The sequence below is a fragment of the Ruegeria sp. CDSA246 genome, assembly GCF_059611225.1.
In genome coordinates, this window is sequence record NZ_JBXWPD010000013.1 from 1 (window position 1) to 115,343 (window position 115,343).

At 56.4% G+C, this 115,343-nt stretch carries 95 protein-coding genes and 1 pseudogene (1 of these 96 running past the window's edge); 52 read left to right on the plus strand and 44 right to left on the minus strand.

Annotated features, from left to right (window positions below; all coding sequences use genetic code 11):
- Positions 1-431: 431 nt before the first annotated feature.
- The gene (locus AC2FI9_RS16650; RefSeq protein WP_496769159.1) at positions 432-1,307 is read right to left on the minus strand and encodes a LysR family transcriptional regulator; all 876 of its coding nucleotides are present in this window, start codon (positions 1,305-1,307) and stop codon (positions 432-434) included.
- A gap of 135 nt (positions 1,308-1,442) precedes the next feature.
- On the opposite strand from AC2FI9_RS16650, the gene AC2FI9_RS16655 reads away from it, so the two are divergent.
- On the plus strand, positions 1,443-2,408 hold the full coding sequence (locus AC2FI9_RS16655) for an NAD(P)-dependent oxidoreductase (RefSeq protein WP_496741911.1): 966 nt from the start codon (positions 1,443-1,445) through the stop codon (positions 2,406-2,408).
- Between the two features lie 290 nt (positions 2,409-2,698).
- Here the strand turns inward: AC2FI9_RS16655 and AC2FI9_RS16660 are convergent, their stop codons facing one another.
- Positions 2,699-3,574 (minus strand): LysR family transcriptional regulator, encoded by an 876-nt coding sequence (locus AC2FI9_RS16660; RefSeq protein ID WP_496769161.1) that lies wholly within the window; start codon positions 3,572-3,574, stop codon positions 2,699-2,701.
- A 119-nt stretch (positions 3,575-3,693) separates the two neighbouring features.
- Here AC2FI9_RS16660 and AC2FI9_RS16665 point away from each other — a divergent pair, with 119 nt between their 5' ends.
- From AC2FI9_RS16665 to AC2FI9_RS16675, 3 genes are read left to right on the plus strand one after another with little or no spacing between them, the layout of a single operon-like run.
- Entirely contained in the window at positions 3,694-4,560 is an 867-nt protein-coding gene (locus AC2FI9_RS16665) for a HalD/BesD family halogenase (RefSeq protein WP_496769162.1), read from the plus strand.
- Between the two features lie 11 nt (positions 4,561-4,571).
- Entirely contained in the window at positions 4,572-5,120 is a 549-nt protein-coding gene (locus AC2FI9_RS16670; protein WP_282169715.1) for an isochorismatase family protein, read from the plus strand.
- A 30-nt stretch (positions 5,121-5,150) separates the two neighbouring features.
- Positions 5,151-6,062: an NAD(P)-dependent oxidoreductase gene (locus tag AC2FI9_RS16675; protein WP_496769165.1), complete on the plus strand. Its 912-nt coding sequence runs from the start codon at positions 5,151-5,153 to the stop codon at positions 6,060-6,062.
- 117 nt (positions 6,063-6,179) lie between these two features.
- On the opposite strand, the gene AC2FI9_RS16680 is transcribed toward AC2FI9_RS16675, so the two are convergent.
- On the minus strand, positions 6,180-6,659 hold the full coding sequence (locus AC2FI9_RS16680; protein WP_496769167.1) for an Lrp/AsnC family transcriptional regulator: 480 nt from the start codon (positions 6,657-6,659) through the stop codon (positions 6,180-6,182).
- An 88-nt stretch (positions 6,660-6,747) separates the two neighbouring features.
- Here AC2FI9_RS16680 and AC2FI9_RS16685 point away from each other — a divergent pair, with 88 nt between their 5' ends.
- The 4 genes from AC2FI9_RS16685 to AC2FI9_RS16700 all read left to right on the plus strand — a co-directional run bounded on the left by AC2FI9_RS16685 (position 6,748) and on the right by AC2FI9_RS16700 (position 10,763).
- Complete coding sequence (locus tag AC2FI9_RS16685; protein ID WP_496769169.1) at positions 6,748-7,758, plus strand: pyridoxal-phosphate dependent enzyme; 1,011 nt, start codon at positions 6,748-6,750, stop codon at positions 7,756-7,758.
- Positions 7,751-8,875 carry a M20 aminoacylase family protein gene (locus tag AC2FI9_RS16690; RefSeq protein WP_496769171.1) on the plus strand — a complete coding sequence of 375 codons (1,125 nt, stop codon included), beginning with the start codon at positions 7,751-7,753 and terminating at the stop codon, positions 8,873-8,875. The genes AC2FI9_RS16685 and AC2FI9_RS16690 overlap by 8 nt, the downstream gene beginning before the upstream one ends.
- A gap of 479 nt (positions 8,876-9,354) precedes the next feature.
- Positions 9,355-9,831: a hypothetical protein gene (locus AC2FI9_RS16695; protein WP_496725186.1), complete on the plus strand. Its 477-nt coding sequence runs from the start codon at positions 9,355-9,357 to the stop codon at positions 9,829-9,831.
- Positions 9,828-10,763, plus strand: coding sequence for a polyprenyl synthetase family protein (locus AC2FI9_RS16700; protein WP_496741897.1), 936 nt, complete (start codon positions 9,828-9,830; stop codon positions 10,761-10,763). Before AC2FI9_RS16695 ends, AC2FI9_RS16700 begins: the two co-directional genes overlap by 4 nt.
- Here the strand turns inward: AC2FI9_RS16700 and AC2FI9_RS16705 are convergent, their stop codons facing one another.
- The 10 genes from AC2FI9_RS16705 to AC2FI9_RS16750 form a co-directional block, all read right to left on the minus strand.
- Positions 10,764-14,045: an adenylate/guanylate cyclase domain-containing protein gene (locus tag AC2FI9_RS16705; RefSeq protein ID WP_496769173.1), complete on the minus strand. Its 3,282-nt coding sequence runs from the start codon at positions 14,043-14,045 to the stop codon at positions 10,764-10,766.
- 33 nt (positions 14,046-14,078) lie between these two features.
- On the minus strand, positions 14,079-15,866 hold the full coding sequence (locus AC2FI9_RS16710; RefSeq protein WP_496769175.1) for an FAD-dependent oxidoreductase: 1,788 nt from the start codon (positions 15,864-15,866) through the stop codon (positions 14,079-14,081).
- Between the two features lie 549 nt (positions 15,867-16,415).
- On the minus strand, positions 16,416-17,177 hold the full coding sequence (locus AC2FI9_RS16715) for a glycosyltransferase family 2 protein (RefSeq protein ID WP_496769177.1): 762 nt from the start codon (positions 17,175-17,177) through the stop codon (positions 16,416-16,418).
- A gap of 22 nt (positions 17,178-17,199) precedes the next feature.
- Positions 17,200-18,096, minus strand: coding sequence for a glycosyltransferase family 2 protein (locus AC2FI9_RS16720; protein WP_496769181.1), 897 nt, complete (start codon positions 18,094-18,096; stop codon positions 17,200-17,202).
- Between the two features lie 30 nt (positions 18,097-18,126).
- Complete coding sequence (locus tag AC2FI9_RS16725; protein WP_496769184.1) at positions 18,127-19,266, minus strand: glycosyltransferase; 1,140 nt, start codon at positions 19,264-19,266, stop codon at positions 18,127-18,129.
- Positions 19,267-19,398: 132 nt separating this feature from the next.
- A complete protein-coding gene (locus AC2FI9_RS16730) occupies positions 19,399-20,085 on the minus strand; it encodes a hypothetical protein (protein ID WP_496769185.1) in 687 nt (228 codons plus the stop codon).
- An 85-nt stretch (positions 20,086-20,170) separates the two neighbouring features.
- Positions 20,171-20,617, minus strand: a complete 447-nt coding sequence (locus AC2FI9_RS16735) for a hypothetical protein (RefSeq protein ID WP_496769187.1) — start codon at positions 20,615-20,617, stop codon at positions 20,171-20,173.
- A gap of 55 nt (positions 20,618-20,672) precedes the next feature.
- Positions 20,673-21,065 (minus strand): hypothetical protein, encoded by a 393-nt coding sequence (locus AC2FI9_RS16740; RefSeq protein WP_496769189.1) that lies wholly within the window; start codon positions 21,063-21,065, stop codon positions 20,673-20,675.
- 40 nt (positions 21,066-21,105) lie between these two features.
- The gene (locus tag AC2FI9_RS16745) at positions 21,106-21,957 is read right to left on the minus strand and encodes a hypothetical protein (RefSeq protein WP_496769190.1); all 852 of its coding nucleotides are present in this window, start codon (positions 21,955-21,957) and stop codon (positions 21,106-21,108) included.
- 149 nt (positions 21,958-22,106) lie between these two features.
- Positions 22,107-22,802, minus strand: a complete 696-nt coding sequence (locus AC2FI9_RS16750; protein WP_496769191.1) for a UDP-glucose 6-dehydrogenase family protein — start codon at positions 22,800-22,802, stop codon at positions 22,107-22,109.
- 601 nt (positions 22,803-23,403) lie between these two features.
- Between AC2FI9_RS16750 and AC2FI9_RS16755 the strand changes: the two genes are divergently transcribed.
- The 5 genes from AC2FI9_RS16755 to AC2FI9_RS16775 all read left to right on the plus strand — a co-directional run bounded on the left by AC2FI9_RS16755 (position 23,404) and on the right by AC2FI9_RS16775 (position 29,084).
- Positions 23,404-25,008: a GMC family oxidoreductase gene (locus AC2FI9_RS16755; protein WP_496769193.1), complete on the plus strand. Its 1,605-nt coding sequence runs from the start codon at positions 23,404-23,406 to the stop codon at positions 25,006-25,008.
- Between the two features lie 53 nt (positions 25,009-25,061).
- Positions 25,062-26,843, plus strand: a complete 1,782-nt coding sequence (gene xsc / locus AC2FI9_RS16760; protein ID WP_496769195.1) for a sulfoacetaldehyde acetyltransferase — start codon at positions 25,062-25,064, stop codon at positions 26,841-26,843.
- A gap of 59 nt (positions 26,844-26,902) precedes the next feature.
- A complete protein-coding gene (locus AC2FI9_RS16765; protein ID WP_496769197.1) occupies positions 26,903-27,133 on the plus strand; it encodes a hypothetical protein in 231 nt (76 codons plus the stop codon).
- Between the two features lie 87 nt (positions 27,134-27,220).
- Positions 27,221-28,168, plus strand: coding sequence for an SLC13 family permease (locus AC2FI9_RS16770; RefSeq protein ID WP_496769200.1), 948 nt, complete (start codon positions 27,221-27,223; stop codon positions 28,166-28,168).
- Positions 28,128-29,084, plus strand: a complete 957-nt coding sequence (locus AC2FI9_RS16775; RefSeq protein ID WP_496769201.1) for an SLC13 family permease — start codon at positions 28,128-28,130, stop codon at positions 29,082-29,084. The genes AC2FI9_RS16770 and AC2FI9_RS16775 overlap by 41 nt, the downstream gene beginning before the upstream one ends.
- A gap of 20 nt (positions 29,085-29,104) precedes the next feature.
- Here the strand turns inward: AC2FI9_RS16775 and AC2FI9_RS16780 are convergent, their stop codons facing one another.
- Positions 29,105-30,325: an ROK family protein gene (locus AC2FI9_RS16780; RefSeq protein ID WP_496769203.1), complete on the minus strand. Its 1,221-nt coding sequence runs from the start codon at positions 30,323-30,325 to the stop codon at positions 29,105-29,107.
- A gap of 329 nt (positions 30,326-30,654) precedes the next feature.
- On the opposite strand from AC2FI9_RS16780, the gene betC reads away from it, so the two are divergent.
- A complete protein-coding gene (gene betC, locus AC2FI9_RS16785) occupies positions 30,655-32,199 on the plus strand; it encodes a choline-sulfatase (RefSeq protein WP_496769204.1) in 1,545 nt (514 codons plus the stop codon).
- Positions 32,200-32,252: 53 nt separating this feature from the next.
- Here the strand turns inward: betC and AC2FI9_RS16790 are convergent, their stop codons facing one another.
- On the minus strand, positions 32,253-33,185 hold the full coding sequence (locus AC2FI9_RS16790) for an AEC family transporter (RefSeq protein WP_496769206.1): 933 nt from the start codon (positions 33,183-33,185) through the stop codon (positions 32,253-32,255).
- A gap of 92 nt (positions 33,186-33,277) precedes the next feature.
- Positions 33,278-34,255, minus strand: coding sequence for a Bug family tripartite tricarboxylate transporter substrate binding protein (locus AC2FI9_RS16795; protein WP_496769208.1), 978 nt, complete (start codon positions 34,253-34,255; stop codon positions 33,278-33,280).
- Positions 34,256-34,478: 223 nt separating this feature from the next.
- Between AC2FI9_RS16795 and AC2FI9_RS16800 the strand changes: the two genes are divergently transcribed.
- The 5 genes and pseudogenes from AC2FI9_RS16800 (at position 34,479) to AC2FI9_RS16820 (ending at position 39,080) form a co-directional block, all read left to right on the plus strand.
- Positions 34,479-34,985, plus strand: coding sequence for a tripartite tricarboxylate transporter TctB family protein (locus AC2FI9_RS16800; protein ID WP_496769211.1), 507 nt, complete (start codon positions 34,479-34,481; stop codon positions 34,983-34,985).
- 16 nt (positions 34,986-35,001) lie between these two features.
- On the plus strand, positions 35,002-36,507 hold the full coding sequence (locus AC2FI9_RS16805) for a tripartite tricarboxylate transporter permease (RefSeq protein WP_496723089.1): 1,506 nt from the start codon (positions 35,002-35,004) through the stop codon (positions 36,505-36,507).
- Between the two features lie 3 nt (positions 36,508-36,510).
- Positions 36,511-38,319, plus strand: coding sequence for a metallophosphoesterase family protein (locus AC2FI9_RS16810; RefSeq protein ID WP_496769213.1), 1,809 nt, complete (start codon positions 36,511-36,513; stop codon positions 38,317-38,319).
- 153 nt (positions 38,320-38,472) lie between these two features.
- A pseudogene (locus tag AC2FI9_RS16815) lies at positions 38,473-38,670 on the plus strand (sulfatase-like hydrolase/transferase); the annotation flags it as partial.
- Between the two features lie 197 nt (positions 38,671-38,867).
- Complete coding sequence (locus AC2FI9_RS16820) at positions 38,868-39,080, plus strand: hypothetical protein (protein WP_496769333.1); 213 nt, start codon at positions 38,868-38,870, stop codon at positions 39,078-39,080.
- Positions 39,081-39,128: 48 nt separating this feature from the next.
- Here AC2FI9_RS16820 and AC2FI9_RS16825 read toward each other — a convergent pair whose 3' ends face one another.
- The 5 genes from AC2FI9_RS16825 to ugpB all read right to left on the minus strand — a co-directional run bounded on the left by AC2FI9_RS16825 (position 39,129) and on the right by ugpB (position 44,242).
- Positions 39,129-40,073 (minus strand): glycerophosphodiester phosphodiesterase family protein, encoded by a 945-nt coding sequence (locus AC2FI9_RS16825; RefSeq protein ID WP_496769214.1) that lies wholly within the window; start codon positions 40,071-40,073, stop codon positions 39,129-39,131.
- Positions 40,073-41,128: a sn-glycerol-3-phosphate ABC transporter ATP-binding protein UgpC gene (gene ugpC, locus AC2FI9_RS16830; RefSeq protein WP_496769216.1), complete on the minus strand. Its 1,056-nt coding sequence runs from the start codon at positions 41,126-41,128 to the stop codon at positions 40,073-40,075. Before ugpC ends, AC2FI9_RS16825 begins: the two co-directional genes overlap by 1 nt.
- 3 nt (positions 41,129-41,131) lie before the next feature.
- Positions 41,132-41,968, minus strand: a complete 837-nt coding sequence (gene ugpE, locus AC2FI9_RS16835; RefSeq protein WP_496769325.1) for a sn-glycerol-3-phosphate ABC transporter permease UgpE — start codon at positions 41,966-41,968, stop codon at positions 41,132-41,134.
- Positions 41,969-41,988: 20 nt separating this feature from the next.
- Complete coding sequence (ugpA, locus tag AC2FI9_RS16840) at positions 41,989-42,870, minus strand: sn-glycerol-3-phosphate ABC transporter permease UgpA (protein ID WP_170415890.1); 882 nt, start codon at positions 42,868-42,870, stop codon at positions 41,989-41,991.
- A gap of 61 nt (positions 42,871-42,931) precedes the next feature.
- Positions 42,932-44,242 carry a sn-glycerol-3-phosphate ABC transporter substrate-binding protein UgpB gene (ugpB, locus tag AC2FI9_RS16845; RefSeq protein WP_058277255.1) on the minus strand — a complete coding sequence of 437 codons (1,311 nt, stop codon included), beginning with the start codon at positions 44,240-44,242 and terminating at the stop codon, positions 42,932-42,934.
- A 173-nt stretch (positions 44,243-44,415) separates the two neighbouring features.
- Here ugpB and AC2FI9_RS16850 point away from each other — a divergent pair, with 173 nt between their 5' ends.
- From AC2FI9_RS16850 to iolB, 9 genes are all read left to right on the plus strand, one after another.
- Complete coding sequence (locus tag AC2FI9_RS16850; protein ID WP_496769218.1) at positions 44,416-45,318, plus strand: LysR substrate-binding domain-containing protein; 903 nt, start codon at positions 44,416-44,418, stop codon at positions 45,316-45,318.
- Between the two features lie 76 nt (positions 45,319-45,394).
- Positions 45,395-46,393 carry an inositol 2-dehydrogenase gene (iolG, locus tag AC2FI9_RS16855; protein WP_496769220.1) on the plus strand — a complete coding sequence of 333 codons (999 nt, stop codon included), beginning with the start codon at positions 45,395-45,397 and terminating at the stop codon, positions 46,391-46,393.
- Positions 46,394-46,529: 136 nt separating this feature from the next.
- Positions 46,530-47,471 carry a sugar ABC transporter substrate-binding protein gene (locus AC2FI9_RS16860; protein ID WP_058277254.1) on the plus strand — a complete coding sequence of 314 codons (942 nt, stop codon included), beginning with the start codon at positions 46,530-46,532 and terminating at the stop codon, positions 47,469-47,471.
- An 81-nt stretch (positions 47,472-47,552) separates the two neighbouring features.
- The gene (locus AC2FI9_RS16865) at positions 47,553-48,677 is read left to right on the plus strand and encodes an ABC transporter permease (RefSeq protein WP_496769221.1); all 1,125 of its coding nucleotides are present in this window, start codon (positions 47,553-47,555) and stop codon (positions 48,675-48,677) included.
- Position 48,678: 1 nt separating this feature from the next.
- Entirely contained in the window at positions 48,679-49,497 is an 819-nt protein-coding gene (locus AC2FI9_RS16870; RefSeq protein WP_496769223.1) for an ATP-binding cassette domain-containing protein, read from the plus strand.
- A gap of 82 nt (positions 49,498-49,579) precedes the next feature.
- Complete coding sequence (gene iolD / locus AC2FI9_RS16875) at positions 49,580-51,412, plus strand: 3D-(3,5/4)-trihydroxycyclohexane-1,2-dione acylhydrolase (decyclizing) (protein WP_496769225.1); 1,833 nt, start codon at positions 49,580-49,582, stop codon at positions 51,410-51,412.
- A complete protein-coding gene (iolE, locus tag AC2FI9_RS16880; RefSeq protein ID WP_496769227.1) occupies positions 51,409-52,308 on the plus strand; it encodes a myo-inosose-2 dehydratase in 900 nt (299 codons plus the stop codon). The genes iolD and iolE overlap by 4 nt, the downstream gene beginning before the upstream one ends.
- Positions 52,309-52,357: 49 nt before the next feature.
- Positions 52,358-53,539, plus strand: coding sequence for a phytanoyl-CoA dioxygenase family protein (locus AC2FI9_RS16885; RefSeq protein WP_496769229.1), 1,182 nt, complete (start codon positions 52,358-52,360; stop codon positions 53,537-53,539).
- A 48-nt stretch (positions 53,540-53,587) separates the two neighbouring features.
- On the plus strand, positions 53,588-54,394 hold the full coding sequence (gene iolB, locus AC2FI9_RS16890; protein WP_472725092.1) for a 5-deoxy-glucuronate isomerase: 807 nt from the start codon (positions 53,588-53,590) through the stop codon (positions 54,392-54,394).
- A 9-nt stretch (positions 54,395-54,403) separates the two neighbouring features.
- Here the strand turns inward: iolB and AC2FI9_RS16895 are convergent, their stop codons facing one another.
- The 3 genes from AC2FI9_RS16895 to iolC are packed head-to-tail and all read right to left on the minus strand — an operon-like array spanning position 54,404 to position 57,066.
- The gene (locus AC2FI9_RS16895; RefSeq protein ID WP_496769231.1) at positions 54,404-55,243 is read right to left on the minus strand and encodes a class II fructose-bisphosphate aldolase; all 840 of its coding nucleotides are present in this window, start codon (positions 55,241-55,243) and stop codon (positions 54,404-54,406) included.
- Positions 55,240-56,076 carry a 5-deoxy-glucuronate isomerase gene (locus tag AC2FI9_RS16900; RefSeq protein ID WP_496769232.1) on the minus strand — a complete coding sequence of 279 codons (837 nt, stop codon included), beginning with the start codon at positions 56,074-56,076 and terminating at the stop codon, positions 55,240-55,242. Before AC2FI9_RS16900 ends, AC2FI9_RS16895 begins: the two co-directional genes overlap by 4 nt.
- A gap of 9 nt (positions 56,077-56,085) precedes the next feature.
- Positions 56,086-57,066: a 5-dehydro-2-deoxygluconokinase gene (iolC, locus tag AC2FI9_RS16905; RefSeq protein ID WP_496769234.1), complete on the minus strand. Its 981-nt coding sequence runs from the start codon at positions 57,064-57,066 to the stop codon at positions 56,086-56,088.
- 115 nt (positions 57,067-57,181) lie between these two features.
- Between iolC and AC2FI9_RS16910 the strand changes: the two genes are divergently transcribed.
- Positions 57,182-58,285 (plus strand): Gfo/Idh/MocA family protein, encoded by a 1,104-nt coding sequence (locus AC2FI9_RS16910; protein ID WP_496769236.1) that lies wholly within the window; start codon positions 57,182-57,184, stop codon positions 58,283-58,285.
- 39 nt (positions 58,286-58,324) lie between these two features.
- Entirely contained in the window at positions 58,325-59,458 is a 1,134-nt protein-coding gene (locus AC2FI9_RS16915; protein WP_496769237.1) for a Gfo/Idh/MocA family protein, read from the plus strand.
- On the opposite strand, the gene AC2FI9_RS16920 is transcribed toward AC2FI9_RS16915, so the two are convergent.
- The 3 genes from AC2FI9_RS16920 to AC2FI9_RS16930 all read right to left on the minus strand — a co-directional run bounded on the left by AC2FI9_RS16920 (position 59,459) and on the right by AC2FI9_RS16930 (position 62,554).
- Positions 59,459-60,457, minus strand: coding sequence for a LacI family DNA-binding transcriptional regulator (locus AC2FI9_RS16920; RefSeq protein ID WP_496706616.1), 999 nt, complete (start codon positions 60,455-60,457; stop codon positions 59,459-59,461).
- Positions 60,458-60,725: 268 nt separating this feature from the next.
- Entirely contained in the window at positions 60,726-61,565 is an 840-nt protein-coding gene (locus tag AC2FI9_RS16925) for a hypothetical protein (RefSeq protein ID WP_496769239.1), read from the minus strand.
- A 74-nt stretch (positions 61,566-61,639) separates the two neighbouring features.
- The gene (locus AC2FI9_RS16930; protein WP_282152132.1) at positions 61,640-62,554 is read right to left on the minus strand and encodes a LysR family transcriptional regulator; all 915 of its coding nucleotides are present in this window, start codon (positions 62,552-62,554) and stop codon (positions 61,640-61,642) included.
- A 100-nt stretch (positions 62,555-62,654) separates the two neighbouring features.
- Here AC2FI9_RS16930 and AC2FI9_RS16935 point away from each other — a divergent pair, with 100 nt between their 5' ends.
- The 4 genes from AC2FI9_RS16935 to AC2FI9_RS16950 all read left to right on the plus strand — a co-directional run bounded on the left by AC2FI9_RS16935 (position 62,655) and on the right by AC2FI9_RS16950 (position 66,771).
- On the plus strand, positions 62,655-63,614 hold the full coding sequence (locus AC2FI9_RS16935; RefSeq protein WP_472725086.1) for a tripartite tricarboxylate transporter substrate binding protein: 960 nt from the start codon (positions 62,655-62,657) through the stop codon (positions 63,612-63,614).
- 69 nt (positions 63,615-63,683) lie between these two features.
- Positions 63,684-64,151: a tripartite tricarboxylate transporter TctB family protein gene (locus AC2FI9_RS16940; RefSeq protein WP_109310957.1), complete on the plus strand. Its 468-nt coding sequence runs from the start codon at positions 63,684-63,686 to the stop codon at positions 64,149-64,151.
- 6 nt (positions 64,152-64,157) lie between these two features.
- The gene (locus tag AC2FI9_RS16945; RefSeq protein ID WP_496769241.1) at positions 64,158-65,672 is read left to right on the plus strand and encodes a tripartite tricarboxylate transporter permease; all 1,515 of its coding nucleotides are present in this window, start codon (positions 64,158-64,160) and stop codon (positions 65,670-65,672) included.
- Positions 65,665-66,771 carry a lyase family protein gene (locus AC2FI9_RS16950; RefSeq protein ID WP_496725093.1) on the plus strand — a complete coding sequence of 369 codons (1,107 nt, stop codon included), beginning with the start codon at positions 65,665-65,667 and terminating at the stop codon, positions 66,769-66,771. Before AC2FI9_RS16945 ends, AC2FI9_RS16950 begins: the two co-directional genes overlap by 8 nt.
- Before the next feature lie 63 nt (positions 66,772-66,834).
- Here AC2FI9_RS16950 and AC2FI9_RS16955 read toward each other — a convergent pair whose 3' ends face one another.
- The 3 genes from AC2FI9_RS16955 to AC2FI9_RS16965 are packed head-to-tail and all read right to left on the minus strand — an operon-like array spanning position 66,835 to position 70,552.
- Positions 66,835-67,611: an enoyl-CoA hydratase-related protein gene (locus AC2FI9_RS16955; RefSeq protein WP_496725091.1), complete on the minus strand. Its 777-nt coding sequence runs from the start codon at positions 67,609-67,611 to the stop codon at positions 66,835-66,837.
- Positions 67,612-67,613: 2 nt separating this feature from the next.
- A complete protein-coding gene (locus tag AC2FI9_RS16960; RefSeq protein ID WP_496769243.1) occupies positions 67,614-68,927 on the minus strand; it encodes a ferredoxin reductase domain-containing protein in 1,314 nt (437 codons plus the stop codon).
- The gene (locus AC2FI9_RS16965) at positions 68,927-70,552 is read right to left on the minus strand and encodes an amino acid adenylation domain-containing protein (protein WP_496769245.1); all 1,626 of its coding nucleotides are present in this window, start codon (positions 70,550-70,552) and stop codon (positions 68,927-68,929) included. The genes AC2FI9_RS16960 and AC2FI9_RS16965 overlap by 1 nt, the downstream gene beginning before the upstream one ends.
- A 153-nt stretch (positions 70,553-70,705) precedes the next feature.
- Between AC2FI9_RS16965 and AC2FI9_RS16970 the strand changes: the two genes are divergently transcribed.
- From AC2FI9_RS16970 to fcl, 5 genes are all read left to right on the plus strand, one after another.
- Complete coding sequence (locus AC2FI9_RS16970) at positions 70,706-71,536, plus strand: DUF6502 family protein (protein ID WP_496769246.1); 831 nt, start codon at positions 70,706-70,708, stop codon at positions 71,534-71,536.
- 2 nt (positions 71,537-71,538) lie between these two features.
- Complete coding sequence (locus AC2FI9_RS16975) at positions 71,539-72,408, plus strand: DUF5666 domain-containing protein (RefSeq protein WP_496769247.1); 870 nt, start codon at positions 71,539-71,541, stop codon at positions 72,406-72,408.
- Positions 72,409-72,665: 257 nt separating this feature from the next.
- Positions 72,666-73,550 (plus strand): phytanoyl-CoA dioxygenase family protein, encoded by an 885-nt coding sequence (locus AC2FI9_RS16980; RefSeq protein ID WP_496769249.1) that lies wholly within the window; start codon positions 72,666-72,668, stop codon positions 73,548-73,550.
- A 130-nt stretch (positions 73,551-73,680) separates the two neighbouring features.
- On the plus strand, positions 73,681-74,805 hold the full coding sequence (gene gmd / locus AC2FI9_RS16985; RefSeq protein WP_496769252.1) for a GDP-mannose 4,6-dehydratase: 1,125 nt from the start codon (positions 73,681-73,683) through the stop codon (positions 74,803-74,805).
- 10 nt (positions 74,806-74,815) lie between these two features.
- Positions 74,816-75,793 (plus strand): GDP-L-fucose synthase, encoded by a 978-nt coding sequence (fcl, locus tag AC2FI9_RS16990; RefSeq protein ID WP_496769254.1) that lies wholly within the window; start codon positions 74,816-74,818, stop codon positions 75,791-75,793.
- Positions 75,794-75,826: 33 nt separating this feature from the next.
- Here the strand turns inward: fcl and AC2FI9_RS16995 are convergent, their stop codons facing one another.
- From AC2FI9_RS16995 to AC2FI9_RS17025, 7 genes are all read right to left on the minus strand, one after another.
- Entirely contained in the window at positions 75,827-76,903 is a 1,077-nt protein-coding gene (locus AC2FI9_RS16995; protein WP_496769256.1) for a DUF2793 domain-containing protein, read from the minus strand.
- Between the two features lie 248 nt (positions 76,904-77,151).
- Positions 77,152-78,045, minus strand: a complete 894-nt coding sequence (gene galU / locus AC2FI9_RS17000; protein ID WP_496725075.1) for a UTP--glucose-1-phosphate uridylyltransferase GalU — start codon at positions 78,043-78,045, stop codon at positions 77,152-77,154.
- A gap of 310 nt (positions 78,046-78,355) precedes the next feature.
- The gene (locus AC2FI9_RS17005) at positions 78,356-80,161 is read right to left on the minus strand and encodes an ABC transporter ATP-binding protein (RefSeq protein ID WP_496769258.1); all 1,806 of its coding nucleotides are present in this window, start codon (positions 80,159-80,161) and stop codon (positions 78,356-78,358) included.
- A 1-nt stretch (position 80,162) separates the two neighbouring features.
- A complete protein-coding gene (locus AC2FI9_RS17010) occupies positions 80,163-81,092 on the minus strand; it encodes an ABC transporter permease subunit (protein ID WP_496769260.1) in 930 nt (309 codons plus the stop codon).
- Positions 81,093-81,102: 10 nt separating this feature from the next.
- Entirely contained in the window at positions 81,103-82,026 is a 924-nt protein-coding gene (gene oppB, locus AC2FI9_RS17015; RefSeq protein ID WP_058277210.1) for an oligopeptide ABC transporter permease OppB, read from the minus strand.
- Positions 82,027-82,091: 65 nt separating this feature from the next.
- Complete coding sequence (locus AC2FI9_RS17020) at positions 82,092-83,720, minus strand: peptide ABC transporter substrate-binding protein (RefSeq protein WP_496706595.1); 1,629 nt, start codon at positions 83,718-83,720, stop codon at positions 82,092-82,094.
- A gap of 404 nt (positions 83,721-84,124) precedes the next feature.
- Positions 84,125-85,348, minus strand: coding sequence for a lytic murein transglycosylase (locus tag AC2FI9_RS17025; protein ID WP_496769263.1), 1,224 nt, complete (start codon positions 85,346-85,348; stop codon positions 84,125-84,127).
- Between the two features lie 199 nt (positions 85,349-85,547).
- On the opposite strand from AC2FI9_RS17025, the gene AC2FI9_RS17030 reads away from it, so the two are divergent.
- The 6 genes from AC2FI9_RS17030 to AC2FI9_RS17055 are packed head-to-tail and all read left to right on the plus strand — an operon-like array spanning position 85,548 to position 92,079.
- Positions 85,548-86,510: a ubiquinol oxidase subunit II gene (locus tag AC2FI9_RS17030; RefSeq protein WP_496769265.1), complete on the plus strand. Its 963-nt coding sequence runs from the start codon at positions 85,548-85,550 to the stop codon at positions 86,508-86,510.
- Positions 86,507-88,597 (plus strand): cbb3-type cytochrome c oxidase subunit I, encoded by a 2,091-nt coding sequence (locus AC2FI9_RS17035; RefSeq protein ID WP_496769267.1) that lies wholly within the window; start codon positions 86,507-86,509, stop codon positions 88,595-88,597. The genes AC2FI9_RS17030 and AC2FI9_RS17035 overlap by 4 nt, the downstream gene beginning before the upstream one ends.
- On the plus strand, positions 88,594-89,226 hold the full coding sequence (locus tag AC2FI9_RS17040) for a cytochrome c oxidase subunit 3 (protein ID WP_282152113.1): 633 nt from the start codon (positions 88,594-88,596) through the stop codon (positions 89,224-89,226). Before AC2FI9_RS17035 ends, AC2FI9_RS17040 begins: the two co-directional genes overlap by 4 nt.
- Entirely contained in the window at positions 89,219-89,545 is a 327-nt protein-coding gene (locus tag AC2FI9_RS17045; RefSeq protein WP_113790775.1) for a cytochrome o ubiquinol oxidase subunit IV, read from the plus strand. The genes AC2FI9_RS17040 and AC2FI9_RS17045 overlap by 8 nt, the downstream gene beginning before the upstream one ends.
- 33 nt (positions 89,546-89,578) lie before the next feature.
- Positions 89,579-90,559 carry an HlyD family secretion protein gene (locus AC2FI9_RS17050; protein WP_496769269.1) on the plus strand — a complete coding sequence of 327 codons (981 nt, stop codon included), beginning with the start codon at positions 89,579-89,581 and terminating at the stop codon, positions 90,557-90,559.
- The gene (locus AC2FI9_RS17055) at positions 90,556-92,079 is read left to right on the plus strand and encodes a DHA2 family efflux MFS transporter permease subunit (protein ID WP_496769271.1); all 1,524 of its coding nucleotides are present in this window, start codon (positions 90,556-90,558) and stop codon (positions 92,077-92,079) included. The genes AC2FI9_RS17050 and AC2FI9_RS17055 overlap by 4 nt, the downstream gene beginning before the upstream one ends.
- Here AC2FI9_RS17055 and AC2FI9_RS17060 read toward each other — a convergent pair.
- Together AC2FI9_RS17060 and AC2FI9_RS17065 are read right to left on the minus strand one after the other, a co-directional pair.
- A complete protein-coding gene (locus tag AC2FI9_RS17060; RefSeq protein ID WP_496769273.1) occupies positions 92,076-92,438 on the minus strand; it encodes a fluoride efflux transporter FluC in 363 nt (120 codons plus the stop codon). The genes AC2FI9_RS17055 and AC2FI9_RS17060 overlap by 4 nt on opposite strands.
- Positions 92,435-92,842: a fluoride efflux transporter FluC gene (locus AC2FI9_RS17065; protein WP_496769275.1), complete on the minus strand. Its 408-nt coding sequence runs from the start codon at positions 92,840-92,842 to the stop codon at positions 92,435-92,437. The genes AC2FI9_RS17060 and AC2FI9_RS17065 overlap by 4 nt, the downstream gene beginning before the upstream one ends.
- Before the next feature lie 216 nt (positions 92,843-93,058).
- On the opposite strand from AC2FI9_RS17065, the gene AC2FI9_RS17070 reads away from it, so the two are divergent.
- The 3 genes from AC2FI9_RS17070 (at position 93,059) to AC2FI9_RS17080 (ending at position 97,165) form a co-directional block, all read left to right on the plus strand.
- Positions 93,059-94,639: an FMN-binding glutamate synthase family protein gene (locus AC2FI9_RS17070; protein ID WP_496769278.1), complete on the plus strand. Its 1,581-nt coding sequence runs from the start codon at positions 93,059-93,061 to the stop codon at positions 94,637-94,639.
- A gap of 61 nt (positions 94,640-94,700) precedes the next feature.
- Positions 94,701-95,240 (plus strand): RNA polymerase sigma factor, encoded by a 540-nt coding sequence (locus tag AC2FI9_RS17075; RefSeq protein WP_496769327.1) that lies wholly within the window; start codon positions 94,701-94,703, stop codon positions 95,238-95,240.
- Positions 95,237-97,165, plus strand: coding sequence for a vWA domain-containing protein (locus AC2FI9_RS17080; protein WP_496769281.1), 1,929 nt, complete (start codon positions 95,237-95,239; stop codon positions 97,163-97,165). Before AC2FI9_RS17075 ends, AC2FI9_RS17080 begins: the two co-directional genes overlap by 4 nt.
- A 43-nt stretch (positions 97,166-97,208) precedes the next feature.
- On the opposite strand, the gene AC2FI9_RS17085 is transcribed toward AC2FI9_RS17080, so the two are convergent.
- The 4 genes from AC2FI9_RS17085 to AC2FI9_RS17100 are packed head-to-tail and all read right to left on the minus strand — an operon-like array spanning position 97,209 to position 101,119.
- Entirely contained in the window at positions 97,209-97,859 is a 651-nt protein-coding gene (locus AC2FI9_RS17085; RefSeq protein ID WP_496740334.1) for an ABC-type transport auxiliary lipoprotein family protein, read from the minus strand.
- Positions 97,856-99,172, minus strand: a complete 1,317-nt coding sequence (locus AC2FI9_RS17090) for an MlaD family protein (protein WP_496769283.1) — start codon at positions 99,170-99,172, stop codon at positions 97,856-97,858. Before AC2FI9_RS17090 ends, AC2FI9_RS17085 begins: the two co-directional genes overlap by 4 nt.
- A 5-nt stretch (positions 99,173-99,177) precedes the next feature.
- Entirely contained in the window at positions 99,178-99,993 is an 816-nt protein-coding gene (locus tag AC2FI9_RS17095; protein WP_472725066.1) for an ABC transporter ATP-binding protein, read from the minus strand.
- Position 99,994: 1 nt separating this feature from the next.
- Positions 99,995-101,119: an ABC transporter permease gene (locus AC2FI9_RS17100; RefSeq protein ID WP_496725046.1), complete on the minus strand. Its 1,125-nt coding sequence runs from the start codon at positions 101,117-101,119 to the stop codon at positions 99,995-99,997.
- A gap of 296 nt (positions 101,120-101,415) precedes the next feature.
- Between AC2FI9_RS17100 and AC2FI9_RS17105 the strand changes: the two genes are divergently transcribed.
- From AC2FI9_RS17105 to AC2FI9_RS17115, 3 genes are all read left to right on the plus strand, one after another.
- Positions 101,416-102,948 carry a sulfatase-like hydrolase/transferase gene (locus tag AC2FI9_RS17105; RefSeq protein ID WP_496769285.1) on the plus strand — a complete coding sequence of 511 codons (1,533 nt, stop codon included), beginning with the start codon at positions 101,416-101,418 and terminating at the stop codon, positions 102,946-102,948.
- A gap of 130 nt (positions 102,949-103,078) precedes the next feature.
- Positions 103,079-104,944: a PAS-domain containing protein gene (locus tag AC2FI9_RS17110; RefSeq protein ID WP_496769287.1), complete on the plus strand. Its 1,866-nt coding sequence runs from the start codon at positions 103,079-103,081 to the stop codon at positions 104,942-104,944.
- Positions 104,944-105,642: a response regulator transcription factor gene (locus AC2FI9_RS17115; protein WP_496769289.1), complete on the plus strand. Its 699-nt coding sequence runs from the start codon at positions 104,944-104,946 to the stop codon at positions 105,640-105,642. Before AC2FI9_RS17110 ends, AC2FI9_RS17115 begins: the two co-directional genes overlap by 1 nt.
- Positions 105,643-106,201: 559 nt before the next feature.
- Here the strand turns inward: AC2FI9_RS17115 and AC2FI9_RS17120 are convergent.
- Positions 106,202-106,324 carry a hypothetical protein gene (locus AC2FI9_RS17120; RefSeq protein ID WP_496725038.1) on the minus strand — a complete coding sequence of 41 codons (123 nt, stop codon included), beginning with the start codon at positions 106,322-106,324 and terminating at the stop codon, positions 106,202-106,204.
- Between the two features lie 770 nt (positions 106,325-107,094).
- Here AC2FI9_RS17120 and AC2FI9_RS17125 point away from each other — a divergent pair.
- Positions 107,095-115,343, plus strand: the 5' portion of a protein-coding gene (locus tag AC2FI9_RS17125) for a hypothetical protein (RefSeq protein WP_496769291.1). 4,954 nt of this gene lie beyond the right edge of the window; 8,249 of the gene's 13,203 nt are visible here — the first part of the coding sequence; its start codon is at positions 107,095-107,097; its stop codon lies off the right edge, out of view.

Genomic DNA, 115,343 nt, shown 5'->3' on the forward strand with positions numbered 1-115,343 from the left:
AGTGCCGATGACTACAATCGATGTTATCGCGAGGTATGTCGACGCGTCGAACACTGCTAAGATCCAATGAACACATTACAACCTGATGAGACACTCGTTGGGTTCAAATGCACAACCCAGAATTAGAAGAATATGCGTAGAGACTGTCTCGTTGTCCAATCCTCAGTCGCTACAATGAGCAACAAACCCTCTCTTAGCAAATAGACCTATTTTGTCCGATAGGCTCTGACGTCAGACATGTTTGGATGTCTGCATTAGTAGGTTTTAACAGAAAATGCGATACCGAGTGATCATTTGCTGCGCAGATTCCAACGTCCGAATACTGTTCATAGCGGGCGCGTCGTCGCTGGCTCACCATTCACTATCCCAAAAATCTCTGAACTGAACACCCATAAACAACAGACGTTTAGACGAAGGAGAATTTCCATAGTTTATCGAAAGATGTCTTCCAGCCAAGCTTCAAAACGCTGTTTGGCTACCGCATCCGCTTTTGTGTTTTGCCCTGAAATCAAATAGTGGCTCTGTTCTATATGAACTGCTTCACCAACTATGGCGACCTTTCTTCCGGTCTCAACTGCGGTTTTGGCAAACCTCTCGATAACGATCGCATTGCCGCCACCTGCGGCCACGATGTCCACTGCGGCTATTGTCGTGTCGACCACAAAGGTTGATGCGAATTGGGTTTGTCGAACCCCGATTGCGGAAAAATACCGTTCCCACATTTGCTGGAAACCCAGAATGTGAATGAGTGGCCGTTGTTGCAGATCGTCGATGGGAGGGGTTTCCTCCTCGACCATCTTGGGGGCAATAGGGACGATACGTTCAGTAGATATTTTCCGAGAGGGGATTTCATTCCAATCGCCACTTCCTGTCCTCAGTTCGACATCGACATTTTCGCGGCCTGCGGATTCGGCCCAAATGTTCGAGATCAGCTTTATGGAAATATCGGGATGAATCCGCAAAAACTCGGGCAGCCTATGAGCGAGAAACAAGGTCGCTGTGGATATTGGCGCGCGCACGACCAGCTCGTGCTTCTGGTTTGATCCGAACAGGCTGATCGTTGACAGATCGATGTCTCTCAGGGCTTGCCGCACGGAAAAAGCGTATGCCTGACCAACTTCGGTCAGGCTAAGATTGCGTGCGGCACGATAGAACAAGGGGCAGCCAAGTTGTGCTTCCAGCGAGCGGACATGAAGGCTGAGTGCCGATTGTGTGATACCCAGCTCGGCTGCGGCAGTAGTAAAGCTCAGATGCCGCGCTGCGCATTCAAAGGACCGAAGCCAGATAGGGTTAGGAGATCGCGGCATTCTTAGCACCGAAAATTTTCGCTAATACCTGCCCGTTTTATTCGTTTTACACCCTGCCATCAACGTCTGTAGTTTTTTTCAAAGTAACATCTTTTGCCGATCATCCGGCGGGAACTGGAACAGGGAAACACGCACATGAAAGTTGGGTTTATTGGTCTTGGAAATGTCGGCGGGAAACTCAGCGGCAGTTTGCTGCGGAACGGCATTGATCTAACGGTGCATGACCTCAATCCCGAACTTGTGGATGATTTCGTGTCGCGTGGGGCAGCCCGGGGTGAAAGCCCGGCCCAACTGATGCGCGATTGCGATGCTGTTATCACCTGTCTGCCGTCTCCCGCCGCTTCGGATGTTGTCATGCAACAGATGCTGCCCGAGGTGAAACCGGGCAAAATCTGGATGGAGATGTCCACCACTGACGAGGCCGAGGTCAAACGCCTGGGCGCAATGGTGATGGACGCAGGAGGCGCAGCCGTGGATTGCCCGGTTTCGGGTGGATGCCACCGCGCGGCGACGGGCAATATCTCGATCTTTGCGGGGTGCGATCGTGCTACGTTTGACCGCATCGCGCCTTTCCTGAAAACCATGGGTCGCCGCATTCTGCACACTGGCGATCTGGGCTCGGCTTCGGTTCTGAAAGTTGTGACGAACTATCTGGCCACGGCCAATCTTGTCACCTGCTGCGAAGCGCTGGTCACCGCCAAGGCAGCCGGCATGGACCTGAACACGACCTATGAAGCGATGAAGATCAGCTCCGGCACGTCTTTTGTGCATGAAACCGAAAGCCAGGTGATCCTGAACGGCAGCCGGGACATTTCCTTTACCATGGACCTGGTCAAAAAGGATGCCGGTCTGTTCCAGCAGGTGGCCGACCGCCACAACGTGCCGCTGGAAATCTCGCCTATGCTGGTGCAGATTTTCGAGGACGGCATCGAGCGCTATGGCGAGCGTTGTTTTTCGCCCAACATCATCAAACGTCTGGAAGAGGCCACAGGTCTGGATATTCTCGCCCCCGGGTTTCCGCCGGAAATGATGGATGATGAGCCGGAAGAACCCGGTTACGAGGTGATCCCGCAAGGTTTTGAACGCGAAGCCGCTGAATAAAAAAACGGCTGAATTGTAGCGCATCTGTACATTCGGCGGGCACCCAGCAACGCGCAACCTGACGGCCGCGGGAATTGAGCACCTATCAAGAGTCGATCGCGATCTGGTCGAAGCGGGAGTGAGTGCACCTGATAGGTTCACCACTGCCGCGCTGACGGCCAGCGACTATGAGAACCAAGAGGAATCCGGTGTGCCGGTACATAATCTCTTTGGCGCATACTATGTACCAGCAACCTTCTCTAATTGAATAAATTTAAACTGTCTCACTGGCGTTGGAGCCAGACAGAAGATCAGGTTAAAAAACGGGTTTTTAACCACTCGCAAAAAGCGGTCGAATCGTGTGATCCGGCCGTACCTGTTTTGTGTTGCAAGACGTAGTGAGCCTGACCCGTATCAACGGGGGCACCGACAATTCTGATCTGGCGCCCGCTCGCGATGGCCTGCTGCGCGAACCGGTTGATCATAATAGTGCAGCCGCTTTCCGCGGCCACCAATTCGCAAGCGGCGACCGAGGTATCGACGATAAGGCGCGGAGATATATCAGCATTGGGCAGACCACGGGCCGACAGATACCGCGCCCAATGGTCGTCGAACCCGAGAACGTGGATGGCAGCGTGCGCCATCAGGTCCTCGGGTGTTTTGATCATTGGCGCGGTGCGCACACCGCAAACTGGAACGATGAATTCATCAGAAAGCTTGACCATGCGCGTGTCGGAATGGGTTTGCGGAGCCAACTGGATGTCAACGTCCACGGGATGCCCTTCCTGGCCGCTCTGCCACAGAGAGGTGACAAGTTTGATCCCGATACCGGGATGAGCTGTCTGAAAGGTCGCAAGTTGCGGCGCCAGCCAAATGATCATGGCCGCCGACGCCCGCACAACGATCGTCGTCTCCAAGGCAGGCCCGAACAACCCGTTTGTGGAAAATGCGATGTGCTCCAATGAATCCCGGACCGATATCAAATAGGCCCGGCCGATTTCCGTCAGTTGCAGGCTTTTGGCCTTGCGAATGAACAGTTTCTGCCCCAGCTGACCTTCCAGCGCCTTCATGTGTTGACTGACAGCCGTTTGTGTCAGCCCCAGCTCTCGACTGGCGGCGGTAAAGCTAAGATGACGTGCGGCGGCCTCGAAAGTGCGAAGCCAGTTCAGATTGAGATTGCTTTTCATTGCCCATTCATAAGTTTTTTATGCGCATGGACGCAAATTCTTTCATTTTCCTTCATTCCGGTCGGCAGTTAGACAAAAGTAACCGACGACGAAGTCGACAAGAAAAAAAGGAGCGATCTATGCCGGAGATCAATCAAGATACAGACACCGACATGGTATTGAGCCTTGTGGATCTGGAGCGCTATCCCATTGCGGATCTGGAAAGTGTCGAAGGCGCTGCGTTTCTCCAGACCTGTCAGGACCAGATGGAGGAACATGGCTGGTGCAATCTGGATGGGTTCATCCGCCCCGAGGCACTGGCAGCACTGGCCGATGAATCCAACGCCTTGCTACCCACCGCTGACGTACTGACTATCAAGCGCAACATCTACCAGGGCGCAATTGATCCGTCGCTGCCCAAGGATGATCCGCGCCGTAAGGAATATACGCATGTGGCAACGCAATTGGCGGACGATCAGCTGCCAAAGGAAACGCTCATCCAACAGCTTTATCAGTCGCCGCGTTTGACAGACTTTGTGCGCCGCGTCCAAAAGAAAGAGGTGCTGCATCGCTGCGCCGATGAGTTTCAGGCGCTGAATGTCGTCGCCCTGCATCCAGGAAGCTGGCACGCCTGGCACTATGATACGACGGAATGCACCGTGACGCTGCTGTTGCAGGCCGCTGAAACCGGTGGTGACTTTGCCTTCTTGCCAAACTCGCGCACCGACGAAACCGAAGACCGCGAGGCGGTGGATCGTTTGCTTGCTGGCGATATGTCCCATGCACAGAAGTTTGACCGGGGCGCCGGTACTTTTACCCTGTTTCGCGGTGGCTATTCTTTGCACGGAGTGACAGAGGTCGAAGGGTCGACCCCCCGCGTCACCGCGATCATGACCTATGACGAACAGGAAGGCCGCGTGATCAGCGACGACGTCAACATCCGGATCTATGGTGAACGCGTCAAAAATATCCTCGCGGAACGCGCAGCCTCCAGCAGCAACGCATAAAGGACCAAGCCATGAAAACTGCTCTACTCGTCATCGATGTGCAAATGGCACTGGCTCATGAGGATGCCGCCGGTGCCGTGCGATCTTGCCCCGAGGCAGGCGACAATATTGGCCGACTTCTCAGCCGGTTTCGCGCGCAAGGTGACAAGATCGTCCATGTGCACCACCACGGGCTTGACCCGGATGATCCATTTCATGCGGACGCGCCTGGCGCGGCTGTTCAACCCTTTGCAGCACCGCAGGGGGACGAGCCGGTGATCATCAAATACGTCTCCAGCGCCTTTGCCGGAACTTCGCTCGAGGCCGATCTGCGCGCCGACAATATCGAGCGTGTGGTCATCTGCGGGGCCACGGCCAATCACTGCGCCGAGTCCGCCGCGCGCTCTGCAAGCAGTCTGGGCTTTGAGATGGTCTATGCCTCAGATGCCGTCTGGGCTTATGACGCGACCGGGCCGGACGGGGTGACCCACAGCGCCGAACAGATCCATTCCGTCACGCTTGCCAACCTGCAGGGTGAGTTTGGTGAGGTATGTTCGACCGACACCATCCTGAACGCCTAAGCAATATAACTAACCCCGAGGACGGCGAAGATGCGAATTGGATTTATTGGGCTTGGCACCATGGGCGGCCCGGCGGCCCTGAACCTGATCAAGGGCGGGCATGACCTGACGGTCTGCGACCTTGATCGGAACCGGGCAGAAGAGCACCTGGCGCTTGGGGCGAAGTGGGCAGAGACCCCTGCGGCAGCCGCGCAAGCGGCGGACATCGTGTTCACCATGGTCTTTGGACCAAAGCAAATCGAACAAGTGGCAGGCGGCGACGATGGGCTGCGTTCCGCCATGTCCGCGGGGCAGGTTTGGGTGGATATGACAACCAACAAACCCGCCTTTGTGCGCGAGCTTGCCGCCTGCTTTGCTGAGATCGGAGTGCAGTTGATTGATGCGCCGGTCACGGGTGCCGTCGATGGCGCACGCACCGGCAACATGCCCCAATTTGCAGGTGGGGATGAGGCGACCGTCGCGCGTATTCGCCCCGTGATGGAACTGATGGGTCCGCTTCATTACATGGGCCCCAGCGGCAGCGGGTCCGTGACGAAACTGGCCAGCAATCAGCTTTGGGCCATCCACGCAACAGCCATGGGTGAAGCACTTGTCATGGCGGTGAAATCAGGTGTCGATCTGTCACGGGCCTGGGACGCGCTTAAGATCGGGGCTAGCGAAAGTTGGTGCATGCATCACGACGCCCCGTCCGTTTTTGCCGGACATTATGATCCGTCCTTCACACTGGATCTGTGCCAAAAGGATCTGGGCCTGATCGTTGAGGCCTGCGACGACGCCGGCACCGCCGCCCCTGCCACACGGCTGGTATGCACGCAGTTCGAAGCGGCCCGCGAAAGATACGGGGGCGACAAGGGCGAATTGCATGTGGTGAAGCTTGAAGAAGACAATGCTGGCGTGTCACTTCGCCTTGACGGGGATTGGATCCCGCACTGGGAAAAATAACGAGGGGCCCAATCTAGGCCCTAACCCCAAGGTCCCGCGGCGCTGGTTAATAAGCGCATCCGCGGCCCAGCATTCGACGTGCCGCTTTGACGCGGTAGCTGGCGTAAATGTTGATTCTTACCGTTCCAACCCAACATCCTGAACAGGAATACCCAAACCGACTTTCTTTCTTCCCATGACAACAGATGTGCGAAAACGACGGACGTTTGAGTTGTCGAAGAACAATCGTTTCGTGAGTTCCTGAAAATCATCCATATCCTTTGCGGAGCAGACGAGACAGAAGTCGGCGTCTCCGGTGATGTAATAGCACTGCTGTACCATAGGCTCTGATTGCGCCTGACGAGAGAATGCGTCGATCTGATCCTGACGTTCGCGTTCCAATTCGACCATGACAATGAAGCTCATCGCGACACCCAGCTTTTTGGGATCAACGATTGCGACTTCTGAAAGAATTGCGCCCGAGGTTCTGAGCGCCTTTAACCGCCGCTGAACGGAGGCCACGGACAAGCCTGTCTCGGACGCAAGCTTTTCGAGGCCCATCTTGGCATCGGCTTGCATCAACTGAAGCAGGTTTCGGTCATACTGATCGAGTTTCATGAGAAATTCCCTATAGGGTAAGAAAATTTCCCGAAAATTCGGAAAAATTGACCATAATAGGTCATCCTTCGCGTGTACAACTTTCTGTATGAAAAATCCAACGATACTCGATGTTGCAAAACCGCTGGCTCTGCTGGCTGCATGCCCCGCCTATAAACCCAGTCCGTTGGAGGCACGCAGTCTCCGAGACAGACCTATTCTGATCAAGGATGAAACCAACAGGATGGGATTGGGGGCTTTCAAAGCGCTCGGTGGCGTTTACGCTGTTGCCAAGCTGATAGAAACGCGGGTTGGTCACCCTTTGGAACCAAACGCCTTTTTGGATGATTCCGTGAAGGCCATCGCACGCTCGATGACTTTTGTCTGCGCCAGTGCAGGTAATCATGGCATGGCCGTGGCGGCCGGTGCGCGGCTGTTTGGCGCAAAGGCCCGCATTCACCTTGCCGAAACAGTGCCAGAGGATTTTGCAATTCGCCTGCGGGACAAAGGCGCGGAAGTTGTCCGATCGGGTGACGATTACGAGGCGAGCGTTGCGGCAGCCATAGCCGACGCCGAGGCGTCCGGCGCAATTCACCTCGCCGATGGATCGTGGCCTGGATATACGGAACCTCCGCGGTTGGTAATGGAAGGCTATACCGTCATCGCCGAAGAAATGCGGACAGAGATGGAATGCTCTGGGAATTGGCCCAGCCACGTTTACTTGCAGGCAGGTGTTGGTGGGCTGGCTGCGGGGATCGCTTACATGATCCGGTCCACCTGGGCGGTTCAGCCAAAGATCATAGTGGTTGAACCTGATGCAGCCCCTTGCCTTGCCGAAAGCGCCCGGGCGGGACAGATCGTAACGGTTGAGGGCCCCGTATCCAATATGGGGCGCTTGGACTGCAAAACGCCTTCTATGTTGGCTTTCGAAATTCTGGAACGGTGCGCCGACGACTGGGTAACGGTAACTGACTTGCAGGCCGTGGGCGCTGTAAAACATGCGCGCGATCTGGGCTTTTCCACTACGCCATCTGGCGCAGCGGGGCTTGCAGCCTTGTTGACGGACGAGGCCAAATTGCCGTTGATCGTGCTGTCCGAAGGAGATGTTCCCGATGCTTGATCTCGTTGCGTTTCGCCGTGATCTGCATGCTCACCCTGAAATAGGCTTCGACCTTGATCGGACCTCGGATCTGATCGCGACCGAGTTGGAGCGCGCAGGGCTTGAGGTCACCCGGGGTGTAGGCCGCACGGGCATTGTGGCCACCTTGCGCCGTGGTCCGGACGAAACAGCAATCGGTTTTCGAGCCGACATGGACGCGCTGCCGATACACGAGGCCACCAACTTGCCGTACCGCTCGGGAACGGAAGGCAAGTTTCACGGATGTGGCCATGATGGCCACAGCACCATGCTGCTGGGTGCCGCGCTGGAGCTTTCGGCGGACCCGTCTTTTGACCGCACCATTCACTTCATCTTTCAGCCGGACGAAGAAAACGGAAACGGGGCAGCCGCGATGATCTCGGACGGTTTGTTTGAACGCTTCCCGATGGCCGCAATCTTTGGCCTTCACAACATGCCCGGAATGGAGCTTGGTCACTTTGCCACTCAAGCGGGCTCATTCTGCGCGTTCGAGGATAATTTTGAGATACGCGTTCAGGGTCAGGGCGGGCACGCGTCGATGCCGGAAAAAGGCGTTGATCCGATTGTGACTGGGGCCGCAATTGTGCAGCAGTTGCAATCGATCGTCTCTCGCTCGGTTTCGGCGAGCGAGCATGCAGTGGTTTCCGTAACGGAGTTCCTGACAGACGGTGCACGAAACATCCTGCCCAGCAACGTAACCCTCAAGGGGGATTGCCGGGGCTTTTCCAGGGATGTGTCCGAAAATATCGAGCGCCGAATGCGCACCATTGTCGCCGGTGTTTGTGCCGCGCAAGGCGCAGAGGCGGAGGTTGATTACTCGACTTCCTTCCGGCCATTGGTGAACGATGCCAGAGCCACTGACATGATCGCGGGTGCCGCTCGTGAGGTTGGCAGCGTTGATGCGGATTACGGTCGGGTAGGATTCTCTGAAGATTTTGCAGAGTTTCTTGCCCACCGCCCCGGGGCCTTCATCCTGATGGGCAACGGAGTGGAGGGCAACAATTCGATGCCGCTTCATAACCCGTCGTATGATTTCAACGATGAAGCAATCAGGCACGGGGTTGCGTTCTGGACCAGCACGGCACGACGGGAATTTTGATGGCAAGTGACGCCTGAGCAAACGTCAATAATGGGCAATTTTTCCACCCCTGCTGTCCCCAATCGAACCTTCGGCTGATCTCATGCGGCAAATGTTCTCTTTGTTGGGCCACTTCATCTGGTGACCACCGCTAGGGTCGGTCGCATCGAGACCCAGAAACATTGTGGGAAGCAGGTGACGCAAAGCCTCATGGTCACGAACTTCGACCCGGCAGATCGCGGCGACTCTGTTTCGTATCGTCTTCTGCGCCATATGAACCAAAACCTGCGGGGCGGGTGCTTTTTTCTTACGCCGACGGCAGATCCCAAAGGTTAATAGATGGTTAACATATCTCGGTACTTGATTGCGCGGCGATCTTCTTGTTTTACTGAAAATCAAATCAACCCATGCCCAAACGCGGTGTGAATATACAGTGACAATCGGTAACAAAACTCTGAATCTACAGAACTTTATGACGATGCGGGCAATGGAGTAGCAAGATGAATCAAGACGATGGATCATCACGCAATGAGTTTGGGAACCCCGGCTCGATTGACGATATGGTGGCGATGTATCTGGAAGCGCTTGAGGGTGTTCTAGGCTCGCTGCGGGACTACAGCGAAAAGGGTGCACGGGTCGAACCCGACGTGATGTTTCTGCTTGCACAGGCACAAGCCCGGTGGCTCAGTTCAGCTTTGCGGTACTGGCAGCAGATTGCGACCATCGTCTCGACCCAAGGGACAGACGCGATCGAAGCAACCATACCCAGTGCGGATGGCCCGTCATTGGAGGCCAGACAGCTGATCGTGCTGGACAAGGCCCGTGCCGTGTTGCGCGAAATATCGGATCTGTCGCTGAGCGAGGCAAAACTGCTGCAACGTGATCTTATGGAAATCGAGGCAGAGCTTCGCAAGTCAGTCGGCCCCGAGGGTGACGACCGGGAAGGCCCCCATCGCTATGCAAAATCCAAACCATGAATAACGAAGGTGCCCGCGCCGATTGGGTGATACCGGAACTGGGATTTGAGTCTGAGACCGAACGGTTGCGCACTGCCATCGGCGCGTGGGTTGAATCCACACCCGAGGAGATGCGGCCGCAGTTGGAAGAGCAGTTTCTGGCCGGCTCAAAGTATTTTCGCCCATTGACCATCTTTGCCTGTCAGACGGCTGTCGGCAGCGAGGAGATCACGGATGAAACCATACAGGCAGCCGTAACGCTTGAGCTGTTTCATAACATGACGCTGGTTGTGGACGACATTCTGGACCAGTCGGACGAACGGCGCGGCAAACCGACCATGCACACGGCCTTTGGGCAACTTGCGGCGCTGATGACGTCCGGGTTCATGGTTGCGGAAGGCTATCGGATGATGGCGACCGAGCCGCAGGTGATCGGGTTGTTGTCCGAGCTAATGTCCCGGCTTGGCGCGGCCGAGATCGCGCAGTGGAACAGCCGCACGATGCCGCGCGGGGTCGAGGATTGGCGCAAGCTGGCGCAGGAAGACACTGGTTCGATGTTTGAGGTGGCTGCTTGTCTCGGCGACCGTAGCGAGGGGTTGCGCCATTTCGGTGGTCTGCTGGGCACCCTGTATCACGCCTGTGATGACGTGTCCGACGTGCGTGGAACCGAAGCCCTGGGCGGTGGGGGTGAAGAGGATATCCGCGACGGGATTCTAACCCTGCCAGCCGCGATCGCCGTGCGCGAGCCTGTGATCGCTGAAATGTTCCGCGATCCAAACCCGGAAAATTACGACGCCCTGGCCGAGGCCTTTCGCGCCGCTTTGCCAGAAGCCGAGGCCGAACTGGACCGGATCGCTGCAAGCGCGATAGCTGAGGCAAATCGATTTGCCCGGAACCCCAAAAAGCTGATCACACTTGTGGATCGCACGCGGGCTTTGGGCGAAGCCCGCTGATCACAAATAGGCGCGTGCCGCTTTCAGATACTGGCTGTCGAACCCTTCTTCGAACTGCGCCACCAGCGGTTCGACAAGCGCGCGTTGTGCGTCTTTCGCGGGCTGCAAAGATGCCAGACCCAGTGCCGCGCGCAGTTGCCATGCCAGCGCGGAACGGCTTTCGGCCGCGTCAAATGCAGCGCGATAATGTCGCTCTGCGCCACTGGTATCGCCACGTTTCTGCGCCAGTTCGCCTTTGACCAGACTCAAGTCAAGGACGTGGTTCAGTTCGCCTCCATCTTGCAATGGTTGGTCTAGCCCGTCCAGAACACGTGCAGCATCCTCGATCCGGTCCTGCGCCAGCAGCAAGCGCGCGTGATTTGCTTCGAAGCAGACGCGGTGGTAATGGACACCAGCATTCTTACAGGCAGCAACAGCCGTGGCCGTGATCTTTTCGGCCTCTTCCAGTTGACCGAGTTTTGCCATCGCCCGGGCGCGCCAGAACGATGCCCAGACACCCAGGAACCTGTAGCCATATTCTCCGGCAACCGCGCTGCATTCTTCGGTCAGGTCCATGACCTGTTTCCAGTCACCGTTCCAGTCGTGAATGCGGATCACACCGTTGGACAGAGCATAGACAAGCGAATAGGGGTCTGGCAGCGACCGGGTGTAATTCAGGATGTCGTTGCCGACCTTCACCGCCTGATCCGGGCGGCCCAGAGACCAAAGCGCCGCTGCCCGGAAACATTCTGAGATCACTTTGGGCTCTGCGGCCGACAGGCGCGGCCCGGGCTGGTCCCAAATGCCTTCTTCATAAAGCTGCAGCACCCGTTCGCCATAACGCACCGACTCGGCGTAGTCGCCACGGTTGAAATGCGACCATGCCTGCATCGAGGCGGAATAGACTTCATAGCGGGCATTGCCGCTGCGCGTCGCCTCGTCAGCAAGCGCCGCAAAGGTCTCGTGCCCCGAGCTTACATCGCCACGCATGGTTTCAAATGCCCCGATGCCGTAAAGAACCGCAACGCGCAAGTCGGGGTCGTCAACATCCAGAAACAGCTCGCGGGAGCGCTCAAAAGCGGTCTGCGCCTGTGGCGAGGCATAGCTGGTCGCCGCAAAGTGCACGACGCCGATGGTTGACTGCAATTGCAGCTCCAACTTGGCGCGATCAGCCAGGTCGTCGACCTCGCCGACATATTCCAATCCGTTGCTAAGCTGCGCCAGTGCCTCCTTCATCGAGGCCCGACTCCAGGCAGATTTACCAGCTGTCAGCCAATAGGGAACTGACCTGTCGCCCAGACCGGCGGCAACAAAATGGTTTGCCACCTGTTCCGGACCGGACTTGCAGCGTTCGGGAAATTTTTCTTCCAGTGTTTCGGCAATCTTGCCATGCAATTGTTGCCGCCGCCGCCGCAATATGGACCGGTACGCGGCCTCCTGAATCAAGGCATGGCGGAACATCAGGCTGTGACCGGTTTGGTCCGGGTATGCGAGGTCTGCGTCACCCAGATGCGAAAGCGAGTCTGAGAGCTCGGGCAGCGGAGTTCCGGTCACCTGAGACAGCAGGTCGACATCGAATTCCCGGCCGATCACGGCCCCGATCTGGGCGTATTCGCGGGCGGCCCCCAGCTTGTCGAGACGTGCCATCAAACTGTCTTGCAGTGTTTCAGGCACCAAATCCGCGCTGTTTCTGAATTCCATCGCAGAGCGGGTCAGCTCTTCGGCAAACAGCGGTACGCCATCTGACCGTTCCAGCAATTGCTGGCGCTGCTCGGCCGAAAAAGCATCCGAACCTGTCATACTGTCCAACAGCTCTTCGACTTCGGCTGGCTTGAGGCGCGCGAGTTCGCAGGTTTCCAGATGATCCACCTGCCAATCATGGGTGAATTCCGGCCTGCAGGTCACAAGCAACAAGATCTGATGATCGGCGAGTTTGGCGGCGAATTTGGTCAGCAAATCCAGCGATGTGGGGTCGATCCAGTGCAAGTCTTCAAAATGCACCAACAATGGTGCCCGCTTGGACAGAACGATGACCTGTTCGATCAACATGTCGATCGTCCGGGTCTTTTGCAGCTCGGGCGACAGGTTCAGCGGTGGATACCTGTCACAGGGCAGCGAAAACAAAGACGCCATCAGCGCGCGGGCTTCGTTCAGATCGTCTTCGGCGACGACCAGTTTTTCCAGCTTGTCCAGCCGGGCTTCGCTGTCATCGTCTTCCTTGAACCCGAGCACGTTTTCGATCTGACGGCGGATAGGGTACAGGGCCGTGTTCTCAAAATAAGGTGCGGATTGCAGGTGGAGAACGGTTGCACCTTCGCCCTTGGCCTGATCCACCACCTCATATGTGAGGCGGCTTTTGCCGATGCCAGCCTCACCTGAGACAAGGCAAACATTCCCCTTCTTGGATTTGGCATCTTCCCAGGCCGACATCAGGCGGGTCCGTTCCGGCGTGCGACCGACCAGAGGCGTAAGCTGCCGCCGTGCCGAGGTGACGGCGAACCGGTCCTGGCGCTGTGCTGTGGATATGACACGCCACGCCACCTGACCGGGTTCAAACCCCTTCAGATGGATGTTCTCCAGCGCTTCATAGACGAACATATCCCCCAGCAGCGAGTGCGTCCTTTTGCCGATTACAATTTGTCCCGGCTTTGCCAGGCCCTGCAATCTGGCGGCAAGATTGGGAGTATCGCCAGCCACGGCAGACGTCGAGTTCACTCCGAGCTGGTCAAGATCGCCGGCCACCACCAATCCGGTCGCAATGCCGATGCGGACCTGCAGGCGATCACCAGCTGCAGTATCCAGGCCGGCGACGGCCTCGACAATCTCCAAAGCCGCGCGGCATGCGCGTTCTGCCGCGTCCTCTTGGGCGACCGGATAGCCAAAATAGATTACAACGCCATCTCCAAGGTATTGGGCCACGTGCCCCCTGGCATCTTTGATCAACTGCGACACGGTATCCTGATACAACGCCATAAGGTCGCGATAATCTTCAGGATCAAGCCGCGCCGACAGGGCGGTCGAGCCAACCAGATCACAAAACATGATCGTAAGGTGCCGCCGTTCGGCGCTTTCCTCGCCCGTCATGGCTCCGCTGGGTCTGGGCTGTGCCGCGTCCGGCTTCATCGCCGCGATCGCCTTGCTGATCTTGAGCCGATGACCCAACACCGTGACACCCATTTCTCTGAGATGGTCGCCGGTCACATCTTCAAGAATGTCCAGGTCGATGCCGTTCTCATCAAACAGTTCGGTGTATTGTGGCAGGCCAATTTCGTTCAGCCATGCCGCAATCGTTTTAGTAGTCATCAGTCGTCTCTTACTCGTGCGAGTTATTCTTGGTTACTTTTTACGGGGCTTGCCGTCTTCTGTATAGTTCCAGAACATTGGACCAAGGCCCAAAGTCTTTTCGTTCCACTTACTTGCAGGCAGCCAATCCGTAAACAGGGAACCAAGGTTCTCTGGGCTTGGCGTGAATTTCGACTTCGGGAACTTGAAGTCTTTTGGTGGCCATAGCTTGTTGATACCCAGCGCTTTGTCCGCAAGCGTCCAGGCTTTTGCACTGGCGGCATAAGGTGCCCAAGCGATCTTGAGCGTCTGAAACATCTGACTGGGATAGAAATCGGGCGTAATCACCTCTACCGGTTTACCTGCGTCGCCTTTGTCTGGTTCTCTCTGCGCGGCCTGACGTACGCCTTCAGCCGCGATCAGCCCAGTTGCACAAGCGCCTTCGACAGTCGAGACATCAGCGAAATTCCTGACATAAGTTCCTGCCAGAAACAGGTTTTCGAACTTGGTGTTGACCTCGGGGCGATGTTCCCAGCTGCCGGTTAGATTGGCAAAAAGCTCTTCGCCCGTATTTGTGTCGACAGAGGTTTGGAACAGATCGATGTCGGCCTCGGTTATTTCTAACTTGGCAGTGATTTCTCGCAGAATGTAGTCGATCGCGGTTTTGGGGTTTTTGAGATCCAGAATGAGGTTCTGGTTTTCGTCCCGGCGTTCGGGTTTTACAGACAACAGCGATTTGAAATCCGATACCGTCACATAAAGGAAGGTGTTTTTGAGGCCCCACGTCGCCGAGTAGTTGAGGAACGTCATCTCATAGGGCGTATCCATGAAAACCACCACTTCCGTAGGGATGCCGGGTAGTTTCCGCTTGAGATAAAGCTCCACCGACGCCATCGGCTCGGCCTCCAGATACCTCAACTGGCCTAGGGTAGGGTCGGCATTGTACAAATCATCGGTCACCATCGATGCCATTGCACCGGGTGTAATACTGATGATCACGTTCTCATCGTTCACATCCACTTCGATGTCTTTCTTTGCGATCCCCCATTTGGGGTTAACTGATGGCGATTTGGTTACCTTGTCAAACACCAGCCGTTCGATCCGAGTGCCGTCTGCATTGGGATGCACTTCGCGAATTCGGTGGCGGTACTTGAGCTCAAACCGGTCTCCGAACTGATCAAGCTTTTTGTGGAAGGGATCAATCAGAGTTTCTTTCTTGGACCCATCAAACAGCCAAAGCTGCGGAACCGGAACGCGGTTGCCGTACTTCAGGAAGGTTTTGTAGCTGCGCGCTGAGGCTTGCCAACTGTCGATGGCCCAGACGGTCTGCCAGATCTTCTCATGAAGTTGGGCGACCTCATCGGTGCAATAGGGCCGTCCACGCAACCAGCCGTTGAACGACATTCGGTCCAGCTTGTCATCTTCACTGTCCGGGATCGAAAGCAGATCGATCATCGAATACATGAACAGGAAGAGTTCAGCAGGCGGCGCCGCGCCGCCGGTGAGGTTGCGATAGAAATCCTGAATGCCGCCCGGGTTCACCATTTCCGGCATGTTGTCGAGATCACCATCATAGAGGAATTTGAAGGCTTCGCGCGGTGTAAAGTTGTCTTCGATTCCAAGGTCTTCTGCGACCGACCAGAAGTTGTAATACCAATTGCACAGCATGTGATAGCTGTGCTCGCGCGGATAATCACCGTGGTCGTGCTCCTTATGGGACCGCAACATTCCGCCAATGAAATTGTCCTGCTCATACAGTGTGACGTGGTATCCCCGCTCCAACAAACGAAGAGCCGCGGTGAGCCCGGCAATCCCGGCCCCGACGATAGTTACTTTATGCATGCTCACTCCCCCGGTTTTCTGCGTCACAAGCCTGCAATTCCAAACCGGCGACGTCAAAACTTATCTAAGGTTACGATGCTTGGGGCATCAAAGGAAACATTTTCAGAGTGTTGCAGGAAAATGATCCGCAGGACGAAAGGCAACGGAATGTGTCGCGGCATTGCAAGCTGCTTTGAAATATAAGTTCAGGGATTGGGCTTGGACCCTAAATTACAAAAGCAACAAAACTTAGGTGCACGCCAATGCCGTCAACTTCACCCGTGCTTTTTGGTCAAGTTTGGCTTCAAAACCTTGAAAGCCGCCGGTATGCGCGGTGCAGACGTTAGGACTTGGCGGGACATCCATGAACCGGTTAGCGCTGCGCTTCCTCGTTTCTAAGCATTCTCTCACCGGTCACAATGTAGAGCGTGAGTTTCGTTTTTGACATTGCGATTAAGTTCGTTTTCTAACTCCGCCTCGGTCCAATCTCGGCGAGATCAAATTGTAGCTCAGAAGAAACCGAGGCGATGGCCCTAAAATCGGCCAAGGTGATAATTTTGCCAAGCAATGTTACTTTGATGGGGCTCTACTCAAAAAAAGTTGCGGCACCTTCCGCACATTCTTCAGAGCAAGTGTGGAGGCTCCACCAACCCTGTTGCGCCGAATTGCTTCATAGTCTTCTTTTGTTTTCAGGAGAATCCGACGGATGCTCCCGTTGCTTGCTCCACCAAGGCGCATCTTGGTCAGTACTTCCGGGATGTAGGCGGCGGAAATACCGCCTTTGCCAAAATACCGCAGAATGCTCTCGTAGTCGGCCGATATTCGTAGATTGTCATCATAAGCACCCCAGCGCGTGATGACATCACGTTTGATGAACAGGCTGGGATGCGGCGGCATCCACCCGCGTTTCAACTTGTCGGGGCTGTAAGTTCCAGAAACCCAATGGCGGATAACCTTGTTGGTATCCTGTCCCGAGACGTAGTCCAGATCGTCATAAACCGCATCTGCATCGGTGTCCTGAAATATCTGCGCGACCCGCGCCAGCACATCCCTATGCGCAAAGAAGTCATCCGAATGCAACAAGCCGATCACATCGCCGGTCGCCCGGGCTGTCGCCTTGTTCAGCGCGTCGTAGATCCCTTTGTCCGGCTCGCTAACAAGCCGCATCCGAGGATCAGTTCGCCCGTTTAGTAACTCCAGCGTTCCGTCGTTAGACGCTCCGTCCTGAACCACGTGTTCATAGTTGTCGTAGCTCTGAGTATCGAGGCTTTTCAAGGCATCCGGAAGAGTTTCGGCACGGTTCCAAACCGCTGTAAGAATTGAAAACTTCATTATTTTTGAACTCGGGTCCTGCCTAAACTTCAATTCTCAATACGGCCCGGATCGCCTCTGGGGCGCTGTCGCCTGTCCGGTCCATGTACCCGCGCACTTCCTGCAGCTTGGCATCGACCAGAAACCGGTACCAAAACCCCTGCAGCACGTGAAATGCCAACCCTTCGCGCCCGTCCAGAAATCCAAGGCGCAGAACGTAGCGGTAGAGGAAGTACAAAAACGCCCGTAAACCCCCCGGCATTCGGGCGTAGACCTTTTCCTTCAGCCACCGTTTCACACCGGCTTGCCCCTGGCCCAGGCCCGCCACCGTATCAATGGGCACAAACTGGAACTCGTGGTTCAGCATGTCGACGACTTCCCGGCTGGCATATGCGTTATGCTTGTCCGTCCACCAAGAAAGGCTGTTGAGATTGTCATCCAGCAGCTCGCCGGACAGAGCGCCGGTGTTGCCCTCGACCTTGATATGCTCGTCCATCCAACGGTTCTCACATCGTCCCTTGCCATGCCGAAACAGGCGCAGCATCGCGGTCGGAAACAAGCCGCCATGGCGAATGGGCCGCCCCAGAAAACACATGCGGCGACCAACAGTGAAGCCGTCAGTTGTGTCTGGCGCGGAAGATATTGCCGCAGAGATCTGGCCTGCGAGCTTATCCGAGACAATCTCATCCGCATCCAGCCGCAACACCCATTCTGTCTGATCGGCCAGCTGGTCCAGTGCCCAATTGAACTGGGTGGCGTGGTTGCGCCATGGATTGCTCAGGACCTCAGCCTCAAGACCTCGGGCGATCTCTGTCGTACGGTCGTCCGATCCGCTGTCGACCACCACAATCCGCTGCGCAACGTCGCGCACAGAGCCAATGGCGCGGGCGACATGGCGCTCTTCGTTGTATGTCAGGATGACAACGGTGAGGTGCGCCATTTTAATTTTTTCTCCTTATTTTCAATAAATTCATGTCTGCATAGAGCGGTAAAGCTCAAGAAAACGGCGCACCATTCCTGGCGTGGAAAAATCCCGCCGTATCCAATCCCGGCCCTTTATGCCAATCTCGGCTAGGTCTAGACCAACCAGATCTACTATCGCCGCTGCGATAGCATCCTTCGAAGCCTCAACCCATCGCCCGCAGTTCTCTTTTTCCAAACCTTCCCACGGCGCGTTGAAGGTCGTTATGACAGGAGTGCCATGCGCCAATGCTTCGGCAACGACTATTCCAAAGTTTTCGGAATGAGTTGGCAGGACAAACAAATCGCAATCCGTAAATGCGCGCGACTTTTGTGCACCGTTCACATGGCCTTTGAAACTGGTCCGGTGTGCAATTCCAAGCTCGCTCGCTTTTGATTGCAATGTAACAAGATAGTCAGCATCTCCGTCGCCGTAAATGTCCAGAACCACGTGCTCGGGCAGGTCCGCCAATGCCTCAAAAAGCACTTCAAGCCCTTTCTTGGGGTGGATACGACTAAGGAAAGCAAGCCGTAACATCCATTTGGGTCGCCAGTTGCGTTCAGGCAGGTCGGCAGGGACATCAATTGCGTTGGGAATCTGAGCGCTGCTGACATTGCCCAAATTCCGGCGGCTGGTTTCGGCTTCGACTTCGGCTGTCACGTGAAGAACCAAAGAGCGCGGTCGCAGTACTCCGCACAGTTTTTCGAAGAAATCTTTGACCCGTCGTTTTGGCGCCGCCTTCCATTGCGCCGTGGCCTGAAAGCCTCCGCGCGGAGACCAAACCAATGCCTTGCCAAATAGGCGGCATAGTAAGAGCGTCGGCATGACGGGAAAGTTATAAGGCCCTGTTAGATGTACGACATCGGCAGAGCGAATCTCTTTGACGAGTCGCCATAGCAACTCGGCAGATATCGAAGTTCCGGCCAAACTCCGACAATATCGAACGGAACATCCGCTTTCAAATTTCGCTGGGTTCTGATCCAGATGCAGCCGGGCTTTGCTGTTGGGATCGGCCACATCTGTGGTCAAAACCTGCACCGAGATTGCGGGATTAGCAGCGACCCCATCCGTAATGGCGCGCGTCGAAAAAATTGGCCCACCAAAGGCAACTGCCGGGTAGAAGGAAGGCGATACGTGCAGGATTTTCATCAAGGGAGCTTTCGTCAAAGTGTCAATTTCAAGTTAAAAGTTAATACCTATTGCGTATTACTAAGGTGCTCAGGTCGACGCGAGAGCAACGTTTCCGTGCAGCAACAACAGGTGGACTGAAACGGTACAAAACTAATCCAACATTTCTCGTCTCCGAGAGCGACATATCATTTCCGAAATGAGCAAAAAAATGAAAATGGGCGTAATGTAGACGGTGGAGTTTAATAGAGACGCAGCCAGTATTGCCCATTTTAGGGATGGGGTTGTGAGAAATTTCATTAATGAACCCCAAATTAGAACTGATCCAATAAGTCCAAAATTAACAAAGACTCTCAGGAATTCGTTATGAAATACCAAGCCGGTAAATCCGTCAATGGCTCTTGAGTTTTGAACCCAAAACAACACAGACGCATTTACAGGGAAAAAGTTGAATATCCCGGTAAGGTCGGAGCCTACACCGTACCCAAACAAAAACTTATCTAACGTGATTGTCTCAAGAATATAGAAGACGCCAGCATAAGCCAATTGATATCGATCCAGACTTTCAAGGTTCAGCAAGTCGCGGTCTCGATATGTAAGTGTATAATAATAAGGAAGAAATAGTAAGGCGCAAAGGGGAACTGAAAACACAACAACCCTGAGAGGAGAGATTCTGTTTTTTGATTTCAGCCATTTAGCTGCTACACCTGCAAGTAGCGCTGCAAGGCCAGTGCTGCTGCCCAGAAAAAGGATCAATCCAAACAATATTCCCTTGGTAGGGAGCCGGCTTTCGTACAGGAAAGCCAGAGCAAGTACCACTGACATATAAATTGAAATCATGCTCCCAAAGGGGGCTTGTCAATGTAGCGAAATTCGGTTCCAGAGGCGAAAAAATATCCTACATTAACGAGTATTAGTGTCCACGTCAGGTAATTTCTTTTTGCAGGCACATGTGTCTTTCCGAAAAAGAAACACAAAATAAAAGCCAAAAAAGCAGCCCCGCAACTTTGCCTTCTGCAAAAAAGGAAAAGAGGTTTGCTTGCCCACCCCAGGACAGAGCAGTCACGGTCAACGTGTATAATGCGGCAATCAGAAAATACACAGCCTCCCTAGGTACTCTGGATAGCTGCTTCTTTGTCGCGGGAATGCACAAAATTCCAACTACCGATGCAGCACCAACCAGCGCTAGCGAGACAATGGCTGGGGCAAATCCGGTCAGGAAAAACAGGACACTTAGTAAGTCAAAACGCTGCCGCGAACTACGATCAGGACCGATGTTGTATGTTCGGGCGTGATGAGTGACCTTGCTATGTGTCATACCAAGCCATTTTTGACCGCAGCCGAGCCCACTACCGTTCCAGCGCCATGCCAAGTACGCGTGATCCCGTTCAAGAAGTGTGGGTTATGAGTTAGAGTGAACATCTCTACTACGCCCGCCGAACTAAACTGAACGCTGATGAATCGATGCCGAAGCGTTCTGTTACTCTCCACCAGACATAGAGGTTGAGCGCAAGAGTGCCCGCCAGCAAAGCTACACCATTCAGCACCGGTCCGGTGAACCATGCTGACAAGGTTGCTGCCAAAAGCAGGTAAACGGCAATTCCCCACAGACGGGCAAACATGGCGCTGGCTTCCAACCCCGATGTCTGGGCCATGGTCGTCGACGGAGCAAAGAGCAGGCTGGTGACGGCTTGGATGATCAGGATACCCCAGACCGGTAGGAATTTTGTTTGGGCCGGAAAGTTGTAGAAACTTTGAATTGGCAGGATCAGCGCGATGACGACCAGTGTCAGAACCGCACCAGCTCCGTTTGACAGCATCAGCGAGGCGCGCACTGTGTCTTACAGGGCTCCGGCGTCCTTAGCCTGAAACGCGCGAGAACTTGCCAACGGTGAGCCAGGTTGCGATCGACAGGGGCAGTGTCACGAAATTGCAGATGCGGCGCACGATATTGTAAAGGCCCAGCTGTTCGGCGCTCATCAGGTACGCTCCGATCAGAATATCGATCTGAGCCCAAGCAATGCCGGTGATCGTGCCGCCCCAATAGTAAGGCGTGAACGAACCGCATCTCCCTTTTCGGCGGATCAGCCCGGCCTTTCGGTTGAGGCTCAGGAATAAAACAGCTTCAAACAGGCATAACAGCGTCAGCAAGGCTGCAGTGCTTCCAAGCATCCAGGTCAGTTTCACCTCGGCCGCGAAAAACAGGACTGCGGTGCTGGTCAGAGCAAAAAACTGAGGAGCGGCGTCCTTCAGAAACATCGAGGTGTTTAGTAGGTTCAGGCCGTGAAACAGGCTGCACATGCAGCTGTTCAGGTTGATCAGAAAGCCTAGCAGTACCAGCAGTATCAGTGCGGTGCTGTCGGTGCCGGGTAAATCGGGAAAGAACGCGATGATGTGGGGTCCGGCGTGCAGGATTACCGGGACAGCAACTGCAGTCAGCGCGAAAGGAAAGACAAAGATAAGCCGGGCCGCAGTGCTGGCGTCATACCCGCCAGACGTGAGAGAGAGTGCCATTTCCTTGAGCAGGTATAGCGGCGCACCAAAAGAGATCAGTGAGGAGAACAAGAGTGCGCCGGACCATAGAAAAACAAATGCGCCATAGGTTGACGGCTCTGCCATCGAGCCGATCGCGAGCATCGCAATGAAATTGCAACCCACAACGCTGCCCCGAACCGCAAACGCAGATATGCTGCCAGAAAGCGTCAATGCCACGATCTGGCTCCTTGGATCCAATTCGCTACCTGTCCTTGATTGCCGCCAAAAAGGCCTCGGGCAATATCTTGGGCAGACACGCCTCTGGGCGAACCGAAAACCTCCAGGAAAGACAATTTGCGAAGGCCTGCGGAGTGGCCGAAATTTTCCTAATCTTGCAACACTGATTGATAGGCGAACACGTTTATTCTCTTGGTCTTCAGCGCTCTCAAAAATTTCTGGATAGTGGTCGGTGTGAAATTGTTCGAACTAGTGTCCACTGTCAGATCGTAGGTGCCTAAGGAACTCGCTCTGGTCGCCAGGGAATGATCGACCGGGAAATCCTTGCGAATGCGGTTTGGTTTCTGAAAGGCGAGGGTCAATTTTTGCTGAAGGGCTTTGAATTTGAGCATTATTTGGCCGGCGCTCAAAGGGAGGAGGCAGCCGCTAATACCACTCGAAATGTCAATGTACCTGCTACCGACGCGCAGTTCCGACAAAACGTCTTTGATGACTTTCAGGTTGCCCAAGCCGGGGCATATATTGCGGATGTCCAGATCTTTCAGAAAAGCCGGCCGCAATACATCTTCTTTGTTGGCAATCAGCCCGGCCGCCGTGCCGACTGTATCCACGACACATGATTTGTTGTCAAAACACAGCGCTGAAGCGCCAGAATACCGCGCACTCGCGCAATGCCCCGTGGAAAAGCAACCGAATCTATCAGCTATTGTGAAGAGCAAAATACGCGATCCGTTTTGAAATTTGCCGGGGTTTGAATGATGTTTCGAGCGATATTCGAAAGAATGCCGGAACGCCAGCCCGCAGTTGGGCCAATGCTGGACCGAGGCGGTGTCAAATTGCTCCATTTGGTGCTGAGCGCGCCGGGGGTGCAGTTATGTATCCCGTTGTCTTTCAGCCCGCTTCGGAACCAGCCAGCATACGTACTGTGTTGAGCTCGGCATTGCCAAGTTGCTTGACAGCGTTTGAAAGAAACCGCGGAAGGCGCGGCCAGGCTGTTAGCTCAAAGGCATGGCCATTCCAACGAGCGTGCGCGTCTGATCGTGTGTGGCGGAAGAAAACGGTAGAGGGGCATAAGCGGCGGCAGAACATGGTGTTGATTTGGTTGGGGTGAGATAGCGAAGGGCGTCCGGAGAATTATTAAAATTACCGATAGCAAGAAATAGTTTTCTGCCCCAGTTTGAAGAGGGTGTCGAAACATACACGGGCCGTGTGGCGCTAAATAAATCATAGAAATCATCACTATTAGAGGAAATGGAGCGCTGGAAATCCGCCAATCGAAAAAATTATTGATTCTATCAAGAATAATAATATACAACGGTAATCAATAAGGATCTGCGGTGATTCCAGTTTGGACGCAAGTGCATTTCTTCGCTCAACCGGGACATGTGCATCGCGAATGGTGCGCCTATTGGCGCCATGCCGCAAACTTGGGCGAGGTTTCAGTTTATGTCGTATGACTTCATCGTTGTCGGGGCGGGTTCCGCAGGCTGTGTTCTGGCCAACCGATTGTCAGAGAACCCGAAAAACAGGGTGTTGCTGCTCGAGGCGGGTGGCAAGGACATCAACCCATGGATTCATATTCCGGTTGGGTATTTCAAAACGTTGCACAACCCCAACACAGACTGGTGCTACAAATCCGAACCTGACGAAGGGCTGAACGGCCGCTCGTTGGATTGGCCGCGGGGCAAGACACTTGGGGGCTCAAGTTCAATCAATGGGCTGCTTTATGTCCGCGGGCAAAAGCAGGATTACGACCATTGGGCCCAATTGGGCAACAAGGGCTGGGGCTGGGACGAGGTTCTGCCGTTGTTCAAGCGGTCAGAGCAGCATGAGGATGGTGAAACCGATCTGCACGGCGCCAGTGGCGGATTGTCGGTGTCGCGCATTCGCGCCAAAAGTGATATTGCCGAGGCGTTTATTGGTGCCGCCGTTGAAATGGGCGTCCCCCGAACCGAAGACTATAATGGTCAGGATCAGGAGGGCGCGGGGTATTTTCATCAGACAGCCCGTGGTGGCTTTAGATGTTCAAGCGCGCGTGCCTTTCTGAATCCGGCAAAATCTCGCGGCAACCTGACCATCATTACCCATGCGCTGACCGAAGGGCTGACCTTTGACGCAGAGGATCCCAAGCGGGTTGATGGCGTCAGCTATAGCATCAAGAGGCGCCCGCAGCACGCTCAGCTCAATCCCGGCGGAGAGGTGGTGTTGAGCGCCGGCGCGATTGGTTCGCCGCAAATTCTAGAGCTTTCGGGGATCGGTCGTGGTGAGGTTTTGACCCGGGCTGGCGTGGATGTGCGCCACGAGTTGCCGGGCGTTGGTGAGGCATTGCAGGATCACCTGCAAATTCGTCTGGTTTACGAAGTCAATGTGCCGACACTGAATGATGCCATTAACCGGCTGATCCCGCGCATTGGCATCGGTATGAACTATATGATCCGCCGGAAAGGGCCGATGAGCCTGGGCGCAAGCCAAGTGGCGGTGTTTGCAAAGTCGATGGAGGGGCTTGAAACCCCCGATATCCAATTCCATTTCCAGCCGCTGAGCGCGGACAAGCCTGGGATCGAGATGCACCCGTTTTCGGGCATCACCTCATCTGTCTGCCAGCTTAGGCCGGAAAGCCGCGGCCATATCCATATCACCAGCCCCAACGCGACTGACTATCCAAAGATCGTGCCCAACTACTTATCTGCCCCTGCGGATGAGCTTTGCGCGATCCGGGCTGTGAAGTTTGCACGGGCGATGACGAAAACCGATGCGTTGAAGCCTTACGTCGTGCGCGAACATGTCCCCAACAACAACCCGCAGACCGACGAAGAGCTGCTGGATACCGCACGTAATATCAGCCAGACGATCTATCACCCCACCAGCACTTGCCGCATGGGCAATGATCCACAGGCCGTAGTCGATGACCGGTTGCGTGTGCATGGGGTGCGCGGGCTTCGGGTGGCGGACGCCTCGATCATGCCCGCGATCGTTAGCGGCAATACCAACGCTCCGGCCATTATGATCGGTGAGAAAGCCAGCGACATGATCCTTGAGGATCACAGGTGATACCGGACCGCCGGGTTTAAGACTGACTTCAAATCTCAACAGGGAACAGTGCCATGAAAATGACGACTGAAGAAGCCTTTATCAAAGTTCTGCAGATGCATGGGATCGAACATGGATTCGGGATTATCGGGTCTGCCATGATGCCCATCTCAGACCTGTTTCCGGCAGCGGGGATCAAGTTCTGGGATTGCGCGCATGAGGTTAACGCCGGCATGAGCGCCGATGGCTACACCCGCACCACAGGTAAGATGTCCATGGCTATCGCCCAGAATGGTCCCGGTATCACCAGCCTGGTAACGCCAATCATGACCGCCTACTGGAACCATACGCCGCTGTTGCTAGTCACGCCCCAGGCGGCCAATAAAACCATCGGGCAGGGCGGATTCCAGGAAATGCCGCAGATGAACCTGTTCAAGGATGCCGTCTGCTATCAGGAGGAGGTGCGTGATCCAACCCGCATCGCCGAGGTTCTGAACCGGGTCATTCTGAAAGCGTTCCGCGGCTCTGCCCCGGCGCAGATCAACATTCCGCGCGACTACTGGACGCAAGTCATCGACATCGAACTGCCACAGGTGGTACGGATCGAACATCCGCGCGGTGATGCTGACGCGATCAGCGCGGCTGCGGACCTTCTTAGCAACGCCAAACACCCTGTAATCCTGAACGGTGCGGGCGTGATCCTGTCTGGCGGCGTCGATGCCAGCGCACGTTTGGCCGAGCGTCTTTCAGCGCCGGTTTGTTGCAACTATCAGCACAACGACGCTTTCCCCGGCTCGCATCCGCTGTCCTGTGGCCCGCTGGGTTACAATGGCTCCAAGGCTGGGATGGAGATGATTTCGAAAGCGGATGTGGTTTTATGCCTCGGCACACGGCTTAACCCGTTTTCGTCGCTGCCCGCCTATCAGAGCGAATACTGGCCCAACGACGCCAAGATCATTCAGGTCGACATCAATGCAGACCGGATCGGTCTGACCAAGAAGGTTGCAGTGGGCATTCAGGGTGACGCACGCATGGTCGCCGAGCAGATTCTTGACAAATTGGGCGAACACGCGGGCGACGCTGGTCGTAAGGAACGTGAAGACGCGATTGCCGTTGCGAAATCCACCTGGGCGCAGCAACTGGCGTCAATGGATCACGAAGATGACGATCCGGGCATTACCTGGAACGAACGCGCCCGCGCCCGCGACCCCGAGCGGATGAGCCCCCGTATGGCTTGGCGCGCGATACAGGCGGCGATGCCCGAGGATGCGATCATCAGTTCGGATATCGGCAACAACTGCGCCATTGGCAACGCCTATCCGACATTCGAAAAGGGGCGGAAATATTTGGCGCCAGGCCTGTTCGGACCGTGCGGTTATGGTCTGCCCTCGATATTGGGTGCAAAGATCGGCAACCCCGACACGCCGGTCATCGGGTTTGCGGGTGACGGTGCATTCGGCATCTCGATGAACGAAATGACTGCCTGTGGTCGCGACGACTGGCCGCCTATAACTATGGTGATCTTCCGCAACTATCAGTGGGGGGCGGAAAAGCGAAATACGACACTTTGGTTTGACGACAACTTTGTCGGCACCGAACTGAACCTGGACGTGAACTATGCCAAAATCGCGGAAGGTTGCGGACTGAAGGGCGTACAGGTCACTTCGATGGACGATCTGACCGAGGCCCTGCGTACAGCCGTCAAAGAGCAGATGAACGACAACGTGACCACTTTCATCGAGGTCGTTCTGAACCAGGAATTGGGCGAGCCATTCCGCCGCGACGCGATGAAAAAACCCGTCTCTGTGGCTGGCATCAACAAAGATGATCTTATTCCCCAGCAGCCTCGGCTGTGACCACTCACCAGAGCAGGGCGGCCATGTGTCGCCCTGTCCCTGACCGACTGGGATAGACCATGTCTTTGATTGATCAGATCTGCGAAACATCGCGCTCCGCCAGGGACGGGCTTATCCGTATCATGCTCGTCCGTTGCGCGGGCAAAATCCGTGCGGAAACCGGCAGGGCGATTGGCGAGGGGACTGAGATTTACAACCCGCGTGTCTCACTAGAACTGAACGCCTATGCCGAGGATTATTGTGCCCTGCACCAGCTCCAGGTGTTTATGCGGCCGCCGTGCGTGCGGTGATGGAAGCGGGGCTGAGCATGTCAGTCAGCTCTATTACGGGCGTGCCCGGGCATAAGAGATACGGACAAGAATAAACTGAGGTGAGGCATGGACGCGCTGGGGCTTACATTTGAGATGGTCGTCGTATTGTTGCTGTTGGCAGCAACGATCGGGCTTTTTGTTTCGGAAATTGTCCGTGTCGATATAGCGGCTGTGCTGGTCATGGTCACATTGGGATTGCTGACGGCAGTGCCGGGACTTGAAAACCTGATTGATGTGCGCAGCCTGTTTGACGGCTTCGCCAGTAACGCAGTGATTTCGATCATCGCAGTCATGATTATCGGTGCGGGGCTGGACCGAACGGGCGTGATGTCGACCGTTGCAGCCTGGATCACACGGGTAGGTGGCGGCACCGAGAACCGATTGATCCTGATGATCTCGGGTGCGGTTGGGGTAATATCCAGCTTTATGCAGAATGTCGGTGCGGCGGCTCTGTTTTTGCCGGTGGTCAGTCGCATCTCAACCCGAACCGGGTTTCCGATGTCGCGGCTGCTGATGCCAATGGGGTTCTGTGCCATTCTGGGTGGAACAATGACCATGGTGGGGTCGTCCCCTCTGATCCTGCTCAACGACTTGATCCTGTCGATCAACGACACCCTGCCGGCTGATGCGCAGATCACCACCTTTTCACTGTTTTCCGTAACCCCTATCGGCCTGTGTCTTTTGGCGACCGGCTTGATGTATTTTATCATTTTTGGCCGGTTCGTTCTGCCGAGCACCAAGTCAACAGACGGGCCAGCGGGCAACTCAATGTTGGACTATGTCAACGGCACCTACGGGCTGGATGGGCAGATCCATGAGATACGCATCCCCGAAGGCAGCACGCTTGTGGGTCACAGCATCGATGAGGTTCAGCGCAAGTACCACCTGCAAATCATTGCCACACACTATCAGGGGCGCACTTATCCTGCGCCGCCGCGAGATACTGAATTGGTCGCCCCCCGCCACAATCGCCGTGATCGCAGCGGAAGAGGCCGTAACCGCGTTTCTGGATGAATACGGTCTGACTGAAAGTTCGGAGCTGGATGAATTTGTCGAAACGCTGGGAGTTGGAAAGGCAGGTATCGCCGAGGTGGTGATCCCGCCCGGCTCTGGTCTGATTGGTCAAACCGGCAGGGGGCTGTGGCTGAGAAAAGTCTATGGCCTGTCACCTCTGGCGATCTACCGCGGTGGCGAAACATTGTCGCGGGACCAGGAAGATCTGGGCGAGATCCCGTATCAGGCCGGTGATACCCTGGTCTGCCACACTGCTTGGGAAGCACTGGCACGGCTTGAGAAAGACCGCGATTTCGTTGTGGTCACCACCGATTTCCCCCATGAGGATCTGCGCCCGAAAAAGATCGGCTGGGCTTTGTTGTTCTTTATTGTTGCTGTGTCGCTGATCCTGTTTTCCGACCTGCGTCTCTCGCTGTGCCTTCTAGTCGGAGCGATGGGCATGGTCGTAAGCCGTGTTTTGTCTATGGATGAGGCCTATAACGCGGTCAGTTGGACGACAGTTTTTCTGTTAGCCAGTCTCATTCCACTAGGACAGGCAGTGCAATCCTCGGGGACGGCAGCTTGGATCGCTAATCAGGTGCTTGTGGTTCTGGACGGGATGCCGGTCTGGGTCATTCAGGCCAGCGTGGCGGCGCTTGCGACCTTTTTCACGCTGGTGATGTCAAATGTCGGTGCCACGGTCCTGTTGGTGCCATTGGCCGTCAATATCGCGCTGGGCGCCGGGGCTGATCCGTCAATTTTTGCGCTGACTGTGGCGATTGCCACCTCGAATTCGTTCCTTATCCCGACCCATCAGGTCAATGCGCTTTTGATGGGGCCGGGCGGTTACCGTGTCGTTGATTTTGTACGCGCTGGCGGCGTCATGACTATCCTGTTCCTGATCGTTTCGATCGCGGCGCTGAACCTGTTCTTCTGAGGTTCAAGCCAATTGGTCGCTTACAGGGCATGCGTCAACGTACCAATCAGGCTTCCTGAATAGAGGAAATTCTGCAGTGCCACGCTGACAGCGGCCTCTTCCGAGGTTATCGAGCTTTGCATGATGATGTCGCGGGCATTGGGTCGTCCGACTTTTTCAAGTCCGTCAACAAGGCCCTGGTAGTAATCAGCCTGACGCCCTACCTCACCGGCGACGATGACACTTTCGGGATCAAAAAGAGAGAGGATTGCATCAACGCCATAAGACAGCTGCGTGCCGGCATCGCGAAAGTGGGTTCGAACACTCGGGTCACCGGCGTTCGCGGCTTCTATCGCTTTTGCCAAGCGCGTCGCAACGCGTTCCGAAGGCGCAAACTCGGAACCGAGCGCGTTCAGGATGGCTTTCCCCGAGGCGGCAACCTCCATACACCCAGTGCGACCACATGTGCAAAGTTTGTCCGAATGCGATGTCGAATAGTGCGACAGATCCCCAAACCCGCGATCCGAGGTGGTCAGAAATCTACCATCGAAATAGGCGCTGTTGCCCAGGCCAAGAGCTGCATTTATCAGATAGACGCTTTTTAACTCTTGCCCCCCAAGAAGTTCACCGCACAGGATTGCACTAGCGCGATGTTCCACCTGCACTGGCAAATTCAGCGACTGCGAAAGCGTGTCTCGCACGGGGACGTCTTTCCAGCCCAAAGGCTCTGAACTGATGAGGCCGTTACCCGAGCTGCTATCGGGGCCTGCTGACATGGCAAAAGAAACCCCGACACCCAAAAGGCGATCACGTTCCATCGCTTCGTCAAAGGCCAACGTCTTGGCCCGGTTTCCCAATTCAGTAAGAAATGCCAGTGGATCATCTATGGGGATGTCGCTGCAATCCGCTGCCCGCAAAACTTCGCCATCAGCGTTTGCCAAGCTTACACTGCGCCGGTTGGCGGTCAGTGAAATGCCCAGAAAAAATGCCCCAGTCGGATTAATCGACAGGTTGTATTCCCTTCGGCCCACCCGGCCAGGTACGGCGATGGGATCTCCTTCTCGGACCAGTTTGGCGTCGATCAGTTCGCGCGTAATTCGGGAAATTGCCGCGCCAGTCAGACCGGTCAGACCTGCGAGGGTACCACGCGTCACCGGCCCGCTGCGGGCAATGAGGCTGACCAGCCATTCCCTGTTATGTCGCCGCAAGGCCGCTGTACCCTTTTCGGGCTGACCGTGTTCTTGGGGCTTGCCATCCTGCACAGCCACTCTCCTACAATTCACTTCTTCAAATGTATTCTAACCGCATTGTAATTAATTAAAGACGGTAATTAAATATTGACTACACGTAAGCGCAGAGATAATCTGTTTCTTAAGATTGACCTTTGGTGGCAATGACTTGAGGCGGCAAAAGCGTCATTTTCTGCGGGGAACACAGCAAGTTACCCTGCTTGCGGTTCGAATTTATTGCTGCCCAGGTACTTAATACCCGCGAATAGTGCCGGCCTGACCCGGTGCAATTCGCGGCGATATGCCTCCTGCGGATTGGGCTGGGGCGAATTTCGGGACTGAAAGCTGAACGAGGCAAGACAATGGCAACTGAACAACCGAACATTTTGTTTATCCAGGCGGATCAGATGGCCGGACCGGCCATGCCTTTTCAGGGAAACAAAACCGTAAAGGCCCCGCATATGGCGCGTCTGGCCGAAGAGGGTGTTGTTTTCGAAAACTTTTATTGCAATTTGCCCATGTGCGGACCTTCGCGTGCATCGATGCATGCGGGACGATTGCCGTTTAATATACGCATGTATGACAATGCCAGCGAGTTCCAGTCATCGATTCCCACATTTGCGCATTACCTGCGGTCCCTAGGATATCACGTTGAAATGAGTGGTAAGATGCACTTTGTTGGCGCCGATCAGTTTCATGGCTACGAAAAGCGGCACACGACCGAGATCTATCCTGCAAACTTTGCCTGGACAGTCGACTGGACAAAAGGGCGCGAATATCGCCCGACTAACCTGACCATGGCACCGATCCTTGAAAGCGGCCCTGCGATCCGGACCATGCAGATGGATTACGATGACGAGGTCGCTTACAACGGCGTGCAGGCGATTTACGATCTGGCACGCAAGGGTGACGGTAAGCCTTGGTATCTGACCGTTTCTTTTACGGAACCGCATTCTCCTTACGTCATCTCTCAGGATTATTGGGACCGTTACGACCACGATGAGATCGAATATCCGGCGGTCGATGAGATTCCGTTGGATGAGAAAGATCACCTCAGCCGGAACCTTCATTATTGTCAGGGCCGCCACGAATTCACGGTGACCCCGGAAAACCGCCGGGTCGCGCGACATGGCTATTACGGCATGATTTCATATGTCGACGATAAGGTGGCTCAGCTGCGCGAAACGATTGAGAAATGTGGGCTGGCCGACAACACAATCATCATTCTGACCGCCGATCACGGCGACATGATGGGTGAGCGTGGCATGTGGTACAAACAGCATTTCTTTGAGTGGGCGGCAAAGATACCGTTCGTTGTCCATGCGCCCAACCGTTTCAAGCCGGGGCGCGTAAAGCAGAATGCCTCGCTGATCGATCTGATGCCCACGTTGCTGGATCTGGCTGCAGGAAAACCGTTCGATGATTATGCGGGTGGCGGTATTGACGGTGAATCGCTGGTGCCCGCGCTGAACGGCGATACCTCCGGGATGGATGACATCTGTATCTCTGAATTCGCTGCCGATGGGTCGACTGGTGTCAGTCGTATGGTGAAGAAAGGGCCGCTGAAATACATGTATCTCGAAGGCGTGGATGAGCTGCTTTATGATATCGATGCCGACCCCAATGAGTTGAACAATCTGATCGACGATCCTGCCCATGCCGAAGCCTTGGCCGAGCTGCGTGAAATCGCAATGCACAATTGGGACCCAGAGGCACTGTCCAAGGAAATCGCACTGGATCAGCAGCGCCGCCTGATGATTCATCGCGCCACCGGTGGCAGTCCGACCTGGGTCAACATCGTTCGGGCCGACGATGACAACCGTTATATCCGAAACGCGGGTGCCGCTGATACCAAAGCAAAGGCGCGGCTTCCTTATGTTCCTCCGGCAAAGCCTGATCTGGTCTGATCCTAGCTGGGCTTTGTGTCTGCGGCCCGTTTGCGCGGGCCGCTTTTTTGTCTTCAGGCAGCAGCGGCAAGCCAGATCCAGAATGGTAGCGTTGCGATTGCCGCCACTGTCTGCCACAGCAGGGCTGCGGAATAGGTCCGGATGTCCCCGCCAAACTGCAGCGCCAGCACAAGGCCGTTGGGTGCGGTTGGCAGGGCGGCAAAGATCACGGCAATTAACAAGTGCAGTGGTCCCAATGCCACCATCCACCCCAATGCCAGAACCAACATCGGCAGTGCGAGCAGCTTGGCTATATTTGCGGCCACAACAAAGCGCATTTGCCCTTGTATTCGTAGCCCGTCCAGTGATGCCCCGATCCCCACTAGCATTGCTGGGGGTCCGATCTGGGCGATGATGGTTAGTAGCTCGGCCGGGGCTGCCGGAAGGTCAACGCCGAATAAAAGACACCCGAGCCCCGCGGTGCAGGCGATGACCAGCGGGTTGAACGCGGTCATGCGCGCGATGGTCAGGACCGAGGAATGTGGCGGCCGATGGCAGATCATAATAATCAGAACATTAGCGAAATTGATCAGAGGTACGGTTGCGATAATGATCGTTCCCACGGCCGCATCCGCTGATGCTCCGACCAGAGTGGTAGTGAGCAACACCCCAGCAGGTACGTTCAGTCGGGTGGCAGTCTGCACCATGCTGCTATAGGCATCGGTATGTTGGCGCAGAGCGGAAATGCGCAAATAAGACAGGGCAAGCGCCGTGAACAGGATCAGATAGGCAGCAAATAGAACCAAGCCCAGCTTGAGCGATAAGGCGGCCAGCGCTCCAGCCCCGACAAGCAGGGCGAAGATGGTCAGCGGCAACAGCACCAGATAACTTATCTGATTCAGCCAGCGCCAGAAAACCTGTGATCGTGGGATGGCCCGACGCAGCAGGTAGCCGACGATCAGGTAGCCCCACAACGGCAAAATTGCCTGAATGATTGTGGTCGTCATTCGGCGCATCCCCGAGCGAAAACTCTACGAGAAAAAAGGCCCCCCGGCTTAACCGAGAGGCCCATTTTGTCTTCATCGGTTACCGGGTGCCGTTAGCGCACAACCATTCCCAACTTATCCGCCACTTCGCGGAATTTGTTATACTGGGCTTCGACAAAGATCTTGGTGTCCTCTGGTGACATGACCTGCGGGATTGAGCCCAGCTTTTCTGTGGATGCGATCCAGCTTTCATCGGTGGACAGGTTTTCCAGAACTGCGACCCACTTGTCCGCAGCTTCCTGCGGCATGTCTTTCGGGCCCCAGACGCCGGACCAGCCTACCACCGCTTCAAGCGCCGGATGACCGGCTTCTGCGGCGGTCGGCGTGTCGGGCAGAGATGGTACGCGTTCGGTCGTGCTGGTCAGCAGGGGGCGAAGCTGACCACTTTCGATCGGACCGATCAGACCTGAGAGGTTGTGGAAGATGAAGTCGGCATTTCCGCTGACAACACCTGTGGTTGCTGCGCCGCCCCCTTTGAAGGGCACGTGGATCAACGCCTCGGGATCGACGCCCAGATCATCCAACAGGATCAAAACAGCCATGTGCAGCAATGTTCCGACACCAGCGGAGGAATAGGTCAGACGTTCACCGCTTTGGATCGCGTTGGCCAGATCTTCGAAGGACTGGTATTCGGAATCCGCGCCAACTGCGATCACAAAGGGGTTGGTCTCCACCAGCCCCAAAAAGGTGAACTCGTCCCACGTGTAGGGAATGGTGGTGTTCATGGCGGGCACCGTAGCCTGCGAGCCAACGCGTGACATCAGCAGAGTGTGCCCATCAGGGTTCCCCTTGGCCACCATGGTTGAGCCGGTGACGCCACCGGCACCGGCCTGGTTAACCACAAGCACATTGCCGCCAAGGTATTCCGGGGCCTCGGCGCCGATGATGCGGGCCGCCAGATCAGCTGCGCCGCCTGGGCCGTATGGAACAACCAGCGTGACGGGTTTGGATGGATACTCCGCCATCGCCGCAGATGCGGTAAGCGCCACAGCGAATCCGGCGGCTGCAGCTATTTTATTTAAAAAAACCATAAGGTTACCTCCCTTAACTAGGTTTGTTTGGACGTGTTTTTTTTATTGCCCTTATCAAAACCATATGTTATTTACTTACCGTTGGCAACTATTTAGTGAAACGCATCATACCGTCGGAGGGTTTGGGTGAGGTGCGATTCCGGACGTCAACGCGGAGGCGAAAGTCAAAGGTGGTGTGTCTTTGCGGACTTTGCAGATGACGGCCATCCAGGGAGGAAACGAAATGCAATTCACCAAAAGCAGAGACCTTTTGGCCGGGGTCATTTTTTGCGCGGTGGGGCTTGCGGCGATATTCTTGTTTATTCCAAAAGGCGTTGCGGTGCCGGGAAGCGTGAAGATATCGGCGTTGTCTCCGGATTTCTGGCCAAGAATAATCGCCTGGGGGGCAGTGCTCGCATCAGTGGCCCTAATATTGGAAAGCATTTTTCTGCAACAGCCCCCGGCTGATGATGAGGAAGATGCCGAGGCGGCAGCGCAATACAAGTTGGCCACACTCCCGGCGGTGTTGCGCACACTTGTTTTGATCGTCGTCCTGTTCGGCTTTTATTTCAGCCTGACGACCCTTGGCATGGTGGTGACATCGGTGTTTCTGATTGCCGCGATGATGCTGTTTTTTGGCGAACGCAAATACGTAATGATCGCCTGTCTGAGCATCGGGGTGCCGGTGTTGCTGTATCTGTTCTTTCGCTATGTCGCCAACGTTCCAATTCCGCTTGGCATGTTTGGGTGAAAAGGAGTCGTAACCTATGGATATCATTCTCGAAGCCTTTTCGATTTTCTTCAGCCTTCAAAACATTCTTGTCGTAGGCATCGGTGTTGCGATTGGGACAGTGATCGGGGCAATCCCCGGCATGACCACGCCGATGGGCGTGGCGCTGGCGCTGCCATTTACGTTCAGCATGCCTCCGGTGGCGGGCATCTTGCTGTTGCTGGGTGTTTACAAAGGCGGCCTTTATGGTGGCTCTCTGACCGCGATCCTGATCAAGACGCCGGGGACGCCGGCGGCATCCTGTACCGTTTTGGATGGCTATCCGCTGACACAGAAAGGGCAAGCACGTAAGGCACTGGACATTGCCCTGTATTCGTCCTGTGTGGCGGATCTGATCTCGAACATTGCGCTGATCCTGTTTGCTGGCGTTCTGGCCAGCTTCGCGCTGCGGTTTGGTCCGCCAGAATTCTTCACGCTGATTGTCTTCTCGCTGACCATCATCGCCGGTGTATCCGGTCCCAGCCTGTCAAAAGGCATCGTATCCGCGTCGCTTGGCCTGATCTTGGCGACAGTCGGTCTGGATCTGATCTATGGCACGGAACGCTTTGTCTTTGGCGACTATCGCCTAATGAGCGGCCTAAGCTTTATACCGGTTCTGATCGGGCTCTTTGCCTTGCCCGAAATCATTGACCGTGCGACGCGACGTGCCCGACCGCCCGGAGCGTCTAAGCAGGAATTGGGCACAGGCGCGACTTTTGCCGAGTTCAAGCGCGTGCTGAAGTCCGTTGTGCGCGGCAGTATCTTTGGCGTTATCCTGGGTGCAATTCCCGGGATCGGGGGTGCGCCAGCAGCGTTTCTGTCCTATTCCGAGGCGCGCCGGAACTCGAAGAACCCGGAAAACTTCGGTAAGGGTGAAATCGAGGGCATTGCCGCCGCTGAGGCGGGCAACAACGGGGTTGCCGGTGCAACCATGATCCCGTTGCTTGCTCTGGGTGTCCCGGGCGATGTGATTACGGCGGTTATTCTGGGTGCTTTCATGATCCACGGCTTGCGCCCTGGTCCGCTGATGTTCGACCAGAACCTGCCAATGATCTACGCCTTGTTCATGGGCATCCTGCTCAGCTCGGCCTATTTGTTTGTGGTCGGCAAAGTCGCGATCAAGTTCTTCAGCCGGGTCGCAACGGTGCCGAACAGAATCCTGTACCCCATCGTTTTCGTACTGTGCGTCTACGGTGCCTATGCGGTGAACAACACACTGTTTGATGTCTTCATCATGCTGTCGATGGGGCTGGTCGGTTATTTGATGCTTAAGCTGGATGTTCCAGTGGCACCTTTCCTTATCGCCTTTGTGCTGGGGCCGTTGCTTGAAGACAACTTCCGACAATCGCTTTTGATCTCTGATGGTGATCCGACGATCTTCTTCCGCAATGCGATCTGTATTGTCTTCTGGGGTCTGACTGCACTGTCGGTATTTGTCCTGATCCGCAGTCGGATCGAGGCGGCACGCACTGGCAAGGCGTCAGTCTTGACCACGGGCGGCTGAGCGATGGCCATTCCACAAAATACACATCTCGGCGAGCGGGTTTTTTCGTTCGCCGTGATCTCCGATACACATGTCAATGTCGATGAAGACAGCTGCAATTCACCCTTCCCTGTAAACGCGCGCGCGAATCGCAGGTTCCGGCACGTGGTGTCCGACCTCAACCAACGTGACATCGACTTTGTTCTGCATCTGGGTGATCTGGTGCACCCCGTTCCCGAATCCGGACCGATATACAGTCAGGCCGCCGACGCATTTCGCAGGATAGCCTCGGAGCTTTCGGTGCCGATCTATTTCACACCGGGAAACCACGATATCGGGGATACACCCGTCTCGGGTGCCCCTGCCGCCCCGACCACGCCGCCGATGATCGCGGCCTGGACGCAGGAGTTCGGGCCGCAATACCAAAGCATTGTCCATAAGGGCATCACATTTGTGATGTTCAATGCCCAACTGCTCAATTCGGGCCTGCCCGAGGAAGCAGAGCAACGCCAATGGGTTGAGACCACTTTGAAACAGACAACTGGGCGCATTGTCTTAGCCTATCATCACCCGGCCTATATCTGCACGCCAGATGAGGCTCCGCATTACGACAACACAGATCCTCCGGGCCGAGAGTGGCTGCTTGGATTGCTCAAGACACACAAAGTGGATCTGATGTTCTGCGGTCATGCCCACAACTTCTGGTATGACCGCGTGTTGGGGACTGACTATTACCTTGCGCCCGCAACCAGTTTCGTGCGGCAGGACTACAGTGAAATGCTGCGCGCTGCGCCGCCGGAAGGTACCGAGTATGGTCGGGATGACCGGGGAAAGCTTGGCTACTTTGTCGTCAATATCTACGAAAATGGGCATACGGTTCAGATCGTCAGAACGCAGGGGGCAGAGCAGGGGGCCGAACAAGAGGCTGCACTGGCATGTCCGGCAGGGCCAACCCCATTGGAAAACAAGCGTCCATCCATCGGTTTCGACCTGCGGGCCAACTGGGCTGAAATCAGCGAAATCGCCCCGTCCGGCGGATTGGATGAGTTTGACCGCAAATTGGCCCGAAATGACTATCCGCTGCTGGCCCTGATTGAGATGGGTGTCCGCGATATCAGAATACCCATGTCCGACATCCGACGCCCCGATCGCGTCGACAGGCTGCGGGCGCTGCACGGTTTGGGTGTCCGCCCGACCTTGTTCAGCTTTGGTGCCCCGACGGAGGCCGATGTTGGGTTGGCCCAATCGTTGTACGGAGTCCTTACGGGTTGGGAGATCACCATCGATTGGGATAAGTATGAAGACTGTCTACCTGCAATTTCGGTTGCGCAGGCGTTCACAGGGCTGCCGATTTATCTGTCCCGGATGAGGTCCAAAGATGATCTGGCAGCTGGATCAGTGTACTACCATGTGATCAATCACGGTTTTTCCGCATCTGATACCGGTATGCTGGACACATTGGCCGCCCATCGGGACAAGGGGATATCGGGGGCTGTTTTCCGGCTTGGTTCTGATCAGGATGTGCCGTCGGGCTTGGCCGAGATCAATGCGGTTACATCGGCACGGTGTCTGCAAGCCTCGGTACATTTCAAATGCGGTGCCGCGAACCCGGCTGAACCTGCGACGGACCGGAAGAACCTGCTTGGACGTATCGAACAGGTGTTGGCGTTTTCTGAACGGCCTTCATCGCTACGGGTGTATTGCGATACGCTTGCGGATGTGGATCGCGGTTACTTCGCAAGAGTTGGCGCAATTGATCCCTGTGGCAATCCGACAGATGTATCCCGCCGCATTGCCGCCCATCACAAGATGCGGTTGCGTTCGGAACAATGACGTATCTGTTTAGAAGCATTTGAGCTGACCTTTGCGGGCCATGTGCGCATATGAGCTATGCCTTTAGGTCTCGGGTCTGAAATCTTCCTTGCTATACGTCAAAGGCACCCGAACAGGTCCGTCTGAGGTGCATAGCCAAACCGACGATACGTGGTGATCTATATGTCCGATCATGGCATGGCTTCAGGCGAATATGGCTTTTGGGGTCATGGCGAAGATAGCCGGCCGTCAAATACGCATTGCGAGGCCAGCCACATCCCGATGATCATCAAATCACAGCACGCGCCGCGCCGTGGACAGGTTTGCGATCATCTGGTTGGGGCAACGGACATCATTGCCACGATGCTTGATTACACAGGCGCTAAACCATTGGAGCGAGAGAAAGCCACGCGCGTACGATGCGGCCTCTGCTTGAACAGGATACGGCGGATTGGGCCGATGAGATTTTCATGGAGCAGGAGGAAATTCGCTCGACCCGAACCTGCCGATGGAACTTCATGCGCCGCTTTTAGCCCACCTCTTTTGGATTTGGACATACGCTCTTTGATTTGGCGAATGACCCTGATGAACGTGTGAACATGGCAGATGATCCGGAATATGCGTCTGTTGTGAAAGAGCTTTGTGCTCGGTTGGATCAGCAGTGGGGGCCATATTCGGATCCGAAATGGGCCCTTTGGAATGTGGGGCATGTCAAATCGAACTCGCCCCGATCTTTCCTATGGCGTGAGGTCTGGGGAGAGGATTGGACACCCGGCTTTTAAAGTCCGGACAGGACAGTGCCCTTTGCATTCATGCAAATTCTGGCTGTCCTATCGCGCGGTATTCCACCTGATGCCGAAATCCGAAAGATGTCTTTGAACTCGTCCGGGATAATCCGACACGATTGAATCCACACCAAGATTGATCATCCTGTCTATGTCGTCGGGTTCGTTGACTGTCCACACTGCAACACACAGGCCCAACGATTTTGCATGATCAACATTTTCTGCGGTCACATCTGCAAAGTACGGGCACCAAAGCCCACCACCCGCTTCCTTGACCAACTTTGGAATTTCATCGCGACGGCCACGAAAGTCCGGACAAACTGTTTTTGATGAGTCCTCGCCCACATCGGCTGCGTTCTCTGGAAGCTGCGTCAGGTACGAAGACGGCATATCGGGGGCCTGTCGCTGACATTCTTCCAATAGAGTCCAGTCAAAACTGTGCAGAACCGCACGCGATGACAATTTCTTGGCGCGAACGTCTTGAAGAACCCGCCCGACAAAATTCTCTCTGTAGGGCGTATCATGGGCCAGATCGGGATCTGACTTTAGTTCGAGCATCAGACAGGCATCGCTGTATTTTGGGTCATCGACCAATTCCAGCAGGTTCATCAGCGTTGGAACACGAACACCATCCATTTGGGCCTGGTCTGGAAAGCGACGACCATAAGCCGAATGCCCGTCCAACCGCCCGATGTCGAATTGCTGAATCTGTTCGACGGTCAACGAGGAAACCTTTGGCTCTTCTCCCACCAAAAATCGACCATTGGCGTCACGAAATGTCGGTGCGTGCAGTCGGTGGTTGTGGGTTATGACCGGAACGTCATCTGCCGTAAGCACGACGTCAAATTCCAGGAGCGGGACGCCGATGGACAGCGAAAAGTCAAAGCCGATCATGCTGTTTTCAGGCAGAACGCCGCGTGCGCCGCGATGACCCACAACCCGGATCAGGTTTTCACCGCCACGAAAGGCTTCAACCTGTGGAAACGTCATCAGTTTTGCAGCCTTTCACCGGTTGAATGGTCAAACAGGTGCATATTCTCTGAGGCGATCGAAAACCGCATGTTCGGATGCTGGCCTTCGATTGGGTGGACACCCGGAAGGCTTATCGTAATCGCGCTGCCAGTGCCTATGAGTTGGCCATGCAATAGTGTGTTTGCCCCCAACGGTTCCGCAATCTGAATCGTAGCTTCCAGCGGACCGTTTTCATCCAACAACAGATGCTCTGGCCGCATGCCCAATTTTACCTCGATATCAGGCCCCTGGGATGCACCGATCTCAATTTCTCCGATCTTGACCATCCCGTTTTCACGTCGGGCATCAAACACATTCATCGCAGGGCTGCCAATAAACTGCGCTGCGAACAGAGTTCTGGGTGTTTCGTAAACTTCCAGTGGCGTTCCAATCTGCTCGGCGATACCGCCATTCATCACGATCATCCTGTCCGCCATTGTCATGGCCTCGACCTGGTCGTGCGTAACGTACAGGGAGGTGACTCCAAGCTTTTCCTGAAGCTCTCGGATCTCCAGGCGCATCTGAACACGCAGCTTGGCATCGAGGTTCGAGAGCGGCTCATCAAACAGGAAGACAGCTGGTTCGCGGACAATGGCACGGCCCATGGCCACCCTTTGGCGTTGACCGCCCGACAGCTGTCTGGGCTTACGATCCAGCAAGGGTTCCAACTGCAATAGCTTGGCCGCGGCAGTCACCTTTTGATCGATCTGATCTTTGGGAAGTCCGGCAATCTTCAGGCCGTAACCCATGTTCTGACGCACGGACATGTGCGGGTAGAGCGCATAGTTCTGGAACACCATCGCGATGTCCCGATCCATTGGCTCTTTGTCGTTGGCCCGTTCCTCGCCGATCCGGATTTCCCCGTACGTAACCGTTTCCAACCCTGCCACCATTCGCAGCAGCGTGGATTTACCGCAGCCCGAGGGGCCGACGATCACGATGAACTCTCCGTCTGCGATATCGACATCAATACCGTGGATCACATCCGTCGGGCCAAAGCTTTTTTTGACATTTTCAAGTGTTACTGTTGCCATTTCTTACTTCTCGCTATCGACAAGGCCGCGGACAAAGAGCTTTTGCATCGACACCACCACGATGACCGGAGGGATCATTGCCAGAATTGAGGTCGCCATAATTGTGGGCCAATGCGCAAAATCATCACCCGATGGGAACATCTGTTTGATGCCCATCACGATGGTGTTCATTTCAGGGTCTGTCGTGATCAGCAGCGGCCACAGGTATTGGTTCCAGCCGTAGATAAACAGGATCACAAACAGCGCCGCGATATTGGTTCGACTCATGGGCACTAAAATGTCGATGAAGAACCGCATCGGTCGCGCGCCATCCACGCGGGCAGCTTCGGCCAGTTCATCAGGGATGGTCAGGAAGAACTGACGGAATAGAAACGTTGCCGTGGCGGAGGCAATCAGGGGAAAGATCAGACCGTAGTAACTGTTGAGCATGCCAAACCCGGCCACAACCTCGAATGTTGGAACGATCCGCACTTCGACCGGCAGCATCAGGGTCAGAAAAATCAACCAAAAGAACGTCGTGCGGCCGGGAAACTTGAAGTAGACAATCGCAAAAGCGGACAGTAGCGAGATGATGATTTTGCCCACCGCGATGCCAATGGCCATCACCAGACTGTTGAACAGCATCGTCGCAACCGGCACGTTTACCCCTGAGAACAGCGCCGCTTTGTAGTTCACCCAGAACTGATCACCCGGCACCACGGGCATGGGCGGCGAGACGATGTCGGCCTGGGTCACGGTCGAGGCCACAAAGGCCAGCCAGATCGGGAAGAAGATTATCAAAACGCCAAGGATCATGAACGCATGGGTCAACCAGATGCCCGCACCGCGTTTCTCGACCATTCCGTGTTGTTGGGCCGCCATCAGTAATGCACCCTCTTTTCCACGTATTTGAATTGGATCACGGTCAGCAGGCCGACCACGATCAGCAGAATGACCGATTGCGCCGAGGATGAGCCAAGGTCTTGCCCGACAAACCCGTCTGAGAAGACCTTGTAGACAAGAATTGTAGTCGCCTGTTGCGGGCCGCCGCCGGTGATTGTGTGGATAACGCCGAAGGTTTCAAAGAAGGCGTAAACAACGTTGACTACCAGCAAGAAGAAGGCTGTCGGAGATAGCAGCGGCAACACTATCGTGAAGAACCGGCGCCAGAAATGCGCGCCGTCAATTGCCGCCGCTTCGATGACCGAGCGGGGAACGGATTGCAGCGCTGCAAAGAAGAACAGGAAGTTATAGCTGATGCGGCCCCAGGCCGAGGCGACAACAACCAACCCCATAGCTTCGGTGTCGTTCAGGACATGGTTCCAGTCATAGCCAAGCTGGCTGAGATACCATGACACCACACCAACGCGTGTATTGAACATGAACAGCCAAAGCACACCGGCCACAGCGGGGGCCACGGCATAGGGCCAGATCAGCAATGTGCGATAAACACCCGAACCTTTAATGAGCCTGTCCGCGATAACTGCCAGAAATAGCGCCGGAATCATTGAACAGAGCGTCACAAGCGTTGAAAACACGGCGGTTGTGACGAAAGATGCGCGATAATACTTGTCGCTCAGCAGGAACTCAAAGTTGCCAAGCCCCACAAACTGCGACGACAGACCGAACGGGTCGGGAATGAACAGGGACTGCCACACCGCCTGACCGGCGGGATAAAAGAAGAAGACGGCGGAAATGATGACCTGTGGGGCGATCAGCGCCAATGGCAATAGCCAGCCGCGAAAGGTGACGCGTTTTTCCATCCTGAAAGTCCACTGGAGAATGACTATGCGGGCCCGAGAAGGGCCCGCATGAAGTTATGACTTATTGATTGGCGGATTCGAAGCGGCGCAGCAGCGCGTCACCACGTTCCTTCGCGCTATCCATCGCTTCCTGAGCAGTTTTCTCACCGGCCCAGACGGCCTCAAGCTCTTCGTCGATGATACCGCGGATCTGGTCGAATGACCCCAGACGCAGACCTTTGGAATTCGCGGTCGGCTCTTTCGCGGTCATCTGGATCACTGCGATGTCGGTGCCGGGGTTTTCGTCATAAAAACCTGCCGCACGGGTCGCATCACCCGCTTCGGCCGTGATCGGAAGGTATCCGGTGTTCTGGTGCCAGGCCGACTGCACATCAGACGATGACAGGAAGCTCAGAAACTCTCCGACGCCCTTGTACTCCTCAGGGTCATGACCTTCCATTACCCAAAGGGATGCGCCACCGATAATGGTGTTCTGCGGCTCACTTGTGACGGCTTCCCAATAGGGCAGCGGGCGGACGTCAAAGTCGAATTCGGCCTCTGCCTTGATGCCCGCGTAACCTGCCGAACTTTCAGTGAACAATGCGCATTCGCCTGACCGGAAGTTCGCACCACCTTCGTTTCTGCGACCGGTGTAGATGAACTTGCCATCCTTGGCCCAGTCACCCATCGCGGTCAGGTGTGCCACCTGCGCTGGACCGTTCAGCATCAGTTCGGTATCCAGACCGGCAAAACCGTTGTCCTGAGACGCGAATGGAACGTCGTGATAGGCCGACATGTTTTCAAGATGGATCCAGCTTTGCCATGCGGTGACCAGCGGGCAGTCTTCGCCCCCGGCCTTGAGCTGTTCAAGTACGTCTCCAACTTTTTCCCAAGTGGACAGATCCGTGTCTGGATCAACGCCTGCCGCTTCGAACGCATCGCGGTTGACCCACAGAACCGGTGTGGATGAGTTGAAGGGCAGCGAAAGCATGTCCCCGTCAGTGGTCGTATAGTATCCTTTGACGGCACCGATATATGCGTCGGGATCAAAAGACGCGCCACTTTCAGCCATCACTTCGTAGACCGGTCGGATCGCACCTTCGGCTGACATCATAGTTGCCGTGCCGACCTCGAATACCATCAGGATTTGCGGCTGCTCACCGGCGCGGAAGGCAGCAATGCCTGCGTTCAGGGTTTCCGAGTAGTTGCCCTTGTGGCTTTCAACCACGACATACTCGTCCTGACTGGCGTTGAATTCTTCCACTTGGGCTTTGACAAGCTCACCAAGGCGGCCGGTAAAGGCGTGCCAGAACTGAACCTCGGTTTGTGCCATTGCCGCCACTGGGGACAATGCAGTTGTTACGGCGAGAGCGCCGAGAAAATTCTTTTTCATGATTCCTCCCATGCATCAGGTTCGATGCTTCGTTGAATACCGACCGCAACGGGTAAACGGCACACATGACGATTTCACGACGTTAACGTTACAGAAATATAATTCAAGCCCAATTTACTGGATAAAAAAATAACATAGTGTTATGAGGCGAGGGCGGCAGATTGGGATCGGTAATGAGTCAAATTCTTAGGGTCCGGCAGTTAGAAGCCCTTATGGCTGTCACCACCAACGGCTCTGTCACGGCGGCAGCGGCTGACCTGGGGGTGAGCCAGCCAGCCGTCAGCAGGTTGCTTTCGGATCTTGAAAAGTCACTTGGGTTTCAGCTTTTCGATCGCCGCGAAGGCCGGTTGGTGCCGACGCAGGAAGTGCGGTATCTTTTGCCCAGCGTCGAGCGCGTTCTAGAACTGATGAGGCAAATTTCTGACGTCAGCCAGGACATCACACAGCGTAAAGCAGGGCACATCCGTGTTGCATGCTTGCCCGGATTTGCCACCAGCCATTTGCCCGACGTTGTCGCCAGATTCTTGAAAGATCGGCCCGGCGTAACCCTGACGATCGAACCTGACAGACCCGAGCGCATTCTCGAATGGATGATCGGCGAGCAGTATGATTTCGGGATCACAGACAGCTTTAACGGTCACCCCGCCGTCGAAAGCTGGGATATCGAGGTCCGGACGGTTTGTGTGTTCCCCACCGGAAGTGAATTGGAAAACCTCACCGAGGTTACTCCGGCGGACCTCGTGAATAGCAAAATTATCCACACGCGACGCGACAGCGACTTTTTTGGACGGCTCTCAAAAGCGTTTCAAAGTGCCAATGTGGAATTGAATTCCCATATTGAAGTCAGGCAGTTCACGGCGGCATGTGAATTGGCCGTGAAAGGCGTTGGCGTTTCCGTCGTGAGCGAACTGGACGCCGTCCAATACGCAGCCCACGGGTTAAGCTATCGACCGTTCAAGCCATTTCTGCCGCATACTCTTTCTCTTGTTCGACCAATTTTGAAGCAACCTTCACTGGTGACTCTGGAATTCATCGAACAGTTCCGAGACAGCCTTGAGCCTTTCAAGGCAGAATAGGGCGGTCGAAATTAAATGTTGCAACCGGTTGCAAAAATATTGATTGTGTCACCTGAGAATTGATTCGGGGGACCGTATGTTGAAGATCGGATTGCTGGGGGCCGGACGTATTGGTCGCGTGCATGCGGAAGCGATTTCGGCACACCCCAAAACCGAATTGACAGCTATTTCAGACGCGGTGAATGATGCCGCTGTAGGATTGGCTGCTGAGTACGGAGCCAGGGTGCAAAGCTCTGAGGAGATTATCGGTGATTCCACCATTGATGCGGTTCTGATCGCAACGCCTACCGATACGCATTCCGATCTGATCGAAGCGGCAACGCAGGCCGGCAAAGCGGTCCTGTGCGAAAAACCCGTCGATCTGAACCTTGAGCGAGCAAAAATTTGCCAAAAAGCCGCGGGCGCGACTGGTCAACCGGTCATGCTTGGCTTCAACCGTCGCTTCGACCCAAATTTCCAGACGCTGAAAGCCGCCTATGATGCGGGCGAGGTCGGTAAAGCTGAACTATTGTCCATTACGTCGTTTGATCCGGCGCCGCCTCCGGTAAGTTATGTCAAGGTATCAGGCGGGTTGTTCCGGGACATGATGATCCATGATTTTGATATGGCCAACTACCTGACGGGACAAATTCCTGTCACCATTTCAGCCGTGGGAACCTCGGTCGTCGATCCGGAAATAGGGCAGGCCGGTGACGTGGATACGGCTGTGGTAACAATGACTTACCTGGATGGAAGCCTCGCTGTTATCAAGAACTCGCGGCGGGCAGCATACGGGTATGATCAACGGGTCGAACTGCTAGGCTCAAAGGGCCTTTTGCAGGCGCATAATGTCCTTGAGAACTCAATTGTTAAATCAACGGCTGAAGGCGTGACCGGAGCGAAGCCAACATACTTCTTTCTTGAACGCTACATGGCCGCTTACCGCGCCGAATGGGATGCGTTTACGCGCGCCGTTCAGTCCGGCTTGGACGTGCCGGTAACACTTGAGGATGGTGTCGCGGCGTTGGCTATGGCCGAAGCCGCAACGCGCTCGGCGCAGTCCGAAAGGCCCGTTGCGATGGAGGAAGTTTTTTGAAACCGGTTGCAAAATGATCGGATATCCGGAAACTGAAGGAAGCCCGATCACCGATCGGAGCAGACGAGATTCGGTTTAGCCGAATGGCCGGGCGGACCCGGCACCAAGATTGAATTTTCTATTGGGAGGAATGGAAATGAAAAAAATCGTAAAAGGTGTGCTGATGGCCAGCGCAGTCGCATTTGCCGGCGCCACAGGCGTTGCGGCGGAAGGCGAGAAATATATTCTGGTCAGCCATGCTCCGGACAGTGACAGCTGGTGGAACACCATCAAGAACGGTATTGCCCTGGCGGGCGATCAGATGGGTGTTGAGGTTGAATATCGCAACCCGCCCACCGGTGACCTTGCCGACATGGCGCGGATTATCGATCAAGCCGCCGCTTCGGGACCCAATGGTATCATCACCACGCTTGCCGACCCGGACATTCTGGAAGGTCCGATCAAAGCCGCCGTGGATTCCGGTATCGACGTCATCATCATGAACACCGGCACGCCGGAAAAGGCGCGCGAAGTTGGTGCGCTGATGTATGTCGGACAGCCGGAATATGACGCTGGATTGGCTGCTGGCCAGCGCGCCAAAGGCGATGGCATCAGCTCGTTCCTGTGCGTGAACCACTACATCGTGCAGCCATCCAGCCAAGAACGCTGTCAGGGCTTTGCAGACGGTCTGGGCATCGAACTGGGCGAGCAGATGATCGACGCAGGACAAGATCCGGCCGAGATCAAGAACCGCGTTCTGGCATACCTGTCGGCAAACCCCGACACTGACGCCGTTTTGACACTTGGCCCGACTTCGGCTGACCCGACCATTCTGGCACTGGAAGAAAATGGCATGGCCGGTGACATCTACTTCGGCACCTTCGATCTGGGTGGCGAAATCGTCAAAGGCATCAAAAGCGGCGTGATCCAGTGGGGCATCGACCAACAGCCTTTCCTGCAGGCCTACCTGCCAGTTGTCGTGATGACAAACTACCACCGTTACGGCGTTTTGCCGGGCAACAACATCAACTCTGGCCCCGGTTTTGTGACCGCTGACGGGTTGGAAAAGATCGAAGAGTTCGCGGGCGAATACCGCTGACCTTCAAAACGGTGCGGACGCATGACGTGTGTCCGCACCACCTGATGCAAGCATTCAGACGAACGCGCCAAGGAGGCAACAATGGCTGAGTCAGCGCAATCCGCAGTCGGCGGCGACGAGCGGGTAAAAGAGATCTCACCCCTGCGCCAGGCCCTGATACGCCCCGAATTGGGCGGAATGGTCGGCACAGTCGCGGTGTTCACGTTTTTCCTGCTGTTCGCTTTTGACAGCGGCATGTTCACCAGCCAGGGCGTGATGAACTGGTCCGTGGTTTCCGCGCAGTTCATGATCATCGCTGTTGGTGCCTGTTTGCTTATGATTGCGGGCGAGTTTGACCTTTCTGTCGGCTCAATGATCGGGTTCGCAGGCATGATGATCGCGATTTTCTCGGTTACTCTTAGCTGGCCGGTCTGGATTGCTATTATGGTGACCTTTGTACTTTGCGTCTCGATTGGGGCCCTGAACGGCTTTATCGTCGTGCGCACCGGGTTGCCAAGTTTTATCGTAACGCTGGCCTTCCTGTTCATTCTGCGTGGCTTTACCATTTTCCTGCCGCAAACCATCGAGCGGAAGACCATCATTGGCGGCATCCGGGATGTGGCCGAAGGTGACTGGCTGGCATCGATGTTTGGCGGCAAGATTGGGCAGGGCTTTTTCGTCTGGCTGGGCGATAATGGCATTATAGAAACTTTCGAACGCGGTACGCGCGAGGGTCAGCCGGTGGTTGATGGGATCCCGATGCTGATCATTTGGGCCATCTTGATTATCATCTTCGGCCATGTGCTTCTGACCAAAACAAAGTTTGGCAACTGGATCTTCGCCTCTGGCGGTGACGCTGAGGCCGCGCGAAACTCGGGCGTTCCGGTGAACAGAGTCAAAGTTCTGATGTTCATGTTCACCGCCTTCTGCGCGACGGTTTTTGCGACCTGTCAGGTGATGGAATTCGGTTCCGCCGGTGCGGATCGCGGGTTGCTGAAGGAATTCGAGGCCATCATCGCCGTGGTGATTGGCGGCGCGCTGTTGACCGGCGGATACGGCTCGGTTTTGGGTGCGGCCCTTGGGGCGCTGATCTTTGGCGTGGTGCAGCAGGGGCTGTTCTTTGCCGGGGTCGAAAGCTCTCTGTTCCGGGTGTTCCTGGGTGTGATCCTGCTGGGTGCCGTGATTCTGAACACCTACATTCGTCGCATCATCACAGGAGAACGCTGAGATGACCGAAGATTCAAAATTCCACCACGGTGATGCACAGGACAAAAAGCCGATCATCCAGATGATCGACATCCAAAAGCACTTCGGTTCCGTAATTGCTTTGGCTGGGGTCAGCTTTGATCTGAAGCCAGGGGAGTGTCACTGTCTGCTAGGCGACAATGGTGCGGGTAAATCGACCTTCATCAAGACAATGTCCGGGGTCCACAAGCCGACAGCAGGTGAGATCATCTTCGAAGACAAACCTATGCACTTCGAGGACCCGCGCGATGCCATTGAAGCTGGTATCGCAACCGTGCACCAGCATTTGGCGATGATCCCGCTGATGAGTGTCAGCCGGAACTTCTTCATGGGCAACGAACCCACGCGCAAAGTCGCTGGGATGAGCTTCTTCGATAAGAAGCTGGCCGACGAAATCACCATGGAAGAGATGCGCAAGATGGGCATCAACCTGCGTGGGCCAGATCAGGCCGTCGGCACTTTGTCCGGGGGCGAACGTCAGACGGTTGCGATTGCACGGGCCGTGCATTTCGGTGCCAAAATCCTGATTTTGGACGAACCGACATCGGCACTGGGTGTGCGTCAGACATCAAACGTTCTGGCGACCATCGACAAAGTACGCAGCCAGGGTGTGGGGGTTGTTTTCATCAGCCACAACGTGCGTCACGCGCTGGCTGTGGGCGATCGCTTTACCGTGTTGAACCGTGGCCAAACACTGGGCACCGCAAAACGCGGCGAAATCTCGCCCGAAGAACTACAGGACCTGATGGCAGGTGGTCAGGAACTGGCCCAGCTGGAAGGGTCTTTGGGCGGAACGGTCTGACGCGATCCTGCGCAGACCCAGCTTTCGAAAAACTGGTATTCAACGAATTGGCCTGAGTGGCCTCAAGTTGAAAGGGATCAATATGGGCAAGACTATCAGATTGACCGCAGCGCAAGCTCTGGTCCGCTACTTGGGCGCGCAGATGAACGAGGCCGGAGAGCCGTTTGTCGCAGGTGTCTGGGCTATTTTCGGCCACGGCAACGTGGCTGGCCTGGGTGAGGCGCTGCATGCTGTAAAAGACAGCCTGCCGACCTATCGCGGCCATAACGAACAGACGATGGCGCATTGTGCTATCGCATATGCGAAGCAGATGCGGCGCACGCGTGCGATGGCGGTGACGTCGTCCATTGGACCGGGTGCGACCAACATGGTGACAGCCGCCGCCTTGGCACATGTGAACCGGTTGCCGGTGTTGATCATCCCCGGGGATATCTTCGCGACGCGCGGTCCTGATCCTGTGTTGCAGCAGATTGAGAGCTTTGGGGACGGAACGGTCAGCGCGAACGACTGTTTCAAACCTGTCAGCCGTTACTTCGACCGCATCTCAAGGCCAGAGCATCTGCTATCCGCTCTGCCGCGCGCCTTCCGCACGATGACAGACCCCGCTGATTGCGGGCCGGCAACACTGGCCTTCTGTCAGGATGTTCAGGCCGAGGCCTATGACTATCCCGAAAGCTTCTTTGAGCCCCGCGTCTGGTACCAGCGTCGCATTCGCCCCGACGAAGGCGAACTGGCCCGCGCCGTCGCTGCCATCAAAGCGGCAAAGCGCCCGGTCATCGTGGCCGGGGGCGGAGTTCACTATTCGGGCGCGACGGATGCGCTGCAGAGTTTTGTGGAAACGCACAATATCCCGATCACTGAGACACAAGCAGGCAAATCCGCCCTGGCATGGGATCATCCACTGAACCTTGGACCCGTGGGCGTGACCGGTGGCGAACCGGCAAACTCGGTCTGCGCTGAAGCGGATCTGGTGCTGGCCGTTGGCTCGCGCTTGCAGGATTTCACGACCGGCTCATGGGGTTTGTTTTCGAACCCACAGCGCGAAATGATTTGCCTGAATACCGCTGCCTATGATGCTGAAAAGCACGGCGCGATGCCCCTGCAGTCAGATGCGCGCGTTGGGCTTGAGGAGCTGGGTTCGGCTTTGCAAGGATACCGTGCCGATCCTGTGGCAGATACGCTTAAGGCGGATTGGTACGGCAAGGTCGACAAACTGACCGATGCCCCTGGCGACGGCAATGCGCTGCCGACCGATATGCAGGTGGTTGGTGCGGTCCAGCGTGCCTCGAACAACGATACTGTCGTCATGTGCGCGGCGGGCACCATGCCCGGAGAACTGCACAAGCTGTGGAAAGCGCCGCGTTCGGGTGCCTATCACATGGAATATGGTTTCAGTTGCATGGGGTATGAGATTGCCGGTGCGATGGGCATCAAGATGGCGCAACCGGATCGCGATGTGATCTGCTTTACCGGCGATGGCACCTATATGATGGCGAACTCGGAAATGGCTTCGGCTGCGATGATGGGTATCTCGTTCACCGTGGTCATTACCGACAATCGCGGCTTTGGCTGTATCAACCGTCTGCAGATGGGCACAGGTGGAGCCGAGTTTAACAATCTGCTGGATCATGCTGTGCACGAGAACCCCTCGGCCATCGATTTCGCGGCCCACGCCGCGGCAATGGGCGCGACCTCGGTCAAGGTCAGCTCGATTGCGGCACTGGAAGACGCGCTTGCCAAGCGTGGCGATGTCAAAGGGCCTTATGTGGTGGTCATCGACACCGATCCGTACCCCTCGACCGAATACGGCGGGACGTGGTGGGAAGTGGCGGTTCCGGAAGTCAGCATCCGCCCCGAAGTGAACGAAAAACGCGCGGCCTATGAGCTGGCGATCAAGGAAAGAAACACGAAATGAGCGTGAAAATCGGGATTTCTCCGATCGCCTGGCAGAATGATGACCTGCCGGACCTGACCGCTGCGTATACGATGGAACAGGCGCTGAAAGAGGCGCGCGAGATCGGATACACCGGTGTGGAGCGTGGTCAGCGGATGCCCAGCGATACCGAAGGGTTGCGTGCCTATCTGGAAGGCAGCGACATCGCGCTCTGTGGCGGGTGGTGCTCGGGTGCCTCGCTGGTCAATGATTTCGCTGCAGAACGTGAGGCCGTGCGGGAACAGGTTGAGCAGTTTGTCGCCTTGAACAGCCCGTGCATCGTCTATGCGGAATGCTCGAATACCGTGCAGGGTCAAGCGGGTACGCCGGTGAACAACCGACCCAGGCTGACCAAAGACGAAGTGTTGGCCTATGCCGCCAAGATCACCGAGCTGGCCAAATGGATGGCCGACCAGGGTATGCCGATGGCCTATCATCATCACATGGGCACGGTCATCGAGACAGAGGATGACGTGAACTGGTTGATGGAAGGGTCTGGACCCGAAGTAAAGTTGTGCTTTGACACTGGTCACCTGCTATTCGGTGGTGGCGATGTGATGGCAACGCTGAACCGTTGGGGTGATCGCGTGCATCATGTGCATTTCAAAGACATCCGCCCGGCCATTGTGCAGGACGTAAAAGAAAATGACCGCAGTTTCCTGGACGCGGTCGTTGCCGGAGCTTTCACCGTGCCGGGCGATGGTTGTATCGATTTTCAGGCCGTGGCGAATGCGCTCAAATCCTTGGGTTACAACGGATGGATCGTTGTCGAGGCCGAACAGGACCCGGCCAAGGCACCGCCATATGAATACTCCAAGAAAGGTTACGAGCACATTCTCGACGCCTGTGGACAGGCGGGTTTGGAGGTCCAGGCGTAACGACTCTCCCTACGGGGTTAACACCTAAGCCATGAAAAAGGAGAAGATCATGGTAGATCAACAGTTAGGTTTTATCGGCTATTTCGACCGGGAATCCTGTGATCTGGATGAATTCAAGGTGTTGACCTCGCAGAAACTTACAGCCGATGTCGTCCCGTACGCCACCACGATCGAAAAGAACGTTCCAGTTTATGACATGGACGAGCTGCGCCCTGCGCTGGAAAACGTAGGTAAGCGCAAGGCTCTGCTGGCCGAGTGGGGCCATGTGTTGGACAAATCGTCAGGCGTAATCGTTCTGAAACGTGCGTTCGCCGATACGTCCGTGATTGACCGCGCAACCGATGTCTTTCGCCAGATCATAGCTGACGAAAGACAAAGCGGCGCGGGAGAGGGTGACCACTTTGCGGCGTCCGGGGCCAATGATCGGATCTGGAACGCCCTGCAAAAGCAATGTCAGCGCGACCCCGAGGGTTTTGCCCTCTATTTCGGGAACACGGCTGTTGCTGCAGCCTGCGAGGCGTGGTTGGGGCCAAACTATCAGGTCACGGCACAGATCAATCAAGTGCGTCCAGGCGGTAAAGCGCAGCAGGCGCACAGGGATTACCACCTTGGATTTCAGAGCGCAGAAAGTGCTGCGCGCTATCCAGTGCACGCACATCTTGTTACGGCATCACTGACATTGCAGGGGGCGATTGCCCATTGCGACATGCCAGTCGAAAGCGGGCCAACGAAGCTGCTGCCGTTCTCGCAGATTTATCCGCCGGGCTACCTGGCGTTTCATGACGAGGGCCACCGCGCGCATTTCGAAGACTGCTATATCCAGCTGGCGCTGGACAAGGGGGATGCTGTGTTCTTCAACCCGGCACTGTTCCATGCGGCTGGTGAAAATCGCAGTGCGGATATCGACCGAATGGCGAACTTGTTGCAAATCTCATCTGCATTTGGCCGCGCAATGGAAGCTGTTGACCGACGGTCTATGTCCGAGGTGGTATTTCCGTCGCTTGTTGCGTTGAAACAACGTGGACAGCTGAAAGGGGCCGAACTGGATGCAGTCATCGCCGCCACGGCAGAGGGATACCCGTTCCCGACCAATCTGGATACGGATCCTCCGGTCGGTGGCAACGCCCCGGAAAGTCAGGCCGACATTTTGCGTCGTGCTGTGTCAGAAGGCTGGACCGAACAACAATTGGCCGAGACATTCTCGGCGCTGCAAACAAGGCAAGCTGCCTGAAGGAATACGGGCGGGCATTCCACGCCCGCCCCACACGGAGAAAAACACATGGCCGACCTGCTCAAAAAGCCCTTTGGGACCAGAGGTAAAGTGCATGACATCACTCCGGCCAGTGCCGGGTGGCGCTATGTGGGGTTTGGTCTTTACCACCTTCGGGCAGGCGATACAGTGGCCGAGGCAACGGGTGATCGCGAGGTCATTCTGGTCATGGTCGAGGGCAAGGCCCGCATCGCCGGAGCTGAGCGGGACTGGGGTGTTCTGGGCGATCGGATGAACGTTTTTGAGAAGACGCCGCCGCACTGTCTTTATCTGCCGAACGGCACAGAATGGACGGCCACAGCCGAAACGGATTGCGTGATTGCGGTGTGTACAGCCCCGGGCAAGAGTGGCCACTCTGCGCGACGCATCGGCCCCGAAGGCATTACTTTGACCGAGCGCGGCAAGGGCGTAAATACGCGCTATATCAACAACATCGCGATGGAGAATGAGGACTATGCTGATAGCTTGCTGGTGACCGAAGTGTTTACGCCAAACGGGCATTGGTCATCGTATCCCAGCCATCGACACGATGAAGATGATTTTCCGCGGATCACCTATCTGGAAGAGACCTACTACCACCGTCTGAACCCGGCAAACGGGTTCGGGATCCAGCGTGTCTATACCGATGACGGGCAGTTGGATGAGACTATGGCTGTATCCGATGGCGATGTTGTTTGCGTGCCCCGCGGTCATCACCCATGCGGCGCACCTTATGGGTTCGAGATGTATTATCTGAACGTTATGGCCGGACCGCTGCGCAAATGGCGCTTTGTTCCGGCCCCCGAAGTTGAATGGATCATGGAGCGCGACGCGTAACGCCCACGCCTACCTTTGCGCAGGGGAACCAAAGGCCCGAATGACCATGCGAGCTGCCGCCTCAACCGGGTCGTGGGTCTCTTTCAGGATCGTCACGCGGTCAAAACTGTCAGGGTCTCGGTTGACTGCCTCGCGCAGTGCGTTACCAAATGCCATGCGCAGTTCTGTCCCGATATTGAACTTGCAGATCGACGTTTCCTTCGCCAATCGGCTGCGTTGTTCCACGGGCACACCAGAACCGCCATGAATGACCAACGGAACACTTGTCGCAGCGTCGATTCCGGCGATGCGAGCCTCGTCCAATCCGCCTTCTTTGTTTTGTTGCAGATGAACGTTTCCGACTGAGATGGCCATTGCGTCCACGCCGCTTTCACGAGCGAACTGCGCGGCCTCGTTTGGATCTGTCCCGTTCGATCCTTCGCCGCCGGAATAGCCGACAAAGCCGATCTCACCTTCGCAGGAAATACCGGCCGCATGGGCCATTTCTGCAATGGCTGCTGTTTCGTCGATGTTTTGCTGCAATGGCTTACGCGATCCGTCGAACATCAACGACGTGAACCCGCTGTCCAATGCGATCTTGCAGTCCTCGAATGTATAACCGTGATCCAGATGGGCCACGACCGGAACCGAGGCATTTTCGGCCAGGAAGCGAAACATCTTGCCCAAAACAGGCAGGGGTGTGTGCTCGCGACAGCTTGGGCCGGCTTGTAGGATCACCGGCGCATTTTCAGCCTCGGCTGCGGCTACATAAGCGCGCATATCCTCCCATCCCAGCGTAACAAGCCCGCCAACAGCGTAGCCGTTTTCGTATGCGGGGGTGAGGACGTCTTTGAGCGTGGCGAGGGTCATTTGAATTTGGCAATCATGTCTTTGATGCCCGGAATGGTCTCGACCTGATAGGCATGGATTGGTTGAAAGTACTGAACCAGCGAACGCTGAGTCAGACCGCCCAGGATGGTGAAATAGTACATCTCGTATCCCGGCAGAACACAGCAGGGGTGGTACCCCTTGTCGATGCAGATCGTTGAGCCGTCGACGATGTGGTACGCATCGCCCGGTTCGTTGTCCTCACGCTGCAACATCTGAAGGCCCGATCCCCAGTTGGGTTTGAAACGGAAATTGTAGGTCTCGTCGTGCCGCGTCTCGTCGGGCAGACGGTTCGTGTCATGCTTGTGGCTGGGGAAGCCGGACCAGCCGCCCTGACCCACGGTGAACAGCTCACTGATCAGCAGGCGACCCACTTTGTCGTGCTGTTTCTGGCCGAGGATGTGTTTGATTTTGCGATGAGTTTTCGTGTCGTCGCTGCCGTATTGCACAAGGTCGTGTTCACGCACATCGAACGGATCCAGTACCTTGTCGTACTTAGCGCCCGCTATGAAGATTTCGGTTTCATCTGACACGCAGACCAGTTGGACCTTAGCGCCGACCGGCACATAAACGCCTTCCGGATCCCCATCCCAGACGTCTTCGCCCCGCTTGCCCAGCTTGGCGAACTGCTCGCCTTCTACATCGATATCGACACTGCCCGTGGCGGGTACGATACACGTCTCATATCCGGGCACCTGATATTCAAATGCTTCGCCCTTTTTCAGTTTGACGATGTTGAAGTAATTCAGCGGAACCGTTGGATCATCGGCGTCGACGATCGGTTTGTTCTGATTGTCATAGGGAGCGATGTGCATGAGAGGTTCCTATGTCGTTGGGCCGGGATGGGCGGCAAGAAATGCGTCCAGTTCCGGAGTTGTTGGCATGGCCGGAGCGCAGCCGGGCTTGGACACTACGATTGAGGCGCAGGCTGAGCCGCGCATAGCCGCAACCTTAAGCTCGCTTCCAGCGGCGATCGAGGCCAGCAGGCCAGCCATGAAACTGTCGCCAGCACCGTTGGGTTTGACTGCTGTGACGGGATAGATGCCGGTTTCGATTTCCTGATCATCGAGCAAAGTGACCGCGCCCTTTTCGCCCATCTTGTAGATCACGATCCGGCCCGGTTTCGCCGCCAACTCCTTGGCTTTGGCGAAGCCTTTGTCGATGTCGCCTGCCATGAACCCAAATTCTTCGTCATTGCCGACGATTAGATCGCTTGCTTCGCCCGCGCGCGACAGGACTTCGGCGGCAACCTCAGGTGATGGCCAACTGTAGGGACGGTAGTCTATGTCAAAAATTACCGGCAAACCCGCATTGCGGGCGTTTTCGAACGCGCGAAACGTGGCGCTGCGCGAGGGTTCAGCGGCAAACACCGTTCCGGCAGATATCACGGCAGAAAATTTGCCGTAGTCGACCTTGTCCATGTCATCCTCGGTCACCTGAAAGTCGACTGCGCCGTTGCGGTAGATGACATTCTGAAATTCTTCGATCCGGCTTTCGTAAACGGCCAGAGACATGCGGTATTCACCACGGACGACGCGGATATAGGACGTGTCTACACCGTAGTGAGCAAGTTTATTCAGGCAGAAGCGGCCAACCGCATCATCTGAGACCGAAGTGATCAAGGATGCCTGGCTGCCAAGTTTGACCAGCCCCGCGCAGATATTTGCCGATGAACCGCCCAGATCGGCGTGAAACGTGTCGGCGTCTTCGCTTTTAACACCAACGGGATCGGCATACAGGTCCATGCCCGCGCGTCCAAAGACCGCGAACCGGTTTCCTTTGATACCGTCTATCAAAGCGCTCACGTCATGTCCTCCGGCAAAAATGGGCTGGCGAGGATCGTTGGTCCTTGCGTTGAATCGATTCACACGATACTGATTTTGCAACCGGTTGCAAATACATTGTTCGGAGCCGTTGCAGATGCCTGAAATCGGAATTGGAATAATCGGCGGTGGCTATATGGGCAAAGCTCATTCAGTCGCGATGTCAGCCGTAGGCGCAGTGTTCAACACAGCCTTGCGGCCACGACTTGAGATGATTTGTGCGTCCACGCCCGAAAGCGCCGAGCGATACCGTGCGGCTTACGGCTTTCATCGCGCGACCTCGGTTTGGTCTATGCTGGTCAATGACCCGGCAGTGGAGGCTGTCGTGATTGCCTCGCCTCAAACAACGCACAGACAGATTGCAGAGGCCGCGTTAGCCTTGGGCAAGCCTGTGTTGTGCGAAAAACCACTGGGGTCGTCGCTCGATGATGGGCGCGCGATGGTTGCCGCGGCCGAGGCCGCAGGCGTGACCAATATGGTCGGGTTCAACTACGTCAGAACGCCCGCAACACAGTTTGCCCGTCAGTTGATAGCCAACGGTGAATTGGGGGACATAACCTGGTTCCGTGGTGAGCATACTGAGGACTTCTATGCCGACCCCGACGCTCCGGCTACATGGCGAACGTCCGGAATGGCCAACGGTACAATTGGGGATCTTGCCCCACATATGGTCAACGGTGCTTTGGCCCTGATCGGTCCGATTGTCGAGGTTATGGCCGAAGTCGAAACGGTTCATAGTGAACGCCCAGGCGGCACTGTCACCAATGATGACCACGCGCAGATCATGTGCCGGTTTGCCGGTGGTGCGATGGGTAATATATATGTCAGCCGAATCGCGACAGGCCGAAAGATGGGCTATGCCTATGAAATTACAGGCACCAAAGGCGCAATCCGGTTCGATCAGGAAGATCAGAACGCCCTGTGGCTCTATCGGCGCGAAGGACCAGAGGAAGAAAGGGGCTTCACCAAGATCCTGACGGGTCCGGCGCACCCCGATTATGAGCCTTTCTGTCAGGGCCCCGGTCATGGAACAGGTTATCAGGACCAGATCATCATCGAGGCCAAAGATTTTCTTGAGGCCATTCACACGGGCAAAACGATTTGGCCCACATTCCGTGATGGGCATGAAGTCAACTGCGTCCTTGCCGCCGCGCTGAAATCGTCAGAGCAACGGCAGTGGCAGGACGTCAGCACTGTCTGAACACAAAAACTAAGAGATCATCTAAGAGAGACGAGAACCATGGCAAAGCTGAAATGGGGCATGATTGGTGGTGGTGAAGGCAGTCAGATCGGACCCGCACACCGGTTAGGAGCGTTGGCGGATGGGATGTTTGAATTCGCTGCGGGTGCTTTGGATCACCGACCCGATGTTGGGCGAGAATATGCGCAACGACTTGGGGTGGCGTCGGATCGCGCCTATGGCGACTGGCAGGAAATGCTGGCCGGGGAAAAGGACCGTCCCGACCGGGTTGATCTGGTGACCATCGCCACTCCGAACTCCACCCACTTTGAGATTGCCAAAACGTTCCTTGAAGCCGGGTTCAATGTTTTGTGCGAAAAGCCGATGACGATGACCGTGGAAGAAGGTGAAGAGATCGTCCGCGTGGCAGAGACCTCGGGCAAGATTTGTGCGGTGAATTATTGCTACTCTGCTTATCCGATGGTGCGCCAGGCGCGTGCGATGGTTCGCGCCGGGGATATTGGCAAGGTTCGTCTGGTTGTGACGAATTTCAGCCATGGCCACCATGGTGACGCGACAGACGCCGATAACCCGCGGGTGCGGTGGCGCTATGATCCGGCGATGGCGGGTGTGTCTGGCCAGTTCGCAGATTGCGGTATCCATGCGCTGCACATGGCCAGCTTCATCAGTGACGATGAAGTAAAGTCCCTGTCTGCCGATATGGCATCGACCATTTCAAGCCGCGAACTTGAGGACGACGCCATGGTCAACTTCCGGACCGAAGGCGGTGCTGTCGGGCGGTTGTGGACCTCTTCGGTGGCAATTGGGCGTCAGCACGGGTTTGACATTCAGGTCTTTGGCGAAACCGGAGGTCTTCGCTGGACGTCCGAGCAGCCCAATCAGTTGATCTATACGCCTGTCGGTGGCCGTACACAGATCATCGAAAAAGGAGAGGGCGGTCTTCACGACGATGCGCAACGATTGTCCCGTGTGGCGATTGCCCATCCCGAAGGGTTCCCGCTGGCCGTGGCCAACATCTATTGCGATCTTGCCGACGCTATTCGCGGAGAGGCGCGTGATGGTCTGCCTACACCTGCCGACGGAGTGCGGTCGATCGCAGCCGTGCATGCCGCAGTGGCGTCTGCGAAAAATGACGGGGCATGGACGGACGCGCGCCCACCGATGTTTCGCTGATCAGGGTCGGGGCCGCAATGTGCCCCGCTCGATCACACGGCAGGGGAAAATACGGGCCTCGGGGTAACGCTCGGGGTCTTTCAGCATCTCTTCGACCAGATCGACGGATGCGGTAATGATTTGTTTGATCGGCTGATGAATCGTCGTCAGGTCCACGCTTTCCCAGCGCGACATTTCCATGTCGTTCAGGCCGATGATGCCGATGTCTTTGCCCGGTTTCAGCCCGTGATCGGACAATGCGGACAGGGCACCTATGGACAGAATATCGTCGCCGCAAAAGTACCCTTCTGCAGGGCCTTCCGCCAGTTGCTGAAGCATTTCTTCTCGCCCGGCTTCAAATGAATAGGCGCCTGCGAAGCAATGCGTCACTTCGAGTTTCGGGTGCTTTTCAACTTCTTCCATGAAGCCGCGATACCGATCCATCGCCGATGTCGCATCTTTTGGGCCGCCCAGATAGCCGATACGGCGATACCCCCGCGACGACAGCTCGCGCGCGGCCATGCGTCCGCATTCAACGTTGTCTATGCCTACAACATGCACCTCAGGTGACGTCGCAGATCGACCGAAAGTGTGCACTACCGGAACACCTGCATCGTGGAACGCCTTGGCAAAGCTGGGGGGCAAGGTAGATGAGGCGACGATGGCAGCATCCACAGAATACTGCCGCAGCATTCGGACCGAATTTGTCGGCTCGGTTTCGTCGGTCAGGTTCACGATCAGCGGACGCAGGCCGCGTTCCTGCAAAGCGCGGGTGAACTGGTCAAAGACCTCAAGAAAAATGGGGTTGTGGAAGTTGTTAGAAATCAAACCGATCAACTTGGTGCGTCCGGTTGTCAGCGAAGAAGCCAACGCGTTTGGGCTGTACCCCAGTTCGGCTGCAGCCTTCTCCACCTTACTACGTGTCTTTGGTGATACGGACGCGCCTTCGGTAAAAGTCCGCGATACGGCAGAGCGAGATACACCGGCCAGTGCGGCCACTTCTTTGAGGGTCACACTCATGGCTGGCACCGATGGGTTCGGGGGTGGCTTTCAGTCAAATTCATGGGAAAATACTACGCCTTATTGCGTCGGGTTTGCAATCGGTTGCAACGCTGTACTGAAAAGACGTTGGTTTCCTTGCAAAGGGGCATGTCAAGGCTTTGGCACTCCGACTTGGTTGCAATCTGTGGGTCCAGGCGTTGTGTCGAAGGTGGTATCAGCAGGCGCACCTTACTTAACAACACTGACATTACGTGGCCAGCAACTTGAGAATACCCCTTTTCCGACCTCATTGAAGCAATGACCATTCAAGACGGTTATCTCCGCACACTTCAGCCCGAGCGCGCATTGCCCCGCCTTTGGTGGGCATAGTGACGATTGTGCCTTCTTTGACGGGCGACAAGGGTGTTGTCGTCCATTGCAGTCTTTGTTCCGGGGTAACATGCTTAAGAGGGCGCTGCAGGCTGGGTTCTTCGTAAAAAACGGGGCGATGAGGTGCATAAACGTTCAGGGAAGTCATCTTGTAGGCGGTGAACACATCAAACGGCTTACTCTGTTTTATGGCCGCCCGCATGGAATACCGCCACGCATCCAAACCTGCTGGTGACACATAGAGAATAGCTACTGCGCCGGCCATAGAATGCAGCCTCAGCCAATTACTGTTCTCAGTCGAAGCGAGTGCAAGGTTGTAATACGCGCGGTGGCTGAAACGTTGAACATAGCGACGTGTCCAGGGAAAGCAGCCGAAGGGCGAAACCCCCAAATAAACAACGTCCGCATCTTTTGGAATTTCAGGAATGGTCAGGTCTTCGGTCGACGCGGAGACATCATCCTCCAGAACCAATGCCGGGAGCGTTTTGATTGTCTCAAGCGCTGCAAGGTGGGCGCGGGCGCAGTTTAAGGCATGGCTTTGTCCGGCGCTGCCTTCTGAAAATGAAAAACTGATGTCGTGCCTGTTCATCAAGTTGGTCATATGAAGCCGTCTGCTATTGTTATCGGGTAAATTGATGACCCGGCAGTCTGCGACGATTGCGCTCAACTTTTTCATTTTGGTGTCCGTCAGCTGCGCCACGCAATTCGCGCAGCCCATGAATGATCGTGGATCGGGGGTTTCAAGATGCTTGAGCATCGGCTCTGTTGCAATCGTTGCTTTGGCCTATGCATGGCATGGAACATGGGCCTGAATCTGCCTGACAACGACTGTCAGGCAAGAGACAAAGTTGGGCTGTTCTTGCATAGCTCGGACGCCTGCCAAAACAGGACGTCCTCAAAATCCTGAAGCGCCTGAGATTTCTCCTGCGTTGCGGGGTACAACAAACCAAAGGTCATCCAGCGCTCTGGTGCGATTGGAACCAGGGCCAGACGTTCTTTTGTTTCCTGTGCTGCGACCAACTCGTCAGCAATGGTTATACCGGCGCCTTCCGCGACAAGCGAACAGGCAAGCTGGGACGCCGCGACTTCGCAGGTATGTCTGGGATTGACGCCCGCAGACCGGAAGATGTCATCAAGCTGTTCGCGTAATAGAAGCCCGTTCATCAGTCGAATGACCGGCTCGCGGGCGAGATCAGTGGCGGTTACCGACTTGCGATCAGACAATGCATGCGCAACAGGCAAAACAGCCTGCGCCCGGACCCGCAGCAGGGGTTTTGTCCTGACGCCCGGATGCTCGACCGGCAATGCCCCGATGCCGATGTCATATTCACGTCCGGCAAGCCATTTGCTGGCTTCGCGCCGCGCCCGGATATCCAAGGTTACGTTTGTATCAGGGTGGGCTTGCAAAAACATCGCAAGTGCGGGGGCCGAAATTGCCCGGGCGATACGCGGCATCGTGACCACGCGCAGTGTTTCTGTACGTCCGGCTTTGATCTCTGCAGCGATGCGGGGCACTTCATCAAGGTTGTCCAAGATACGCCCCGCTTCACGGTAGAACGCCAAACCTTCACGTGTCGGCGTCAAGTTGCGGCCACTGCGGTCAAACAGGGTCAGGCCCAATTCTGCCTCAAGCCCGGAAATCAGTCGGCTGATTGCAGGCTGACTCAGGTGCAGGATTTCGGATGCGGCCACGAGCGTTCCTTCGGAAAGGGTTGCACGAAAGGCGCGAAGGGCTTTGATATTCATTAGGCGGACTCTTTACGATTTTGCAAGATAAGATAACATCTTTGCATTTTTTTTAACACTGAATTTAAGCTAATTTTGATCGCATCTTAGGGAGGATGCTATGAAGCGTAGAACAATTCTCACTGCTGTTCTGGCGGCAGTAACCGTGACTGCAACAGCAACAGCAAGTTTCGCAGCCGACTGGCCGAAACGTCCGATCAACCTGGTTGTTCCTTACAAAGCCGGCGGCGGTACAGACGCTTATGCCCGCGCTATTTCGGCAGCAGCCGAAGGCATTCTGGACGTTCCAGTTGTCGTCGTGAACAAGCCCGGTTCGGGCGGTCTGAATGGTGCGAACTCGGTCGTGGGTGCACGCCCTGACGGCTATACATTGATGATGACTTCGGGCGGTTCGTTCCTGTTGTCGACCATGACACGTGACACCGATATAGATGCACTGGACAGCTTTGAGTTTGTTGCTCAGGTCGGTCAGCTGCAAACGTCGCTGATGGTGCCGCTGAACAGCCCGTTCGAGTCCGTTCAGGACGTGATCGACGCGGCCAAAGCCAACCCCGGTCAACTGCGTTGGGCCCATTCGGGTCGCGGAGGCTTCCACCACGTTGGCGGCATGGGCTTTCTGGCCAGTAACGACATCGAAGCTCAGGACGTACCGTTCAAAGGTGGCGGACCGACCCGTGCGGCACTGATCGGTGAACAGGCTGACTTTGGTTTCCTAGGTGTTCAGCAACTGGCCGGGTTTGAAGAGCAGCTTCGCGCCCTGGCGGTCAACAGCCAAGAACGTGATGGCATCATGAAAGACGTGCCTGCGTTTGGCGAACTGGGCATTCCGTTTGCCGCTGTTTCTTCGCCGGTGATCGTGTTCGCCCCGAAGGGCACACCGGCCGAGGTCGTTGCCGCGATGGAAACTGCGCTGGAGCAGATCGCCGCGAAACCCGAATTTGCCGAACTGCTGGCCTCGCGCGGAACAGGCCCGGTCTATCAGAATGGTGCGGACGCCAAAGCAACGCTGTCCGCCATGAAAGAGGACGCCGCTCCCCTGGTCGAAAGTCTGACCAACTAAAGTCCTCGGGGCCGGGTGGATATTCTTCCCCCGGCCTTTTTGTATCTAACGCAATCAGGGAGGAACGATATGCGCGCCTATGCAGAAGGCCTTGTGCTTGCCCTTATTTCCATCGTTGCCATTTGGGGCGCCTGGCAAGTGCCAGCAGCTTCGCCAGGGGATACCTGGGCTGGCATCGTACCATTTTCAGCATCCATCGCACTGCTGTTTCTTTCCGGCCTGTTACTGTTAGGTGCCGTCCGTCAACCGGCTGGCGATACCGGTCAGGAACAGGATAACGGCGCAACCCTGCAGATTATCGGTCTGTTCATCATCGCCCTAATCTATCAGCAGTCATTCCGCTGGTTTGGTTATCTTTTGCCAACAGCGATCGCTGCGCCGGTCGTTTTGTACTTCTTCGGAGTTCGCAGCTGGATCGGTCTGGCGGTTTCCGTCGTTCTGTGCCCGTTGATCTTCCACCTCATCTTTTTTGTGCTGCTTGGTGTGTACCCGCCTTATGGCGAGGTCTTTGACCTGCTCAGCTGGATACAGGGGTAAATCGTCATGGAAATTTTCCCCGCACTTCTTTCGGTCATAACCGACCCCAGTTTGCTGTTTGCCATCGTGCTGGCCGCAGCTGTGGGCATGGTCGTTGGGGCCACGCCCGGTCTGACCGCATCGGCAGCGATTGCCATGCTGCTGCCCATCACCTTTTACATGTCGCCACTATTCGCGCTCGCCTTCCTGTATGTGATCGGTAAATCCGGTCGCTATGGCGGATCGATCGCGGCAATTCTGTTCAACACGCCGGGCACTGCAGCCAGTGCCGCGACACAGATTGACGGTTATCCCCTTGCGCGCGCTGGGCAGGCTGGAAAGGCGATGAAGGTCGCGACCATATCATCAGTCATCGGTGACCTCATGGGGGATATCCTGCTGGTCGTCGGTGTCGGTTTCATTGCGGCTATTGCCCTTAAGCTTGGCCCGCCAGAAACCTTTGCGATCTACTTTGCAGCCTTCGTGGTCATCGGTTCGGTCATCGGCAGCTCAATCGTCAAAGGATTGGCATCTGCCCTGATGGGTATTTTGATCGCCATGGTCGGATTGGACCCAATCTCAAGCGAAGAGCGCTATACCTTTGGCTCGTTCGACCTGTCCAACGGGATTGGCCTTGTGCCCCTGATGATCGGTGTATTCGTTTTGGGAGAGGTCTTTGCCCAGTTGGAAACGCGCCGCAAGGCAACCGGTGAAACCAAAGAAAATGAAAGCACGGAAGACGGCAACAGCCTGACATGGGAAGAGTACAAACCTTGCTTGCCTCATGCGTTCCGTGGAGGCTTCATCGGTGCAGGTATCGGTGTGCTGCCAGGTCTGGGTTCGGCTATTGCGGCGTTCATTTCGTACGGTGAAGGCAAACGCCGCGCCAAAAACCCCGAGAAGTGGGGCAAGGGCGCGCTGGAAGGTGTCGCAGCACCCGAAGCTGCAAACAACGCGGTGTCCGGTCCGTCGATGGCCCCGCTGCTGACGCTGGGCATCCCGGGTTCGACAATTGGTGCGATCCTTTTGGGTGTTTTCCTGATCCACGGCATCCAGGTCGGACCAACCCTGTTCCTGACCGACAAAGAGCTGGTCTACAAACTGTTCGCCTGCGGGATGTTGGGTATCGTGGCCTATGGTCTGATCGGTTACTTCGGTGCCACTCAGGTTGCGCGAATTATCCTGAAGATCCCGACCAATGTCCTGTACCCGCTGATCTTCCTGACCGCGTTTGTCGCAGCTTATTCTGCACGTGGATCAATGTTTGACGTCACAGTCATGACTTGCGCGGGCTTTGCCGGATGGCTGATGCGGAAATACGACTTCAACGTTGCGGCATTTGTCATTTCGTTCGTGCTGGCCAAAGGTGCTGAAGAGACATTCCGTCAGTCGTTGCTGATGTCGGAGGGTGGCGCCCTGATCTTCGTTGAACGTCCGATCGCTTTGGCCTTCCTGGTCATCGGCGCAGGGGCAATTGCCTACCGTATCCGCGGGATCATGAAAGGGCGCAAGATCGCGAAGGGAGCATTAGAAGATGCTTGAGCACTCCCTCTATCGCGACTGCTTTTCCAGCGCCGATATGCGGTCCGTCTGGTCGGAACACGCCACGATCTCGGCCTGGTTGAAGGTTGAACAGACACTGGCCCATCACCAGGCGTTGGAAAACCTAATCCCGCAAGAGGCTGCAGATGCGTTGGATGCGGTGTCAGTCTGCAATCTGGATACCGAGCGGTTGCACGAAGACATGATGCTTGTCGGGCGCCCGATCGTTGGTCTTGTCGAACAATTGCGAAGGCAGGTCGGCGACCATGCGGAAAAGGTCCACTATAGGGCGACAACGCAGGACATTATGGACACCGCTCTGGCCCTGCAAATGAAGATCGGTCTGGAGCACATCCAGACCGGACTGCAAAGACTGACCACCGCTATTGAGCAACACATCGATCAGCTTGGTGATACTATCATGATCGGTCGCACAAATGGACAGCATGCCTTGCCTATTCGGGCTGAAACCAAACTGACCGTCTGGAAAGTTGAACTGCAGCGGCGTTCACAAGCGTTGGAAGAAGCGGGCGTTCGCGGTTTGAATGCCCAGATTGGTGGCCCCGTTGGCGATCTGCGCGGTTACGAAAACGGGACCGGACATCGCATCAAGGAAGGCGTTGCGGCCACTTTGGGTCTGAATGTAGTTGAACCCCATTGGCAAAACGCCCGTGACGGGCTTGCCGATGTTGTAACTGCGCTGGGAGGGCTGTGTGCGACGCTGTGCAAGATCTCGCATAACGTCAATCTGTTGTCTTCATCGGATATTTCCGAATGTTCCGAGGTGCATGAAGCCGGTAAAGGCGCGTCTTCGGCTATGGCGCACAAACAGAACCAGCGCGCGTCAGAATTCGGAGAGGCCGTCGCCCGGCTTGGACGACAGCGGGCTGAACAGATCGGCGAATTCACCACCCATCAACACGAACGTTCGGGTGGTATGTGGATCGGCGAATGGATCGTCATCCCAGAGACGTTCTTGCTGACTTCGGGCGCTTTGTCATGGGTCGAAACGATCTTTGCGAACCTGGTTGTGGACTCTGAATCCATGGCCCGCAAGGTTTCCGACTTTGAGTATAGCACGGCTGGGAAAACGCACTGAAGCGATAAGATTGGTCATATCACCGCTCTTTTTTCGAGCGGTGATTAACGACGTGGGATAAGATCACAGGGTCCTGCGCCTGAACTGCGGTTTTCGCTTTTCCAGAAAGGCATTCATGCCTTCTTGTTGGGCCGGCAATCCATAAAGCGCGTGATACATCTGCCGCTCGAACCGCAAACCCGATTCAAGTGTGCTCTGGTCGGCCATGTTTACGCAGGTGCGCGCCATATTGACGATATCATCAGCGTAATCTGCAATGGTTTCGGCCACCTCTTGTGCTGTGTCCAAAAGGGTATTCTGCGTGACAACTCGACTGACCAAGCCCATCTGCAGGGCCTCTGACGCGTCGATCATGCGCCCGGTCAGGATCATGTCCATAGCTCTGGCACGACCGATCAGCCGTGTAAGCCGCTGCGTGCCACCAATGCCGGGAATGCAGCCGATTTTGATTTCGGGCTGGCCGAATTTGGCAGTGCCCGAGGCCAGAATGACGTCACACATCAGCGCAACTTCACATCCACCGCCCAAGGCATAGCCACTGACCGCCGCCACCTTGGGCAGGCGAAGCGCTGCAAACTTATCCCATTCGGCAAAGTAGTCACTTGCTTGCATAGTTGCGTAGGTTTGCACCGCAAGCTCGCCGATATCTGCCCCGGCGGCAAAAGCACGATCACTGCCCATAAGGATCAAGCAGCCGATGCCGGGATCCTTGTCGAACGCGGTCGCGGCGGCCAGGACTTCGTTCATTAGTTGAGTGTTCAACGCGTTCAGCTGATCGGGACGGTTGAAGCGGATCGTTGCGACCCGCCCCCGTGTTTCGGTTTCAATTGTCTCAAACATGATCAGCTATCCCAAATTGCGCCATAGGCGGGAATGCCAAGGCTTTCCATGTCATGCACTACCTTGCGGGTCAGCTTTTGGTTTGAGATCACGATGACCGCCTCAGCCGCACTGTCGCGAACGGCTTGCAAGGCAAGGGCCGAAAGGTTCGGTTTGCCGTCTTCGTCGGTGTCCCAGATCAAAGGCTGCTCGGTGTTGGCCTCGATCTCATCCACCAGCGCGTCACCATAGGTTTTGCGTGGGCTGCGGGTGGACCAGATCAGGCGGTTTGGCACCTCTTTAGCCAGCAGATGCGGCAGGATCGGTCCGATGCCTGAACCGGTGCCTACATACACCACCTTTTTGAACAACACTTCGATCCGTGCGACACCTGATGTGGTGATACCCTTGACCCAAACCTTCTTGGGCGGATTGTCGATAAAACGCGCGGTCCAGTCGCCCGCACGGCTGATGGCCAATCGGTAACCCGGCTGGTCCGGGGATGGGATATTGGCGAATGAGTGATACTCGCCAAACGGGGTGTGGCTGATCGCGTTCGAACTGCCGGGGAACGGAGTATCTCCATAGTCAAACTGCGCAATCACCGCATGGTTTGACGGCTTTTCGATCCGGACATTCACGCGTTTCAGGGTCAGCCAAGGGGACAGGATCGACAAGGTGACCAGGCAGAGCATCCAAAAGGCCGGGCTGTGCAACAACATGCCCCCCATGTCCTTAGTGATCGAGATCGTCTGCGCCCAAAACAATCCTAAAACCGTCCAGCCGACAAAGCGGTGCGTTTTCTCGAATGCATTGTGAAACCGGGCGCGGATCGGGCCGAGGGCCGAAATCACCATCAATGTCATCAAGACAACCATTGTGGCGCTCAGGCCCAGTGTCAGGTCTGAGGGCACGGCGGCGCCGTTGGAGCGGTTCCAAATCATCGCAAACAGAAGAAAACCGAACCAGATGGTCCCAGTGACGGTGCCGCCGGAATGCAACCCGCCAAAGTGGAACACCTTGCCGGCCCCCCAACGGATCCAAAGTGGCCATGATGTGGGAATGCGTGTGGCCAGCCAGAACAGGGCGTTGACCACCCGCTGTTGTCGGATCAGGATACCGAGGCTGAGGTTGATCAGCGCCATATCCGCAATAGGGCCGAGCGTGAATGCATTCTCAGCGAACCAAGTCCCATCGCGCAATCCAAACCCAAAGGCGGCCAGATTCACCAATGCAACAAGCATCACCAGGCGGCGGTATTCCATCAGGGCCGGGTGGCGGGTCACCCGCCGCCAGTTCAGGCCACCTGTGTCAAGATTTGTCGTCTGTGTCGTCATCAGCTCAACTCCGCACCAGTTGTCGCGATATGGGTGCGCGCGAGATCCAGCAGTAGACGCTTGTCCAGTTTGCCGCGCGGAGTGCGGGGCAGCGTGTCCATCGGGACTACAACGGCGGGGCTGCAGTAATATGGCAAGCGATCCGAGACGGATTGTGCCGCCTGCTTGGGGCAGGCCGACGACGGTGAGATAAAGCTGACCAGATTGCGGCTGTCATATTGCAACGTCACCGCCTGCTGACAGCAGGGCGAGGCCTCAAGCGCGGATGTAACACCGTCCAGCTCAACCCGAAAACCCCGTACTTTGACTAGGTCGTCAACGCGCCCGAAATGCTCTAACTCACCGGTCTTAGTCCAGCGTCCCAGATCACGGGTGCGGAACATCATATGTCCCGGCCGGAATGGGTCGGGTCGGTAACGCTCGGCCGTCAGTTTGGGGTTGGCGAGGTAACCGGCTGTGACGCAATCGCCGCCAGCCCACATCTCGCCCTTTTCGCCGATGGGCAAAGGGCGCAGGTCGTCGTCCAGAACATAGACCGTGTTGTTTGGTGTCGGGCGCCCGATCGACAGAACTGGTTTGTCGGGGTGATGCGGTTCGGCCGTATTGATGATGGTGGTCTCGGTCGGACCACAGGAATTGTAGAAAGTGCAAAAAGTTGACCAGCGATCGGCCAGCGGTCGGGGGCAGGGTTCGCCCGCTACGGCGACAGCTTTGACCTGCGTACAGCGGGTCTGGTCCAGTGCATTCAGGATCGAAGGCGTGGCGATCAGCACATCCACCTTCTCGGCCGTTTCCTGAATCGATTTGCCACGGATCACCAAAGTTGCGCCATTGGACAAAGCGCCAAGGATCTCCCACGCTGCCATGTCGAATGAGATCGACAGGATCTGTCCGACCCGCAAGCCCGGTCGCATCCCCAGATCCCCGGGGGCGGTCAGCAGGATGTTGGCCAGGTTCTGATGGCTGACCTGTACGCCGTTTGGAACGCCGGTAGTGCCGGACGTGAACATTATCATCGCCAAATCGTCGGGGCTGGCCCGATAAGCAGGGCCGGGGGCCGGGGCGTCCAGTATCGGGTCGAACATCGTCGTATCAATTGTGATCAGGGTCTGGTCTAGTCCAACGAGGATTTGATCTGCCAGTTTGCTCAGGCTGAGTATGATTTTTGCACCAGTTACATTCGCAACATGGCGTAAGGTTTCCGTCGGCGCGACACCGACATGCTGCGGAATATAAGCGGCCCCAAGCTTTATGGCGGCGACGATACCTACGACCATTTCGACCGAACGATGCAGGAACAGGCACACCGCGTCGCCGCGTTTCACGCCATGGGCGCGCATGACATTTGCCAATCGGTTCGAGGCCTCGTCCAGCGCCCGGTAGCTAAGGTTATGGTCCGCGCATTCCACCGCGGTGGCATCGGGTTGATCTCGCAACGACTGGCGCAGCGCGTCGGCGATGGTGGCATAGCGTGGCGGAACCTGCGGGCCCCAACCAAAGGATAGAAACAGCTCTTGATCTTCGGGGCTGAGCGCGTCCAACGCACCCGGTTTTTTTGTGCGGGTTAAATCGGTTTGAGATAGGGGGGGGTAGTTTGTCTGGGGATCGGTTGCGATAAGGTGCATGGCATTCTCCAGTTCAAGAAGGGGTCACACCTTAGTGATAATGGGAAAAATTCCCATTAAAGATCACATTCGATCACATTTTGAACACGAAAGCGTTGAATTCGTTAATTCTAGGAAAATGTTATCAACTACCAATCCGTGACGAGTTCCCAAATGTCGAATGATCCCAAACCTCCTCTTGAAACCGCCCTGTCTGCGTTGCTGGTCCCACTGGCGCAGGCAATGGTTGCGCATGGGGTCACGCTTGGCACCGCGACCGAAGCGCTCAAACAAGCCCTGCTGACGGCAGCTGAGCAAAGCACAGACGGAAAGCTAAGCGACAGCCGCGCCAGCCTGTTGACGGGCCTGCATCGCAAGGATGTCAAAAGGCTGCGCAACACCGACGATGATGCCCCTTTGAAACGCAGTTGTAATGCGGCGGCACTGGTCATCAGCTTTTGGTCGACGACGCCCGAATTTCTGGACGACTTGGGCGCGCCACGGCTGCTGAGCCGCAAAGGCGACGAAACTGGCCCAGGATTTGATGATTTGGTGCGGCGCGCGCGTGTGGACATGGCCCCAGGTACCGTTCTGGAAACCTTGATCGACCAAAAGAACGTGGAACAGGTCGGCAAAGGCAATCTTCGCCTGTTGTCCCAAGCCTTTCTTCCTTCTGCTGGCAGCGCTGAACAAGTGGCGGCCTACGAGGCGACACTGTCTGCGCACCTTGCGGCGGCAACACAGAACCTGCTGGCCGAGCCGGATGTACCGCGAAATTTCGACCGCGCGGTTCGGTATTCTCATATGTCGCCTGAATCAATTGAAGAGTTGCGCCAATTTTCGTCAGATCGGGCGCAATCATTGTTGCTAGAAATCAATGCCCTCGCTCGCGCGTTACAGGAAAAGGACAGTGACGGCGATCACAGCGGTCGGTTTGCAATGGGCGCTTTTGTCCTGCCCTCTCCGCAAAGGGTGCCAAGTAAAAACACGAAAGAGGATGAGTAGGCATGGGTGTGTTTCTTCGTGTGCTCGCGGCGTTTTTTATGGTGTCTTGGCTGCCTGCTCCGACTCAGGCCGAAGACAAAGGTGAAACTGATCGTGAAGGTGGCATTATCGGCACCGGTATCGTGGGCACGATCACCCATCTGGGCAGCATCCATGTAAATGGGCAGCATATTTTGTTCGATGGCCACATGCCGGTTGCCGACTCGGTTCCTCTGATCACTGCGGGCGAGTTGAAGCCGGGTCATACCGTTGCGGTTGTTGTAACTCAGGAAAATGGTGGGTGGCACGCAAAACACATCCGTCAGGTCCTGCCGCTGGTCGGACCAGTGTCTAGCGTGCAGGACGGCACGATATCGGTACTTGGGACCGACGTTGCGTTCGAACGGCGGGCAGACATTCAGGTCGGCGATTGGGTCGCTATCAGCGGATTGTGGCAAGGTCAGTCAGTGCGCGCTTCACACATTGAAAAACTGACAAGCAATGGGCATCAGGCGCGGTTGTCCGGCACATATCTTGGGTCTGACACCCAGGACCGGACTGTGATCGGGGCAAGCGTTGTCAGTGGGCTTGAGCCGCAACATCTGTCGGCGGGTGATCTTGTCCGGGTCGTCGGGCAGCCAACACGCGAAGGGATCGAGGCCGAGCGTCTGGAAGTCGGACTGTTCGCCGGTGCGGTCGGCATTGTTCAGGTCCAAGGCTATTTCTCGGAACCCCAGCCCAGCGGGCTGTATACGGTGCTGGGAAGCGGTTTGATCGCCTATAGCGATCAGCCCGAGATGATAGACCCGAACACCCGTGTTATCCGCTGCGGCGATGGTGGCGGGTTGGTGAATGCGGGCAGCACAGGTGTCTTTGCACAGCTGGGATGCTGAAATGGGAACTACGGTATTTGGCGTACGTGCGACTCCTTTGGTCCGGGGGGGCAGGGGGTGCCCTCGATCCAATCACGGGGTCGGATCAGCATGGATCAGGTCGGAGCATTGAAAGCACGAAAGCGTGTCAGAAATGAAACGCGAGGTGACTTGCCCCAAAGGCAAAGCTGAACTTATCGTCGCAGGTAGGATAAGCGCCCTGCGGGCATCGCAGGGTAAAAACTCTGGGAAAGCAAGTTATCAAAAAGGTATGCCAGATGTCTGAAAGCACCCCAACGCGCGACGTCGCACTTAGCCAGGCGCAATCCGACAAATATTGGGAGGATGGGTTTCTTTTCCCGCTAACCATCTTTTCCGAAAACGAGGCCGCCGCAACCCGAGCTGAGCTTGAGCGGATAGAACAGGACTGGCTTGGCGCAGACCTGCCCTTGCCGCTGAACACTTATAAACGGGTCAATGCGCATCTGGTGATGCCGCTGGCGGCACAGGTCGCGATGAATCCTCGTGTTCTGGATGTGGTCGAAGGTGTTCTAGGGCCGGACATCATGGTCTGGTCCGCCGAGTTCTTCATCAAAGAACCCCACACCGCCCACACCGTTGGGATGCACCAGGACTTGACCTATTGGGGGATGGGCGAAACCCCGGATCAGGTCACCGCCTGGATTGCGCTTTCGCCGGCAACGGTCGAAAGTGGATGCATGGATTTTGTGCGCGCCAGCCACAAGAACCCGATCCTTCCGCATAACGATACGTATTCAGACACCAATCTTCTGTCGCGCGGACAAGAGGTTGCAGTGGATGTCGCCGAGGAAGACAAGACCCACATCGAATTGGCACCAGGGCAGATGTCCCTGCATCACGGGCTGACGATCCACGGTTCGGGTCCCAATCAATCGGGTGACCGGCGAATTGGTCTTGCTATCCGTTATCTCAACCCGAATGCCAAGCAGCTGGTTGCAGAGCGAGACTATGCCATGCTCGCGCGCGGGCAGGACGGCCAAAGCAACTTTGTTCACGTTGAGCCACCAACCGAGTTGTTTTCTGCCGATGCGCTAGCGCTGTATGAAAAGGTTCGCAGCGATCAGAGCAAAGCGCTTTCGGAAGGCGCAAAGGGATCGGTGCCTCTGTACGCGTCGACCTGAAACTATTTGCGCAGGCGTCGGTCAACTCATGTGAAATCAAAGCCCGACCGCGGCGCAGGGTTGCATTCAGGAGTTTATTGCTGTTTCAGAGGCTGCAAAAAAGCAAATCAGATATTCTCGGAATTCGGCTATGACAAAAACAGCATTGGTTACTGGTATTACCGGGCAGGACGGATCATATCTTGCCGAATTTCTGCTCGAAAAAGGGTACGAAGTTCACGGGATCAAGCGCCGTGCGTCTTCGTTCAACACACAGCGTATTGACCACATATATCAGGACCCGCATGTGCCCAATCCGCGCCTGCACCTCCATTACGGTGACCTAAGCGACACATCGAACCTGACGCGCATCATTCAAGAGGTGCAGCCGGACGAAGTGTATAACCTTGGCGCGCAGTCCCACGTGGCGGTCAGTTTTGAATCGCCGGAATATACAGCCGATGTCGATGCGATAGGTACTCTGCGCCTGCTTGAAGCGATCCGGTTCTTGGGTCTTGAGAAAAACACGCGCTTTTACCAGGCGTCTACGTCCGAGCTGTACGGGTTGGTCCAGGAAACACCCCAGCGTGAAACAACGCCGTTTTATCCACGCTCACCTTACGCGGTGGCCAAGCTGTATTCCTATTGGATCACAGTGAATTATCGCGAAGCCTATGGCATGTATGCCTGCAACGGCATCCTGTTCAATCATGAAAGCCCGCGCCGGGGCGAAACCTTTGTGACGCGCAAGATCACCCGTGGTTTGTCCAACATTGCCCAGGGTCTGGAAAGCTGCCTGTATATGGGCAACATCGACAGCCTGCGCGACTGGGGGCACGCCAAGGATTATGTCCGGATGCAATGGTTGATGCTGCAACAGGACGCCCCCGAGGATTTCGTTATTGCAACGGGTGTACAGTATTCGGTGCGTCAGTTCATCGAATGGTCCGCCGCTGAACTGGGTGTGACGCTTGAATTCTCAGGCACAGGTGTCGATGAAGTTGCCACTGTCAAGTCCGTCGAAGGCGATAGTGCACCTGCATTGAAACCTGGTGACGTGATCATGCGCATCGACCCGCAATATTTCCGCCCGGCAGAAGTCGAAACATTGCTTGGCGATCCATCGAACGCCAAAAACAAACTGGGCTGGGAGCCGGAACTGACGGTTCAGCAGATGTGCGCTGAAATGATCACCGAGGACCTGAAGACAGCCAAACGTCATGCCTTGCTGAAACAGCATGGTTACGAATTGCCGGTCACACTGGAAAATGGCTGAGGCCGGGGGCATGCGCAAGATTTACGTCGCCGGGCATCGCGGCATGGTCGGAGGCGCAATCCTGCGTCGCTTGCAAGACCGCCAAGAATCAGGTGAGTCACTGGAGCTTGTGACACGGACTCATGCGGAACTTGATCTAACCAATCAGGCCGCTGTCGCCGATTTCATGCAGGCCGAGCGGCCGGACGTTGTCATTCTTGCAGCGGCCAAAGTCGGCGGTATCCACGCCAACAACACCTACCCAGCGGATTTCATTTACAAAAACCTGATGATTGAGTGTAACGTGATACATCAGGCGTTTGCTGCGGGAGTCAAAAACCTGCTGCAATTGGGCAGTTCCTGCATCTATCCGCGAGCAGTGCCGCAGCCAATGCGCGAAGATGCCCTGCTGACCGGTGTGCTAGAGCCGACAAACGAACCTTACGCCGTGGCAAAGATTGCCGGTATCAAGCTGTGTGAAAGCTACAATCGGCAGCACGACGTGGACTATCGTTCCGTGATGCCGACAAACCTGTACGGACCTGGTGACAATTTTCACCCTGAAAACAGCCACGTTCTGCCCGCCCTGATCCGCCGATTTCACGAGGCACAGCGGGATGGGCTGGACGAAGTTGTCATCTGGGGCACAGGTAAGCCCCGGCGCGAGTTTCTGCATGTTGACGACATGGCTGAGGCGTCTTTGTTCGTAGTGGACCTGCCCCGTGCTGCGTATGAGGCAAATACCCAACCCATGCTGAGCCATATCAACGTGGGATGTGGCGAAGATATCTCGATCGCGGAACTGGCGGCGATGGTGGCAAAGATCACCGGGTTCACCGGGCGGATTACGCAAGACGTCAGCAAGCCGGACGGTACTATGCGGAAGCTGATGGATGTTTCCCGGCTGGCCGACATGGGATGGCGCGCGACTATCGGGATCGAAGACGGGATTCGCGAAACCTATACCTGGTTTCTGAAGCAAGCCGAGGCAGAACTTCGCGCGAAGTGACCGCCCGGACAAAGACCCGGGCAGTCTGGCGGATCAGAACCAGCGGCCAATAGCTATCGCCGTTGGTGGTAAAACCGTCGCGTCAGAAGCAGACGAAAGAACTTTGTACACGACCTGAGTTTCGGACGGTTCATCAAAACCCATGAACCTGCTGATCGCGCCCCCGCTGCCGCTGAGTGCCGGGTTCGTGCCGGCCGCGAAGGCAACTGGAAAATCCCATGCTTCCGACGAGCTTGCGAACAGTGCACCTGCGGTGTTTGAGCAGGTCGTTGCATCCAGTGTAGCGGTGCAAATCTGGGTGCCATCAGCAAACCGGACGAAATCACCACTTGGTGTGGCTCCTCGCTCAATCACAGCGCCGGTCGGGGTTCCGCCACTTTGCATGACCGCCCCCAAGAGATTTCCGGGCCCATACCCATAGTCAGCCCGCATCAGGCGGCCCGCTGTTGTGTCCTCTGCGCTGTTTTGCACGGCCGTGCCAGAGGCCACCCCGGACGCTGGATCAAAGCTCAACGCCTCAAACCAATTGTTCCCATCCGGCGAGACCTTGATGGAAAAGCCCGTGCTGCCGGACAGACCCATTTCGGCATGCCCGGTCCAATTGGATTGAAACAACAGGGATGCGGTCTCATCGGCATTTGCCTTGTTGATCTTCAGTTGATGCCCGGCACCCTCGTGGCTTAGCAAGGTTGCCGGAGCGCGCACCGACAGACGGTTGGTCGTGTCGTACCCGGTGGCGATTCCGATGCCTGGCAGGTTCTGCGTTGTAGTCGGGGGTTCGATCCATGCTGACCCGTCCCAAATTGTCAGACGGTTATTCTCTTGGTCCCACGCGCGCCAGCCGGATTTGGGGGTTATAAAATGCCAGCCATTGTCCAACCAGGCTGCAAGGTCTCCGGCATGATCCGACCAATCGCCGATGGGTGTCGATCCAAGGGCATAAAGCTCACCCTGTGCCGGAACTGCGGGCGGGGTTGAGGCATTAGTAGACGCAACACTCAGCTGGACGATCAGATCAAGGCGTCTCAGGGCTTCGTTATGTGTGATGTGCTTTTGCGCTTGCGAAGGTTGCAGGAATGGCAGGTTCAATTTGGGCGAATTTTGGGACAAAGGGCATTCTCCGTTGGTTGTCGGATCGACAATTGCGTTGCGCGCCAGACTGCCGTGCCTCACATGAATCCCACCTGACCGGTAAGAACGCTCGGTTAATGTCGTGCCAATATTCTGGCTGAGTGAAGGGCTGTCCAATCGCCCCCTGGGCCTTTCATCCACACCGAAAGAAAAAGGCAAACTGCAATGCCCGCAGTTTGCCCTTTAAACGATACCGTTTACCTCGTCTTCGAGGCCGTCATCCCTGGTTACTGAGCTGCCTGACCCGTGGCGACAACGTCGTGCAGGTATTTCTGCAAATCCTCTCGAAGGTCATCGCGCGCCAGCGCAAAGGCGACGGTCGCCTGCAGGAAACCCGCTTTGGACCCGCAGTCAAACCGCTGCCCATCGAATTTGTACCCGAAGACCGGGACACCGTTTCTGATGTCTTCGGCGATTGCGTCCGTCAGTTGAATCTCGCCGCCACTGCCCTGCTTATTCTGGTTGAGGTTGTACAGCACCGATGAACGCAGAATGTAACGGCCGATAACCGCCAGATTGGACGGTGCTTCCTCGGGTTTCGGTTTCTCGACCATGCCGCGCGCGCGGACAACTGTCCCGATGTTATCGCCTACATCCAGAACGCCGTAAGAGCTTGTCTTTTCGGAAGGAACCTCCATTGTGGCAACCATGTTGCCACCGGTTTCTTCATAAGCTTCCATCATCTGCTGCAGACACGGTTTTTCCGCGGCAATAACGTCGTCAGGCAGCATGACCGCAAATGGTTCATCTCCGATCAAGCGGCGCGCGCACCAAACAGCGTGACCTAACCCCAAGGCCTTGTGCTGCCGGATATAGGCGATCGCCCCGCTTTCCATGTTGGTGGCATTCAGCGTTTCCAACAGGTCGTCTTTGCCCTTTTCCTTAAGCGTTTGTTCAAGGATTTGATTGTGGTCAAAATAGTCCTCAAGCGCCGATTTTCCGCGGGATGTCACAAAGATAAATTCGGTGATCCCGGCGGCCCGGGCTTCGTCGATGGCATATTGAACCAGCGGGCGATCGACCAGGGTCATGATTTCCTTAGGTACCGACTTTGTCGCGGGCAGAAAGCGTGTGCCAAGACCCGCTACCGGAAAAACTGCCTTTGTGACCTTACGTCCCATACTACCTCTCAACTAAATGTCTTGTCCGAATGAATGCGCTTTGTCGACGCCACCTAATAGTGCGCGCGGTTGGAACAATCAACGCAAATAGGCAAAGCCAGCCAAGTTGGAGAAATCGTGCCACCGTTGAATTGGGAAGTCAAAATGCCTTGTTCAAGGCGGCCAAATCATAGCCTCGGTTGCGGCGCTAAATTAGTATAAAGCGCGCTTATCGGCATGTATTGGCTTCAAAAAGGAAACAATTTTGCGTCCTTGATATTGCCAGGAAGAACCTGCCCCGAATGCAAGGACTTGCTTCGGGGCAGGAAAGTTATGCCTTAGCCATGATCGCTTCGAGCGAGTCGTGCTCGGCCACAAAATGATTGGGCTTTACTTCGCTAAGTTGCGGAACATAGTCATTCTCACCAGCCGCCAAACGACTGGGCAGGAAACGCAACGCGGCTTTCGGATCCATCGGTGAGGGCAGTTCGCCGGGCAATTTCAGGCGTGTGCGACTGCGCTCTACGTCCGGGTCCGGAATTGGCACGGCCGAGATCAGCGATTTCGTGTATGGGTGGATCGGATCGGAGCAGATCACTTCTCCGTCGCCCAACTCCACGATCCGGCCCAGATACAAGACCATGATCCGGTTCGACACAGCGCGTACCACGGAAAGGTCATGACTGATGAAGATCATCGACAGACCAAATTCCTGCTGCAACTCGCGCAATAGTTCCACGATCTGCGCCTGAATTGACACGTCCAATGCCGACACGGCTTCGTCACAGATGATCAGCTTGGGTTTGTTGATCATCGCCCGCGCAATGCCGACGCGCTGGTTCTGACCGCCCGAAAGCTCGTGCGGATAGCGGTTGATCATGTTGGCTTTCAGGCCGACCCTTTCCATCATTTCGGCGACCAGCTTCTTGCGTTCCCGCTCGGTCAGGCCAGGGCGATAGGTCTTCAGCGGTTCCGCAATTGAGGCCGAGATGGTCATCCGCGGATCGAGGCTGGCCAGAGGGTCTTGAAACACGATCTGCAAGTCCTTGCGGTACTTGTTCAGTTCGCGCCGTCTCAACCCGACAATAGGATGGCCCAGCCAGCTGACATTACCTGCGCTGGGTTCAATCAACTGCAGAACAGCGCGCGCCAGCGTGGACTTGCCACAACCGGACTCGCCTACAACGCCCAGCGTTTCACCTTTGCGGATGTCAAAACTAACTCCATCAACGGCTTTCAGCGGGACTTTGTGCCCGAACAATCCGCCCGAGACATGGATTGGAAAGTGCACTTTGACGTCGTCAACTTTCAGCAGAGGGTCATCGACCTTATCAAGAGCTTTAGGCGCATCGCCGGCATCAATACGCGGCATCGCTTCCAGCAATGTTCGTGTGTACTCATGCTTGGGCGCACGGAAGATTTCGCGCGTCTCACCGGCTTCGACGAATTGACCCAGACGCATGACCTGAACGCGGTCGCACATACGCGCGACGACGCCCATGTCATGTGTGATCAGGGCAATCGCCGTTCCTTCGTCCCTTTGCAGGCGTACCATCAGGTCCAGAATGTCTGCCTGAACGGTGACATCCAGCGCGGTTGTGGGTTCATCCGCAATCAACAGCTTCGGGTTACACAGCATGGACATTGCGATCATCACGCGCTGGCGCATACCGCCTGACAGTTCGTGGGGATACTGGTCCAGGCGCCGTTTGGCCTCGGGGATGCGTACACGGTCCAGCCATTCCAGGCATCGCGCCCGAGCAGCCGAACCTTGCAGCCCTTCGTGAACCTGCAGAACTTCGCGCATTTGTTGGCCAATCCGCAGGTGCGGGGTCAGGGCGGTCAGCGGGTCCTGGAAGATCATGCCGACATCGTCGCCACGGATCTGGTTCAGCTTGTTGACCGGCAGGTTCAGAATTTCCTGACCGTTCAGCATGGCGGAACCGGTTGCCTGCCCGGCAGGTGGCAACAGGCCCATCGCGGCCATGAATGTCTGGCTTTTGCCGGACCCACTTTCGCCCACGATGCCCAGGCATTCGCCTGGATTGATGTCAAAACTGATGCCTTTGACGGCCTCGACCACGCCATCGGCGGTGTTGAACTGGACGCCCAGGTCTTTTACGGAAAACAGGCTCATATCAGCGATCCTTCGGGTCCAGAGCGTCACGCAGGCCATCACCAATGAAGAACATGGTGATGATGATTGCGACGTAGAATGTCAGCGGGAACAACAGTTGCCACAAGGTGCCATAGCCCATCGTCCCGGCCCCTTCGGCGATCAATCGACCCAGCGACGTGTAGGGTTCGGAAATCCCAAGGCCGAGGAACGAGATGAAACTTTCGGTCAGGATCATTTCAGGCACCAGAAGCGAAGCATACACAATCACCACGCCAAGAAGGTTGGGCAGGATATGGCGATACATGATGGTGAATTCGCTGACCCCAGCCGCACGTGCGGCCTCGATAAACTCTCGGTTCTTCAGAGTCAGGGTTTGCCCCCGGACAATTCGTGCCATCGTCAGCCAACCAACCGCACCAAGTGCGATGAACAGCATGACGAATGATCGACCCGCGACAACCAGCAACAGGATGATGACCAGAGTTGCCGGAATGGCCAGCAGGATATCGACGAAGCGCATCATCACACCATCGGTGCGGCCACCGATATACCCTGCGGCAATACCGTAACATGTACCGACGATCAGAGCGGTTGCGGCACCGATCAGACCCACCAGCAGCGATGTCGTCGTCGCCTGAATGATGCGGCTGTATAGATCGCGACCCAGATCGTCGACGCCGAAGAAATGTCCAGTCTCTGCGGACGGCATTCCCATGCCGCGAACATCGCCCATGACGTTCCAGTCGATTTCCTCGTTGCTCCAAACGGCAAAGTAGGGGCCAATGATCGTGAACAACACGATCATCGCCAGAATGAACAGGCTCGCCATGGCGGCTTTGTTGCGAACAAAACGCATCCGTGCGTCCTGCCAGAGTGAACGCCCCTGAATGACCGTGTAATCGGTGATGTCATCGGCCAGGTGGGCGGCTTTTTGTGATTTACCAAGCATTGCCAGCCCCTCAGTAACGGATTTTCGGATCGAACCAGGCATAGGCCAGGTCGGTCAGCAGGTTTACGAGTACGGTCAGGACGCCATATAGGATCGTGACACCCAACAGCACCGCGTAATCACGCGATAGCGCGGACCCCACATAGGCCTGCCCCAGTCCACCGGTCGAAAAATAGATGTCCACAAAGACCGAACCCGTCAGTACGTAGACGAAAACCGGACCCAGATAAGACACGACGGGCAGCAAGGTTGGTTTCAGCGCATGGCGCCAGATCACGGTTCTGGTTGGCAAACCCTTGGCGCGGGCCGTGCGGATGAAGTTCGAGTTCAGAACTTCCAGCATCGATGATCGCGTGATCCGCGCAATGGATCCCATATACGAGGTGGCAAGCGCGATAACCGGCATGATCAGATACGGCCACTGGCCGCCATTCCAGCCGCCGCCCGGCAGCCATCCGAGCCACAGAGTGAAGGTCAGGATCAGGATCGGGCCCATGATGAAGTTCGGCAGCGCCTGTGCCGCGATGCCCAGACCAACAGCGAAGTAGTCGATCCAGCTGTTGTGCTTGATCGCAGCGGCAATCCCAAGCGCGACTCCGACGGTTGTTGCCACCAGGAAGGACAGCGAACCGTAGGTCAGCGAGATCGGGAAACCCTGCGCGATGATGTCGTTCACGTCCCTGTCCTTGAATTTGAAGGACGGGCCGAAATCAAAATGCACGACGATGTTGTACAGATAATCCCAAAGCTGTTTCCACAGCGGCTGGTCCAATCCGTACCGCGCCTCGATATTGGCCAGGACCGCGGGCGGCAGAGGCCGTTCCGAGGTGAAGGGCCCACCTGGCGCGAAGTGCATCAGAAAGAAACTTGCAACGATCAGCAAAAGGATCGTTGGGACGGCGATCAGCAATCGCCGGACGATATAGGCAAGCATTTCATGCCCCCATTATTGGCTTTGCCCCGGAAAGAACTCCGGGGCAAAGCTTGGTCTAAGGAAGATTATTCGGCGGTTTTGTAGAGGTTCTTGGAATACCAGTTCTGCTCTACGTTTTTGACCGGCCAGTTACCGACATCGCTGTCCATCATGTAGACGCCAGCATAGTGATAGATCGGGATAACGGGCGTCTCTTGCGCGATGATACGCTCGACCTCGGTGTACAGAGGTGCGGCATCGTCAGAGGTTTTGGCTTCGGACAGCAGTTCATCAACGCGGGCGTTGTTGTACTTGCCGTCGTTATAACCGGAATCCGACTGTAGCAGATCGAGGAAGGTCGAGGCTTCGTTATAATCGCCACACCATGCTCCGCGTGCCATATCGAAGTTCTGGTTGCCACGCTCTTCCAGGAAGATCTTCCATTCCATGTTGGCCAGCTCGGCATTGACGCCCAGCTTTTGCTTCCACATCTGGCTCAGGGCCACGGCAACTTTTTTGTGCGCTTCCGAGGTGTTGTAAACCATCTCAAAGCTCAGTGGGTTGTCGGGACCATAACCAGCTGCGGCTAGCAGTTCCTTGGCCAGTTCGTCGCGCTCGGCCTGCGACATGGACGCCATTTCTACGTCTGGAACGTCAAAGCCAGCGGTTGCTGCCGGGGCAAAGGTATAAGCCTGCGGCTGCCCACCTGCCATTATGTTCTCAGTGATGATCTTACGATCAACTGCCAGGGACAGCGCCTGACGGACGTTCGGGTCCTTGAAGGCTTCGGGGCCACCATCGGACAGGTTGAACGTGTAATAATAGTTACACAGGCGCGGGAAGCTGATTGCTTCTTCCGGGTGCTCTTTTTGCAAGCGTGGGAACTGACCTGCGGGAACTTCTGTGCGGTCCAGCTCACCTGCCAGGTAACGGGTCAGCGCGACGTTTTCGTCGTTGATGACCAGTGCCACGACTTTTTCGATGATCGTGTTGTCGTTATCCCAGTAGTTTTCGTTCCGCTCACGAACCGAACGTTCCTGCGGCAGATGCTCGGTCAGGACGTATGCACCGTTCGATACGATGTTTTCAGGCTTGGTCCAGGCGTCGCCAAACTCTTCGATAACTTTCTGCGGGGCAGGGAAAGTGGTCGAATGCGTGGTCATTTGCGGGAAGTACGGCAGCGGTGCGCTGAGCGTCACTTCAAGCGTGTGGTCGTCGATGGCTTTAACGCCCAAGTCGTCAACCGACTTGTCACCTGCGATGATTTCAGATGCGTTCTCGATCGACATCAGTTCCATGAACCATGCATAGGGCGAGGACAGGGCGGGATCGACGGCACGTTTCCAGGCGAAAACAAAATCGCTGGCGGTTACCGGATCACCATTCGACCACTTCGCATCGTCGCGCAGGGAAAAGGTGTAAACGTCTTTGGAGTCGTTGGTGGTGTAACCGGTGGCAACACCGGGGACCAGATTACCGTCTTCGTCCTGGTTCATCAGGCCTTCGAACAGGTCACGCACGATCTCGGCGCCGGAAACATCCTCAACAACTTGAGGATCGACCGAGCTGTGTTCGTCCAGAATACGATAGGTAAAGGTCTGGTCATCCGCCAACGCTTCGCCGGTAGTCGGATGGGTTCCGGCGGCAAATGCAGCACCGGTTATCATGGTCGAGGTCAATAGCCCCGCAAGAGATGTACGAATATACTTGTTCATGTTTTTCAACTCCCGTTTTTTTTTCAGCAACCCACGCGCATCCCTTCAGGATGGCTGAGGGCCACCATGTTTGTCCGACCCAGAAAGAGACCGGGACTGGTTCGAATTTTGCTTTTTCAGATCGCAATGAACACCGCGTCGCAGTCTTTCGGTTTGCAGTCGGGAACGTGTTTGCAAAAGTCGCCTTTCACTGATGTCGAACGTGGCATTATTTCAAAAAAGGTTAAAGCCTTTGCCTTAAAATTGGGCAACCAGAGGTGGAATGTGAATGGAAACGGGGGTGCAGTGGAAATTTTATGTTGAAACTCGGAGGCTTCGTGACATTTTCGTGAAGGGTGCCGATTTTCGTTTGGTTGTTTCCGTCGGGTCAAACAGCTGAGGGGGCTCTGGAACAGGGCGAATCGCTACTGTTTCAGGCTGGCCTTCATTCCCGCATCAGGAAAGCAGGTCGGAGTCTGGCCGATCGATTCTTGCCAACGCCCGATCGAGCGGCGGGTTTTAAAACCCGGTAGGCCATCTGCCCCGCCCACGTCGTGTCCTTGTTGTTCCAGTGTGCGTTGCATGGACGCTATGTCAGACCGGTACAAATTTCCCACCTTGCCCCAGCGTCCTGTGAAATCGCCAACGCCATATTGAATGCGGTCTCCGACGTGTCCAACGAACAAGGCATAAAGATCGCTTTTGTTGTATTCCTTGAGGACATAGAAGTTTGGTGTGACGACAAAGGCAGGGCCGTTCCGCCCCGCGGGCATCATCAAATACCCCTCTCCGGCCAATTCATGTCTTGGAAACGGCTTGCCTGACACACGGGTAATTCCCATTTCGGCCCAGTCCCGAATGGGTCTGCCTTGGTCAGGGCCTTCCAGTGCGCAGGATATGGTGTCAGGAACTATGACCTCGAACCCCCAATCTCGCCCGGTCCTCCAACTATGCTGCGCCAGATAATTCCCGATAGAAGCAATTGTATCTTCGGCTGAGGTCCAAATGTCGGCCTTCCCGTCCGCGTTCCCGTCGGCCGCATAGGTCAGGAAATTGGAGGGCATGAATTGCGGTTGACCCAAAGCGCCCGCCCAACTGCTTTTCATTGTGCCCGGTGGTGCATCGCCCGCCTCGGCGATTTGCAGTGCCGCGATCAGCTCTTTGGTAAAATAGTCAGCGCGGGTACTCATGAACCCTTTGGTGCCCAACACCTGGAACGTGTTGTGCCGAATGGGAACTTGCCCATAGCCGCTCTCACGACCCCATATGGCCAGAATGATGCGGGCGGGCACGCCTGTTTCGGCCTCGACGCGCGACAAGGTTGCGGCGTGTCGCCGGGCCATTTGCCGCCCGACTGATGTCGCACCCTGTACGGAACCCGCCTTGAAGTAGCGACTCGGAGAGCCAAATTCAGCCTGTTTTTGCCGTTTCGGGGTTTTGATCGGTTGCCCCGGCGGCACCAGATCGGGCAATTTCCAGTTCAGCGTCACACCGTCAAAGGCCTGCTGCATCGTGCGCCTGGAAACACCCTTGGCCCTGGCCTTCGGCCAGATGGTGTCTTGCAGCCAAGACTGGAATTGTCTTTCAACCGCAGCACGATCTTGTGCGGTTGCGCTTGTGGACAGGCACCAAAGACCCAGGACGAACATGATCCATCGCATCGCTTAAGGTCTGGCTTGGTCAAAGCCGCAAGTCAACAGCGGTTTTCCTGAGGTTTTGTCTGCGCCCATCCCCACCGTTGATCCGGGTCGGTAGCAGAGCACCGACCTATTTGGGAAAAAGCCTTGAGAAATTTCATTTGTCTGCCGATAGTTGGCGCGAGAGCTTGCTTTAGGAGGACAATCAGGCGTGGCCCTATTCCGAATGTCACCAAAGGCGATGCAAGTTGTGATTGTCGCTGCGGCTCTCTCTGCTACGGCGCAAGCTGCCGGTGCAAGTGACAGTTTCATGGACCCACAAGGTCCGATTGCCGCTGTCCAAAAAGTGCACCTTTTCCGGGCAACTGTCCTGATCCTATTGGCGGTTATTCCGGTTCTTGTTCTGGTGCCGCTGATTGCTTTTCGGTATCGCCGCCGCAAAGAAGGCGGAGCCACATACCGGCCCAAGTGGGATTTCTCCGGTCCGTTGGAGTTCGTTATGTGGGGCGTGCCGGTCCTGATTGTCGCGCTGCTGTCTTTCTATCTGTACGCGTCGACCCACCGATTGGACCCATATTCGGATCGCTTTGGCGAAATGCCTGCGCTGAACGTTCAGGTCGTCGGATTGGATTGGAAATGGCTGTTCATCTACCCTGACCTAGGCATCGCCAGCGTCGGAGAGCTTGGCATTCCCGTCAAACAGCAGGTCGCAATGACACTGACGACCGACACTGTGATGCAGTCCTTCATGATCCCTGCTTTGGCTGGCCAGATTTATGCAATGCCCGGTATGACGACAGAACTGCATGTCGTGTCGGATGTGGCTGCAACAATGCAGGGCGAGAACACCCAATATAACGGGCGCGGGTTCACCAAACAGAAGTTCCAAACCGTCGCCATGTCCGCTGAGGAATTCAACGAATGGGCCGACAAGGTCCGCAGCAACGGCATTGCGCTGAATGACGAGACCTATCGCATTTTAGCCATGCGGACGGACCGGGACGAGGTGCAGGCCGCGTTGGGAACCGCGCAAATGCCAGATAACGCGTTGTATTTCACGCTGGAGGACAGCAACCTGTTTCATTCAATTGTGCATCGGTATCACGGCAACAATGCTCTGACCGCCGACCAGCAGCCAGGGACGGTAGAATTCGGACGGGAGGCGCAGCAATGACCACCAATGGTTCTGGCTTCTTCGGCCGCCTGGATTGGGACGCGTTTCCGATCACAGGGCTTATTCAGGATCCCAACACAAATGAGATTGTCGCCAACACGGCCGCTGCGATAGTGATCGTCGGTGTCATCGTCGTCGTCGGATCATTAACGTGGTTTCGTCTTTGGGGACCATTGTGGCGCGATTGGCTGACCAGTTCGGATCACAAGAAGATCGGCATCATGTACATCGTCTTTGCAATCGTCATGCTGGCGCGCGGTGTGTTGGAAGGCGTGGTAATGCGTGCGCAGCAGGCGGCAGGGCCGGGCGACGGGTTTCTAGAGGCCGAGCATTTTGCCGAGCTCTTCAGTACTCACGGGACCATCATGATCTTCTTCGTCGCCGTACCATTTGTGTTCGGTCTTGCGAATTTCCTGATACCGCTGATGATCGGCGCTCGCGATGTGGCTTTCCCCGTGATGAACCAAATCAGCCTTGGGCTGACCGTCTCAGCCGGGATGATGCTGATGGTCTCGCTTGTGGTGGGCGAGTTTTCGACTGGCGGCTGGACAGCATACCCGCCGTACACTGGTGCGGCGTTCAATCCCGGTGTTGGCCCTGACTACTGGATCTGGGCGATCGTCGTCTCTGGTGTCGGAACCACACTTACGGGCATCAATTTTGCAGTCACGATCTATAAGCTGCGCGCGCCGGGCATGAAATTCATGCGGCTGCCGATGTATTGCTGGACAATCATCTGCAGCTCAATCCTGATCGTCTTTGCCATGCCGCCTCTGGGCGTTGCCGCACTGATGCTTGCAGCGGACCGGTATCTGGACTTTCATTTTTTCACCAACGACCTTGGCGGCAACATGATGAACTATGCCAATATGTTCTGGCTGTTTGGTCATCCCGAAGTCTATTTGCTGGTTCTGCCGGCCTACGGTATCTACTCTGAGGTCTTCGCAACCTTCTCGGCCAAGCGCCTGTACGGCTACAACTCGCTGGTAATCGCCACCATGTCGATTGCGGTGTTGTCATTCACTGTCTGGCTGCACCATTTCTTCACCATGGGTCAAAGCGCGCTGATCAACGCCGTGTTTGGCATCGCTACAATGCTAATTGCTATCCCGACAGGGGTGAAGGTCTATGACTGGATGGCTACCTTGTTCCGCGGGCGAATCCGGTTTTCGGTGCCAATGCTCTATGGGTTGTCTTTCTTGATGTTGTTTGTCATCGGCGGGCTTTCCGGTGTGATCCTCGCAAACCCAACAGTGGACTATCAGGTTCACAACACACTGTTCCTGGTCGCCCACTTCCATAACGTCCTGTTGCCAGGCGTGCTGTTCGGACTGCTTGCCGGATACAACTATTGGTTCCCCAAAGCATTCGGGTTCCGCCTGAACGAGTTCTGGGGCCGTATCTCGGTTGCGTTGTGGACCGTCGGGTTCATGCTGACATTCCTGCCGCTGTATTTCGTCGGCCTGATGGGAATGCCACGCAGGTCATTCAGTTGGGAGGACCCGAGCTTCCACCCGTACATGATCGTCGCCGTCGTCGGCGCGCTGATCATATTGGGGGCTTTGCTGTCGGTGGTCGTGCAACTGTGGGTCAGTATCCGTGATCGGGAAAAGGCACGCGTTCCGGTCGGTGATCCATGGGATGCGCATACGTTGGAATGGTCGATCCCGGCCCCGCCTCCTTCCTATAATTTTGCCATCATCCCCCATGTGACCGATCGAGACGATTTCGCCGCCGCGAAAGAGCGCGGCAACGCGTATCCGTCGCCTGATGCCTATGAGGATATCTCGGTTCCGTTAAACACTGGCATTGGGTTCAGTCTCTGCGTGCTCAGCGGGGTTTGGATGTTTGCGCTGGTCTGGTGGATTTGGTGGTTGGCAGCGTTGATGACAATCTTGATGCTTGCATCCTTTATCGCGTGGACGTTTAAGGCCGAAACAGAGCGGGTCATCCCGGCAGACGACGTGCGTAAGCAGCACGAAGCCTGGTTGGATCTGGTTCACAATTCTACGCCCGTTGACCGTGATCACGAAACTGCCCCGGAAAATCGCGGATTGGCCCGCTCTGATCTGGAGGCCGTGACATGAAACGCGCGCCCACCCACAGCTATCCCGGCCTGAACCTTGGACGGCGGCACGCAAGTGCCGACAAGGCAAGCGAAGTCGTCACCTTTGGGTTCTGGGTCTTTCTGATGAGCGATCTGGTCTATTTCGGGCTGATGTTCGCGATCTACATCACGATGATCGACGCACAGGCAGGCGGACCCGGGCCGCACGAGCTGTTCGACCTTAAAAGCATCTTTGCGCAGACGCTGATCCTTTTGACCAGCAGCCTTACCGTGGGTCTGGCGATGCTTGCGCTCAAATACAATCTTCCGCGGTGGCGGATCATATTCTGGTTCTTCGTGACTCTGGTTCTTGGTCTCAGTTTTCTGGTTCTGGAGATCCGCGATTTCATGGCGATGGCGGAAAAGGGCGGTATCCCTCAGCGTAGCGGTTTTCTGTCCGCGTTTTATGGCTTGGTACCCCTTCACGGCCTGCACGTTACAGCAGGGTGCATTTGGCTGATCGTGCTGGGCATTCAGCTAAGGGTCTTTGGCCTGACTGATCTCCTGATGTCACGCGTGGTGCGGCTGGCGTTGTTCTGGCACTTTCTGGACCTCATCTGGATCGGCATCATCACGATCGTTTATTTCGGAGGGCTGACTTATGGATAAACGTAGCGAAATGCATCGCCGCGAGCGCCGCCGTTATGTGATCGGCTATGGTGGGTCGCTTTTGTTGACCTTTGCAGTTTTCGGAATCGCTTATCGTTACGGCATTGAGACAAAGGGCGTTTACCTTGCAATCAGTCTGCTTGGGTTGGCTCAGCTGATCGTACAGCTGGTTTATTTCCTGCACATCGACCGACGTCGCAGCAGCCGCGAAGATCTGGACCTTATCCTGTTTTCCACGATGGTGCTGCTGATCATCATTCTTGGAACTGTTTGGATCATGGGTAATCTGGCGGTTCGGATGCACACGTTTCCAATGTGACGTTCGGCCAAGCCAAATGAAGGGGGCTGGTTCATGAAATCTCTTAAGGTCGTTGGCGCGGTGGTCATCTTGGGCGCAATTGCCGTCGGGCTGCTGTTGTACTGGCGCCATCAGGAACGATACCCTTCGACCGATGACGCCTATGTGGGGGCGAACATCATATACGTGGCACCACAAATCACCGGTCAGGTTGCCGAAGTGCTTGTGATTGAGAACCAGCCGGTCAAAACCGGGGACTTGCTGTTCACAATCGACGATACGCAATTCAAAGCCTCGGTCGATCAGGCCAAGGCCAACCTCGACAGCGCGGTGCAGCAGGCGCAGTCTTACGGTACGCAGATCGCGGCTGCACAAGCAGTGGTCGACAGCACGCAGTCGGCCTACAATACGGCTCAGAGCAATCTGGAACGTGCTAAGGCGCTGTTTTCAGATGGTGATCTGGCGCAGGCGTCACTGGATCAGACCAGTTCGGAATTTGCGCGCGCCGCGGCGCAACTTACCACAAGCCAATCCGCCCTGTTGGCCTTACAAAGTGGTTTGGCGGCCAAACAGGACGATATACTGTCATCGCAAGCCCAAGTGGAAATTGCTCAGGCCAATCAAAATTGGACCAAGATCTTTGCATCGGCAGATGGGTGGATCGCCAACTTGACTCTCAGGCCCGGATCGTCGGTTTCAGCTAACGCGCCGCAGTTTTCGATCGTCGAGTCGTCTGATTGGTGGGTGGATGCCAATTTCAAAGAGACATCACTGCCGCGCATTCGTCCGGGTCAGCAGGTCACGGTAAAGATCGACATGATGCCGGGCGTCACCCTGACGGGCAAAGTTGCGTCAATCGGACGGGGGTCGGGGGATACGTTTTCGCTTCTGCCGTCCGAAAATGCCAGCGGCAATTGGGTCAAGGTGACGAGGCGCTTTCCGGTGCGGGTTGAACTTGATCCCACGGATGCCCCATTGCGCGTGGGCGGCAGTAGCAAGGTGACCGTGGATACCACACCGCAGGCCCAAAAATGACATCCCCGGCAGCAGGCCACATCAATCCGGTGATTGTGGTTGCTGTTGTCCTCAGCGCTATTCTTGAGGTGCTCGACAGCACAATCGTCAATGTCGCGCTGCCCCATATTCAGGCGGCGTTCGGCGCAACAACCGATCAGGCCACATGGATACTGACCAGTTATATTGTGTCGGCCGTTGTGGTCATGCCACTGACTGGTTTTGTCGCCCGCCGCGTCGGCCGTCGACGTCTGATCCTGACCGCTGTGACCGGGTTCGCGACGATGTCGGTCATGTGTGGCCTGTCCTGGAGCCTTGAGACCATCGTCGCCTTTCGCCTGGCCCAAGGCATGTTCGGCGCCTTTCTGATCCCGTTGTCTCAATCCATTCTGTTCGACGCCTACCCCCGTGAAAAACGTGGGCAGGCGATGGCGGTCTTCGGTTTGGGAGTCGTCGTGGCCCCGGTGTTGGGTCCCACGGTAGGAGCAATCCTGACCGAATACTTCTCGTGGCGAATGGTGTTCTTCGTGAACCTGCCGGTAGCCGCGATGGCGTTGCTTTTGTTGGCCGGAGAGTTGCCAGACGACGAAACCGAAGAGGTTCGCATCGATTGGAAAGGCCTTGCCCTTCTGGCCATTGGCATAGGCTGCCTGCAATTTGTTCTGGATCAGGGAGAGACCAAGGACTGGCTGTCATCACGGGTCATTCAGGTTGCCCTCATCGCGTCGGTTTTGGGCGCGGTTGGGTTTATCATCCATGTGCTGACCACGGAAAAGCCGGTTGTCGACTTGCGGTTTTTCGCGGATCGCAATTTCGCGCTGTGCAATCTGGTTATCGCAGGATTTGCCATTTCCCTGTTCGGAGGTATCGCGATCCTGCCGACTTTCGTTCAGAACTTGCTGGACTATCCAGTCATCACATCGGGCCATCTTTTTATCCCGCGAGGGGTCGCCGCCGGGCTGTCGATGGTCCTGACCGGAGCCGTTTTGGTCACGCGTTTCGATCCGCGTGTTCTGGCCGGGCTGGGTATGCTTTTGACGGCTGTCAGCAATTTCATGATGGGGGCGCTCAACATGGATGCTGGATTTTGGGAGCTTGCCTGGCCTGGGGCGGTTAGCGGTCTGGGAATGGGGCTGGTGTTTGTGCCGATGTCGATATTGGCGTTTGAAAGCATCTCCAAGTCGCGGCAGGATGAGGCATCCGGCCTGTTCAATGTGACCCGCCAGCTGGGCTCATCGGTTGGAATTTCCTTGGTCGGAACTTGGGTCGTTCGGGGCCTTCAAACAAACACGGCTGTTCTCAGCCAAAATGTGACGCCCTATAACCCGGCCGCGCAAGCTTATCTTGCGCCACTGAACCTGACGCCAGACAGTGCGCAGGGGGCGGCCATTCTGGGGCAGGAGATCGCGCAGCAGGCTGAACTGATTTCATATCTAACCGTCTTCAACAATCTGGGGCTTTTGGCCTTGGCGACCATTCCGCTGCTGTTCTTTTGCAAAGCACCTAAACCTGGAACGCAGACGTCGGTGCCTGCACATTAACGCATTACGAACAAGCCAAATGCCAATGCCGCCCAGCAAAGACCCAGGCTGAGCAATATATTGCCCGCCGCCAGCGCAACGGTCCGTTCGCGTCTGAGTTCCAGCGACTGATAGGCAAAACTGGAAAAAGTCGTGAAGCCGCCACAAAAGCCAAAGACCAGGCGTCTTTGTTCTTCGCCCATCTCATTTGATCCTCCGAGGTATCCGATCCACAAACCCAGCAGCAGGCTACCCAGAACGTTTACGATCAGGGTCGAAAACGGCAGGTCATGAACAATCCGCAGTGCGATCCAGTGGCGCAAAACGGCCCCTAAACCGCCGCCCAATCCGAACATCGCGTGCAGAAACAATTCGCTCATTCGGTCGCCCTTGGTGGAGAAAAGCGTCTTCCGATAGCCTCACCCAGAATGGCTGCTGCCAGTCCCGCGACGATTTCCAACGCGGCGGCTGAGGCTGCGATCCAGATGTTGGACAAGGCTAACCGCTCCAATTCCGCAACAAATGAGGAAAAGGTCGACAGGCCACCACAAAAGCCGACAGCACCAAGATGCAGAACATGGGCATGGACGCGGTTTCGCACCGAATAAAGCCACCCCAGTATGAAACAGGCCACGATATTGATGCCAAAGGTCTGCGTCAGAAAACCGGCACCCGGTATATTCACCGAGAACAACTCGCGCAGTAGCGACCCAACTGCGCCGCCAATGAACACGGCTCCGAACATCAATGCCGTGGTCCGAACATGCGTTCGTTTCTGTGTCACAGCCTGCCGTCCTGCCCCTATCCCGTTTCCTCGGGCATAATAGCTGGCGTTGCCCGGATCAACCGTGACCAATTTCCGGACTACATTTCACATCTTCGCCCGTTTGCGTGAAGGCGGGCACAATCGCTTGCAATCTAACAGCGATTTGCCCCACGTTTGGCGAACACCTCAGCTGCTACCGCAGGCCGGAAAGCACGCGACCCTGGGAGAGCACGAATGATTGTACGCAGACTCTATTACTTCATTGCATATGTGTGTCTGCCGCTGACCCTGTTGTGGGGTTTTTTCTGGCCGCCCGCCCATTGGTTGCTGGTGGTGCTCATTCCATATGCCGTGATCGGCCTTTACGACATGCTGACGACCAAACACAACGTGCTGAACAACTATCCGGTCCTGGGGCATTTCCGGTATATGCTGGAGTTCGTCAGCCCGGAAATCCGGCAGTATTTTGTGGAAACCAACGAAAGCGGCCGCCCTTTCAATAGGATCGTACGATCACTTGTCTACTCGCGGGCCAAAGGACAGGTGGATACGCAGGCCTTTGGTACGCAATACGACGTCCTGTCAGTCGGGTATCATCGTGCTAACCACTCGCTTGCGCCCAAGCATGTGGATGAAAGCGAAGAACGGATCATGCTGGGTGGCCCGCAATGCACGCAGCCATACAGTGCGTCGCGGCTGAACGTCTCCGCCATGAGCTTTGGGGCGCTCAGCGCCAATGCGATCCGGGCACTGAACGGCGGCGCCAAGGACGGCGGATTTGCGCATAACACGGGTGAGGGCGGCCTGTCCCCGCACCATCTGGCCGAGGGTGGCGACATCATTTGGCAGATCGGAACAGGCTATTTCGGCTGCCGCACGCCCGAGGGTGGTTTTGACAAGGACCTGTTTGCCGAAAAGGCAAAAAAGGACGTTGTCAAAGCGATTGAAATCAAGCTGTCGCAGGGGGCCAAGCCATCGCATGGCGGGGTGTTACCTGCCGCAAAGGTGGATCAGGAGATCGCTGAAATCCGTGGCGTGCCCGAACATCAGGACGTGATATCCCCGCCCACCCACTCTGCCTTCGAAGGCCCGACCGGTCTGATCCATTTTGTACAGCATCTGCGGGAAATGTCTGGCGGTAAACCAATCGGGTTCAAGCTGTGTATTGGCAGACCGTCCGAATTCATGGCGATTTGCAAGGCGATGCTGGAAACAGGAATCCTGCCGGACTTCATCACGATTGACGGTGCCGAAGGCGGTACCGGTGCTGCCCCGGTCGAATTCACCAACCGTTTGGGCATGCCGCTGAACGAAGCGCTGATTTTCGTCAACAACTGCCTGCGTGGCGTCGGTTTGCGCGACAAAATCCGGATCATCTGTTCGGGTAAGGTAGCCACCGGCTACGACATGGTCGAAAAATTCGCGCTGGGGGCGGACATGTGTAATGCAGCGCGCGCAATGATGTTTGCCGTGGGGTGCATTCAGGCGCTGCATTGCAATACGAACCGCTGCCCATCAGGCGTAGCCACCCAGGACCCGATACGGGGCAGGGCGGTCAATGTTCCCCAAAAACGCGAACGCGTACACCGCTTTCACGATGCGACATTGGAAAGCTTCCGCGAACTTTTGGGCGCTATGGGCAAAGACAAGGTGTCGGACCTTCACCCGGTAGATATCCGCCGTCGTACGGTAGACGAGCGGGAACGGTCTTATGCCGAACTCTATACCCTTATTGACGAAGGCGTTTTGTTGACCGACACAATTCCGCCCGACTACGCGGCCGATTGGAAACTCGCCTCGGCGGACCACTTTTAATTTTTTTGGCGACATCGCCAAGGATTGACGTTTTCGATCCGTCATACTCAGTGTGATGCGTATGAAAACATCGGATGAGGACTTGGCCAGGGCCGCTGCGGACGGGGACGCTGATGCGTTTGCGACCCTGTTGCAGCGTCACTATGACCGGATCTTTCGTCTGGCTTTTCGCCTGACCGGACGGGCTGATCAGGCCGAGGATCTGGCACAGGATATCTGTGCGGCGTTGCCCACCAAAATCGCGGGTTTTCGGGCGCAGGCCAAGTTCACAACCTGGCTTTATCGCGTTGTCGTCAACGCGGCCGAGGACGCCCGGCGTCGCCAAGCAAGTCACAGTCGCGCTGCCGCAGGGTGGGGTGATGTGGAGCAATTGCGACGGGCAGAAGCGACCGAGACGGCCCAAGCAATGGATTGGTTGCAGCGCGCCATGCGGTCTCTGCCACTCGATTTGCAAGATACTCTGGCCCTGACATTAGAGGATGAAATGACACACGCCGAAGCTGCAGCAGTTCTGGGCGTGTCCGAAGGCACCGTGTCCTGGCGCATGTCGGACATTCGCAAACGTCTGCGCGCCCTGCGACAAGAGGATTTGGCACCATGACCGATGATCTTGATGACTTCAAAGCCTTGATGGATGCTGCGACGCCGGCACCAGATGCCGAACGGCGGGCGCAAAACTTAAAACGGGCTCAGAAAAATTATGCACACAGCCAAGGATCGCATGCTGCGATGCGTCCGACTGTTAAGCGAGGCCCAATGGCCCGCATGACAGAAGGAACGAAATCCATGTTGAATGCTTTGTCCCATCGCGGCGCCCTAACCGCGACAACCGCAATTGCCGCTGTTGCGCTGATTATGTTCGTGCCGCAATCCCGCGACATCGTTGTGCAGCCCCTATCGCGCAGCGAAAGCCCTGCGCCCGCACCCGAAGCAGATTCTGCCGTATTGGAAGAACCCGTCGTTGAGGCCCCGGTCGTTGTTGAAGAGTATGCCGCGCCCGTGCGATCCAAAGCGGCCGCCCCTCAGCAAGGCGTTTCGGGCTTGGTTGCTGGAAACACTGCGCGACTTGGCGTCACTTCGGGCGATGCTACTCATATGATGGTTGAACGCGAGGTGGGAATTCTGCCCCTCTCGGATACCGAGGCGTTTTCAAACGCTGAAGCCAATCCTCTGAAAGTCACCAGTGAAGAGCCTGTTTCCACCTTTTCAATTGACGTCGATACGGCCTCGTATTCGATCGTCCGGTCCTCTCTTATGCGCGGTCAGCTTCCACCCAAGGATGCCGTCCGTGTCGAAGAGATGGTAAATTATTTTCCTTACTCCTACCCCGCGCCAGAAGGGGACGCGCCGTTCCGGCCGACGATCACAGTAACACCGACGCCTTGGAATGAGGGTACTCAGCTTGTGCATGTCGGTATCCAAGGAGCATTGCCGCAGATTGAGGACCGACCACCGCTTAATCTGGTCTTTCTGATCGATACGTCGGGATCGATGCATGATGCCAACAAACTACCACTGTTAAAACAATCGTTCCGTTTGATGCTGTCAGAGTTGCGAGATGAGGACGAGGTCTCGATCGTGACCTATGCCGGAAGCGCGGGGCAGGTTCTGGAACCCACTGCGGTCGTGGAACGTGACAAAATCCTCGGCGCGCTCGACCAGTTGGAGGCAGGCGGTTCGACCGCAGGTCAGGCCGGGTTGCAACAGGCATATCAGGTAGCCGAAAGCATGAGCGCCGACGACGAGGTCACGCGCGTCATCCTGGCAACGGATGGCGACTTTAATGTTGGCCTGTCTGATCCTAATGCGCTGAAAGACTTCATAGCAAATAAACGTGACAGCGGTACGTTTCTGAGTGTTTTGGGTTTTGGCCGGGGTAATCTGGATGATGCCACGATGCAGGCACTAGCCCAGAACGGAAACGGACAGGCCGCGTATATCGACACGCTGAGCGAGGCGCAAAAAGTCCTGGTAGACCAGTTGACCGGCGCATTGTTCCCAATTGCCAACGACGTCAAAATCCAGGTTGAGTTCAACCCGTCACAAATAGCCGAATATCGCCTGATCGGATACGAGACGCGCGCGTTGCGTCGAGAAGATTTCACCAATGACAAAGTTGACGCCGGTGATATTGGAGCAGGCCATTCGGTCACGGCGATTTACGAGGTCACGCCTGTTGGTTCAGACGCCATCCTGAACGACCCGTTGCGCTATGGTGCCCAAGCGGTGCGCGATGGTTCGGATGAGATCGGGTTTTTCAAGCTGCGTTACAAAATGTCGGGATCTGACCAAAGTCAGTTGATCGAACAGCCCATTGCGGCGCTGCAGGGCGAGGCTACAGACGATGTCCGCTTTTCCTATGCTGTCGCCGGATTCGGGCAGTTATTGCGCGGTGCAGAGTATCTGGGGAACTGGTCCTACGACGATGCGATCGGATTGGCGAACGCGGCGCGTGGCGAAGATCCCTTTGGGTACAGGGCCGAAGCTGCCACGCTCATGCGGCTTGCACAAACACTGTCAAGGTAACAGCGGGCAATGGGGCGCTGCGTTGGGCAGCGCCCGTGTCCCGTCAATACGATCTTTGGTTGTTGGCCGCATGTGTATTGATCCGGCGCACGCTCCACTCTACGGCGTCGCGCATGGTCCTGCCCAAAGCATCGTCAAAGGCTTTCACAAGGTCAGGCGTCGCATCGCTAGCAGAGGCAACAACTTCCCGAAATGAACTGGACGCGATGATCTTGTCTTCGAATTCATCAATGATCTTAATGTTCATGCGCACTTCGACGCGAATGGTTTTTGTCCCCTCAACATCGCTGACGACGAACCCCTGAAATTCGCGCAGGTCCGGAACGATGACATAATCTGCGCGCAGACCCACGGTTGAGCGACCAACAGCGGCCACCTTGCCGCTGTTTTCATAGCTTTCGACCAACAGCGCCTGTACGATAAGCGGTGCACGGTCGACCCATCTGGCGCGCGGTAGATATTGCACCTGCAATGGGGTTGGCTGAACAGCGATCTGATCGGTATTGACCGCGGCCGTAGCCGTCGGTTCCTGTACAACGATTTGTTTTTGCACACGCGGTAACGAAGACGAAAAGGTGCTTTTGGGCGTCAAGAGATACAGGTCGTTTGGCTTGGAGGCCTGCCTCAGCGTACCCAACCCGGTGCATGCGCCCAGCGACACCAACGCCAGAACCAAAAGAAACAGCCTGATCATTGGCGAAACTCCGAAGCTTGGGTTCCCAGTAAGAACCTTGCTGGGTCACGTTCGACTTTGTCCACCAGCCGATCCAGGCTGATCACCAGTCGTTGCGACTCTTCTATGAAACGTGTGAATTGGGGCAGGCCGACGCGGAGGAAGTCGGACAATTGCCGCCGATTGTCCTGGACGATGCCGTCGATGGTCCCCAGTAACTCGGATGCCGATCGCGATGCATTGAGGATATCTGCCGAAATCTCGTCCAGCTTGCTTGTGACATTAGACACCGTCGAGGCGACCTGATTGGCCGCATTGCGGATATCGTCCATGACTGCGCCGACGTCTTTGTTGATGACCTCATTGGCCGAGTCAAAAGCGCGTTCCGCAGAAGCCAATGTGGTGTTTGCCGTATCCATCGCTGCCGTGATCGACCCCAGTGTTTTGTTTGCATTCACAAAGGTCTCGGTCGCGGTCGCCAAAGCAACGCTGCCTTCGTCGGACAGGCCGGTCAGGCGTTCTGCCAATGTCGAGGCGCGATCGATGAAGGGTTTCACGTCGTCCTGTATTATGCGATCGGCCGATTCAATTGTGGTCTTGGCGCTGTTCAGTGTTTCCGTTGCGGACTCGGATGCAGTTTTTACGCTTTTGAGTGTGTCTGTCCCTGTCGTCAGGGTGGTTTCGGCTGTGTCGGCCAATTTATCAAGCCGCGTTGTAAAGTTGCCCAGTTGCTTGGCAGCGCCGCCAAGGTCGGTGGACAAGCTTTCGAAATCTGTCAGCGTTTTGTCCAGCCTGCCGGATGCAGAAGCCAGGTTGTCCAAAATTTTGCTGACGGATTGGCGGTTCTTGTCGTCAACGACCGAATTCAGACTCTCAAGCAGGGTAACCGCCTCATCCAGAACTTTCGGGGCACCTTCGAACAAGGATTGAATCGCGCTGCGCTTGCTTTTGATTACGCTGTTTTCCGGCAAGGGTTTGTCGCTGCTTTTGCCACCCGTCAGCTCAACATAACTGACGCCAGTTACGCCCAGAGATTGTAGCTGCGCGATGGTATCTTCGGTGACGGGTATGTCGGCATCTACTTCAAGCTTAACGCGCACCTTTGACGGATCGTCCTCGTCCAGGTTCAACGAAATCACCTGACCAACGGGCAAGCCGTTGAAGCTTACGCCGCCCGCAGAGGAGAGGCCCGATACGTTTTCGAACAGAACGTCGTAATATGCGTATTGGCGCGACACCTCGAATTTCGCGAGCCATAGGAAAAACCCGAAGGCACCAAGGATGCCCGCGATTGTGAACGCGCCGATCAGGATATAGTTTGCCCGGGTTTCCATAGCCTTTACCTGTCCTGACCCTTCTCTTGCGCCGCGCGGGCCCGGGGGCCGGTGAAATACTCTTGAACCCAAGGATGGTCGACTTTGGTCATTTCTTCAATCGGACCTTCAACCAGAACCCGTTTTTCTGCGAGCACTGCGACCCTATCGCAAATGGCATAAAGACTATCGAGGTCATGCGTGACCATAAAGACCGTCAAGCCTAATGCATGCTGCAATTCGCCGATCAACTCGTCATACGCAGCCGCGCCGATTGGGTCGAGACCCGCGGTTGGCTCGTCCAGAAACACAATTTCCGGGTCCAACGCCAAGGCGCGGGCAAGGGCGGCGCGTTTGCGCATTCCGCCGGACAATTCGGAAGGCAATTTCCCGCAACTCAGTTGCGGCAAACCGACAAGGCTGATCTTCAGGTTACCAAGCGCGCACATCAGGTTTTCGCTCAGCCCTGTATGTTCGCGCAGTGGCGCCATCACGTTCTGCAAGACCGTTAGCGAGGAAAACAATGCCCCATCCTGAAAGGCAACGCCCCAGCGACGCTCAATCCGGCGGCGTTCCTGCTCTGGGCCATTCAATACGTCGACACCCAGCACCTCGATGCTGCCCGCCGCGGGTCTGTTCAAGCCCACAATCGTGCGCAGCAGAACCGATTTGCCAGTTCCCGATCCGCCGACGATCCCCAGAACTTCACCACGCCACACATCCAGATTCAGATTCTGATGTACAACTTGAGGCCCAAACTGGTTTGTAAGATTGCGAACGCGGATAACCGCTTCGCGTTGAGCGTCGGATTTAGAAGTTTGTTCCAGCGTCGTACCGTCCAACTCAGACCTCCATCACCGAAAAGAAGATCGAGAACAAAGCATCCAAAGCGATCACCAGAAAGATGGATTGCACAACCGAAGCCGTGGTTCGTTGCCCGACGGATTGGGCAGACCCCTTGACCTGCATGGCCTGCCAACAAGCAATTACGCCGATGACCAAAGCAAAGAAGGGGGCCTTGATCATGCCAATGGCGAATTGCCAAATACCGGTGTTCTCTTTCAGGCGTGTGACGAACATGCCCGGGCTAACACCCAGGTCAATCCAACTCATCAATCCGCCGCCGATAAGGGCGGCAAGGTCGGCGATGAAACCAAGGATCGGCAGCATGATCAACAGGGCAACAACACGCGGGATCACCAACACCTCGATTGGGTCCAAACCCAACGTGCGCATTGCGTCGATCTCTTCCTGAACCTTCATCGAGCCAATCGAGGCGGTAAAAGCCGATCCTGAACGCCCCGCAACGATGATTGCGGTCAGCAAAATGCCGAGCTCACGCAAAACTGAGATCGAAATCAATTCGACCACGAAAATCTCGGCGCCGAACTGCTTTAGCTGGGTTGCGCCCTGAAAGGCCAGTACGACGCCGATCAGGAACCCCATAAGGGCAACGATCGGGATGGCCTTGAGTCCGGTCTCTTCCATTTGCGAGACCAAGGCCGCTTTGCGCAGACGGCGCGGCATTAGAATTGTACGGACAAGGCGATGCAGCGTCAGACCCAGGAAGCCCAGCAGGGATAGCATGTCTTTTCCGGCCTGGGCGGTGCGTTCCCCGACACTTGCGACCCAGTCGGTAAAACTGCGCTTTTCAGTTGCCACACCGGGGTCGTCGGGAATGTTTTCCGCCACGGTGTCTAAAAGAGCGGAATGGGCGGGCTTTAACCCTTCATAATGTACGGTCGCGCCACTTGCCTTTGCGCGCCGTGCAACATCGGCAATCAGCCATGCGCCACCGGTATCCAGTGCTCCGACCTTCGAAAGATCGACTGTTAGTTCGTCTCTGTCAGCGCTAAACTCTTCAAACGCCTTTTCGACCGTGTCCAGGGATTGAGTCACCAAATCACCCGAAACCCGCAGGTAAACGCCGTTGGCGTCACGGTCCGACTGTATCACTGGCTGCGTCATGAGCGTATGTGATGGCAAAGGACATTGACCTGCAACGGATTTTTGCGAACTGTGTTGTATTTATTGGCGCTCAATAGCGTCTAAGTGACATCTCCAGACACGAAGGTCGTGGTTGTGGTTGGTTTTGCGCTCAACTGGGCCGACCGGCGCAAGATCATTTCAAATAAATCTGTTGCTTCTGTTGCATGGGCGCGCCGGGCGAAAATCCGATGGGTCGTGACTCAGGTGTTGCGGGGTTCTGCGAACCAAGACAGAGTTCGCTCTGGCGCCACTGACGTGGAATCAAGGAGAGCGAAATGCGGCACGCTAAGAATGTTTTGTTCATCATCATAGATCAGTTGCGCGCCGACTGTCTGAACGGCGCTTTAGCGGCCCATGTCGATCTGCCAAACCTGCGTGCATTCATGGACGAGGCGGTGACGTTTGACCGGCATTTTTCGGTGACCAACCCCTGTGGTCCATCGCGTGTGTCAATCCTGACCGGGCAATATGCGATGAACCACCGATCGGTTCGCAATGGAACCCCGTTGCGGCATGACACCCCGAACATCGCGACCGAAATGCGCAAAGCCGGCTATCTGCCCATGCTGTTTGGATACACGGATACATCCGCCGACCCTAGGGTACATGACCACAACGATCCGATCCTGAAATCCTATGAACACCCAATGGCTGGGTTTCATGAGGTCCTCGAAATGCGGTTGGAGGAATCCTATCCTTGGCGCGGACATCTGATGCAAAAGGGCTACGCGTTCGAGGATTACTGGGATGTTCACAAGCCGGTCGCGCCGGATGGGGGTGAACCCCGGTTGAATGACCCGGCTATGTACCGGGCTGAAGACAGCGATACAGCCTTTCTGACGGACGTGTTCTTGAACAGCATGGCGCCTTATGTTGGCCAAGACTGGTTTGCCCATCTGACCTATATTCGACCACACCCGCCATTGGTCGCCCCGGCACCCTACAACGATATGTATGACCTAGCGACCCTGCCTCGGCCCGCAGGGTTCTCTGATCCGATGGATGAACGGGCGATGCATCCGTTTATTGGCCCGACAATTGACAATACGTCCGCCGGTGACTTTGTTTTGGGCTTTGAAGGGGTAGAGCCGACGCTTGAAAACATCCAAACGCTGCGCGCGGTTTATCTGGGTCTCGCAACCGAGGTTGACCATCACATCGGGCGTGTCGTCCAATTCCTGAAGGATAGTGGCCAATACGACAACACGATGGTTGTCATTACTGCGGACCACGGAGAGATGCTGGGCGACCGACACAGCTGGGGCAAGATGGCGGTCTTTGACGCCGCCTATAAAACGCCATTGATGATTAGGGACCCCAACAATCAATCGCATGCCGGGTCGGTGATCTCGGTACCGACGGAATCCATCGACATTACGCCGACTATTTTGGATTGGATCGGCCAGCCGATCCCAAATTCCATGGACGGTCGATCGTTGCTGCCGCTGATGCAAGGGCAAATCCCTGACGATTGGCGCAGCTATTCCTTCAGCGAGTTGGATTTTGCCGAACCAGAGCAACCTACGATCTGGCAGCAGGTTTTGGGTACGGGTAATAGCGATTCATGTCTGGGCATCCTGAGGGATGAGCGTTTCACTCTGGTCGAGTTCGCCGCAGACCTTCCGCCCATGCTGTTTGATCACCAGGATGGTGGAGAATTGCGGAACAAGGCGAATGATCCCGAATATTTGTCGGTCTTGATGCGCCTATCCAGACAAATGTTGCGCCATCGGATGAAAAATATGGATCATACACTGTCTCTGGATTCCATTACGGCGGATGGTCCCAAGACCAAATCCAGGTATTGATCGCAAAATATGTGCGACCCGTTTTTCCAACCTGTCGCGCTCTTGCCCTCTACACCTGTAACAGATCCAGTGTTACGCATGTGTCGCGGGGAGGATGGATTTGGAAATAACCGAGCAACAGATAAAGTCCATGACGACGGCTGGTCTGAATCTGATCGGCCAGGCCCTGTCAATTTATGACAGCCAGCTTCGGCTGGTGGTCAGCAATCGACCGTTTCAGACGATGTTTGATCTGCCGGACCATCTTGTACAGCCCGGCGCCTTGTTCAGCGACACAATCCGGCACCTCGCATCCAGTGGCGAATACGGCGATGTCGATGATGTCGAAGCGGCTGTCGATCTGCGCGTCAATCAGGCGCTGACATTCGAACCTCATTACATCGAACGCGTTCGGGCCAATGGTCAGGTTATTTCGGTTGAAGGTGCCCCCTTGCCCAAAGGCGGATGGGTGGCGGTCTATACGGACATCACCAATACGAAACAGGCGGAGGCGCTGCTGCGCGCCCGTTCCGAGGAGCTGTCTGGTCAATTGCTTGATCGGGCGGAGGAGCTGTCAGCAGCGAACAGAAAACTGGCGGCCACAAACTCGGCTTTGGAAGAAGCCAAACGCCAATTGACCGAGATCGAAGCGCGCACCCGTATGACGACCGAGATGATGCCGGCCCATATTGCACATCTGGATGCCAAAGGCTGCTACGATTACTCCAACCGGCGGCTAAACTCGGTCATGCCAGGTCGCCCGTCCGAGATTTTGGGTATGCATATTTCTAAGGCTTTGGGGTCTGCCGCTTTTACACGGGTCCAGGCGCATCTGCAAAAGGCCTATGCCGGAGAAACCTCTGTTTTCGAGTTTACCGAAGATCAGGATTCCAGGCGCATTCGCGTATCCTTCACACCTGATGGCGAAGGTGGTGTTTACATTATGTCCGTCGACATCACTGAGGAAACGCAAGCGCGCGTCGCGCTGCAACAAACCCGCCGCCGCGCGATGGCCGCACAGATGACAAGTGGGTTGGCGCATGATTTCTCGAACCTGTTGACCATTATTCTGGGCATGCAGTCCAGACTGGAAAAGATGGATTTGCCGGAAGATGCTCGTGAGCTGATTGACGCGACCAAGCAGACAGCGCGCAGGGGTGGGCAACTGTTGAATCGCATCGCGGACATGACGGGTAACCGGACACCTCAACCCAAAGCGACGGACATGCGCGGGTTGCTTGAGGATTTGCGCATTCTGGCCTCTCCATCTCTGCCGCGCGGGGTCGGCTTGTCGGTGGTTAACACGTTGCCGGACAAAGCTCTGATGCTGGATCCCGGGATGGTTCAGGACGCCTTGCTGAACCTGGTTTTGAACGCGCGAGATGCTTGTGGAGAATCCGGTCAGATCACAATCAGCGCCCATACCATCGGTGAGATATGGACCGAAATCGCAGTGTCAGACACGGGCCCCGGGTTTTCGAAAGATGCATTGGAAAAGGCGTTGAACCCGTTTTTTACAACCAAAGGCGACAAAGGGTCGGGTCTTGGTCTGCCGATGGTCTACGACACCGTCAAGCTGGCCGGCGGCGACCTGAGTTTGCGCAATACTCCGTCAGGTGCATCGGTCATTTTGCGACTGCCGTACCGAGCAGCCTTGCCGGTACAGGAAGGGTTGGTTCTGTTGGTCGAAGACAGCGACGATCTGCGCAGTCAGTTCCGCGATATGTTGGTCGACATCGGGTTTGCAGTGATTGAGGCGACGTCTTGTGACGAAGCCATCACCCTGGCAAAAGAGGTCAAAGACATTGCTTTGGTGCTGTCCGATATTCGCCTTGAAGGGCAGGAGACGGGTTTGGATCTTTTGGCAAAACTGGAGCCCGCCTTGCCTCGTATCCTGATGACATCACTGCCTTATGCCGATCCGTTGTATCGTGAGGCGCTGAAACGCGCGCCGGTGCTGCGGAAACCCTTCACCCGGGCGCAACTGTCCGCCCTGATCCGTGACGAGGCTGCCTGATGACCCAACCGCTGGTGACCATTGTCGATGATGAGCCCGAGATACGGCGCATTCTGACCGACGCGCTTGAAGAAGCAGGCTTTCGCACCCAGAGCTTTGCGCGCGCGCGGGAATTCGAAGCGTCGCTCAAACGGGTCACGCCGGACGTGTGTCTGGTTGACTTGTCATTGCCGGATACGGACGGGTTGGCACTGGTCCATCGGTTGGCTCTGGAGCAGGGGGCTTCGGTCATCATCATTTCTGGTCGTGCGCAGGTACAGGATCGCGTCACCGGTCTGGAACTGGGGGCGGATGACTACATTACCAAGCCGTTCGACCCGGCCGAAGTTGTGGCTCGCATTCGGGCGCGGTTGCGGTCTCCCAAGGCGCAGACCACACAATCTGACGTGGCACGTTTCAACGGCTGGACGGCCTACTTTGATCGCTACATCCTAGAAGACGGATCCGGTGCCGAAACTCCGTTCAGCCATGCAGAGGGCGAAGTTCTGAAGCTGTTTCTGGAAAGTCCCAAGCGATTGATCAGCCGCACTCAGATGCAAGATGCTCTGGGTGGTGCTGCCGGCGACAGTTTTGATCGTGCGATGGATGTCAGAATTTCCAGGTTGCGGACCAAACTGGGCGAAGACCCCAAAAACCCTCGCCTGATCAAAACTATCTATGGTGCCGGATATATTTTTTTGGGCGATGTTGAATGGTAAGCACTGGTCAAAACGACGACTTGCCGCACAAAAAGACAGGGCGCTGTTCCGGTCGTGTCGCGGTTTTTTGACTGAGGTAGAGGTAAACGCATGCCTTGGTGCTTGTTGATGTTAATCAATCGCGAGCAGGTTTCTGAGTGATTTCCTTGAAAGGCTGCCACTTACCCACGGGATTGGATGAAACCTATCTGCGAGTTCGCGGTAGGTGGGTGCAAATTTATTGAGGCGTCAACATAGCATGAAAAAGTCAGTTCACACCCGGACTCCCTCTGTTTCTGCGGCTTGCTCAATTGGCAAGGAGCAGCGCCACTTGAGCGGTTCAAATTGAAAGTTAGTGCACGGTTGGCTTTGACCTCTCCCGGTTTCCGGTCAGGTATTCATGCGGCCTTTCGGGTTTCGGTTAGTTGGCCACGATTACGTTCAGCGTCAAGTTTCCGAGCGAAGAATATGACCTGTTTTCATAATAGTCGTGCCTCCAGTTGTTGATCTGGGTTTGCGCGCCATCCATCGGCAATAGCCATGTCGCGTCCTCGTCTGACTAGGCGGGCAAAACGCCTGCCTATTCCTCACGTCCCGCTACGATCAATCCCCTGGACCGCAGAAGTTCGGTCAATGGTCCGTCTTCCAGACCAACATCCAGAATCTCGTAGTTTTCCAGTGCCGTAGCATCGGCATTACCCATCCGGCCGAGAGTCAGGGCCGGAGTGTGGGTTTCAAGCTGTATATCACCTTAGGCCAGCGCAACGCTCCAGCCTGATCGATCACGCGCCAAAGCCGGTAATTGCGTTCGGAGGGATTCATAACAACTTCATTATTCAAGACATCGCAAGGGCGCGCTGGTTACGCGTAGTATCATCTCTTCTACTTCACGCAGGCTCGAATTGAAGCAAAAAAGAGAGCCACACCGTGTGAGTGTTGTCCTAACGAGGCAATCGATAGCGCAAGTAGCAGACTAACGAAAAATTCATCGAAGTCATCAATGCACAATTGCCAACATGTGCAACTAAACGACGGTCAGCGTGACGGCACCGACCGAGTTGCCCTGCTGATTTCTTAGAGTGAATCTCCGTCGTGAATTGTGTCAGAAAGGGGTTTTTGCGTGCAAAACACTTCCGATAAATTTTTAGTAATGATTTGAGACTCAATGTTGCATTTTGGCAATGAGCGCGGAGTAACTCCAACAGAGCGAATTTAATTCGAATTATCGCCTTAATCTTGTGTTTATTTTATTCCGATATGTGATGGGGAAATTCGAATTGTAGGTTGCCGTTCTGCGCGAACGCGGTTTGCCCCCATGTGTTGTGACTAAGTCGTATGTGGGGTGCAAGGGTGTCCAAGAAGTCAAGTTTGCTGCTGGCTGTTTCTTTTTATACTTTAATTTCAACACCTTTATTCGCAGCGCCCACGGCAGACTCGAAAGTAGGCGACACGGTGGCCAACCCGGTGACAGGTATGGATACCACTGTCAGCGCACTGATTGTCGACCCGGCCTCGACGCCCACAGCCGGAACAACAGCATTTGTAGAGACAGCAGATGGATACGTTTTCCTAGTCAAAGATGCCGGGGACACAATCTACAATTCCGACAATCCTCCGCTAGCATTCGAAATTGTATCCATTTCAGGAACAACGGCTCAAATTAGCAATTCCGGAGCATCCGGTACGGCCGGTTTGTCCACTCAATTGACGCTGTCGCAGTACAATAGCAATTTCAACAGCTCTGGGACTCCAGGTGCGGTGACACCACCTGAAGATGTGTCGGGACCGAACGGCGTGAACCAAGTTGTCTATGGTCAGGATGGGAGCAATGGCCGTGACGGCGCGTTGGTTGTACCGCCTAGCTCAGGCGGCAATGGCGCAACTGGTCCGACGCAAACAAAGACCCTTAGCAGTGATGTCAACGCCACCAGCAACATAGGGTGGCAGGTCGGCAGCGTCGGCGGCGATGGTGGCAATGGTGGTGACTCCTACCTGAGCTTCTGGGACGGACGCGATGGCGGCGATGGCGGCAAGGGCGGCACCGTCAACGCAACACAGTCCAGCAGCAGCACAATCCAAACCTCGGGCAGTGGCAATTACGGCATTTTCGCATTCAGTCGAAGTGGCGAGGCTGGGAATGGCGGCAGCGGGTTCGCCGCCCCCGGCGGTGGTACTGGCGGGCATTCAGCGGATGGCGGCAATGTGACCGTCACGCAGAGAGGTGAGATTTCGACGTCCGGAGATTCCGCCGATGGTATCTATGCCCTGAGCGTTTCGAACAATGGTGGCAACGGCGGCGCGCAGTGGGGCCTGGTAGGATCTTCAGGTGACGGCGGCTATGGCGGAAGCGGCGGAGCTGTGACAGTCAATACCACATCAACCGGCAGCATTCTGACAAGCGGCGACTATGCGAACGGGATTTATGCACAGTCGATTGGGGGTTCGGGTGGGTCCGCAGGGACCAGCGGCAACCTATTGGTGTCCTTGATCGGCGGTGCCGACAACGGCGGTAACGGCGGGACGGTCACGGTTTCCCATGCTGGCGCCATTGAGACACAGGGAGACTTTTCGCGCGGGATTGTGGCGCAGTCCATTGGCGGCGGCGGTGGGTCTGGCGGAACAGGTGGTGGCCTGGTTTCGCTGTCTCTGGGCGGGGTCGGATCGAATGGTGGCAGCGGCAGCGCCGTTAGCGTGACGGTTCAGGGCAGCGGCAGCATTCTGACCTCAGGCAAAGGTGCCGATGGGGTCATGGCGCAATCTATTGGCGGCAGTGGTGGCACGGGTGCGAACTCATACGGGTTGGTCGCAATCGGTGGCACCGGGTCAAGAGGAGGCACAGGAGCTGCAGTAAGCGTCAGTAACTACGGACAAATCCAGACCGGGGGCGACGGCGCGCGCGGAATCATCGCTCAGTCGATTGGCGGCGGTGGCGGCGACGGTGGCTCGTCCGCAGGAATGGTATCCGTTGGCGGAAACGGCAGCGGCGGTGGCGCTGGATCAACTGTGACCATCGTCAATGACGGGATCATTACCACGACCGGAGACGATGCGATGGGCATTCTGGCCCAGTCCATCGGCGGTGGTGGCGGCAATGGCGGTTCTTCCGGAGCGGTCGGCGCATTCGTGGGCGTTGCCATCGGCGGCGATGGCGGGTCCGGAGGCAAGGGCGGCGACGTGAACGTCACATTGTCGAACACCGACAGCAGTCAGCCATCTGCAATTCAAACCTCAGGCGATCGCTCCACTGGTGTGTTCGCACAATCCGTCGGCGGCGGTGGCGGCAATGGCGGCGGCGCTGTTTCAGTAGCGGTCGGTGCCTTTGGAGCGGCTTCGGTCTCGGTTGGTGGCTCGGCCGGCAGTGGCGGCGACGGCGGCGATGTGTCAATCAGCGGCAGCGGGTCTGCATCTGTGCAGACCGGTGGCGACGATGCAATTGGCGTCATGCTGCAATCCGTTGGCGGCGGAGGCGGCAATGGTGGATATGCGGTTTCTGTTGCAGTGTCTGGCGGCCCGGTTTCGGGCTCTTTGGCAGTTGGTGTCGGCGGCGATGGTAGCACGGGTGGCAAAGGCGGCACGGTCACGGTCGGCCAGTTTGACGGCAGTGGCTCTCCGACGGCTGCGGGGTTTGAAGGCACCGTTGTCACAACCGGCAACCGCTCGACCGGTATGCTGTTTCAATCCGTTGGCGGCGGTGGTGGTAATGGCGGCTTGGCTGTGGCGGCAACCGGTGGTGCCTCGGCGCTGTTTTCCGGCAATGTCTCTGTTGGTATCGGCGGTGAGGCTGGCAGTGGCGGCGACGGCGGCGATGTGCAGGTCTATACCAAGGCTGACATCACAACGACGGGAACCAGTTCGAGTGCTTTGATCGCACAGTCCGTTGGCGGCGGCGGCGGCAATGGCGGTGGCAGTATTGCAGCCGGTGTCAGCGCAAGCGGCGTGGCGGCAATTGGGATCAACGTGGGTGTTGGCGGAGATGGCGGCGGTGCCGGGATCGGCGGCGACGTCACCCTGATTGCAGGCGGGACAAACATCGAAACCAGGGGAGCATTTTCCAGCGGTGTTGTCGCACAGTCCGTGGGTGGCGGCGGCGGCAATGGCGGCTACAGCGTCGGCGCGAGCGCCGATATTGGCGGGGCGGCTGCTGGGTCTGTCAGTGTGGGCCTTGGCGGCAAAGCCGGCGGTGGCGGTGACGGCGGCGCAGTAACCGCACAGGTTGACGCAAACGTCACAACGCGGGGCGATGACTCTGGTGCTGTTGTAGTTCAGTCCATCGGCGGCGGTGGCGGCAATGGCGGCTTCAGTGTCGCCGCGGGTCTGGCCGCAGGCGGAGCCGGTGCAGGAACCGTTGGTGTCGGGCTTGGCGGCGAAGGCGGCAGCGGCGGTATCGGCGGCAGCGTGACCGGTGTTCTTGTCAACGGTGATGTCCGCACCGAAGGTCTGCGCTCGACAGGTGTTGTGATCCAGTCCATCGGCGGTGGCGGTGGTAACGGCGGTTTCAACGTGACGGCCGGTGTGGCCGCTGGCGGTGCAGGCGCTGGTTCGATTGGTGTCGGACTTGGCGGAGGCGGTGCAACAGGTGGCAATGGCGGCATTGTTGAAGGACAGGTCGTGGGCAACGTGACCACGCTTTCCGACAATTCCAGCGGTGTCGTATTCCAATCTATCGGCGGCGGTGGCGGCAATGGCGGTTTCAACGTAACCGCCGGGGTAGCCGGTGCAGGCGCTGGTGGCGGCGCGGTTACGGTTGGCTTGGGCGGCGACGCGTCCGGCGGTGGGATCGGTCGTTCAGTGACTGGTCGGGTTACCGGAACTGTCAGCACGACTGGTGCGGATTCGACAGCGGTTCTGGCGCAATCCGTCGGCGGCGGCGGCGGTAATGGAGGCTTTAATGTCAGCGCCTCACTCGCGGGCGCGGGTGTGGGCAGCGGTGCCGTTTCAGTTGGGCTGGGCGGCAGCGGCGGCACAGGTGCAACTGGTGGCACGGTAAATCTGACAACCACGGATGCAATCGTAACGGCTGGGGACAGGTCGTCCGGCGTAGTCGCTCAGTCCATTGGCGGCGGCGGCGGCAATGGCGGCTTCAACGTCTCGGGCACAGGCGCAGGCGCCGGTGTCGGGTCCGGTGCAGTTAGCGTGGGGCTTGGCGGCGACGGAGCTGGAGGCGGCGATGGCGGCGCGGTCACTCTGACCTCCGGCGGGACAATCCTGACTCAGGGCGACTCGGCGACGGCGTTTCTGGCCCAATCCATCGGCGGCGGCGGCGGCAATGGCGGGTTCAACGTCAGTGCTTCGGTCCAGGGATCTGGCGTTGGCGGGGGCGGAGTTTCGGTTGGCCTTGGCGGCGATGGTGCTGGCGGGGGAGATGGCAACACCGTCATCGCAACTTCGAACAATTCGGTCGAAACCCGTGGTGATCAGTCCTCGGGCGTAGTGGCGCAATCCATCGGCGGCGGCGGCGGCAATGGCGGGTTCAATGTTTCTCCGGTTCTGTCAGGTGCAGGAACTGGTAGCGGAGCCGTCAGCGTCGGGCTCGGCGGGTCAGGCGACACTGGCGGCAATGGCGGCAACGTGACACTGACGTCGAACGGTACCATTCTGACCGACGGCTTTGCCTCTGGCGGTTTTGTGGCGCAGTCCCTTGGCGGTGGCGGCGGTAACGGCGGCTTTAACGTCTCGCCAACCCTGTCAGGTGCAGGCGTCGGAGCGGGTTCAGTTTCGGTTGGGCTAGGAGGTTCAGGCGGCGGCGGCGGCGACGGCAGCCTGGTAACCGCGAGCACAACGGCCAACGTAGTGACCAAGGGAGATGCTTCAGTTGGTATTCTGGCACAGTCCGTTGGTGGCGGCGGCGGCAATGGTGGCTTTAACATTTCACCTGCCTTGGCAGGTGCGGGCACCGGGTCAGGCGCGATCAGTGTCGGACTGGGCGGGTCTGGCGGTAGCGGCGGCACCGGCGGTGTCGTTGGTCTGACCGTTGCGAACAGTGTGCAAACCGAAGGCGCGCAATCGAGCGCGGTTGTTGCCCAATCCATCGGCGGCGGCGGCGGTAACGGCGGCTTCAATGTCTCGGCTTCAGTTGGCGGCGCGGGCACAGGTTCTGGCGCAGCAGCCGTTGGGCTAGGTGGTCGGGGAACCGGCGGCGGCGATGCCTCAGCGGTAACCGCAAACGTGACCGGGAACCTTGTGACGTTGGGCGAAACCTCGACCGGTTTGCTGGCGCAGTCCGTCGGCGGCGGAGGTGGTAATGGCGGAATGAACATCTCAGTCGCGGTTGCCGCGGCAGGTACGGGATCGGGTGGCGCATCCGTTGGTCTGGGCGGCGCATCTGGAACGGGCGGCGACGGAGGAACGGCTGAGGCCTCTTTGAACGGCAACGTTTCGACGCAAGGGGACGAGTCCGGCGGTTTCATAGTTCAAAGCCTTGGCGGCGGTGGCGGCAACGGCGGCATGAACGTCTCTGCCACAGTCACGGTTGCCGGAACCGGCAGCGGTGGTGCGTCTGTCGGGCTTGGCGGCAGCGGGGGTAGTGGCGGTGATGCCAATACGGCCGACGGCACGGTTGTGGGTGATGTCACAACGGCCGGCGACAATTCGGGCGGTGTTTTGGTCCAGTCCGCCGCGGGCGGCGGTGGTAACGGAGGGCTGAATGTCTCTGCGGCCATGAATATTTCGGGCACCGGCGGCGGCGCTATTGGCGTTGGTATCGGTGGATCCGGCGGTGACGGCGGTAATGCAAGTGCGGCCACTGGTTCGGTTACCGGCGACGTTACCACCAGCGGTGAAAACGCAACCGGCGTTCTGGTTCAGTCTGTTGGCGGAGGCGGTGGCAATGGCGGCGTCAACATCTCGGGTGCGCTCAGCATTGCGCGCACAGGGTCCGGTGCTGCAGGAATCGGAGTGGGCGGCTTTGGCGGTAGCGGCGGTACCAGTGGGGCCGTCGACAATACGTTCTCGGGCAATGTCAGCACTTCGGGCACACGCTCGGCTGGTATTATTGCCCAAAGCCTCGGCGGCGGCGGCGGCAACGGTGCCACGAATATTTCCGGCGCGATTTCGGTGGCCAGCAACTATTCAGGCGGTCTCGGGATTGGTGTTGGTGGCTTTGGTGGCGACGGTGGTGATGCAAACAATGTAACGCAACAAGTTACCGGCAGTGTTGTAACAACAGGAGACGACTCGGTCGGGATTCTGACACAAAGCCTTGGCGGCGGCGGCGGCAATGGTGGCACTAACATCTCGGCCGCGTTGTCCCTGTCTCGGTCGGCCAATGCGGCCGTGGGTATCGGCGTAGGCGGCTTTGGTGGCGGCGGCGCAAATGCCGGTGCCCTGGTTCAGTCGACTGTTACGGGCGGTGTTGGCACCGTCGGCGATCGCAGCACAGGTATTCTGACACAGAGCCTCGGTGGCGGTGGCGGCAATGGCGGCACGAATATCTCGGCCTCGTTGGGCATTAGTCAGGAAAATGGCGGCTCGGTCAGTCTGGGCGTGGGTGGCTTCGGGGGCGGGGCCGGTAACGCCGGTGACGTGATCAGCACCCTGCGGTCCAGCACGGATAGCAGTGGCACAACCTCGGTGGTCACAATAGGGGCGGACAGTATCGGTGTCATGGCGCAATCCGTTGGCGGCGGCGGCGGCAATGGCGGCCTCAACGTCTCGGGTGCCGTTAATCTGACAGGTAAATCCGGTGCGGCGGTGACTTTGGGCCTTGGCGGTTTTGGCGGCGGCGGCGGCGATGCCGGGGCGGTAACACTGGATGTGGAAAGTGATGTAGTCACGGCTGGCGACGGGTCACATGGCGTATTTGCGCAGAGCCTCGGTGGTGGTGGCGGCACAGGCGGCGTGAATATTTCGGGCTCTCTGGCGCTGACAAAGCCCTCGGGGTCGGACACAATCTTTTCGGTCGCGGCTGGTGTTGGCGGCTTTGGCGGATCGGGTGGCGATGCCAGCAATGTTGATCTGGACTACACCGGCAATGTTCAGGCCGTTCCGATGGTCAGGCAACCCGACGGCACATTTGCCGTCGACCAAAGCAAAGGCGCCAGCGGTATTATCGCGCAATCGCTGGGCGGTGGCGGTGGCAATGGCGGCACCAATGTCTCCGGCGGTATCGCGATCAGCGGCAAGCCAGGTGCGGGCCAAACGGACAGCAGCAAGTCCTATGCGGTGGTCGTGGGCGTCGGTGGGTTCGGCGGCGGCGGCGGTGATGCCGGGAATGTCGATGTGAATATCGGCGCAGGCAGCACGATCAGGGCGCACGGAACCGGCCAATCCGGTCTGTTGGCCCAATCCCTTGGCGGCGGTGGCGGCAATGGCGGCCTGAATGTGTCGGGTGGTATCGTATCCGACAGCTCGTTGATTGTTGGTGTTGGGGGTTTCGCCGGTGACGGCGGCAAGGCAGGAGACGTCACGGTCACGTCGCAGGCTGACATCACAGTCACAACCAACCCGGACGATATCTCTATTCCCGATACGACAACATTTGAAGACAAGCTGCGCGATTTCCTCGGCGACACGATTGTCGACGACACCGAAGAGCTGGCCTCGTCCTTCGGGCTCGAACGTTTGTTCATCGATATGGGAGTTTTTAACGAGGAAAAACCAGATACCGATGGTTCAGCTGGACTGATGGCACAATCCATTGGCGGCGGGGGTGGTAACGGCGGTCTGAACGTTTCGGGCGGTATTGCGCTGAGCAAAGATGGCAAGATCCCTTCGGTTACCTTTGGCGTCGGCGGCTTTGGCGGCGACGGCAATGTTTCGGGTGATGTGACCGTCGGCCATACCGGCACCGTTTCGGTGGCAGGTAACTGGAAGCACGGTGTTTTGGCACAGTCCATCGCTGGCGGTGGTGGTAACGGCGCATTGAACGTGACCGGACAGCTGAACTATGGCGACTCTAACAACTCCGACGGTAAAACCGATCTGAGCATTGTGGGCGGTCTGGGTGGCCACGGCGGTACCGGCGCGGATGCTGGTGATGTTTCAGTTACGCAATCTGGAAACATTTCGACAAATGGCTATCACGCGCGCGGTGTCTTTGCCCAAAGCATAGGCGGCGGCGGCGGCACCGGTGGGATTAATGCGACCTTCGTCGGCACGAAAGACAGCTCGCCAATTGCTATGGGTATCGGCGGCTTTGGCGGTGGCGGCGGCGATGCAGGCGATGTCACGGTTGCGCGTGGATCCGCGGCTGCGGCTGCGGGTACCATCACGACTGACGGTGCCGGTTCGCACGGGATCGAAGCCTCAAGCATTGGCGGCGGCGGCGGTGATGCCGGTATCAACGCGGTTGTGGGCATCAGTAAAACCACCGGAAGCAAGAGCAATGGCGGAACCGGCGATTCAACTGACCGGAAAACGCCCACCAACACGGGCGTCGATGACTCGGTAATTGCCAACTACAACGCCGTTCTCGATGAGTTGGAGGGCAAGGTGAACCCTGCCGACTCCTCCGGCAATAAAACCGGCGTGTCGGCTGTTATCGCCATAGGCGGTGATGCTGGAACGGCCGGGGACGGCGGCACCGTGGATATCGATCACTATGGTGACATCGTTACGCTGCAGGACGGCAGCCACGGGGTCTTTGGTCAATCCATTGGTGGAGGCGGCGGCAACGCGGCTTTGAACCTTGGTATGACGTACGAACTGGCCTCAGACGCGACCAACAAGGGCTTTGGCCTGGCTGTCGGTGGCGGTACGGGTGAGGGCGGTATCGGCGGTTCGGT

Bases quoted from the DNA above. Each gene is read 5' to 3' on its own strand.
- AC2FI9_RS16650 (WP_496769159.1), bottom strand. From the start codon at position 1,307: ATGCCGCGATCTCCTAACCCTATCTGGCTTCGGTCCTTTGAATGCGCA.
- AC2FI9_RS16655 (WP_496741911.1), top strand. From the start codon at position 1,443: ATGAAAGTTGGGTTTATTGGTCTTGGAAATGTCGGCGGGAAACTCAGC.
- AC2FI9_RS16660 (WP_496769161.1), bottom strand. From the start codon at position 3,574: ATGAAAAGCAATCTCAATCTGAACTGGCTTCGCACTTTCGAGGCCGCC.
- AC2FI9_RS16665 (WP_496769162.1), top strand. From the start codon at position 3,694: ATGCCGGAGATCAATCAAGATACAGACACCGACATGGTATTGAGCCTT.
- AC2FI9_RS16670 (WP_282169715.1), top strand. From the start codon at position 4,572: ATGAAAACTGCTCTACTCGTCATCGATGTGCAAATGGCACTGGCTCAT.
- AC2FI9_RS16675 (WP_496769165.1), top strand. From the start codon at position 5,151: ATGCGAATTGGATTTATTGGGCTTGGCACCATGGGCGGCCCGGCGGCC.
- AC2FI9_RS16680 (WP_496769167.1), bottom strand. From the start codon at position 6,659: ATGAAACTCGATCAGTATGACCGAAACCTGCTTCAGTTGATGCAAGCC.
- AC2FI9_RS16685 (WP_496769169.1), top strand. From the start codon at position 6,748: ATGAAAAATCCAACGATACTCGATGTTGCAAAACCGCTGGCTCTGCTG.
- AC2FI9_RS16690 (WP_496769171.1), top strand. From the start codon at position 7,751: ATGCTTGATCTCGTTGCGTTTCGCCGTGATCTGCATGCTCACCCTGAA.
- AC2FI9_RS16695 (WP_496725186.1), top strand. From the start codon at position 9,355: ATGAATCAAGACGATGGATCATCACGCAATGAGTTTGGGAACCCCGGC.
- AC2FI9_RS16700 (WP_496741897.1), top strand. From the start codon at position 9,828: ATGAATAACGAAGGTGCCCGCGCCGATTGGGTGATACCGGAACTGGGA.
- AC2FI9_RS16705 (WP_496769173.1), bottom strand. From the start codon at position 14,045: ATGACTACTAAAACGATTGCGGCATGGCTGAACGAAATTGGCCTGCCA.
- AC2FI9_RS16710 (WP_496769175.1), bottom strand. From the start codon at position 15,866: ATGCATAAAGTAACTATCGTCGGGGCCGGGATTGCCGGGCTCACCGCG.
- AC2FI9_RS16715 (WP_496769177.1), bottom strand. From the start codon at position 17,177: ATGAAGTTTTCAATTCTTACAGCGGTTTGGAACCGTGCCGAAACTCTT.
- AC2FI9_RS16720 (WP_496769181.1), bottom strand. From the start codon at position 18,096: ATGGCGCACCTCACCGTTGTCATCCTGACATACAACGAAGAGCGCCAT.
- AC2FI9_RS16725 (WP_496769184.1), bottom strand. From the start codon at position 19,266: ATGAAAATCCTGCACGTATCGCCTTCCTTCTACCCGGCAGTTGCCTTT.
- AC2FI9_RS16730 (WP_496769185.1), bottom strand. From the start codon at position 20,085: ATGATTTCAATTTATATGTCAGTGGTACTTGCTCTGGCTTTCCTGTAC.
- AC2FI9_RS16740 (WP_496769189.1), bottom strand. From the start codon at position 21,065: ATGCTGTCAAACGGAGCTGGTGCGGTTCTGACACTGGTCGTCATCGCG.
- AC2FI9_RS16750 (WP_496769191.1), bottom strand. From the start codon at position 22,802: ATGGAGCAATTTGACACCGCCTCGGTCCAGCATTGGCCCAACTGCGGG.
- AC2FI9_RS16755 (WP_496769193.1), top strand. From the start codon at position 23,404: ATGTCGTATGACTTCATCGTTGTCGGGGCGGGTTCCGCAGGCTGTGTT.
- xsc (WP_496769195.1), top strand. From the start codon at position 25,062: ATGAAAATGACGACTGAAGAAGCCTTTATCAAAGTTCTGCAGATGCAT.
- AC2FI9_RS16765 (WP_496769197.1), top strand. From the start codon at position 26,903: ATGTCTTTGATTGATCAGATCTGCGAAACATCGCGCTCCGCCAGGGAC.
- AC2FI9_RS16770 (WP_496769200.1), top strand. From the start codon at position 27,221: ATGGACGCGCTGGGGCTTACATTTGAGATGGTCGTCGTATTGTTGCTG.
- betC (WP_496769204.1), top strand. From the start codon at position 30,655: ATGGCAACTGAACAACCGAACATTTTGTTTATCCAGGCGGATCAGATG.
- AC2FI9_RS16790 (WP_496769206.1), bottom strand. From the start codon at position 33,185: ATGACGACCACAATCATTCAGGCAATTTTGCCGTTGTGGGGCTACCTG.
- AC2FI9_RS16795 (WP_496769208.1), bottom strand. From the start codon at position 34,255: ATGGTTTTTTTAAATAAAATAGCTGCAGCCGCCGGATTCGCTGTGGCG.
- AC2FI9_RS16800 (WP_496769211.1), top strand. From the start codon at position 34,479: ATGCAATTCACCAAAAGCAGAGACCTTTTGGCCGGGGTCATTTTTTGC.
- AC2FI9_RS16805 (WP_496723089.1), top strand. From the start codon at position 35,002: ATGGATATCATTCTCGAAGCCTTTTCGATTTTCTTCAGCCTTCAAAAC.
- AC2FI9_RS16810 (WP_496769213.1), top strand. From the start codon at position 36,511: ATGGCCATTCCACAAAATACACATCTCGGCGAGCGGGTTTTTTCGTTC.
- AC2FI9_RS16825 (WP_496769214.1), bottom strand. From the start codon at position 40,073: ATGACGTTTCCACAGGTTGAAGCCTTTCGTGGCGGTGAAAACCTGATC.
- ugpC (WP_496769216.1), bottom strand. From the start codon at position 41,128: ATGGCAACAGTAACACTTGAAAATGTCAAAAAAAGCTTTGGCCCGACG.
- ugpE (WP_496769325.1), bottom strand. From the start codon at position 41,968: ATGGTCGAGAAACGCGGTGCGGGCATCTGGTTGACCCATGCGTTCATG.
- ugpA (WP_170415890.1), bottom strand. From the start codon at position 42,870: ATGGAAAAACGCGTCACCTTTCGCGGCTGGCTATTGCCATTGGCGCTG.
- ugpB (WP_058277255.1), bottom strand. From the start codon at position 44,242: ATGAAAAAGAATTTTCTCGGCGCTCTCGCCGTAACAACTGCATTGTCC.
- AC2FI9_RS16850 (WP_496769218.1), top strand. From the start codon at position 44,416: ATGAGTCAAATTCTTAGGGTCCGGCAGTTAGAAGCCCTTATGGCTGTC.
- iolG (WP_496769220.1), top strand. From the start codon at position 45,395: ATGTTGAAGATCGGATTGCTGGGGGCCGGACGTATTGGTCGCGTGCAT.
- AC2FI9_RS16860 (WP_058277254.1), top strand. From the start codon at position 46,530: ATGAAAAAAATCGTAAAAGGTGTGCTGATGGCCAGCGCAGTCGCATTT.
- AC2FI9_RS16865 (WP_496769221.1), top strand. From the start codon at position 47,553: ATGGCTGAGTCAGCGCAATCCGCAGTCGGCGGCGACGAGCGGGTAAAA.
- AC2FI9_RS16870 (WP_496769223.1), top strand. From the start codon at position 48,679: ATGACCGAAGATTCAAAATTCCACCACGGTGATGCACAGGACAAAAAG.
- iolD (WP_496769225.1), top strand. From the start codon at position 49,580: ATGGGCAAGACTATCAGATTGACCGCAGCGCAAGCTCTGGTCCGCTAC.
- iolE (WP_496769227.1), top strand. From the start codon at position 51,409: ATGAGCGTGAAAATCGGGATTTCTCCGATCGCCTGGCAGAATGATGAC.
- AC2FI9_RS16885 (WP_496769229.1), top strand. From the start codon at position 52,358: ATGGTAGATCAACAGTTAGGTTTTATCGGCTATTTCGACCGGGAATCC.
- iolB (WP_472725092.1), top strand. From the start codon at position 53,588: ATGGCCGACCTGCTCAAAAAGCCCTTTGGGACCAGAGGTAAAGTGCAT.
- AC2FI9_RS16895 (WP_496769231.1), bottom strand. From the start codon at position 55,243: ATGACCCTCGCCACGCTCAAAGACGTCCTCACCCCCGCATACGAAAAC.
- AC2FI9_RS16900 (WP_496769232.1), bottom strand. From the start codon at position 56,076: ATGCACATCGCTCCCTATGACAATCAGAACAAACCGATCGTCGACGCC.
- AC2FI9_RS16910 (WP_496769236.1), top strand. From the start codon at position 57,182: ATGCCTGAAATCGGAATTGGAATAATCGGCGGTGGCTATATGGGCAAA.
- AC2FI9_RS16915 (WP_496769237.1), top strand. From the start codon at position 58,325: ATGGCAAAGCTGAAATGGGGCATGATTGGTGGTGGTGAAGGCAGTCAG.
- AC2FI9_RS16920 (WP_496706616.1), bottom strand. From the start codon at position 60,457: ATGAGTGTGACCCTCAAAGAAGTGGCCGCACTGGCCGGTGTATCTCGC.
- AC2FI9_RS16925 (WP_496769239.1), bottom strand. From the start codon at position 61,565: ATGCTCAAGCATCTTGAAACCCCCGATCCACGATCATTCATGGGCTGC.
- AC2FI9_RS16930 (WP_282152132.1), bottom strand. From the start codon at position 62,554: ATGAATATCAAAGCCCTTCGCGCCTTTCGTGCAACCCTTTCCGAAGGA.
- AC2FI9_RS16935 (WP_472725086.1), top strand. From the start codon at position 62,655: ATGAAGCGTAGAACAATTCTCACTGCTGTTCTGGCGGCAGTAACCGTG.
- AC2FI9_RS16940 (WP_109310957.1), top strand. From the start codon at position 63,684: ATGCGCGCCTATGCAGAAGGCCTTGTGCTTGCCCTTATTTCCATCGTT.
- AC2FI9_RS16945 (WP_496769241.1), top strand. From the start codon at position 64,158: ATGGAAATTTTCCCCGCACTTCTTTCGGTCATAACCGACCCCAGTTTG.
- AC2FI9_RS16950 (WP_496725093.1), top strand. From the start codon at position 65,665: ATGCTTGAGCACTCCCTCTATCGCGACTGCTTTTCCAGCGCCGATATG.
- AC2FI9_RS16955 (WP_496725091.1), bottom strand. From the start codon at position 67,611: ATGTTTGAGACAATTGAAACCGAAACACGGGGGCGGGTCGCAACGATC.
- AC2FI9_RS16960 (WP_496769243.1), bottom strand. From the start codon at position 68,927: ATGACGACACAGACGACAAATCTTGACACAGGTGGCCTGAACTGGCGG.
- AC2FI9_RS16965 (WP_496769245.1), bottom strand. From the start codon at position 70,552: ATGCACCTTATCGCAACCGATCCCCAGACAAACTACCCCCCCCTATCT.
- AC2FI9_RS16970 (WP_496769246.1), top strand. From the start codon at position 70,706: ATGTCGAATGATCCCAAACCTCCTCTTGAAACCGCCCTGTCTGCGTTG.
- AC2FI9_RS16975 (WP_496769247.1), top strand. From the start codon at position 71,539: ATGGGTGTGTTTCTTCGTGTGCTCGCGGCGTTTTTTATGGTGTCTTGG.
- AC2FI9_RS16980 (WP_496769249.1), top strand. From the start codon at position 72,666: ATGTCTGAAAGCACCCCAACGCGCGACGTCGCACTTAGCCAGGCGCAA.
- gmd (WP_496769252.1), top strand. From the start codon at position 73,681: ATGACAAAAACAGCATTGGTTACTGGTATTACCGGGCAGGACGGATCA.
- fcl (WP_496769254.1), top strand. From the start codon at position 74,816: ATGCGCAAGATTTACGTCGCCGGGCATCGCGGCATGGTCGGAGGCGCA.
- galU (WP_496725075.1), bottom strand. From the start codon at position 78,045: ATGGGACGTAAGGTCACAAAGGCAGTTTTTCCGGTAGCGGGTCTTGGC.
- AC2FI9_RS17005 (WP_496769258.1), bottom strand. From the start codon at position 80,161: ATGAGCCTGTTTTCCGTAAAAGACCTGGGCGTCCAGTTCAACACCGCC.
- AC2FI9_RS17010 (WP_496769260.1), bottom strand. From the start codon at position 81,092: ATGCTTGGTAAATCACAAAAAGCCGCCCACCTGGCCGATGACATCACC.
- oppB (WP_058277210.1), bottom strand. From the start codon at position 82,026: ATGCTTGCCTATATCGTCCGGCGATTGCTGATCGCCGTCCCAACGATC.
- AC2FI9_RS17020 (WP_496706595.1), bottom strand. From the start codon at position 83,720: ATGAACAAGTATATTCGTACATCTCTTGCGGGGCTATTGACCTCGACC.
- AC2FI9_RS17025 (WP_496769263.1), bottom strand. From the start codon at position 85,348: ATGTTCGTCCTGGGTCTTTGGTGCCTGTCCACAAGCGCAACCGCACAA.
- AC2FI9_RS17035 (WP_496769267.1), top strand. From the start codon at position 86,507: ATGACCACCAATGGTTCTGGCTTCTTCGGCCGCCTGGATTGGGACGCG.
- AC2FI9_RS17040 (WP_282152113.1), top strand. From the start codon at position 88,594: ATGAAACGCGCGCCCACCCACAGCTATCCCGGCCTGAACCTTGGACGG.
- AC2FI9_RS17045 (WP_113790775.1), top strand. From the start codon at position 89,219: ATGGATAAACGTAGCGAAATGCATCGCCGCGAGCGCCGCCGTTATGTG.
- AC2FI9_RS17050 (WP_496769269.1), top strand. From the start codon at position 89,579: ATGAAATCTCTTAAGGTCGTTGGCGCGGTGGTCATCTTGGGCGCAATT.
- AC2FI9_RS17055 (WP_496769271.1), top strand. From the start codon at position 90,556: ATGACATCCCCGGCAGCAGGCCACATCAATCCGGTGATTGTGGTTGCT.
- AC2FI9_RS17060 (WP_496769273.1), bottom strand. From the start codon at position 92,438: ATGAGCGAATTGTTTCTGCACGCGATGTTCGGATTGGGCGGCGGTTTA.
- AC2FI9_RS17070 (WP_496769278.1), top strand. From the start codon at position 93,059: ATGATTGTACGCAGACTCTATTACTTCATTGCATATGTGTGTCTGCCG.
- AC2FI9_RS17075 (WP_496769327.1), top strand. From the start codon at position 94,701: ATGAAAACATCGGATGAGGACTTGGCCAGGGCCGCTGCGGACGGGGAC.
- AC2FI9_RS17080 (WP_496769281.1), top strand. From the start codon at position 95,237: ATGACCGATGATCTTGATGACTTCAAAGCCTTGATGGATGCTGCGACG.
- AC2FI9_RS17085 (WP_496740334.1), bottom strand. From the start codon at position 97,859: ATGATCAGGCTGTTTCTTTTGGTTCTGGCGTTGGTGTCGCTGGGCGCA.
- AC2FI9_RS17090 (WP_496769283.1), bottom strand. From the start codon at position 99,172: ATGGAAACCCGGGCAAACTATATCCTGATCGGCGCGTTCACAATCGCG.
- AC2FI9_RS17100 (WP_496725046.1), bottom strand. From the start codon at position 101,119: ATGACGCAGCCAGTGATACAGTCGGACCGTGACGCCAACGGCGTTTAC.
- AC2FI9_RS17105 (WP_496769285.1), top strand. From the start codon at position 101,416: ATGCGGCACGCTAAGAATGTTTTGTTCATCATCATAGATCAGTTGCGC.
- AC2FI9_RS17110 (WP_496769287.1), top strand. From the start codon at position 103,079: ATGACGACGGCTGGTCTGAATCTGATCGGCCAGGCCCTGTCAATTTAT.
- AC2FI9_RS17115 (WP_496769289.1), top strand. From the start codon at position 104,944: ATGACCCAACCGCTGGTGACCATTGTCGATGATGAGCCCGAGATACGG.
- AC2FI9_RS17120 (WP_496725038.1), bottom strand. From the start codon at position 106,324: ATGGGTAATGCCGATGCTACGGCACTGGAAAACTACGAGATTCTGGAT.